This window comes from Streptomyces sp. MGP-BFMKR1 (assembly GCF_057766585.1).
This window is the reverse complement of sequence record NZ_CM173408.1, coordinates 3,672,893-3,760,000: the sequence shown is the minus strand read 5'-3', so window position 1 is coordinate 3,760,000 and position 87,108 is coordinate 3,672,893. Positions and strand designations below refer to the sequence as shown.

66 protein-coding genes and 2 rRNA genes (2 of these 68 only partly in view) are annotated in these 87,108 nt (G+C 72.1%); 44 read left to right on the top strand and 24 right to left on the bottom strand.

Going from position 1 to position 87,108, the window contains the following annotated elements:
* From AC3CHW_RS14355 to AC3CHW_RS14315, 9 genes are all read left to right on the top strand, one after another.
* Positions 1-2,950, top strand: a 23S ribosomal RNA gene (locus AC3CHW_RS14355); it begins 173 nt to the left of the window's first position.
* Positions 2,951-3,021: 71 nt separating this feature from the next.
* Positions 3,022-3,138, top strand: a 5S ribosomal RNA gene (gene rrf / locus AC3CHW_RS14350).
* Positions 3,139-3,208: 70 nt separating this feature from the next.
* Positions 3,209-3,853 (top strand): HAD family hydrolase, encoded by a 645-nt coding sequence (locus tag AC3CHW_RS14345; protein WP_488470690.1) that lies wholly within the window; start codon positions 3,209-3,211, stop codon positions 3,851-3,853.
* Between the two features lie 218 nt (positions 3,854-4,071).
* Entirely contained in the window at positions 4,072-5,244 is a 1,173-nt protein-coding gene (locus AC3CHW_RS14340) for an acetoin utilization protein AcuC (RefSeq protein ID WP_398610471.1), read from the top strand.
* A gap of 509 nt (positions 5,245-5,753) precedes the next feature.
* Positions 5,754-6,569: a phosphatase gene (locus AC3CHW_RS14335; RefSeq protein WP_488470689.1), complete on the top strand. Its 816-nt coding sequence runs from the start codon at positions 5,754-5,756 to the stop codon at positions 6,567-6,569.
* 128 nt (positions 6,570-6,697) lie between these two features.
* The gene (locus tag AC3CHW_RS14330) at positions 6,698-6,907 is read left to right on the top strand and encodes a helix-turn-helix domain-containing protein (RefSeq protein ID WP_014053989.1); all 210 of its coding nucleotides are present in this window, start codon (positions 6,698-6,700) and stop codon (positions 6,905-6,907) included.
* 212 nt (positions 6,908-7,119) lie between these two features.
* Positions 7,120-7,218 carry a 30S ribosomal protein bS22 gene (locus AC3CHW_RS14325; RefSeq protein ID WP_003948845.1) on the top strand — a complete coding sequence of 33 codons (99 nt, stop codon included), beginning with the start codon at positions 7,120-7,122 and terminating at the stop codon, positions 7,216-7,218.
* A gap of 212 nt (positions 7,219-7,430) precedes the next feature.
* Complete coding sequence (locus AC3CHW_RS14320; RefSeq protein WP_488470688.1) at positions 7,431-8,480, top strand: NAD-dependent epimerase/dehydratase family protein; 1,050 nt, start codon at positions 7,431-7,433, stop codon at positions 8,478-8,480.
* A gap of 14 nt (positions 8,481-8,494) precedes the next feature.
* Positions 8,495-9,535 carry a lysophospholipid acyltransferase family protein gene (locus tag AC3CHW_RS14315; RefSeq protein ID WP_488470687.1) on the top strand — a complete coding sequence of 347 codons (1,041 nt, stop codon included), beginning with the start codon at positions 8,495-8,497 and terminating at the stop codon, positions 9,533-9,535.
* Between the two features lie 96 nt (positions 9,536-9,631).
* Here AC3CHW_RS14315 and AC3CHW_RS14310 read toward each other — a convergent pair whose 3' ends face one another.
* The 4 genes from AC3CHW_RS14310 to AC3CHW_RS14295 all read right to left on the bottom strand — a co-directional run bounded on the left by AC3CHW_RS14310 (position 9,632) and on the right by AC3CHW_RS14295 (position 14,175).
* A complete protein-coding gene (locus AC3CHW_RS14310) occupies positions 9,632-10,894 on the bottom strand; it encodes a DUF5667 domain-containing protein (protein ID WP_488470686.1) in 1,263 nt (420 codons plus the stop codon).
* A 326-nt stretch (positions 10,895-11,220) separates the two neighbouring features.
* Complete coding sequence (locus AC3CHW_RS14305; protein ID WP_176163296.1) at positions 11,221-12,012, bottom strand: ECF subfamily RNA polymerase sigma factor, BldN family; 792 nt, start codon at positions 12,010-12,012, stop codon at positions 11,221-11,223.
* A 713-nt stretch (positions 12,013-12,725) separates the two neighbouring features.
* Positions 12,726-13,676 (bottom strand): HAD family hydrolase, encoded by a 951-nt coding sequence (locus AC3CHW_RS14300; RefSeq protein ID WP_398610466.1) that lies wholly within the window; start codon positions 13,674-13,676, stop codon positions 12,726-12,728.
* 220 nt (positions 13,677-13,896) lie between these two features.
* Positions 13,897-14,175: a glutaredoxin family protein gene (locus AC3CHW_RS14295; protein ID WP_187061101.1), complete on the bottom strand. Its 279-nt coding sequence runs from the start codon at positions 14,173-14,175 to the stop codon at positions 13,897-13,899.
* Between the two features lie 363 nt (positions 14,176-14,538).
* On the opposite strand from AC3CHW_RS14295, the gene AC3CHW_RS14290 reads away from it, so the two are divergent.
* The 7 genes from AC3CHW_RS14290 to AC3CHW_RS14260 all read left to right on the top strand — a co-directional run bounded on the left by AC3CHW_RS14290 (position 14,539) and on the right by AC3CHW_RS14260 (position 22,858).
* Positions 14,539-15,384: a redox-sensing transcriptional repressor Rex gene (locus AC3CHW_RS14290; RefSeq protein ID WP_488470685.1), complete on the top strand. Its 846-nt coding sequence runs from the start codon at positions 14,539-14,541 to the stop codon at positions 15,382-15,384.
* On the top strand, positions 15,381-16,976 hold the full coding sequence (gene hemA, locus AC3CHW_RS14285) for a glutamyl-tRNA reductase (protein ID WP_488470684.1): 1,596 nt from the start codon (positions 15,381-15,383) through the stop codon (positions 16,974-16,976). The genes AC3CHW_RS14290 and hemA overlap by 4 nt, the downstream gene beginning before the upstream one ends.
* Positions 16,973-18,067 (top strand): hydroxymethylbilane synthase, encoded by a 1,095-nt coding sequence (hemC, locus tag AC3CHW_RS14280; RefSeq protein WP_459250767.1) that lies wholly within the window; start codon positions 16,973-16,975, stop codon positions 18,065-18,067. Before hemA ends, hemC begins: the two co-directional genes overlap by 4 nt.
* Positions 18,064-19,728 carry a bifunctional uroporphyrinogen-III C-methyltransferase/uroporphyrinogen-III synthase gene (locus AC3CHW_RS14275; protein WP_187088584.1) on the top strand — a complete coding sequence of 555 codons (1,665 nt, stop codon included), beginning with the start codon at positions 18,064-18,066 and terminating at the stop codon, positions 19,726-19,728. The genes hemC and AC3CHW_RS14275 overlap by 4 nt, the downstream gene beginning before the upstream one ends.
* A complete protein-coding gene (hemB, locus tag AC3CHW_RS14270) occupies positions 19,728-20,726 on the top strand; it encodes a porphobilinogen synthase (protein ID WP_488470683.1) in 999 nt (332 codons plus the stop codon). Before AC3CHW_RS14275 ends, hemB begins: the two co-directional genes overlap by 1 nt.
* 232 nt (positions 20,727-20,958) lie before the next feature.
* The gene (locus tag AC3CHW_RS14265) at positions 20,959-22,014 is read left to right on the top strand and encodes an NAD-dependent epimerase/dehydratase family protein (RefSeq protein WP_488470682.1); all 1,056 of its coding nucleotides are present in this window, start codon (positions 20,959-20,961) and stop codon (positions 22,012-22,014) included.
* Positions 22,015-22,405: 391 nt separating this feature from the next.
* Positions 22,406-22,858 (top strand): class I SAM-dependent methyltransferase, encoded by a 453-nt coding sequence (locus tag AC3CHW_RS14260; protein ID WP_488470681.1) that lies wholly within the window; start codon positions 22,406-22,408, stop codon positions 22,856-22,858.
* Positions 22,859-22,923: 65 nt separating this feature from the next.
* Here AC3CHW_RS14260 and AC3CHW_RS14255 read toward each other — a convergent pair whose 3' ends face one another.
* Both AC3CHW_RS14255 and AC3CHW_RS14250 read right to left on the bottom strand, forming a co-directional pair.
* A complete protein-coding gene (locus AC3CHW_RS14255) occupies positions 22,924-24,276 on the bottom strand; it encodes an alpha/beta hydrolase family protein (protein WP_488470680.1) in 1,353 nt (450 codons plus the stop codon).
* A 204-nt stretch (positions 24,277-24,480) separates the two neighbouring features.
* Positions 24,481-25,101 (bottom strand): AMIN-like domain-containing (lipo)protein, encoded by a 621-nt coding sequence (locus AC3CHW_RS14250; protein WP_488470679.1) that lies wholly within the window; start codon positions 25,099-25,101, stop codon positions 24,481-24,483.
* Between the two features lie 439 nt (positions 25,102-25,540).
* On the opposite strand from AC3CHW_RS14250, the gene AC3CHW_RS14245 reads away from it, so the two are divergent.
* A complete protein-coding gene (locus AC3CHW_RS14245; protein WP_488470678.1) occupies positions 25,541-27,337 on the top strand; it encodes an alpha/beta hydrolase in 1,797 nt (598 codons plus the stop codon).
* Between the two features lie 61 nt (positions 27,338-27,398).
* Entirely contained in the window at positions 27,399-28,094 is a 696-nt protein-coding gene (locus AC3CHW_RS14240; RefSeq protein WP_488470677.1) for a CatB-related O-acetyltransferase, read from the top strand.
* 82 nt (positions 28,095-28,176) lie between these two features.
* Here the strand turns inward: AC3CHW_RS14240 and AC3CHW_RS14235 are convergent, their stop codons facing one another.
* Positions 28,177-28,944: a hypothetical protein gene (locus tag AC3CHW_RS14235; protein ID WP_488471052.1), complete on the bottom strand. Its 768-nt coding sequence runs from the start codon at positions 28,942-28,944 to the stop codon at positions 28,177-28,179.
* 161 nt (positions 28,945-29,105) lie between these two features.
* Here AC3CHW_RS14235 and AC3CHW_RS14230 point away from each other — a divergent pair, with 161 nt between their 5' ends.
* From AC3CHW_RS14230 to AC3CHW_RS14200, 7 genes are all read left to right on the top strand, one after another.
* Positions 29,106-29,282 (top strand): hypothetical protein, encoded by a 177-nt coding sequence (locus AC3CHW_RS14230; protein ID WP_488470676.1) that lies wholly within the window; start codon positions 29,106-29,108, stop codon positions 29,280-29,282.
* 120 nt (positions 29,283-29,402) lie between these two features.
* A complete protein-coding gene (locus AC3CHW_RS14225; protein WP_488470675.1) occupies positions 29,403-30,728 on the top strand; it encodes a serine hydrolase domain-containing protein in 1,326 nt (441 codons plus the stop codon).
* A gap of 183 nt (positions 30,729-30,911) precedes the next feature.
* On the top strand, positions 30,912-31,589 hold the full coding sequence (locus AC3CHW_RS14220) for a GNAT family N-acetyltransferase (RefSeq protein WP_488470674.1): 678 nt from the start codon (positions 30,912-30,914) through the stop codon (positions 31,587-31,589).
* Positions 31,590-31,751: 162 nt separating this feature from the next.
* Entirely contained in the window at positions 31,752-32,318 is a 567-nt protein-coding gene (locus tag AC3CHW_RS14215) for a Uma2 family endonuclease (protein WP_488470673.1), read from the top strand.
* Positions 32,319-32,520: 202 nt separating this feature from the next.
* Positions 32,521-32,988 carry a hypothetical protein gene (locus AC3CHW_RS14210; protein WP_488470672.1) on the top strand — a complete coding sequence of 156 codons (468 nt, stop codon included), beginning with the start codon at positions 32,521-32,523 and terminating at the stop codon, positions 32,986-32,988.
* Positions 32,982-34,748 carry an alpha/beta hydrolase gene (locus AC3CHW_RS14205; protein WP_488470671.1) on the top strand — a complete coding sequence of 589 codons (1,767 nt, stop codon included), beginning with the start codon at positions 32,982-32,984 and terminating at the stop codon, positions 34,746-34,748. Before AC3CHW_RS14210 ends, AC3CHW_RS14205 begins: the two co-directional genes overlap by 7 nt.
* A gap of 2 nt (positions 34,749-34,750) precedes the next feature.
* On the top strand, positions 34,751-35,302 hold the full coding sequence (locus AC3CHW_RS14200; protein ID WP_488470670.1) for a hypothetical protein: 552 nt from the start codon (positions 34,751-34,753) through the stop codon (positions 35,300-35,302).
* Positions 35,303-35,392: 90 nt separating this feature from the next.
* Here the strand turns inward: AC3CHW_RS14200 and argS are convergent, their stop codons facing one another.
* Positions 35,393-37,180, bottom strand: a complete 1,788-nt coding sequence (gene argS, locus AC3CHW_RS14195; RefSeq protein WP_488470669.1) for an arginine--tRNA ligase — start codon at positions 37,178-37,180, stop codon at positions 35,393-35,395.
* A 200-nt stretch (positions 37,181-37,380) separates the two neighbouring features.
* On the opposite strand from argS, the gene lysS reads away from it, so the two are divergent.
* Both lysS and AC3CHW_RS14185 read left to right on the top strand, forming a co-directional pair.
* Positions 37,381-39,105: a lysine--tRNA ligase gene (gene lysS / locus AC3CHW_RS14190; RefSeq protein WP_488470668.1), complete on the top strand. Its 1,725-nt coding sequence runs from the start codon at positions 37,381-37,383 to the stop codon at positions 39,103-39,105.
* A 334-nt stretch (positions 39,106-39,439) separates the two neighbouring features.
* Positions 39,440-39,646: a hypothetical protein gene (locus AC3CHW_RS14185; RefSeq protein WP_176163319.1), complete on the top strand. Its 207-nt coding sequence runs from the start codon at positions 39,440-39,442 to the stop codon at positions 39,644-39,646.
* Positions 39,647-39,768: 122 nt separating this feature from the next.
* Here the strand turns inward: AC3CHW_RS14185 and AC3CHW_RS14180 are convergent, their stop codons facing one another.
* The 3 genes from AC3CHW_RS14180 to AC3CHW_RS14170 all read right to left on the bottom strand — a co-directional run bounded on the left by AC3CHW_RS14180 (position 39,769) and on the right by AC3CHW_RS14170 (position 44,622).
* On the bottom strand, positions 39,769-41,889 hold the full coding sequence (locus AC3CHW_RS14180) for a DUF2637 domain-containing protein (RefSeq protein ID WP_488471051.1): 2,121 nt from the start codon (positions 41,887-41,889) through the stop codon (positions 39,769-39,771).
* Between the two features lie 457 nt (positions 41,890-42,346).
* Positions 42,347-43,132, bottom strand: a complete 786-nt coding sequence (locus tag AC3CHW_RS14175; RefSeq protein WP_488470667.1) for a hypothetical protein — start codon at positions 43,130-43,132, stop codon at positions 42,347-42,349.
* Positions 43,133-43,272: 140 nt separating this feature from the next.
* The gene (locus AC3CHW_RS14170; protein ID WP_488470666.1) at positions 43,273-44,622 is read right to left on the bottom strand and encodes a hypothetical protein; all 1,350 of its coding nucleotides are present in this window, start codon (positions 44,620-44,622) and stop codon (positions 43,273-43,275) included.
* A gap of 174 nt (positions 44,623-44,796) precedes the next feature.
* Between AC3CHW_RS14170 and AC3CHW_RS14165 the strand changes: the two genes are divergently transcribed.
* A complete protein-coding gene (locus AC3CHW_RS14165; RefSeq protein WP_398610441.1) occupies positions 44,797-45,990 on the top strand; it encodes an RtcB family protein in 1,194 nt (397 codons plus the stop codon).
* Between the two features lie 177 nt (positions 45,991-46,167).
* Positions 46,168-46,809 carry a hypothetical protein gene (locus AC3CHW_RS14160; protein ID WP_488470665.1) on the top strand — a complete coding sequence of 214 codons (642 nt, stop codon included), beginning with the start codon at positions 46,168-46,170 and terminating at the stop codon, positions 46,807-46,809.
* A gap of 355 nt (positions 46,810-47,164) precedes the next feature.
* On the opposite strand, the gene AC3CHW_RS14155 is transcribed toward AC3CHW_RS14160, so the two are convergent.
* On the bottom strand, positions 47,165-47,530 hold the full coding sequence (locus AC3CHW_RS14155; RefSeq protein ID WP_176163324.1) for a winged helix-turn-helix transcriptional regulator: 366 nt from the start codon (positions 47,528-47,530) through the stop codon (positions 47,165-47,167).
* A gap of 50 nt (positions 47,531-47,580) precedes the next feature.
* Here AC3CHW_RS14155 and AC3CHW_RS14150 point away from each other — a divergent pair, with 50 nt between their 5' ends.
* Positions 47,581-48,480, top strand: a complete 900-nt coding sequence (locus tag AC3CHW_RS14150) for an NAD(P)-dependent oxidoreductase (protein ID WP_398610439.1) — start codon at positions 47,581-47,583, stop codon at positions 48,478-48,480.
* A 169-nt stretch (positions 48,481-48,649) separates the two neighbouring features.
* On the opposite strand, the gene AC3CHW_RS14145 is transcribed toward AC3CHW_RS14150, so the two are convergent.
* The gene (locus AC3CHW_RS14145) at positions 48,650-49,774 is read right to left on the bottom strand and encodes an amidinotransferase (RefSeq protein WP_488470664.1); all 1,125 of its coding nucleotides are present in this window, start codon (positions 49,772-49,774) and stop codon (positions 48,650-48,652) included.
* A gap of 429 nt (positions 49,775-50,203) precedes the next feature.
* Between AC3CHW_RS14145 and AC3CHW_RS14140 the strand changes: the two genes are divergently transcribed.
* Entirely contained in the window at positions 50,204-51,070 is an 867-nt protein-coding gene (locus tag AC3CHW_RS14140) for an aldo/keto reductase (protein WP_459248224.1), read from the top strand.
* A 237-nt stretch (positions 51,071-51,307) separates the two neighbouring features.
* Here AC3CHW_RS14140 and AC3CHW_RS14135 read toward each other — a convergent pair whose 3' ends face one another.
* Together AC3CHW_RS14135 and AC3CHW_RS14130 are read right to left on the bottom strand one after the other, a co-directional pair.
* Complete coding sequence (locus AC3CHW_RS14135) at positions 51,308-52,105, bottom strand: SDR family NAD(P)-dependent oxidoreductase (protein ID WP_459248225.1); 798 nt, start codon at positions 52,103-52,105, stop codon at positions 51,308-51,310.
* A gap of 123 nt (positions 52,106-52,228) precedes the next feature.
* Positions 52,229-52,564: a YnfA family protein gene (locus AC3CHW_RS14130; protein ID WP_217196638.1), complete on the bottom strand. Its 336-nt coding sequence runs from the start codon at positions 52,562-52,564 to the stop codon at positions 52,229-52,231.
* Between the two features lie 269 nt (positions 52,565-52,833).
* On the opposite strand from AC3CHW_RS14130, the gene AC3CHW_RS14125 reads away from it, so the two are divergent.
* From AC3CHW_RS14125 to AC3CHW_RS14115, 3 genes are all read left to right on the top strand, one after another.
* The gene (locus tag AC3CHW_RS14125; RefSeq protein ID WP_398610435.1) at positions 52,834-53,862 is read left to right on the top strand and encodes a DUF4073 domain-containing protein; all 1,029 of its coding nucleotides are present in this window, start codon (positions 52,834-52,836) and stop codon (positions 53,860-53,862) included.
* Between the two features lie 366 nt (positions 53,863-54,228).
* On the top strand, positions 54,229-56,526 hold the full coding sequence (locus AC3CHW_RS14120) for a family 2 encapsulin nanocompartment cargo protein terpene cyclase (RefSeq protein WP_488470663.1): 2,298 nt from the start codon (positions 54,229-54,231) through the stop codon (positions 56,524-56,526).
* Positions 56,527-56,697: 171 nt separating this feature from the next.
* Positions 56,698-57,318 (top strand): hypothetical protein, encoded by a 621-nt coding sequence (locus tag AC3CHW_RS14115; protein ID WP_488470662.1) that lies wholly within the window; start codon positions 56,698-56,700, stop codon positions 57,316-57,318.
* Positions 57,319-57,335: 17 nt separating this feature from the next.
* On the opposite strand, the gene AC3CHW_RS14110 is transcribed toward AC3CHW_RS14115, so the two are convergent.
* The 3 genes from AC3CHW_RS14110 to AC3CHW_RS14100 all read right to left on the bottom strand — a co-directional run bounded on the left by AC3CHW_RS14110 (position 57,336) and on the right by AC3CHW_RS14100 (position 60,185).
* Positions 57,336-58,493, bottom strand: coding sequence for a low temperature requirement protein A (locus AC3CHW_RS14110; RefSeq protein ID WP_488471050.1), 1,158 nt, complete (start codon positions 58,491-58,493; stop codon positions 57,336-57,338).
* Positions 58,494-58,615: 122 nt separating this feature from the next.
* Entirely contained in the window at positions 58,616-58,750 is a 135-nt protein-coding gene (locus tag AC3CHW_RS14105) for a hypothetical protein (RefSeq protein WP_488470661.1), read from the bottom strand.
* A 268-nt stretch (positions 58,751-59,018) separates the two neighbouring features.
* The gene (locus tag AC3CHW_RS14100) at positions 59,019-60,185 is read right to left on the bottom strand and encodes an NsdA family TPR-like regulatory protein (protein ID WP_488471049.1); all 1,167 of its coding nucleotides are present in this window, start codon (positions 60,183-60,185) and stop codon (positions 59,019-59,021) included.
* Positions 60,186-60,701: 516 nt separating this feature from the next.
* On the opposite strand from AC3CHW_RS14100, the gene AC3CHW_RS14095 reads away from it, so the two are divergent.
* The 5 genes from AC3CHW_RS14095 (at position 60,702) to AC3CHW_RS14075 (ending at position 64,599) form a co-directional block, all read left to right on the top strand.
* Entirely contained in the window at positions 60,702-61,889 is a 1,188-nt protein-coding gene (locus AC3CHW_RS14095) for a helix-turn-helix domain-containing protein (protein ID WP_488470660.1), read from the top strand.
* A gap of 112 nt (positions 61,890-62,001) precedes the next feature.
* A complete protein-coding gene (locus AC3CHW_RS14090; RefSeq protein ID WP_488470659.1) occupies positions 62,002-62,415 on the top strand; it encodes a hypothetical protein in 414 nt (137 codons plus the stop codon).
* A 119-nt stretch (positions 62,416-62,534) separates the two neighbouring features.
* Positions 62,535-62,987, top strand: coding sequence for a hypothetical protein (locus tag AC3CHW_RS14085; RefSeq protein ID WP_488470658.1), 453 nt, complete (start codon positions 62,535-62,537; stop codon positions 62,985-62,987).
* Positions 62,942-63,289 (top strand): DUF7848 domain-containing protein, encoded by a 348-nt coding sequence (locus tag AC3CHW_RS14080; RefSeq protein ID WP_488470657.1) that lies wholly within the window; start codon positions 62,942-62,944, stop codon positions 63,287-63,289. The genes AC3CHW_RS14085 and AC3CHW_RS14080 overlap by 46 nt, the downstream gene beginning before the upstream one ends.
* A 584-nt stretch (positions 63,290-63,873) precedes the next feature.
* The gene (locus tag AC3CHW_RS14075; RefSeq protein WP_488470656.1) at positions 63,874-64,599 is read left to right on the top strand and encodes a dienelactone hydrolase family protein; all 726 of its coding nucleotides are present in this window, start codon (positions 63,874-63,876) and stop codon (positions 64,597-64,599) included.
* A 1,055-nt stretch (positions 64,600-65,654) separates the two neighbouring features.
* On the opposite strand, the gene AC3CHW_RS14070 is transcribed toward AC3CHW_RS14075, so the two are convergent.
* Both AC3CHW_RS14070 and AC3CHW_RS14065 read right to left on the bottom strand, forming a co-directional pair.
* A complete protein-coding gene (locus AC3CHW_RS14070) occupies positions 65,655-67,157 on the bottom strand; it encodes a carboxylesterase/lipase family protein (protein ID WP_488470655.1) in 1,503 nt (500 codons plus the stop codon).
* 151 nt (positions 67,158-67,308) lie between these two features.
* Positions 67,309-68,193 (bottom strand): alpha/beta fold hydrolase, encoded by an 885-nt coding sequence (locus tag AC3CHW_RS14065; RefSeq protein WP_488470654.1) that lies wholly within the window; start codon positions 68,191-68,193, stop codon positions 67,309-67,311.
* 280 nt (positions 68,194-68,473) lie between these two features.
* Here AC3CHW_RS14065 and AC3CHW_RS14060 point away from each other — a divergent pair, with 280 nt between their 5' ends.
* The gene (locus AC3CHW_RS14060; RefSeq protein ID WP_488471048.1) at positions 68,474-70,825 is read left to right on the top strand and encodes an AfsR/SARP family transcriptional regulator; all 2,352 of its coding nucleotides are present in this window, start codon (positions 68,474-68,476) and stop codon (positions 70,823-70,825) included.
* Here AC3CHW_RS14060 and AC3CHW_RS14055 read toward each other — a convergent pair.
* Both AC3CHW_RS14055 and AC3CHW_RS14050 read right to left on the bottom strand, forming a co-directional pair.
* On the bottom strand, positions 70,820-71,584 hold the full coding sequence (locus tag AC3CHW_RS14055; RefSeq protein ID WP_488470653.1) for an anthrone oxygenase family protein: 765 nt from the start codon (positions 71,582-71,584) through the stop codon (positions 70,820-70,822). The two genes, AC3CHW_RS14060 and AC3CHW_RS14055, sit on opposite strands and share 6 nt — an antisense overlap.
* A 6-nt stretch (positions 71,585-71,590) precedes the next feature.
* Positions 71,591-72,451, bottom strand: a complete 861-nt coding sequence (locus AC3CHW_RS14050; protein WP_488470652.1) for a Rossmann-fold NAD(P)-binding domain-containing protein — start codon at positions 72,449-72,451, stop codon at positions 71,591-71,593.
* Between the two features lie 215 nt (positions 72,452-72,666).
* Here AC3CHW_RS14050 and AC3CHW_RS14045 point away from each other — a divergent pair, with 215 nt between their 5' ends.
* From AC3CHW_RS14045 to AC3CHW_RS14030, 4 genes are all read left to right on the top strand, one after another.
* On the top strand, positions 72,667-73,605 hold the full coding sequence (locus AC3CHW_RS14045) for a LysR family transcriptional regulator (RefSeq protein ID WP_488470651.1): 939 nt from the start codon (positions 72,667-72,669) through the stop codon (positions 73,603-73,605).
* Between the two features lie 283 nt (positions 73,606-73,888).
* Positions 73,889-78,355, top strand: coding sequence for a LamG domain-containing protein (locus tag AC3CHW_RS14040; RefSeq protein WP_488470650.1), 4,467 nt, complete (start codon positions 73,889-73,891; stop codon positions 78,353-78,355).
* Positions 78,356-78,491: 136 nt separating this feature from the next.
* The gene (locus tag AC3CHW_RS14035) at positions 78,492-85,394 is read left to right on the top strand and encodes a polymorphic toxin-type HINT domain-containing protein (protein ID WP_488470649.1); all 6,903 of its coding nucleotides are present in this window, start codon (positions 78,492-78,494) and stop codon (positions 85,392-85,394) included.
* Between the two features lie 65 nt (positions 85,395-85,459).
* A complete protein-coding gene (locus AC3CHW_RS14030) occupies positions 85,460-86,221 on the top strand; it encodes a barstar family protein (protein ID WP_488470648.1) in 762 nt (253 codons plus the stop codon).
* Here AC3CHW_RS14030 and AC3CHW_RS14025 read toward each other — a convergent pair.
* Both AC3CHW_RS14025 and AC3CHW_RS14020 read right to left on the bottom strand, forming a co-directional pair.
* Positions 86,171-86,449 (bottom strand): hypothetical protein, encoded by a 279-nt coding sequence (locus AC3CHW_RS14025; protein ID WP_488470647.1) that lies wholly within the window; start codon positions 86,447-86,449, stop codon positions 86,171-86,173. The two genes, AC3CHW_RS14030 and AC3CHW_RS14025, sit on opposite strands and share 51 nt — an antisense overlap.
* Before the next feature lie 360 nt (positions 86,450-86,809).
* On the bottom strand, positions 86,810-87,108 hold the 3' portion of the coding sequence (locus tag AC3CHW_RS14020; RefSeq protein WP_488470646.1) for a hypothetical protein. 97 nt of this gene lie beyond the right edge of the window; only the last 299 of its 396 coding nucleotides appear in the window; the start codon falls outside the window, past its right edge; its stop codon occupies positions 86,810-86,812.

The following is an 87,108-nucleotide window of genomic DNA, read 5'->3' as shown; positions in this document are numbered from 1 at the left end:
ATGTGGAGGGAACGCGGGGAAGTGAAACATCTCAGTACCCGCAGGAAGAGAAAACAACCGTGATTCCGGGAGTAGTGGCGAGCGAAACTGGATGAGGCTAAACCAGTCATGTGTGATACCCGGCAGGGGTTGCGTGGTTGGGGTTGTGGGATCGTACTTCGATGATCTGCCGGTCGTCGGGTGAGTCAGAAACCGTAGGTGTAGGCGAAGGGCATGCGAAAGGCCCGGCGTAGAGGGTAAGACCCCCGTAGCTGAAACATCTATGGCTTGCTTGTACGACACCCAAGTAGCACGGGGCCCGAGAAATCCCGTGTGAATCTGGCGGGACCACCCGCTAAGCCTAAATATTCCCTGGTGACCGATAGCGGATAGTACCGTGAGGGAATGGTGAAAAGTACCGCGGGAGCGGAGTGAAATAGTACCTGAAACCGTGTGCCTACAAGCCGTGGGAGCGTCGCCATGTGTGTTTACATGCGTGGTCGTGACTGCGTGCCTTTTGAAGAATGAGCCTGCGAGTTTGCGGTGTGTTGCGAGGTTAACCCGTGTGGGGGAGCCGTAGCGAAAGCGAGTCCGAATAGGGCGTTGGAGTAGCACGCTCAAGACCCGAAGCGGAGTGATCTAGCCATGGGCAGGTTGAAGCGCGGGTAAGACCGTGTGGAGGACCGAACCCACCAGGGTTGAAAACCTGGGGGATGACCTGTGGTTAGGGGTGAAAGGCCAATCAAACTCCGTGATAGCTGGTTCTCCCCGAAATGCATTTAGGTGCAGCGTCGTGTGTTTCTTGCCGGAGGTAGAGCACTGGATAGGCGATGGGCCCTACCGGGTTACTGACCTTAGCCAAACTCCGAATGCCGGTAAGTGAGAGCGCGGCAGTGAGACTGTGGGGGATAAGCTCCATGGTCGAGAGGGAAACAGCCCAGAGCATCGACTAAGGCCCCTAAGCGTACGCTAAGTGGGAAAGGATGTGGAGTCGCAGAGACAACCAGGAGGTTGGCTTAGAAGCAGCCACCCTTGAAAGAGTGCGTAATAGCTCACTGGTCAAGTGATTCCGCGCCGACAATGTAGCGGGGCTCAAGCGTACCGCCGAAGTCGTGTCAATCCAGCATAGAGGGCTAACGCCTGTTGGGTTGGGTAGGGGAGCGTCGTGTGCCGGGTGAAGCAGCCGCGTAAGCGAGTTGTGGATGGTTCACGAGTGAGAATGCAGGCATGAGTAGCGATTCACACGTGGGAAACGTGTGCGCCGATTGACTAAGGGTTCCTGGGTCAAGCTGATCTGCCCAGGGTAAGTCGGGACCTAAGGCGAGGCCGACAGGCGTAGTCGATGGACAACCGGTTGATATTCCGGTACCCGCTTTGAAGCGCCCAATACTGAATCTTCTGATGCTAAGGCCGTGAAGCCGTCCTGGAGCCTTCGGGCAAAGGGAAGTGGTGGAGCCGCTGACCCTAGGGGGTAGTAGGTAAGTGATGGGGTGACGCAGGAAGGTAGTCCAGCCCGGGCGGTGGTTGTCCCGGGGTAAGGGTGTAGCCCGTCATCTAGGTAAATCCGGATGACATGAGGGTGAGACCTGATGCCGAGCCGATTGTGGTGAAGTGGATGATCCTATGCTGTCGAGAAAAGCCTCTAGCGAGTTTCATGGCGGCCCGTACCCTAAACCGACTCAGGTGGTCAGGTAGAGAATACCGAGGCGTTCGGGTGAACTATGGTTAAGGAACTCGGCAAAATGCCCCCGTAACTTCGGGAGAAGGGGGGCCATTTCCGGTGATGGGCTTTGCGCCTTGAGCTGGGGGTGGCCGCAGAGACCAGCGAGAAGCGACTGTTTACTAAAAACACAGGTCCGTGCGAAGCCGTAAGGCGATGTATACGGACTGACGCCTGCCCGGTGCTGGAACGTTAAGGGGACCGGTTAGCTGACTTTCGAGTTGGCGAAGCTGAGAACTTAAGCGCCAGTAAACGGCGGTGGTAACTATAACCATCCTAAGGTAGCGAAATTCCTTGTCGGGTAAGTTCCGACCTGCACGAATGGCGTAACGACTTCTCGACTGTCTCAACCATAGGCCCGGTGAAATTGCATTACGAGTAAAGATGCTCGTTTCGCGCAGCAGGACGGAAAGACCCCGGGACCTTTACTATAGCTTGATATTGGTGTTCGGTTCGGCTTGTGTAGGATAGGTGGGAGACTGTGAAGCATGCACGCCAGTGTGTGTGGAGTCGTTGTTGAAATACCACTCTGGTCGTGCTGGATGTCTAACCTGGGTCCGTGATCCGGATCAGGGACAGTGTCTGGTGGGTAGTTTAACTGGGGCGGTTGCCTCCTAAAGGGTAACGGAGGCGCCCAAAGGTTCCCTCAGCCTGGTTGGCAATCAGGTGTTGAGTGTAAGTGCACAAGGGAGCTTGACTGTGAGACTGACGGGTCGAGCAGGGACGAAAGTCGGGACTAGTGATCCGGCGGTGGCTTGTGGAAGCGCCGTCGCTCAACGGATAAAAGGTACCCCGGGGATAACAGGCTGATCTTCCCCAAGAGTCCATATCGACGGGATGGTTTGGCACCTCGATGTCGGCTCGTCGCATCCTGGGGCTGGAGTCGGTCCCAAGGGTTGGGCTGTTCGCCCATTAAAGCGGTACGCGAGCTGGGTTTAGAACGTCGTGAGACAGTTCGGTCCCTATCCGCTGTGCGCGTAGGAGTCTTGAGAAGGGCTGTCCCTAGTACGAGAGGACCGGGACGGACGAACCTCTGGTGTGCCAGTTGTCCTGCCAAGGGCATGGCTGGTTGGCTACGTTCGGGAGGGATAACCGCTGAAAGCATCTAAGCGGGAAGCCTGCTTCGAGATGAGGGCTCCCACCCACTTGATGGGGTAAGGCTCCCAGTAGACGACTGGGTTGATAGGCCAGATATGGAAGCCTCGTAAGGGGTGGAGTTGACTGGTACTAATAGGCCGAGGGCTTGTCCTCAGTTGCTCGCGTTCACTGTGTTGGTTCTGAAATAACGACTGTGTCATGTCCGGTTGTTTGTTTCATAGTGTTTCGGTGGTTATTGCGTTAGGGAAACGCCCGGTTACATTCCGAACCCGGAAGCTAAGCCTTTCAGCGCCGATGGTACTGCAGGGGGGACCCTGTGGGAGAGTAGGACGCCGCCGAACTCCTTTTGAGAAGAGCCTTGTTGGGACCCTGGTCCCGACAAGGCTCTTTTTGTTTTTGTAGGGTGGCCCCATGCGCTATGACCTCGTCATCTTCGACAACGACGGTGTGCTCGTCGACAGTGAGCCGATCTCGAATCGCCTGCTCGCCGCGTACCTCACGGAGCTGGGCCACCCGACCACGTACGACGAGGCGATACGCGACTACATGGGGTCCGCCATGCACCGCATTCACGACCTCGTGCTGGAACGCTATGGCCGGCAGTTGCCCTCCGAATTCGACGCCACGTTCCACGAGCGGGTCTTCGCGGCCTTCGGCGCGGAACTGGAGGCCGTGGTCGGGGCGGCCGAGGTGGTTGAGGAACTGCGTGCCGACGGCGTCCCGTACTGCCTGGCGTCCTCGGGGAGTCACGAGCGCATACGGGTCGCCCTCAAGAAGACCGAGCTGTACGAACTCTTCGGGGAAGAACGGATCTTCAGCTCGCAGGACGTGGGGCGCGGTAAGCCCGCGCCCGACCTTTTCCTGCACGCCGCCTCCGTGATGGGCGTCGCGCCCGAGCGTTGTGCCGTCGTCGAGGACAGCCCGCTCGGCGTCCAGGCGGCCCGCGCCGCCGGCATGGACGTCTACGGGTTCACCGCGATGACGCCGGCCGCCAAGCTCGCGGACGCCACCGAGCGCTTCGCCTCCATGCGCGAACTCCCCCACCTGCTGCGCTGACCCCCGTACCGCCGTACCCCGGCCCCCCTACCGGCGTACCCCGGACCCCGCACCGCCGTACGCCGGTCCCGACACCCGCCGGGCGCCCTCGGTGTGCACCGTCGTAGAGCACGAACCCGCCACCAGGGCCCGAAGACGCGCGCGGGGGTGCTGGTGTTCGCGATGGCGTCCGACGCCCGTTCCCCGCGCGCGGAGTGGCGCCCGATACGGTGACGGGCATGAACATCCGCACGCATCTCATGTGGGATGACGCCGTCACGGGCTACGACTTCGGTCCCGGGCACCCGATGGACCCGGTGCGGCTGGGGCTGACGATGCGGTTGGTCGAGGCGTTCGGCCTCGACGGCCAGGTGCAGGTGGTCGCCGCGCGAGCCGCCGGCGAGTCCACCCTGCGGCTCGTACACCGGCAGGACTACGTGGAAGCGGTCCGTCGGGTCTCCGCCGACCCCACGGTCGCGGACGGTTCGTACGGCCTCGGGACGCCGGACGATCCGGCGTTCGCGGGCATGCATGAGGCGTCAGCACTGATCGCTGGGCAGTCAGTGGGAGCGGCGGAAGCGGTCTGGAGTGGTCAGGCCCTGCGCGCGGTGAACTTCACGGGCGGCCTGCACCATGCCATGGCCGGCAGCGCGGCCGGCTTCTGCGTGTACAACGACGCCGCGCTGGCCATCGCCCGCCTCCTCGAACTGGGCGCGCGGCGGGTCGCGTACGTGGACGTGGACGTGCACCACGGAGACGGCGTCCAGGCGGCGTTCTGGGACGACCCGCGGGTCCTGACGATCTCGCTGCACGAGCACCCGCGGACGCTGTTTCCGCAGACCGGCTGGCCGACGGAGACCGGCGGTCCGGAGGCCGAGGGCAGCGCGGTCAACGTGGCGCTGCCGGCGGGGACCGGGGACGAGGGGTGGCTGCGCGCCTTCCACGCCGTGGTCCCCGAGCTGCTCGCGGCCTTCGAACCGGAGGTCCTGGTCACCCAGCACGGCGCGGACACGCACATCGAGGACCCGCTGGCGCACCTGGCCGTGACGGTGGACGCCCAGCGGGCCGTCGCCGAAAGCTGCCGACGGTTGGCGGACGAACACGCCGCAGGGCGCTGGATCGCGCTGGGTGGGGGCGGGTACGCGGTGGTGGACGTCGTTCCCCGGACGTGGACGCACCTGGTGGGCATCGCCGCGGGGCACCCCGTCGATCCGCAGGCCGCCACGCCGGAGTCCTGGCGTCACGAGGTGTACGCGCGGACCCGGCAGCAGGCTCCGTTGCGCATGACCGATGGCCGGCAGCCGCGCTGGCGCGACTGGGACGAGTGGGGGTACGACCCGGCCGACGCGCTCGATCGCGCGGTGGTCGCCACCCGACGGGCGAGCTTTCCCGCACTCGGCCTGCTGCCCTGAGCGGGGGACGCGCCGGCGGGCTGTGACGGGAGGGGCTGCCGGGGCCCCGGTGGCCATGGAGTTCCTTCCCGCGTGGCCCGCGTGGCTTGTTGTGAGCGGTCATCGGACAACTGGCCTCCGGGCTGTCCGGAGGCGCCCTGCCACGCCCGGAGGCCGGCCGTGGCGCCGAGGCCCGGTCGGTGGCGGTTGGCGGCCCGTGTGCCTCGCTGGCCAACTGGCCGCGGAGCTGGCCGAACGGCGTGCCCGCCGCGCGAGCGCGAGGGCCGGGTCGCTGCCCGGGCCCGGCCGGCCTCGGGTGGCGCCCTCGGTGGGGCTGGCCCTCGGCGGGTGGCGGCGTCGCCTCGGACTTCCGCTGTGGGGCGTACTCAAGAGGCGTACGTACGTCAACGGGGCGCCGTGTCATGGATGTTGCGTATGTGCTGCGCCATCGGGCCGCCACATCAGGCCAACTGTGGCGCGTATCCGCGTTTCCGAGCGGATGGCCTGGACCATCGGCCACCATCGTCGGTGTGTTGAGCGCCTCCGAGTTGCGGGCCCACCTCCTGGTCTCGCGCCTCGCCGGTTCCGTGGCCACCAGCCGCGAGGGCAGTCTGCGGAGATACCGGTTGTTCGCAGCCGGTGATCCGCGTGCGCTGATCGGTCTCGTGCCCGAACATGGCTGGTCCTTCGGCGAGTTGCTTGGGCTTATGAGCGCTCAGTGCGGAGTATCGAACAACCCTGAATGTGTTTCAGGCCAGGATGTGATCGACCCTGACCGTACGGTGGCGGCGCTCGACGCCTTCGCGGATCGGCTGGGTGAGGTGGCGCGGCGGCGGGCTCCGGTGCTGCTCGCTACCGGTCACCCGCACCGATTGCTGGGCTTCTACGCCGATGTGGCGGCTGCCCTGTCGGCGGCGGGATGTCCCGTTCTCACTCCCGCGTGGGGCCGCCGTATCGACATGACGACCCGGTTCGGGGTACGTACGCACAACCTTGCGTACGTGCGGGGAGTCGCGCTGATGCGCGAACCCGGCGCGCGGACAACGGGCAATGGGACCGGCGTGCACACGCACTCCCCGCTTCCCATCCGCATCGCCCTGGGGGCCGCGGCCGACTCCGGCGGACCGCTCCCCGAGCTGGTCATCGGGGATCACGGATGGGTCTGCGGGGCAGGTCAGCTGGGGGTTGCGGCCATCGGGCTCGCCGACAGCGACGACCCCGCGCCGTTCGTCGGGGAGGCCGAGGGCAGGTTATCGGTCGTCGTTCCGCTTGATGACGCTGTGCGGCCTGATTACTACCGGCCGCTTACTCGCTATGTACTCAATCGAGCGTGTCTGTCACAGTAGGCGGCCGATCGCTACTCCTCTTCCCCACTCGTATCACCCGCCCCTAGTCTGGTGAGTGAGCGCGCAGCGACGAGGAGTCACCGGAGGGGAAGCCGGTGCCCGTCATGTGCGGAAGGTTCAGGTGTGTCATGGCTGCTGGCGAGAGGCCTCTGAACGAGGTCCAGTTTCTGACCGTGGCGGAAGTCGCCTCGGTAATGCGAGTCTCGAAGATGACCGTGTACCGGCTGGTGCACAGCGGTCATCTGCCCGCGATCCGGGTGGGCAGGTCCTTCCGGGTCCCCGAGCAGGCGGTGCACGAGTACCTCCGCGAGTCGTATGTGGGGGTGGAGTCCGCCTAGATCGTTTCCGGTGGTCCGGCCCGGTGTGGCCGTGGCGGCGTTGCCTCGTGAGGGCGCCGTGGCGGGTGCGGCGGGTGCGGTTCGCCGGGCCGGTGGTTCACGTTGACCCTCGGATTACGCTGTTAGCTCGGTGCCGGGTAGGCTGGCCCGATGTAGGTCGTGTGGGCTCGGACGCCCCGCACCGAGTGAATACGAAGTGAGCGAGGGTAGTCGTGGGCTCTGTTATCAAGAAGCGGCGTAAGCGGATGGCCAAGAAGAAGCACCGCAAGCTGCTCAAGCGCACGCGCGTCCAGCGTCGCAACAAGAAGTAAGCGACGCTGTGCGACGTTCCGCAGCCCTTCCACCGCACGGTGGGAGGGCTGCGGTGCGTTTGCCGTGGAACGGGTGGTGCTGGCCGCGTCGCGCGGCGCACGGCCGGCGTGGTGTCACACCCGGCGGATACGGTGAGTCCTGGGTCCGTAGCAGCGGACGGGCCAGGCACGGGGGCCTGGTTCCTCGCGCGGTGGGAAGGTAGGCGCTGATCGTGGGCAGGGTCGTGCTCGTCACCGGAGTCGCACGCCAGCTTGGGGGCCGTTTCGTCCGGCGCGTGCTGCGAGAACCCGACGTGGACCGGGTGATCGGCGTGGACGCCGTCCCGCCCGAGCACCATCTGGGCGGCGCCGAATTCGTGCAGGCCGACATCCGGCAGCCCACGATCGGCAAGCTGTTGGCGGAGTACGACGTCGACACCGTGGTCCACATGGACATCAACGGCACCCCGCTGGGCTCCCGGGGCAGCCGGACCACGGTCAAGGAGACCAACGTCATCGGCACCATGCAGCTCCTCGGCGCCTGCCAGAAGGCGCCGCGGGTGGCCCGCCTGGTGGTGAAGTCCAGCACGAGCGGGTACGGGGCGGCCCCGCGCGACCCCGCCGTCTTCAGCGAGACCACCCAGCCCAAGTCGCTGCCCAGCGGTGGCTTCGCCAAGGACGTCATCGAGGTCGAGGGGTACGTACGTGGCTTCGCCCGACGGCGCCCGGACGTGGCGGTGTGCGTCCTGCGGTTCGCCAACGTGCTCGGGCCGTGCGCGGACTCGCCGTTGGCCGAGTACTTCGCGCTGCCCGTGCTGCCCACGATCATCGGCTTCGACCCGCGGCTCCAGTTCGTGCACGAGGACGACGCGATCGAGGTGCTGCGGATCGGCGCGGGCGAGCCCCGGCGGGGCAGGCTGAACAGCGGCACCTTCAACATCGCGGGTGACGGGGTGCTGCTGCTCTCACAGGCCGCGCGGCGCCTCGGCCGCCCGACGCTGCCCCTGCTCTCGCCGACCGTCACGTGGCTCAGCTCGGTGCTGCGCTCCGCGGGGATCACCGACTTCTCACCGGAACAGATCCGGCTGCTCACCCACGGGCGGGTCGTGGACACCACGCAGATGCGCGAGACACTGGGATTCCAGCCCAAGCACAGCACCGCGGCGGCCTTCGCGGACTACGTGCGCAGCCGCGGGCCGGGGCTCCTGCCCCCCGAGGCCCTGGCCCGAACCGTCGACCGGCTCGCCGCGGCGCTCCCCGCCCGCGCCGCCGGCCAGAACTGAGGAGCGCAGCCACGATGGCGGACGCCAAGGTCATCCCGTTCGGTGAGGACCCCCGGGCCCGGCGCAAGGACGGCACGCGGGCGCCGCGCGCGCGGCGGGACCAGGCCCCGCTGCGGCCGGTACCACCGCCGCGCGCCGAGGACGAGCCGGCCGTGGAGCCGCCGGCGGCCGACGGCGGCGGAGACGACGGCCCGGGCGCGGCGCGGGCGGGGGCCGGGAGCTGGGAGCAGCGGCTGGCGGGCGGCCTGAACTTCCTGCGCCGCCGCATCACCGGCGACTACGAGGTGGACGACTTCGGCTTCGACGAGGAGCTGACCGACCAGGTCCTGATGTCGCTGCTGCGGCCGGTGTACGAGTCGTACTTCCGGGTCGAGGTGCGCGGCATCGAGCACGTGCCCAGCACCGGGGGCGCGCTGATCGTGGCCAACCACTCCGGGACGGTGCCGCTGGACGGGTTGATGCTCCAGGTCGCGGTGCACGACAACCATCCGGCCGACCGCCATCTGCGCCTGCTGGCCGCCGATCTCGTCTTCAAGCTGCCGGTCATCAGCGAGCTGGCGCGCAAGGCCGGCCACACGCTCGCGTGTGCCGAGGACGCGCAGCGACTCCTGGAGCGCGGCGAGCTGGTCGGCGTGATGCCGGAGGGGTTCAAGGGGATAGGGAAGCCGTTCTCCGAGCGGTACAAGTTGCAGCGCTTCGGCCGCGGCGGCTTCGTCTCGACGGCGCTGCGGGCCCGGGTGCCGATCGTGCCCTGCTCCATCGTCGGAGCCGAGGAGATCTATCCCATGATCGGGAACTCCAAGACGCTGGCCCGGCTGCTCGGCTTCCCGTACTTCCCGATCACGCCGACGTTCCCGCTGCTCGGCCCGCTCGGTGCGGTGCCGCTGCCGACGAAGTGGACGATCCAGTTCGGCGAGCCGATCGCGACCGACGGGTACTCGCCGGAGGCCGCCGACGACCCGATGTTGATGTTCAACCTGACTGACCAGGTGCGCGAGACGATCCAGCACACCCTGTACAAGCTGCTCGTACGGCGGCGCTCCGTCTTCTTCTGATCCTTCCGGGCCGACGTACGAGCGTGTCGGCCCGGCGGGTGAAGACGGAGCGCCGGGGTGGTGATCAGGTGGGGCTCTCGGCGGGCTGGCGGGGCGTCAGTCGCTGGGGGACGGGGACGACTCGGACGGTTGCTGGGTGTCGAGCCCGAGCCCTGGGAGCAGGTCGGGCGGCAGCAGCGGTGGGATCGTGATGTCCGGCGTGGGTGTCGCGCTGGGGCTCTTCTCGGGCGCCGGCTGGGTGCTCTCGTCCACCGGCAGCTTCAACAGGCTGGGCCCGTCGAGCAGGCCGGGGCTCTCCTCGGCCGGAGTGGCGGAGGGGGCGGGAGCCTGCTCGTGCCGCCGCTCGGCGCGGTCCGGCTGCCTGGGCTTGGCGTGCCGCGGCGCGGGGCGGTCCGGTGACGCGGTGGGGGCGGCGCTGGGCGCGGTGGGCGCGCGCTCGGCCTCGGGCTCCACGTCCTGGGGCTGCGGCGTGAGCAGCGATCGCAGCGGCTCGACGTCCAGGTCCATGGCCTCGAAGACCAGGCTCACCTGGTCACCCATGTCCTGGAGGGGGAGCGGGAGGCGCTCCCGGAGGGTGCTCCAACTCTGCCGGTTGCCACTGGTGAAGGTGGACAGGTCGCGGATCGGCCCGAGCGAGCCGTCGCGCCGGTGGACGTCGTGCAGCAGTCGGTGGCCCTCCGACGCCGCGTGGCGCATGCCCGAGAGGGCCTTGCGCACCTCGCCGAGCGACTCCTGGTCCATCTCGCCGGCGCGGCCCCGCTCCATGAGGCGCCGCGCCTCCTGGAGCCGGGTGGACGCCTGGTCGAGGTAGATCCGGCCACGGTCGGCGTCGTCGTCGGCCATGCCGCGCTTGAGATCCTCTATGCCCCGCTTGAGGCCGTAGAGCGAGTCGCCGGGCAGGGCGTCGGAGCTGGCCGTGGCCACTCCGCCGAACGCGCCCGCCGCGACGCCGACCGTCAGTCCCCCCGCCGCCAGCCCCTTCGACCATCGCGAGCGGGGGCGGAGTCTGCTGAGCGGGCTCGCCCGGTGGCTCCCCTTCCCGGTCTTTCCGGCCTTGGCGGCGCTGGCGCTCTTCCGGGCGGAGCGTGCCGAGCGCTGCTCGGGCACGCGGGCGTCCTGGCCAGCGAAGGCCGACTCCATCGCGGCGATCAACTGGGCCCGCTGAACGGTTTTTGCTGCTGGGTCCATCTCCGGAGCTGGCAGTTCACCGAGCTCGTTGGTCAGGGCCAGCATGCGTTGGCGCTCGGCGCTTTCGGCCGCGCGCTCGGCTTGGTCGGTTGCCGTGCCCTGGTGTTCCTGCTCTTCCAGGGCCTGGGCGAAGGCGTGAGCCCGCCGGTGCGCCGATACGTTCGCGATCACGGGCGGCACCTCCTCTCGTCATGATGGTCGACTCCTCAGGGCGCCTTGGAGGTTGCACGCCTTGAGCGCCGCCACTCGATCGAGTGAGTAGTTGCGGGCATGGCGTGACCGCAGGGAGCCTGCATCCCGCACAACGAGCGGCGCGGCAGCCGGGTTACGCGGCCACGATGATCGGACCGCCGACTGGAGCAGGGGAGGACGACCTGCCGGCCCGCGGGTGCGGTGAGAGGGGAGTGGAGGAGGGTGCCGCCGAAGCCGGGGGTGGGGCGGCTCCGCTGGGACAGCGGTGACGGGGGACGAGGTGCGCCGTCGGGGCGCCGGGTGGGTCAGCGGGCGTCTTCGGGGAGCAGCCGGGCGAGGGTGCGCACCGCGCGGTACTGGAGGGTCTTGATGGCCCCTTCGTTCTTGCCCATCACGCGGGCGGTCTCGGCGACCGAGAGACCTTGCAGAAAGCGCAGCGTGACGCATTCCTGCTGTTGGGGGTTAAGTCTGCGGACCGCCTGGAGGAGGGCAGCGTTGGAGAGCGATTCGAGAACGGAGTCCTCGGGGCTGCGCTCGACCTCGTTGGCGTCGAGCATCTCGCCCGTGGTGACCTCGAGGCGGAAGCGGCTTGACTTGAAGTGGTCGGCGACGAGGTTGCGGGCGATGGTCACCAGCCAGGCGCCGAAGTCGCGGCCCTGCCAGGTGAAGGTGCCGATGCGGCGCAGGGCCCGCAGGAAGGTCTCGCTGGTGAGGTCCTCGGCGGTGGCCCGGCCGCCGACGCGGTAGTAGATGTACCGGTAGACCGTGTCGGAGTACTGGTCGTAGAGGCGGCCGAAGGCTTCGGACTCGCCGGACTGGGCGCGCTCGACCAGTTCCATCATGCGGTGACTGTCGCTGTCGGCGCTGGGACGGCGGGTGGTCGCGGGGGAGGCGCTGCCGCGGGCTCGTCTTCCGACGGTCGCGCTTCCGTTGGCGACGGTGTAGCAGGGTGCTGCTGAGGCGGCGGGGACGGGTGTGGCGAATGCGGGGACAGCGGGTACGGCGTACGCGGTGGGGACGTAGCCGCGAAGGCGGTCGACGACCGTTTCGCGGAGCGTAGCCAGGCCCGAGGCGTCAACCCCGACGTGTGGGTACACGGGACTCCCAGAGGCAGAGCTTCCATCACGTGCAGTGCGGGACCGTTCACTCGTCGTAGGGACGTGTGGGTACCGGTTGCGTCTGAGGAGAATAACGCTTCGTATAGGTGACGCTACACCCAGTTGCTTAAATCGCCGTTTCCGTCCGCTCTGTGGTGCGTTGACGGCCAATCAGGAGTCGAACACTGATCGGTTGTTGATCGAAAAGCTTCGTAATCTGTTTAATTGCGGGGCGTGTTGTGGTAATCCGGGCACAACGGGACTGGCGGGAGGGGCGCGGGGGTAAGCAGTTTGGATTGGTCGAACCCGGCCGCCGATGACGGTGGGTGCCGTTCGCGGCCTGACGACGAGGTCAGGCGCGTGGTCCGCGGGTGAGCGGGGGCGGGTGGGACGTGTGGTGACCGGCCGGCACGGGCGCGCCGTGACCGCGGGGGCACGGCCTGGGGGCGGTGATCGCTCTCCGTGACCGGGGGCGGGGTGAGGCGGCGCGTTGACCCCGCCGCACGCCGACGGTCACCCCCGCGCCCCGGCGGCCGGGTGGTGCGGCGCCGCGCGGAGCCTTACGCCGTCAGTGGCACGCGGTACGGCCGAACGGGCTGTCGGTCGGCGGCACCCGCGTGAACGGTTGGTCCGCGCGGCCCGCGGTGCGGACGGTCGGTTCGCGGCGTGCCGCGCGTATGGGGCGGCCTCGTCTCGGGGCGGGGTCGCCGGGGTCAGCGGCGGCGGCGGTGCAGGGCGACGGCGGCTGCCGTGCCGCCCGCGACGGCGCCTAGGCCGGCCGCGGCCGGGATGCCGATCTTGGCGGCCTTGCGACCCGTGCGGTAGTCGCGCAACCGCCAGCCGCGCTCGCGGGCGTACCTGCTCAGCCGGGCGTCGGGGTTGACCGCGTACGGGTGGCCGACGAGCGAGAGCATCGGGATGTCGTTGGCCGAGTCGCTGTAGGCCGCGCAGCGCGCGAGGTCCAGGCCCTCGGCCGCGGCCAGGGCGCGGACGGCCTCGGCCTTCGCCGGGCCGTGCAGCGGCTCGCCGACCAGCTTGCCGGTGTAGACGCCGCCGACGGACTCCGCGACCGTGCCGAGCGCGCCGGTCAGGCCGAGTCGCCTGGCGATGATCGTGGCCGTCTCCACGGGGGCGGCGGTCACCAGCCAGACCTTCTGGCCCGCGTCCAGGTGGGCCTGGGCGAGCGCGCGGGTGCCGGGCCAGATCCTTTCGGCCATGTACTCGTCGTAGATTTCCTCGCCGATGGACATCAGTTCCGAGACGCGGTGGCCCTTGACGATGGACAGGGCGCTGTTGCGGGCGTCCTCCATGTGCGCGGGGTCCTCGACGCCCGCGAGTCGGAACCAGGTCTGCTGCCAGGCGAAGCGAGCGAGTTCGCGCTTGCGGAAGAAGTGGCGCTTATAGAGGCCGCGACCGAAGTGAAAGAGCGCGGCGCCCTGCATCACCGTGTTGTCGAGGTCGAAGAAGGCGGCGGCGCGGTGATCTCCGGGGACCGGGAATTCGGGTTCCGCGGCCTCCGGGGGCGCTTCCACGGCCGCGCCCGTGGGCGCCTCGCCGAGTTCCGACGCGCTTTTTCGTGCTGCCTCCGCCGCGGCTTCGCCGGCCAGCACACTGCGTGCGGTAGCCGAGCGCCTGCGGGGAGTGAGCCATCCTAGAGCCGCCATAGCGCGAGCATAGTCAGATGGGCCGGTCCATCCGGAGTCGGGATGATTCGCGGAGCGTGAACATTCCACTACGGGAATTTCCGTGCGGCGGGCCTGTTCCGGCGTTTCGTCGCGGGTGCCGTCTTCGGGTGTGCTCCCTGCTCAGCGAGGGTGCGGGCGGCGCCGCCCGGCCGCTGGCGGCCTTGCGGCGCCTCGCCCGGCCGCCCGGTGCGGGCGGTGCTCAGCCGCCGAGCGCCTTGCGGAGTCGGTCCGGCTGGACGCGCCAGAAATCGTGCTGGGCGCCGTCGACGAGGATGACCGGGATCTGTTCCCAGTACTTCCGGTACAGCTCCTCGTCCTGGGTGATGTCTTTCTTTTCCCACGCGGCGCCGAGTTCGGCGCAGACTTTCTCGATCACCTGTTGTGCGTCATCACACAGATGGCAGCCGGGTTTGCCGATCAGCGTCACGGTGCTCTCGGCGGGGTTCTTGCGGCCTGATCGGCGTAGCAGCGGGCTCATGTTCGCCATTGTGCCGCCGTTCACCGGGTGCGTATGCGCGATGTCCGACGGGTTCGAAGTCGGTGCGCGGTGGATTACCATCGTGGGCGATTTGTTGGCATCCGGGGGCATAGCGGTGAGGAGTGTGGGCGCGTGCTCCCGTTGTCGACCCCGCGGGCCCTTCGGGAAAGCGGTGAACGGTGTGAACGGCGTGGCGTGGGTGGCGGTTCCGGAATCGGCTCGAAAGGGCGCGTGACACCGGTCACTTTGCTCGGACAAAGCGGACACCATCTTTGTGCACGCGTTCACAAAGGCATAGCCTGCACTTCACGGGGCGGTCCTGGGACGGGCCGTCCGCAGCCCCGCTCTACCCGCAGGAGCACCGTGGCAACTGGCCGAACTCACCGACCGGCGACCCGAAGCCGAGGGATTCCCGAGGCCACCGTCGCCCGGCTTCCGCTGTATCTGCGCGCGTTGACCGCGCTGTCCGAGCGCTCGGTTCCCACGGTCTCCTCCGAGGAGTTGGCCGCCGCCGCCGGGGTCAACTCGGCGAAGCTGCGCAAGGACTTCAGCTACCTGGGCTCGTACGGCACCCGTGGGGTCGGCTACGACGTGGAGTACCTCGTCTACCAGATCTCCCGTGAGCTCGGCCTCACCCAGGACTGGCCCGTCGTCATCGTCGGCATCGGTAACCTCGGCGCCGCGCTGGCCAACTACGGCGGGTTCGCCTCCCGTGGCTTCCGGGTCGCCGCGCTCATCGACGCGGACCCGGCGATGGCGGGCAAGCCCGTCGCGGGCATCGCCGTGCAGCACACCGACGAGCTCGAGTCGATCATCAGCGACAACGGGGTCTCCATCGGCGTGATCGCCACCCCGGCCGGGGCCGCCCAGCAGGTCTGCGAGCGTCTGGTCGCCGCCGGCGTGACCTCCATCCTCAACTTCGCGCCGACCGTGCTGTCCGTGCCGGACGGCGTGGACGTGCGCAAGGTCGACCTCTCCATCGAACTCCAGATCCTCGCCTTCCACGAGCAGCGCAAGGCGGGCGAGGAGGCGGCCCAGGACGCCGCGCAGGCCGGGGCCACGGCGCCGGCGCCCGCGCGCGCCAGCCGCGTGCTGCCCGACGCCACCACCCCCGCGACGGCCGGCGCCGCCACCGCGCCCGTGGCCAGCGCCGACGTGCGGGACAACCAGGGACCTGACGGGGACGTGCCCGCCGTGATGCCGGCATGAGTCTGCTGGTCGTCGGACTGAGCCACCGCAGCGCCCCGGTGAGCGCGCTGGAGCGCGCCGCCCTCCAGGGTGAGCAGCGCGCGAAGCTGGCGCAGGACGCGCTCGTCGCCGAGCCCGCGGTCGAGGCGGCGGTGCTGTCCACCTGCAACCGGGTGGAGCTGTACGCCGACGTGGACAAGTTCCACGCGGGCGTCGCCGAGCTGTCCACGCTGCTCGCCCAGCACACCGGCGTGCCGCTGGACGAGCTGACGCCGTACCTGTACGTGCACTACGAGGACCGGGCCGTGCACCACCTGTTCACGGTGGCCTGCGGGCTCGACTCGATGGTGGTCGGCGAGGGGCAGATCCTCGCCCAGATCAAGGACGCGCTCGCGCTCGGGCAGGAGCTGCACACCGCGGGCCGGCTGCTCAACGACCTGTTCCAGCAGGCGCTGCGGGTGGGCAAGCGGGCGCACAGCGAGACCGGCATCGACAAGGCCGGGCAGTCGCTGGTCACCTTCGGGCTCGAACAGCTCGCCGAGGGCGCGTCGGTGGAGCGGTGGGCGGCGGGCAAGCGCGCCCTGGTGATCGGCGCGGGCTCGATGTCCTCGCTGGCCGCCACCACGCTGGCGCGCGCCGGGGTCGCCGAGGTCGCGGTGGCCAACCGCACCCTGGAGCGGGCCGAGCGGCTCGCGACCTCGCTGGCCGAGCAGGCCCGTGGCCATGGCATGGACCCGGCCGATGGTTCGGCCAAGGGCCGTGGCAACGATCTTCCCGAGGTCGCCTCGCCGGGGCACGGCAGCGCGTTCGGGCCCGCCGCCGGGGTGGCCGGGCTGGTGGCCGTACCGGACCAGCCGCACCACGCGTGCGTCGCCGGCGCGCCCACGCCGGACGGCGCCTGCTCCGCGCGGCCGGCCGACGCCGACGAGGCCGGGGCCGTGGCACCGGCGCGCGGCGCCTGGCGTACCGGCCTGGTGGCCCGCGCGGTGCCGATGACCGAGGTCGCGGCCGAACTCGCCGCGGCTGACATCGTCGTCTCGTGCACCGGCGCGACCGGGCTCGTGCTCGACGCAGAGGCGCTGCGCGCGGCGGTCGGCCAGCGCCCCGACCGGCCGCTGGCCCTGCTCGACCTGGCCATGCCACGGGACATCGACGCCGCGGCGCACCGCCTGGACGGCGTACGCCTGGTGGACATCGAGTCGCTCGCCGAGGCGTCCGCGGACGCCCCGATGGCCGCCGACGTGGACCAGGTCCGGGCGATCGTCTCGGCCGAGGTCACCGCGTTCGGCGCCGCCCAGCGCGCCGCGCACATCACGCCCACCGTGGTCGCGCTGCGCACGATGGCGGCCTCCGTGGTGGCCAGCGAGATCTCCAGGCTGGACGGGCGACTGCCCGATCTTGACGACAAGCAACGCGCGGAGATCACCCAAACCGTCCGCCGTGTGGTCGACAAGCTGCTGCACGCGCCGACGGTGCGGGTCAAGCAGCTCGCGGCCACGCCGGGCGGGGCCGGTTACGCCGACGCCCTGCGCGAGCTCTTCGACCTCGACCCGGAGGCGGTCGCGGCCGTCAGCCGGGCCGATGGGAACCACCCGAAGCGAGGACGGGCATGACCGACAGCACACTCCCCACCCCCGATCGCGCGGCGGGCCCACCCGGTTCGGCCGCCGACGGCAGCGGTGACGTCGGCTCCGACGCCCCGCTGCGACTCGGCACCCGGCGCAGCGCGCTGGCCATGGCGCAGTCGGGCCAGGTCGCCGCGGCCGTCGAGCGGGTCACCGGCCGCCCGGTCGAGCTGGTGGAGATCACCACGTACGGCGACACCTCGCGCGAGCACCTGGCGCAGATCGGTGGCACCGGCGTGTTCGTCTCCGCGCTGCGCGACGCGCTGCTCGGCGGCGCGATCGACTTCGCCGTGCACTCCCTCAAGGACCTGCCGACCGCCGACGCTCCCGGCCTGGTGCTGGCGGCCGTGCCGCCGCGCGAGGACCCGCGTGACGCCCTGGTGGCGCGCGACGGCCTCGGGTTCGAGGCGCTGGCCGCCGACTGCGCCGCGGCCGGTCGCGTCGCGCGCGTCGGCACCGGCTCGCCGCGCCGGATGGCCCAGCTCAACGCGTGGGCCCGGGCGCACGGGCTGGCCGTGGAGACGGTCCCGATCCGCGGCAACATCGACACCCGGATCGGCTTCGTCCGCTCCGGTGAGCTGGACGCCGTGGTGTTGGCCGCGGCTGGCCTGAACCGCGTCGGACGGATCGGGGAGGCGACCGAGATCATCGACGCCGACACGATTCTGCCCGCCCCCGGCCAGGGGGCGCTGGCGATCGAGTGTGCCGCCTCGCACCCGGTGCACGGCACCGCGCTCGTCGCCCAACTCGCCGAACTCGACGATCCGCTGACGCGGGCCGCCGTGACCGCCGAGCGATCTCTGCTCGCCGCCCTGGAGGCCGGCTGTAGCGCACCTGTGGGGGCGCTGGCCGACTTGTTGGGCGACGGGCAGGCTATGACCGAAATGCGCCTGCGGGGCGTCGTCGGCACGACCGACGGCTCCGCGCTGGTGCAGTTGTCCACCACTGGTCCCGTACCCACCTCTTCCTCTCGCAGCGCGACGGACGACGCCGTGACCCCCGCGACACTGGGGCGCGAACTTGCCGCTGACATGCTCGCGAAGGGTGCGGCCGGTCTTATGGGGGAGCGAGCACTTTGAACCCCACCGCCCCGAACCACCCCGGCTGCGGGCACGTCACCTTCCTCGGTGCCGGGCCAGGCGATCCGGGCCTGCTGACGCTGCGCGCCGTGGAGGCACTGGCTACAGCCGATGTGCTGATCGCCGACGCGCAGGTGCTCGATGTGGTGCGTCCGCACGTACGGCCGAATGTCGCGGCCGACGCGCAGAGCGCACTACGGCAGACCGAGGCTGACGGCGCGTCAGTGGCCGCCGGAGTCCCGGTGCTTAGGGATACCGCCAATCTTGTCATGGTGGCCGCGCGCGGCGGCAAGCGGGTCGTCCGTGCGGTCGCCGGCGACCCGGGGCTCGACGGCGACGCCGCCGACGAGATGCTGGCCTGCGCCGCTGAGTCCATCGCCTTCGAGGTGGTGCCCGGCGTCGCGGCGGCGGTCGGCGTGCCCGCGTACGCCGGGGTGCCGCTGCGCGACGCGCAGGGCACGGACGTGCGGTTCGTCGACGCCCGGCACGCCGACGAGCGCTGCTGGGGCGAGGTCGGCGCGAGCGACGGCACCGTCGTGGTCACCGCCACGCTGGAGACGGTGGCCGCCGCCGCCGGCGAGCTGGTGGCCGCGGGCCGCAAGCCGGACACGCCGCTCGCGGTGACCGTCGCGGGCACCACCACGCGGCAGCGCACCTGGACGGCGACGCTCGGCACGATCGCGCAGGTCTTCAAGTCGGGCAAGGTGCTGCCGTCGGCCGACGGCGGGCAGCCCGTGATAGCCGTGGTCGGCGAGCGCGGCGCGGCCGAGCGGCGCGACCGACTGTCGTGGTTCGAGTCCAAGCCGCTGTTCGGCTGGAACGTGCTCGTACCGCGCACCAAGGAACAGGCCGCCTCGCTCTCCGACCAACTGCGCTCCTACGGGGCGGTGCCCAGCGAGGTGCCGACCATCGCCGTGGAGCCGCCGCGCACCCCGCAGCAGATGGAGCGCGCCGTCAAGGGCCTGGTCACCGGGCGCTACGAGTGGATCGCGTTCACCTCGGTCAACGCGGTCAAGGCGGTGCGCGAGAAGTTCGAGGAGTACGGGCTCGACGCGCGCGCCTTCGCTGGCATCAAGGTCGCGGCGGTCGGCGAGCAGACCGCGAGGTCGCTGGTCGAGTTCGGCGTCAAGCCGGACCTGGTGCCCAGCGGCGAGCAGTCGGCGGCCGGGCTGCTTGAGGACTGGCCGCCGTACGACCCGGTCTTCGACCCGATCGACCGCGTCTTCCTGCCGCGGGCCGACATCGCCACCGAGACGCTGGTGGCCGGACTGATCGAGCTGGGCTGGGAGGTGGACGACGTCACCGCGTACCGGACGGTGCGCGCGTCGCCGCCGCCGGCCGAGACCCGCGAGGCCATCAAGGGCGGCGGCTTCGACGCGGTGCTGTTCACCTCGTCGTCGACCGTGCGGAACCTCGTCGGCATCGCGGGCAAGCCGCACAATGTCACCGTCATCGCCTGCATCGGCCCGGCCACCGCGAAGACCGCGGAGGAGCACGGGCTGCGGGTGGACGTGCTGTCGCCCGAGCCCTCGGTGCACAAGCTGGCCGAGGCGCTCGCCGAGTTCGGGGCGGCGCGGCGGGCAGCCGCCATCGAGGCCGGGGACCCGGTCACGCGCCCGAGCGAGCGACGGCCCGGATCGCGTAGGAGGGCACGCTCTTGATGGACCACGGCAGCTTCCCCGGGGTCAGGCCCCGCCGGTTGCGTACGACCCCCGCCATGCGCCGCATGGTGGCCGAGACCCGGTTGGACCCGGCCGAGCTGATCCTGCCGGCGTTCGTCCGCGAGGGCGTCAGCGAGCCGGTGCCGATCGCGTCGATGCCGGGCGTCGTGCAGCACACCCGGGACACGCTGCGTAAGGCCGCGGCCGAGGCGGTGGCCGCCGGGGTCGGCGGGATCATGCTGTTCGGCGTGCCGGAGGACGCGAAGAAGGACGCCGTCGGCACGCCCGGCACCGACCCGGACGGCATTCTGCAGGTCGCGCTGCGGGACGTGCGGGCCGAGGTCGGCGACGACCTGGTGATCATGTCGGACCTGTGCCTGGACGAGCACACCGACCACGGCCACTGCGGCGTCCTGGACGCCGAGGGCCGGGTGGACAACGACGCGACCCTGGAGCGGTACGCGCAGATGGCCCGCGCCCAGGCGGACGCGGGCGCGCACACGGTCGGGCCCAGCGGCATGATGGACGGCCAGGTCCGGGTGATCCGCGAGGCGCTGGACGGCGCGGGCCACCAGGACGTGTCGATCCTGGCGTACACCGCCAAGTACTCGTCGGCCTTCTACGGGCCGTTCCGGGAGGCGGTCGGCTCCTCGCTCCAGGGGGACCGCAAGACCTACCAGCAGGACCCGGCCAACGCCCGCGAGGCACTGCGCGAGCTGTCCCTCGACGTCGCCGAGGGCGCGGACATGGTGATGGTCAAGCCGGCGCTGCCGTACCTGGACATCCTGCGGCAGATCGCGGACGCGTCGCGGGTGCCGGTCGCGGCGTACCAGATCTCCGGCGAGTACGCGATGGTCGAGGCCGCCGCCGCCAACGGGTGGATCGAGCGGGACCGGGCGATCATGGAGACGCTGACGTCCGTGCGGCGGGCCGGTGCGGACATGATCCTCACCTACTGGGCCTCGGAGGTCGCCGGCTGGCTGCGCGGCGGACGCTGACGGCCCGACCGGGGACGACGCCCCGCCATCGCCCCCGGACCGGCTCGCGCTGGGCCCCGCCCCCTCGGTACGTCTGAGGGGGCGGGGCCTTCGTCGTGTGGGCGGCGGCTATGTCCGGGGGCGGTGGTGGCGTCTCGGGGGCGGGTCGTCGCGCGGGCGTTGCGCTGTGGGCGATTGCGCTGTGGGCGTGCGGGGCTTTCGCGCGGGCGTCGTCGGGGGCAGGGTCGGACGCATGAGACTGCTGATGCTGGGTGGGACGGAGTTCGTGGGCCGCGCCGTGACGGAGGCGGCGCTGGCGCGGGGTTGGGAGGTCACGGTCTTCCACCGGGGGCGCCACGCGGCGCCGCCCGGGACCGAGGCGCTGCTCGGCGACCGGACGGCCGATGGCGGGCTCGCCGCCCTGACCGAGGGGGCGGCGGCGGGGCGCGCCTGGGACCTGGTGGTGGACACCTGGTCCAAGGCGCCGGCCGCGGTGCAGGACTCGGCTCGGGTGCTGGCCGGCCGGGTGGGGCGGTACGTCTACGTCTCCAGCGGCTCGGTGTACCGGTTCCCGTCGGCGGCCGGGCACGACGAGAGCTGGCCGGTGGTGGACGCCTCGCCCGACGACGGCGACGACGTGGACTACGCGCGGGCCAAGCGGGGCGGGGAACTGGCCGCGCTCGACGCGTTCGGCGAGCGGGCGCTGCTGGTGCGGGCCGGGCTGATCCTCGGCCCGTACGAGAACATCGGGCGGCTGCCGTGGTGGCTGGGGCGGATGGCGCGGGGCGGGACCGTGTTGGCGCCGGGCCCTCGGGAGTTGGCCCTGCAGTACGTGGACGTGCGGGACCTGGCCGCCTGGTGCCTGGACGCGGGCGCGGCCGGGCTCGGCGGCCCGTACAACGTGATCAGCCCGTCGGGGCACGCCACCATGGGCGAACTGCTCACGGCGTGCGCGCGGGTGACCGGCGGCGGGGCGACGCTGCGCTGGCTGGACGCGGGGGCGGTGCTGGCAGCGGGCATCGAGCCGTGGACGGAGCTGCCGGTGTGGGCGGCGGCGGGCGAGCTGTACGACGCGCTGCACCGTACGGACGTGTCCCGGGCGGTGGCGGCGGGGTTGCGCTGCCGGCCCGTGGAGCAGACGGTGGCCGACACCTGGCGCTGGCTCCAGGACATCGGCGGGGTGGCCCCGCACCGCCCGGACCGCTCCCGGGTGGGCCTGGGCCCGGCGAAGGAGGCGCAGGCGCTGCGCGCGGCGGCGGCCGAGGGCGGCGGGGGCGCGGGCCAGGGGCGGGGGCCGGTCCCGGGCTGAGCGGAGGCACGGGCGGGGCCGGTGGCCAGGCGGGGGCGTGGGCCCAGGCTGGGCGGGTGTCCGGCGGGTCGGTGGCCCGGCGTTCGCTGGTCCGGCGGGGGAGGGTGGCTGGTGGGCGGGGGTGTGCGGGGAATGTCAGAGGTGGGGGTTGGGGTCCCGGCCATGACCGAACCTTCGTACCTCCAGACCACCCGGGCCGGTTACGACGCGATAGCCGTTCCCTATGAGGAGTTCGCCCGCGACGCCCTGGCGAACAAGCCCTTCGACGCGGCGATGTTGGCGGCGTTCGCGCACGTGGTGCGGGCCGGCGGGGGCGGTCTCGTGGCGGAGGTGGGGACCGGGCCGGGGCGGGTGGCGGCGCATCTGCACGGGCTCGGGGTCGACGTGTTCGGTGTCGACCTGTCCCCCCGAGATGGTCGCGTTGGCCCGGCGCACCTATCCGGGGTTGCGGTTCGTCGAGGGGCAGATGGCCGAACTCGACCTAGCGGACGGCGCGCTGGCCGGGCTGGTGGCCTGGTACTCGGTCATCCACACGCCGCCCGAGCTGGTGCCCACGGTGCTGGCCGAGTTCCACCGGGTGCTGGCGCCGGGCGGCCACGCGCTGCTCGCCTTCCAGGTGGGCGACGAGCCGTTGCACCTGTCGGAGGCGTTCGACCGGGAGATCGCGCTGGACTTCCATCGCTGGCAGCCGGACCGCATGACCGCGCTGCTGGCCGACGCCGGGCTCGACGTGCAGGCCACGCTGGTGCGCGAGGCCGAGCCGACCGAACGCACCCCGCAGGCGTACCTGCTGGCGCGCAAGGCGGCGGACGACCAGGGTGAGGCGGCGGGCGGGGCGAGTTAGCGAACAGGAAGCGGGGACGGGACGGGGCGCTCGCCCGTCCCGCCCCGTCCCGCGCGGGTGCGCCGCTAGTCGATGAACCGCACGTACGGGTAGCGCGGCGACGGCGCGTCGAGCAGCGGCTGCGGGCGGCGCAGCAGGTGCTGGGTGAAGAACGCCGTCAGGTAGGCGCGGCGGGTGGCGACGAAGCCGGCCGGGTCGAGCGAGCCGATCTGCCCCATCGCCTCGTCGCGCACGCCGAACTCCCGGTCGAGGACGGGCAGTACGTGCATGAAGTCGGTGTACGACAGGTGGCCGGCCCCCTTCGACCACAGGTCGCGCTTCCATCCGGGCGAGTTCTCCCAGAGCGCGGCGAGCCCGACGGCGAGCGGGCTGCGGTGGTGGAAGGGCTCGCCGGCGCTCTCGCCGAACATGCCGCACATGAGCAGGAACGGCTGCCGCAGGCCGGTCTGCGCGGCGGCGGTGGGCCGGCCCCCGCCCTGGACGAGCGGGCCGTCCTGGAGGGCGCCCGCGCGGATGCGACGGTCGGCCAGCATCGCGTCGAAGAGGCCGGAGGGGCCGATGGAGTGCCCGTAGCCGCCGATCCGATGCGGGTCCACGGCGCGGGCCAGGCCGCGCGGCAGCGGCCGGCCGGCGGCGTCCGGGTTGCGCCCGCGGGCCAACTCCGTCACCTGGTCCACGACGAACCGCAGGTCGGCCGTCCGGGTGCTGAGGGCGGCGCGCACCACCTCGGCGTCCGGCAGCTCCGTCAGGAGCGGGGAGATGGTGTGCAGGCGGCCGTCGGGGAACTCGACGGCCATCGCCTCGTACGTGTGGTCCACGCTGACCACGACGAAGCCGTGGCTGGCCAACTCCGCGATGACGACGGTGTCGGTGTCGCGGGACGACTGGAAGCCGGGCGTGTACAGGACCACCGGGCGCGGGCGTGCGCTCGGCGCGACGGGCGGCCCGGCGGTGGCGTGGGTGCCGATGTCCGCCCAGTTCAGGGCGGATGCCGGCAGGCCGAGTTGGGTTTCGCCGTACGCGTCGAAGACGGCGGCCAGGCCGGGCGTGACGTACGGGGCCCGCGGGGCGTCCGCGCCGGCGCGCGCCGGGTACCAGACGCTGACCATCAGCTCCCGGGGGCGGTTCGGCTCCTCGGCCCAGCGCTCGGTGCGGGTGTGGTCGACGAGGTGCAGGTGGGTGGTGCCGACCGGGTGCGGCCCGGTCGGGGCCGGCAGGTCGAAGCGGAACGCGCCGCTCCGGGGTGCGGCCGACGCCGGGGCCGCCAGCGGGAGCGGCAGGGCGGCGGCGAGACCCGCCGCGGCGACGCCACCGAGAACGGCGCGCCGGGGGAGCGGGCGGGAGCGGGACGCGCGGGGCGCGTCGGGCGCGAGGGGCATGAGGGGCGTGCTGCGGGTGTGCCTCAGGGGGTGGTTCATGGGGTGTGACCTTTTCCTGGTGCGACGGCCGGGCGTGGACTGGCCCCGGCCCGATGGGGGGCCGGGGCCAGCGGGACCAGCCGTGACGAGGCCAACCGTGACGAGGCCAACCGTGATGAGGCCAGCCGTGGTGCCTGCCCGCCGGTCGCGGTGCCGTGACCGGGGTGACCTGGTTCCCCGGCGTCAGCCCGTGGTGGGCCGGCGTCAGCGCGTGGCGGTCCAGGAGTGGGCGACGTCCACGATCAGGTGGTTGGCGGTCTGCGTCACCCGGAACGGGAGCCTGGCGCGGACGCCGAGGCCGATCTGGGTGTCGCCCTCGAAGCTGCTGCCGAAGCGGGCGTCCTTGAAGGTCTTGAAGCCGGTCAGGTTCACGCCGGGCAGCGGCTGGCCGGCCCGGCCCTGGTAGGTGGCGCCGCCGGTCTCCGGGTCGTAGCTCGGTGCCGCGGCGCGCACCTCCAGTATGGCGCCGCCGCCGACCTTGATCAGGTCGCCGGAGCCGTCCTGGCGCAGCTCGTTGACGTAGCCGACGCGGTAGCCGATCGGCTGGTCGCCGGTGCCGCGGACGTCGAAGACCAGGCGGTCGAAGCAGGCGTGCTGACCGGCCCTGATGTTCTCCAGCGGGCGGTAGTTGGTCGGCTCGGCGGTCTTGTCGCCGCTGCCCCAGATCGGGTCGCACGGCGCGTCCGTGCCGCTGCCCCAGATCGGGTCGCGGTTGGTGTTGGCCGTCGTCGCCGGTGGCGTGGCAGCGTTGGCCGTAGTGACGGTCGCCGCCAGACCGGCGCTCGCCAGCACGATCGCGGCCAGTGCAGTGCCCCACCGTCGCATTTGCTTACCCCCATGTAGATGTTGATCACGCGCGCGTTGTGCGGTTGTGCTTTCGGGTAAGTGACGAGCCGCCCACCCAAAAGGTTGCCCGCCGGGTCGTGACCGCGTGGCGCGTTCGGGCCCCAACGGGACGTAGAGAAAGTGGAATTGGCACGTCGGCGGTTCAGCGCGCGCTGGCGCGCGCACGCCACCCCGGGCGCGCCCGGCGAGCGCCACGCCGCCCCGACGCGCCACCCCGTGCGTCACCGTCGGAGGTCGCAACGCCCCCTCTATGTACGGAGGTTGCGGCCACCCCCCACCGAACGAGCCGCGATCGTCACCTCGTGAGAACGCCCCTCCAGTGGGCAACTGTGCCGATGCACAAGGGGGATAACCGCCCCATGTTCTTTCGTTCTGGCACCACTGGTCCGGGGCCCGGTTCCGGGAGAGTGTCGGCGGCATGGCGTACCAACAGAACGAGAACGGCCGGAACCCGCGCGGCGACGGCGAGCCCGGCGCACGTACGGAGCGCGGTCCGGGCAGGCCCGAGACCCAAGCCGGGCCCGGCCCCGAGCCCGTAACCAAGGCCGGGACCGGCCCCGAGCCGGCGAGCGGAACCGCTGCCACGGCTCGGGCCGCCGCCCCCGCGTCGCCCCACCGTCCCGCGCGCCGGGCCGTGCCCCGGGGGCGGGGCGCCCGGTGCGTCGTGCCGGCGTTGGGGCTCGTGCTCGCCGCGTCCCTGCTCGGCGCGGCGAACCCGGCCGAGGCGGCGCGCCCCACGGAGGCCCCCGGCGCACCCGGCGCGTCCGGTGCGCCCGGTGCGCGGGGTGGCGAGGCGTTGGACTGGCAGCGGTGCGCGATCGAGGGCGCGGACCCGCGACAGGAGTGCGCCACCGTCAGGGTGCCGCTCGACTACGCCCGCCCGAACGGCCGGCAGATCGACATCGCCGTCTCCCGCATCCGCAGCGAGCAGCCGAGGGACCGGCGCGGCGCACTGCTCCTGATCCCGGGCGGCCCCGGCAACTCGGGCCTGAACGGACCGTCCAGCAAGGGGCAGCGGCTGCCGAGCAGCGTGCGCGGCGCATACGACCTGATCGGGTTCGACCCGCGGGGCGTGGGCAGCAGCACCCCGGTGACCTGCGGCCTCCCGCACGAACAGCTCGCCACGGTCAACCTGCGCGCCTGGCCCGACGCGGACGGCGGGCTCACCGGGCCGGTGACCCGGGCCCGTACCATCGCCGAGACCTGCGCCCGCGACGGCGGCGAACTGGCCCGCCACATCAGCACTCGCAACGAGGCCCGGGACATCGACCGCATCCGGCGGGCGCTGGGCGAGGACAAGCTCTCCGCGTGGGGCCACTCGTACGGCACGTACGCCGGGTCCGTGTACGCGCGGATGTTCCCCGACCGCACCGACCGCTGGGTGCTCGACAGCAACGACGACCCGAACCCGCGGCGGGTGGCGCGGCAGTGGCAGGCGAACTACGCGGTCGGCGTCGAGGACACCTTCCCCGCCTTCGCGGCCTGGGCCACCGACCCCGCCAACGGGCCCGTCGTGGCGGACCGGCCCGAACAGGTGCGCCCGCTGTTCCTGCGGCTCGCCGCCGAGTTGGACCGCGACCCGCTGCCGTGGCCGGGCGCCAACCCCGACCGGCTCACCGGCAACCACCTGCGCCAGGTGATGCTGGACAGCCTGGGCAGCCCGGCGCGGTTCGCCTTCCTCGCCCAGGTGATCAACGCGGTGCGCACCGGCGGCGCGTTGCCCGCGCCGGGGACGCAGCCGTCGGACGCGTTCCTGCGCAACAACATCGCGGTGGCCGTCGCCACCATCTGCAACGACGTCTCCTGGCCGCGCTCGCTGCCCACCTACGAGCGGAACGTGGCCCGCGACCGGGCCCGCCACCCGCTCACGGCCGGCATGCCGGCCAGCGTCATGCCGTGCGCGTTCTGGCCGTACGCGCCGCGCGAGCCCGCGACGCGGATCACCGACCGTGGCCCGGCCAACGTGCTGCTCGTACAGAACCTGCGCGACGTGTCGACGCCGCACTCCGGCGCGCTGCGGCTGCGGAGCGCCTTCGGCGACCGGGCGCGCATGGTGTCGGTGAACGCGACGGGGCACGGCGCGTACATGGCGGTCGACGGCAACGCCTGCGGCGACCGTCTGGTGACCGACTTCCTGGTCGCGGGACGGCGACCGGCGCACGACGTGACCTGCGCCGACGCGGCGGATATTCCGTCGAACCGGAGGGCGGGCTGAGGCAGGATGAGGCGCGGCCACGCGCCGACAGCCCGCCACCCCCCGCCCGAAGGACGTGCCCATGCCCGAGCAGAACCCGCGACAGGCCGAGCGGCAGCCGGCACGGATCCAGATCCCCGATCCCACCGTGCTGCACCCGCTGCCCGAACACGAGCGGGTGGTGCTGCTGAAGCCACTGGTCACCGACCCGCGCATCGAGATCGGGGAGTTCACGTACTACGACGACCCGGAGCACGCGGAGTCCTTCCAGGAACGCAACGTGCTGTACGCGTACGGGCCCGAGCGGCTGGTCATCGGCAGGTACTGCGCGATCGCCACCGACACCAGGTTCGTCATGGCGGGCGCCAACCACGCCACGCACGGCGTGTCCACGTTCCCGTTCACCATCTTCGGCGGGACGTGGGCGGAGCGCACGGCCCACGTGTTCGCGGAGATCGAGAGCCGGGGTGACACCGTGGTCGGCAACGACGTGTGGTTCGGGCGGGGCGTGACGGTGATGCCGGGCGTGACCATCGGCGACGGCGCGATCGTCGCCACCGGCTCCGTGGTCGTCTCCGACGTGCCGCCGTACACGATCGTCGGCGGCAACCCGGCCCGTACCGTCAAGCAGCGGTACGCGGACGAGGACGTCGAGCGGCTGCTGCGGGCGGCCTGGTGGAACTGGCCGCTGGAGACGGTCACGGAGCACGTGCACACGATCATGACCGGCAGCCCGGCCGACATCGAGGCCATCGCGGCCGGGCTCTCCACGGCCTGAGGCACGGGCGGGTTGGGCTTGGGCCGCCGCACCGGTCACGGGCCGGCCCGTCGCCCGGTCACGGGGCAGTCCGCCGCACCGGTCACGGGCCGGGGAGCGGGCCGGCCGTGTACGACGCGAGGCGGAAGCGCTGGCGGTTGTGGGGGAGTTGCACGGCGGCCGGGTCCAGCAGGTCCACCAGCTCGACCAGGGCGTTCTGTAGCGCCTCAAGCCGGGCCAGGGCCGGGGTGGGGTCGACGGCGAGCCGGTCCACGTCGGCCAGCAGGTGCGTGAACCACGCGCGGAACACCTCGTCCTGGTCCAGACGGCGACAGAACTCCGCGTACCCCAGGCACCAGCGCTGCCCGGGAACGCTGTCCGGGTGCACCATCAACTCGCCGATCGCGCGCTGGTGGGCGCGGAAGACCCGCAGCTCGTTGCTGGTCTCGGAGATCCTGCCGACGAGCGTGCTGATCTCCCCCAACTGCCGCATGATCCGCCGGTTGGTGCGGCTGCCGCCCAGGTTGAGGAACTGGATGTCGCGGCGCAGGGTCTCCGCCCACCCCAGGTACTCCGCGAGCACGAACACGGTGCTGCGCCGCGCGTACTCGGCCTCCGCCGGCGTGCCGTGGGTCAGGAAGGTCGTCAGGTAGCCGGAGTAGCCGAGGGCGGGGGTGTGGTCGACGACGTGGCCGCGCAGGATGTTGTAGATCCGGCTCTGGAGATCGTAGGCGGCGAGCGCGAGGGACGAGCCGTACCGCTCCATGTAGTTGCGCTCCGTTCGCGCGTTCAGCCGGCGCTGCTGCCAGTAGCCGAGCAGGCCGGTCAGGCCCGCCCCGACCACGGCGACGACCGCCGACACCACGGACACCGAATCCAACGCCGTCTCCCCCCGCGCCCGCCGGCCCCGCGCCTCACCCTTTTCCCCGCCCGCGCCCGCTCGTCGCGGCACGCGCGCGGACGGGTCACCCCCGATGATGACGCCTGGCGCCCCGGAGGTGGTTCGCGGGTGGCTCAGCGCGCGGGGTGGCGGTGGCGTACGCCGCGTCGCCACACGTCGGTGAGGCCGGCGACCCGTGCGCGCTCGTCGTCACCGACGCCGGCCCGCTCGCCGCGCTCATCGTGGACCTGGCACCCGACGACGACCGGATCACCGCCATCTATTCCGTGACGAACCCCGACAAACTCACCGGAGCCCGCGGGCGGTAGGAGTGGGGCCCCAGCCGGTCGTGTCGGCTGGCCCACCGGGACGAACTCGGGTTAGCCCCCGCACGGTTGGGGGAGCCTGCCGCATGGTCGCGCGCCGGTCCGGCCGGGACGCTGGAGGCCATGAACACACGCACCCGAGCACCCCGCGTACGCCTGACCGCCGCCGTCGCGCTGGCCGCGACGATGACCGGACTCGCGGCCTCCGCGCCCGCGGTCGCCGACGACGGCACCCGCACGCCCTCCTCCCAACGGGCCGCCGCCACAGGGCTCACGGAGCCCGGAGCGGGCGCGGGAACCGCCTCGTCCGACACCGCCGGCGCCCGCGAGGCGACGCGTAAGCCGCTCACCCAGCGGCAACTGCGCCGGGCCGTGGAGCGCACGTTGCGCGAGGCCGGGTACGTCAACGTGTCGGTGGACGTACGCGACGGCACCCGGCACACCACCGCCCGGGCCGGCGAGGCGAAGCTGAACACGGGCCGCCCCGTGCCGGCCGGGGCCTCCTTCCGGGGCGGGAGCACCACCAAGTCGTTCGTCGCCGTCGTCGTCCTGCAACTCGTCGCCGAGGGCGAGCTGTCGCTCGACGACACCGTGCACGACTGGCTGCCCGGCCTGATCACCGGAAACGGCAACGACGGCCGGCGCATCACGATCCGACACCTCCTCCAGCACACCAGCGGCCTGTACAACTACGACCGCACCGAGGACACCGGGAACACCGCCGCCGACTTCGAGCGGACGCGGCTGGAGCGCCTGGAGCCGGAGCAGCTCATCGCCGGCGCCCTGCGCCACAAGCCGGACTTCGACCCGGCCGACCCCGACGACCCCACGCCCAGGTGGAACTACTCCAACCCCGGCTACGTGATCCTCGGGATGATCATCGAGAAGGCCACGGGGCGGCCGTGGGGCGAGGAGGTCAGGCAGCGCATCGTGAAGCCGCTCGGCCTGAAGGGCACCTACGCGCCGGGCGACGACCCGTACCTGCGGGGCCCGCACGCCCACATCTACCAGCAGTTCCCCGGTTCGCGGCGGCTCACGGACACCACGGTGCGCAACATGTCCTGGGGCGACGCGGCGGGCGCGCTGGTGACCACCGAGCGCGACCTGGACCGCTTCTACACCGCGCTGCTGACCGGCGACCTGCTGCCGGCCGAGCAGCTCGGGGAGATGCGCGAGGTCGTCCCCGTGTCGACGGACTTCGACCAGATCATGCCGGGGCTGCGGTACGGCCTCGGCCTGATGCGCCAGCCGCTGGCCTGCGGCGGTTACCGCTGGGGCCACGGCGGCGACGTCGAGGGCGGCACCGTACGCGCCGGCTTCACCGCCGACGGCAAGCGCGGCGTGGTGATCGCGGCCAGCGGCAAGGCGTCCAACGAGGCGTGGCTGATGAAGGCCGAGCGCTCCCTCCAGAGCCTGCTCGACCAGACCCTGTGCGGCACGCAGCGCTGAGCCGTCCGCGTGTCGGGGCTGGCCGCTTGCCGGAGAGGCCGCCCCGCGCGCCAGGGCACTGGGATTCCGGTGTGCTGGGCGCCGGGGTGCTGGGCCAGTTCCGAGGGCGCGGTCCGACCCTGGGGTTTTGTTCTAGAGCAGAAATCCCTTGCCGCTAGTACGTAAGCGGGCTAGCCTTTTCGCATGCTCTCCGTGAAGCCCGTCCCCAGGATTCTTGAGGGTCACACCGTGCGGCTGGAGCCGCTGACCCTCGCCCACGTGCCGGACCTCTTCCGCGCCGGCGGTGGCGACGAGGAGGTCTGGCGCTGGCTCAACCACCCCATGCCGCGCACGGAGGCCGAGCTGCGCGCGATCGTCGCGGGGCAGCTCGCCGACGAGGCCAAGGAGGCCATCCTGTGGGCGGCCGTGCTGCGCGAGACGGGCCGCGCCGTCGGCCAGACGTCCTACCTGGACATCAGCGTGCGCGACGAGCGGCTGGAGATAGGCGGCACCTGGTATGGCCGACAGGTGTGGCGCACGGCGGTGAACACCGAGGCCAAACTGCTCCTGCTCACCCACGCCTTCGAGGATCTGGGCGTCGGCCGCGTGCAGTGGAAGACCCACCACCTCAACGCGCGCTCCCAGGAGGCCATAGCCCGCCTCGGCGCCCACCGCGAGGGCGTGCTCCGCCGCCACATGGCCATGCCGGACGGCACCTGGCGGGACAGCGTCTACTACTCGATGCTCGCCGACGAGTGGCCACCGGCCCGGGACCGGCTGAAGCGCCGCCTGGCGGCGGGCGGACAGGGGACGGCCGGCAGGGCGGGCGCGGGTTCATCCGGCGACGCGTCGGCGGAGCGCGCCTCGCACGCTGGCGTGTAGATGGCGGCGGGTGGGGCGGGCTGAGGGTTCCCCGGGAGCGGGGCTCCGCGCGAGGCGGCGGCCCGGGAACGGTGAGGTCGGCCCCGTGAGGTGCTCAATCTCCGGTTCACGCACGGCGCCGCCGCTACTGTTTCCGCGAGGCAGGAGAAGGGAGCGTCGACCATGGTCCTTTCACCCTCCGAGCGGGGCATGACGCCGCTGCGCCGCGCCGCTGAGGCCGCGGAGCAGGTCAGCGCTCTGCGCGCCGAGATCATCAGAAGGTCCCTCGTGATGACCCCGCCCCCGTGCGGCAAGTGCGCGGGCATCATCAACGCGGTCGCCAAGCAACTGCTGGGCGGTCTGCCCGCCCATCTGGACGCCTTCCAGGTCGCTTCCGTCTCCCTCCCGGACGATGCCGACGACTACGCGACCCCCGACCTCATGGTCTGCGATGCCGCATTCGGTGAGTCGGACGACTGGTTGGCTGACCCGGCGGACGTGGAGCTGGTCGTGGAGGTCGTTTCCAAGGGCAACAGCACCAAGGACACGCGCGACATGGTCACCTGGTACGCGGACGCCGGCATCCCCACCTACCTGCTGATCGATCCGCGCGACAGCACCTGGACCCTGCGCACCACGCCCCGCGACGGCGAGTTCCAGGGCAGCCTGCGCGGGCGGTTCGGCGAAAGCGTCGAGCTCATGGCCCTGGGCACGAAGATCGCTACCGACGGGTTCGTGCGGTACGCCTGATGCCCGACTTCCCCGAACGAGCCTGCGCGCCGGTGAGGTGCCGTCGCGGTGGCCGCCCCCGGGCCTCTTCCCCGTAACCAGCGGGCTCGCCGCCCAGCGCCGAGCGGGAGCCCGCCCACCCCCGAGCCTGCACAGCCTGTTACGTTCTTGCTCCAAGGAGTCAACGGCGCATGCCGTGACGTGGGGGCCTGGGGGGAGACACGTGACGTTCGATCAGGAATGGGCGGAACTCAAGGGGGAGGCGTCGACCCGGTTGCGGTTGGCGAGCGCCGACGGGCCGGGCGGAGGCGACGCCCAGGGGCAGTTGCGGCAGTCCCAGCGCGCCTGGAGTCAGGCATCCGAGGGTGTCCGGGCCGTGCGCGGTGACCTGCGTACGGCGATGAGCGGGCTCTCCGAGGGGCAGCACGGCACCGGCAGCGGTGACGCTGGCGTGACGGGTCTGCTCAGCGCGACGGCGCAGCGCAGCGTCTTCCAGTCGTGGAAACGCAAGGTCGAACTCATGCAGCGGGAGTGCGACGACGTACAGGGAAAAATGGAGAAGGCCGCCCAGTCGTACTACCGCACCGACGACGCGGTCAAAGACGCGTTCAAGAGCCGGGACGCCGCCCCGGACGACCAGCCCGGGGTCGGCCGGCCCACGCCGGGCGAAGGGGGCCAGTCCCGGTGGTGACGTTCGATCAGCTCAAGGACTTACGCCCGGCTGAACTGGAGGACGCGGCCGACGGATGGCACCGCCTCAGCAGCGCGGCGGGCACGGCAAAGGGGCGGGTGACGGACGAGATCGCCACGCGGTTACAGCTCGCCGTGACGGGGGAGGGCGTGGACGCCGCCGTCGAGCGGTTGCACGACCTCGCGCAGAGCTGCCACCACGCCCAGGTGGAGACCGGGTTGATCCGCACCGCCCTCAACGGCCTGGCCGGCGAGTTGCGTTCCGCGCAGAAGAAGCTGGCCGACGCCGTGGCGGACGCCGAGGCCGAGCAGTTCACCGTGGAGTCGGACGGCTCGGTGCACTGGGTCGACAAGGACCCGGCGGCGCCCCTCGCGCCCCACCAGAGCGTGCGGGGCAGCAGGCCCAGCGTGGTCATCGGGTCGGACCCGGACCCCAAGCGGGCCAAGGCGCAGGAGTACGCCGACCGCATCGGAGCCGCGCTCAGGGAGGCCACCGAGGCGGACGCCCGGTACGCACGGGCACTGGGCCGGCTGCACGCCGACAGCGACCTGAACGTCTCCGACGCGGAGTGGGTGGACGCCCAGCGGGACATGGCCGCGGTGCGCGACGCGGCCGACCACGTACCCGCGGGGGACATTCCGAAGGACAAGTCCCCCAGGGAGCACGCCGCTTGGTGGAAGGGCCTCTCGCAGGACGAGCAGGCGGATTACATTGCGCTCCACCCGGCCAGCGTCGGTGCTCTGGACGGCCTCCCGGCCACGGCCCGCGACGAGGCCAACCGGGCGGTCCTCGCCGAGAAGCGGGCCGACTACCAGACGCAGCTCAACGCGATACCTCCCGAGCCACTCAAGATCCAGCCCGGCCGGGTGGGCAGCCCCATCGCCACGAGGACGGCCGAGTGGATCGCCTGGGACAAGAAGTGGGGCGACAAGAGGTCCCAACTCGAAGCGTCCCTCAAGGGAATGGGCGACATCCAGAATCGTTTTGCGCGCAACGATCTGGGGCCAGAAGACGACCGCTTCCCGCGCGCCTATCTGCTGGCCTTCTCCCCGGAGGGTCGGGGCCGCGCCGTCATCGCCAACGGCAACCCGGACACCGCTGATCACACGGCGGTGTACGTGCCGGGTACGGACGCTGGGTTGGGGAATTTCGCGCACGACATCAAGCGCATGACGAACCTGTGGGTCGCCGCCGATTCCACAGCAGACGGGAAGAGCGTGTCCACGATCACCTGGCTTGGCTACGATGCGCCCCAGGGTGCCAAACAAGCCGCCTTTTCGGAGTACGCGGATCACGGTGCTTCGGACCTGAACAGATTCGTCGACGGCATTCACGCATCACGTGCGACGGATTCCCCCGGGCATCTCACCGTCGCGGGTCACAGCTACGGCAGTACGCTGATCGGCACCGCTGCCCGCCAGGGCGACCTCCATGCGGACGACGTCATCCTGACCGGCAGTCCGGGCGTGCGCGTGGGGCGGGCGACGGACCTGGATGTGCCCAAGGGGCACGTCTGGAACGAGGAGGCGCAGGGGGACTGGATTCCCGAGGCCGGACGCGTAGCGCATGGGCACAAGGAATACCACTGGGATTCGGGCCTTGATTCCGTCATACCCAGCGACGACCGTTTCGGTGCGCACCAGATGCGGACGGACACCGATGGGCATAGCGGCTACTGGGATGAGGATTCCGAGAGTCTGCGAAATCAGGCGCGGGTTGTCGTCGGGCTCCACGGTGACGTGAGTAAGGAGCCGTGGTAGACGTGCCGCACTTGCAGCGAGGCCGAAGGGGACGAATCAAGGTTGTCCTCGCCGCGTTCGCGGTGACTTTGACCATGGGAATGACGGGGTGCTCGAAGATGAGTGATGAAAAAATCACGGTCAAGGGCGTGAGTGAGGTGAAGCGGCAGTCGGCTGACCTGTCTCGCGCCCTACTGCGCATCATTGATCTGGAAGGCGATCTCAAGCCGCCCGGGACTGTTGTGGGGGTGTGCGGAGACCGTGACGCGGACAAGTTCTACCGCATCAACAACTTCTGGTCGCTCGCGGGACCGCCGGCGGGGGATTTACGCGATGCGATGGACCGCCTCGTTGCGGAGATGCCCCATTCCGGCTGGGAAATCACCGAGCATGGCCGTGAGGAAACCGAAGCCAAGGCGCGCTACCTGAAGGCCAATAGCAAGCGGGGCAAGTTCACCGTCTACATCGCGCTCCTCGAACCCTCCCCGAACTCCCAGTTGAGCAGACCCCTCTTGACGGCGAGCCTCACCTCCGCCTGCTACCAAGCCCCCGAGGGCGAGAAGACGGGCTACTGACCCCCCACACGCCACCGCCCCGCCTCCCACGCGACGCGTGGCAGACGGGGCGGCGGGAGGCCAGGCCGAAGAGGGGCCGGGCCCGGAGGGCTACAGGCGTTCCGGGGTGCGGATGCCGAGGAGGGCCATGCCCTGGTGGAGGGTGCGGGCGGTGAGGTCGCAGAGGAAGAGGCGGTTCTCGACCTGGGCCGGGGAGTCGGCCTTGAGGACCGGGCACTCGGAGTAGAACGTTGTGTAGTGCGAGGCGAGTTGGTAGAGGTAGGCGGCGAGCTTGTGCGGCTCGTACGCCTCCGCCACCTCGGCCAGCGTCTCCGCGAACTGGTCCAGGTGCAGGCCGAGCGCGCGCTCGGCGGGTGCGAGGGTCAGCTCCGGGTGGGCGGCGGGGCGGGTGTCGCCGGCCTTGCGGAGGATGGACTGGATGCGGGCGTACGCGTACTGGAGGTACACGCTCGTGTCGCCGTTGAGCGAGACCATCTGGTCCAGGTCGAACTTGTAGTCCCGGGCGGCCGACGTGGACAGGTCCGCGTACTTGATCGCGCCGATGCCGACCTGGGCCGCGCGCTCGGCGATCTCCTCCTCGGTGAGGTCCTCGGCCTTCTCGCGGACCACGACCGCCGCCCGGTCGACCGCCTCGTCGAGCAGGTCGACCAGCCGTACGGTCTCGCCCTCCCGGGTCTTGAACGGCTTGCCGTCCTTGCCGAGCACCGTGCCGAACGCCAACTGCACCGCCCGCACGTCGTCGCCCAGCCAGCCGGCCCGGCGCGCGGTCTCGAAGACCATCCGGAAGTGCAGCGACTGCCGGGCGTCCACGACGTACAGCAGCGTGTTCGCCTTGAGGTTGTGGACGCGGTCGCGGATGGCCGACAGGTCGGTGGCCGCGTAGCCGTAACCGCCGTTGGACTTCCGCACGATCAGCGGGGTCGGCTTGCCGTCCGGGCCCTTGAACTCGTCGAAGAACACGCACAGCGCGCCCTCGGAGCGGACCGCGACGCCCGACTCCTCAAGGAGGCGGCAGGTCTCGTCGAGCATGTCGTTGTAGCCGGACTCGCCGACCACGTCCGGGTCCCGGATCTCCATGTCGAGCTTGTCGAAGACGGAGTAGAAGTAGATCTTCGACTCGTCCACGAAGCGCTGCCACAGCGCCAGCGTCTCCTCGTCGCCCGCCTGGAGGGCCACGACCCGGTCCCGGGACCTGGCCTTGAACTCCTCGTCGGAGTCGAACAGCACCCGCGACGCCTTGTAGAGCCGACCCAGGTTGGACATCGCCTCCTCGCCGGAGACCTCGCCCTCGCCGCCGTGGTCGAGCTCGTGCGGGTGCTCGATCAGGTACTGGATGAGCATGCCGAACTGGGTGCCCCAGTCGCCGATGTGGTGCCGGCGGACCACCTGCTCGCCCGAGAACTCCAGGATGCGCACCACGGCGTCGCCGATCACGGCCGAACGCAGGTGGCCGACGTGCATCTCCTTGGCCACGTTGGGCTGCGCGTAGTCGATCACGGTGGTGCCGGGGTGCTCCGCGTACGGGACGCCGAGTCGGGCGTCGGCGGCGCGGGCGGCCAGCGTGCGCACGATGGCCTGGTCGCTGATGGTGATGTTGAGGAAGCCGGGCCCGGAGACCTCGACGTCCTGGACCACGTCGTCCGCGGGGCGCTCGGCGCCCTCGGCGGTGCCGTCGAGCACGCCCACGACCTGGGCGGCCAGCTCGCGCGGGTTGCCCTTCAGCTTCTTCGCGAGGGGGAGCAGCCCGTTGGCCTGGAAGTCGGCCCGGTCGCTTCGTCGCAGCAGCGGGTCGGCGGAACCGGCCTCCGGCAGGGCTGCCGAGAGGGCGTTCGCGACGCGCTGGTGGACCGTAGCGGCAAGGGAAGGGACCGAGGCCATAACAGGGGTGCCATTCCTTTAGAGGTGCGAAGGGTCAGTCAAGTATTCCACGCCGGGGCCGCTCGGTTTTCTGTTAAACCGCGCTCCGGCCGTGGCGGTGGGTGGCGAAGCACCCCGGGGGCGCCGGGCACCCCGGGCAACCCCGAGCCCGACCCCCGTCGTCTGGGAGAATGGTCACCGCCAGGACCGCAAGGAAGGAAGTGCCGACCGTGGCTCAGAGCATCGAGGCCGACTGGGTCTCCCGTTTCGCAGACGAGGTCATTGCCGAGGCGGAGCGTCGCGCCCCGGGCAAACCCGTCGTCTGCGCATCGGGTCTCAGCCCCTCCGGCCCGATCCACCTCGGCAACCTGCGGGAGGTCATGACCCCGCACCTGGTGGCGGACGAGATGCGGCGCCGCGGCCACGCCGTGCGCCACCTGATCTCGTGGGACGACTACGACCGGTTCCGCAAGGTGCCCGCGGGCGTGCCCGGCGTGGACGAGTCGTGGGCCGAGCACATCGGCCGCCCGCTCACCGCCGTCCCGGCCCCGGCCGGCTCCCCGCACCCGAACTGGGCCGAGCACTTCAAGGCCGCGATGGCCGACGCGCTGGCCGAGCTGGGCGTGGAGTACGACGGGATCAGCCAGACCGAGCAGTACACCTCGGGCGTCTACCGCGACCAGGTACTGCACGCCATGAAGCACCGCGGCGACATCGACGCGATCCTCGCGCAGTACCGCACGAAGAAGGCCCCGCCGAAGAAGTCGCAGAAGCCGCTCGACGAGGCGGAGCTGGAAGCCGCCGAGGGCTCCGGCGCCGCGGGCGAGGACGACGGGGCCACCACGGCCGGGTACTTCCCGTACAAGCCGTACTGCGGCGACTGCGGCAAGGACCTGACCACCGTCACGGCGTACGACGACGAGACCACCGAGCTGACGTACACCTGCTCGGCGTGTGGCTTCGGCGAGACCGTGCGGCTGAGCGAGTTCCACCGCGGCAAGCTGGTCTGGAAGGTGGACTGGCCGATGCGGTGGGCGTACGAGGGCGTCGTCTTCGAGCCGTCGGGCGTCGACCACTCGTCGCCCGGCTCGTCGTTCCAGGTCGGCGGGCAGATCGTGGGCATCTTCGGCGGCGAGCAGCCGATCGGGCCGATGTACGCGTTCGTCGGCATCTCCGGGATGGCCAAGATGTCCTCCTCGCGCGGCGGCGTGCCGACCCCGGCCGACGCGTTGCAGATCATGGAGGCGCCGCTGCTGCGCTGGCTGTACGCGCGACGTCGGCCCAACCAGTCCTTCAAGATCGCCTTCGACCAGGAGATCCAGCGGCTGTACGACGAGTGGGACAAGCTGGAGGCGAAGGTGGCGGACGGTACGGCGCTGCCGGCCGACGCCGCCGCCCACTCCCGCGCGGCCCGCACCGCGGCCGGCGAGCTGCCGCGCACGCCGCGCCCGCTGCCGTACCGCACGCTCGCCTCGGTCGTGGACGTCACGGCGGGCGCCGAGGACCAGACGCTGCGCATCCTCAGCGAGCTGGACCCGGCCAACCCGATCGCCAGCCTGGACGAGGTGCGGCCCCGGCTCGACCGCGCCGAGAGCTGGATCTCCACGCACGTCCCGGCCGACCAGCGCACCCTCGTCCGCGAGGAGCCGGACAAGGAACTGCTCGGCTCGCTGGACGAGCAGGGCCGCGAGTCGCTGCGGCTGCTGCTCGACGGCCTGGACACGCACTGGTCGCTCGACGGCCTGACCACCCTGGTCTACGGCGTGCCCAAGGTGCAGGCCGGCCTGGAGCCCGACGCGAAGCCGACGCCGGAGCTGAAGGTGGCCCAGCGGACGTTCTTCGCCCTGCTGTACCGGCTGCTGGTCAGCCGCGACACGGGCCCGCGGCTGCCGACGCTGCTGCTCGCCGTGGGCGCGGACCGGGTGCGTCGCCTGCTGGGCGCGTAGCGGCCGGCCACCGGCTGGCTCCGGGTGCGCTCCGGCCGGTTCCGGGCGCGTTCGGTTGGCGGCCTTGGGCTGGTGATCGCGGGGCAGCGGCCCGTGGGGATTCCCACGGGCCGTCGCCCTGTGTGCGTTCGGCCTGTCGGTCCGCTGGTCAGCCCGGGGCGGCGGGGCGGGGTGGCGCCGCGCGGCCGGGCGGGTGTGGGCGGGGCCCTGGTGGTGCGGGGTGCCGGGCGCCGCGTGGGGGAGCGGGGCGGGCGGGGACTCCACCCTTCGGCTGACCTCGGCTTCGGCCGCCGGGAGGACGCGGGGGCGGGGGTGGGCCGGCGATGCTGGGGCCATGCGAGAGATTCTGGGCATCGTCGGCATAGTCGTCGCCATCCAAGGCACGCTCGGTGTGGTCGGGCGCGTCGTCGGCGAGAAGCCGTGGGGCGTACTCCAGCAGTGGTTCGACATCCCGGCCGGTGGCTACGTGGCCCTGGCCGTGGTCGGCCTCGTGCTCGCCGCGTGGGGCGAGTCCGGCCGCGCCGCCCGCAAACGGGCCTGAACCCGGGCCAGACCCGGGCCCAAGGCCCGCCCACCCCCGGGCCCTGGGCCGCAGACCGCCGGGCCCTGGGCCCGTGAGGAACCGGCCCGAGGCGACCGTGGCCCGGGAGCGGGCCGGGGCCGTTACGGGATGTGCTCGGTCTCCATCTCCATGCGGTAGCGCTCGCGCAGCTCGCGAATCTCGCGGCGGAGGCCGTGGGCGGGCATCGGGCCGCCGCCCACGCCGGCGATGCCGTAGTGGTCGAGCAGGTAGCGGCTGAACTGGCGGGAGTCGGGGAACGCCCCGTGCTCCGTGACGAACCGCCGGAAGGCCCCGTAGAACGCCTCGTCGCGCGGTACGTCGTCGGGCAGCGTGGAGAGTTCCGGCAGCGCTGACAGCGCGATCTCCTGCGTGGCGTCCGGCGGGAACTCGGGTGCCTGGGCCGGGCGCCGCTCGGCGCGCTGGTCACGGGCCGCCATCTCGCGCGCCTGGTCGCCGGCGCCGTCCGGGCGCCGCCCGTCGCCCGCGCGCTGCTGGTCGCGCTGCCGGTCGTGCGGGTGGCCGGGCTGCTGGCGCTGGTCGGGGTGGCGGTCGTCGTACGGGGCGGGGCGCTCGGCGCGCTGCGCGGCGGCGGCCTGCGCGGCAGCGGCGGCCTGGGGGCCGGTGCTGGCCTGCGGGTCGGCGGCGTACGGCCGCTCGTCCGCGTACCCGCCCGCCACGGCCGGGTAGCCGACGTACTGGGCGTTGCCCAGCGCGCGCCGGCGTCCGCCGGAGCCGACCGGCACGGTCACGGGCCCGCCGTCGGGCCCCACGCCCTCCGTGGCCACACCCGCTTCCGGGCCACCGCCGGCGCCGTCACCGGCTTCCCGCCCCGCCTCGGCCGCCGGGCCGGCGGCTGCCGCCTCGCGGCCCGCCCCGGCCTCCGGGCGCGCGCCGGCCTCCGGGTTCGCCCCAGCGTGCGGGTGCGCTCCGGCGTGCGCCGCTCGCGGGGCGGGGATGGCGGCGGACGGGTGCGCCGCCGCGGGCGCGCCCGCGGCGTCCCCGGGGTCCGTGCCCCGCGGCGCGCCGGTCGCGTGCGGCGCGGCTGCCGCCTGCGACCCGTTCGCCCTGTTCGTACCGTTCGCCGTGCCAGCCGCGCCGGCCGTGCCAGCCGCGCCGGCCGTGCCAGCCGCGCCGGCCGTGCCAGCCGCGCCGGCCGTGCCAGCCGCGCTGGTCTCGTTCTTGCGCGTGCTCACGCCGTTGACCGGGCCCGGCCCCGCCGCCTTCGCGGCGTTCCCGTCCCGCGCCTCCGGCGCGCCCTGGGCCGCCTGGGTGCCCTGCGCCGCCTGCGCCGCTTGCGCGGCGTTGGCCGCGCGCGCTTCGTCCGATGCCATCGGCGCCTTCGGCGCGTCGGCGGCCGGAGCTAACGCCGCGGGCGCCGCGGCCCCCGTGGTCAGTCCGCGCTGGCCCGCGCCGACGGCCGTGGCCGCGCCCGCGTCGGCCTTGGCGTCGGCGCGCTCCACCGTGCCCGCCGTCTCGATGGCGGCGGCCGGCTCCACCGCGCCGCTGGTCGCCTCGCCGGTGGCCAGCGCCATCTCCGGCGGGATCACGATCCCGGCGGCGGCGAGCCCGGCCGGGGCGGTCTGCGAGATGGGTACGCCGTAGCGGGCCAGCCGCAGCGGCATCAGGGACTCGACGGGGGCCTTGCGGCGCCAGGCCCGGCCGAAGCGGGCGCGCAACCGGGCGCGGTAGACCAGGCGGTCCTGTTCCAGCCGGATGACCTCGTTGTACGAGCGCAGCTCCCACAGCTTCATCCGGCGCCACAGCCGGAAGGTGGGAACGGGGGCGAGCAGCCAGCGGGCGACGCGGACCGACTCCATGTGCCGGTCGGCGGTGATGTCCGCGATGCGGCCGATGGCGTGCCGGGCGGCCTCGACGGCGACGACGAACAGGACGGGGATGACCGCGTGCATCCCGACGCCCAGCGGGTCGGGCCAGGCGGCGGCGCCGTTGAAGGCGATGGTGGCGGCGGTCAGCAGCCACGCCGTCTGCCGCAGCAGCGGGAACGGGATGCGAATCCATGTCAGCAGCAGATCGAGGGCGAGGAGGACGACGATTCCGGCGTCGATGCCGATCGGGAAGACGTTGGCGAAGCTGCCGAACCCCTTGTCCTGCGCGAGGTCACGGACCGCGGCGTAGGAACCGACGAACCCGATCGCGGCGATCACCGCCGCACCGGCGATGATCACCCCGATAAGTATTCGGTGTGTGCGCGTCAATTGCATCGCGGCCACCCGCGATCCCTCCCCGCCCTCGGCAACTAGCGCGCCAAGCCTGGCATACGCGTCAAGCGAGGAGTGCGACCAGGGCCGAACAGGCGTACGGAGGCGCCCCGTTCCGCTTCCCTTCGCCGCCCGTCCACCCCGTGGGGAACCCCCCGTGGTCAGGCGCCCGACCCGCGCGCTCTCACCCCTGCCCCGCGCATGCCGGAACCCGGCCTCGCCCGTACGGCACGGGCACGAGGCGGGGTGGGGCGGGCGGGCGGTGCCGGCGCGGCAGGGCGGGCCCGGCGCGGCCACCCGCCCGGCGCCCGGGCGCGCGACCGTACGACGCGTCGCCCGAATCCAGAGCCGAACCCGCGCCGGCGATCAGAACCCGCATTCGTAACCCGGACCCGCGCCACGCGCGCGCCCACACCCGCATGCGGGAACGCGCCGGCGTCTGCCGCTCCGCTCGCGGAGATCAGTTGCCCGCCGGGCGCGCGCCCTTGCCCCCGTCGGCCTTGTCACCGTTCTTCGCGTCGTCGGCCTTTTCGTCGGTCTTTCCGTCGCCGGTGTCGCCGCTCGTGGCGCCCTCGTCGGGGGCCACGGCGCCGTTCGCGTCGGCGACCTTGAGCACCGCTTCCCTGGTGGCCTTCTGGGCGCCCTTCGCCAGGTCCTCGGGCTTCGGCGGCTTCGCGTCCTCGTAACCGGCACCGCGGTACTCGACCGTCACGACCACGTTGGCCGTGCGGGAGACCACGGTCTCGTTCTTGAACTCGTCGCCGTCCTTCTTCGTGGTCGTCGCCACGGTCTGTGCCTCGTCACCGATGCCGCTGGTCGCGCCGGTCTTGGCGCCCTTCGCGCCGTCGGCCGTGCTGGCCTTCTCGACCTGCTGCTTGGCGTACGCGGCGGCGCGCTTGTCGCCCGTGCCGAGGCCGACGTCGGAGGGGAAGAGCTTCAGCGAGACGGTGAGCTGGCGGTACTGGAACCCGTCGAGGCCGGACCACAGGCAGCTCGCGGACTCGTTGATGTTGGCCGAGGGCAGCGTCTTGCCCTTCTCGTCCTTCGCGTGCGGGACGAGGCTGTCCACCATCTTCTTCGGCAGCGTCTTGCAGACCTCGGGAAGCTTGGCGAACTTCGCGGGGGCCACGGTCGGCGACGGACTGGTGGTGGCCGACTTCGACGCGTCGTCCTTCGGGTCCTTGTCACCCGAGTCGGACGAGCAGCCTGCGACGAGCATCGCCGGTACGGCTGCGCAGGCGAGCATTCGGGCGAGTCTCGGTGCTGTTCGGGGCATGGTCCTTCGCTCATTCTCTGTCGGTGGGCGGCCGTCCCGCCGCGTGACTCGTTCGGCACGGTACGCGGTAGCGGTGTCCGGTCGGCCGAACCGTGACGGTACTCGCCGGGCTAGTCGCCGAAGTGCCCGGGGAGCTTGCGGGCCAGGTCCTGGGCCTTGTCCTGTAGCTCGGCGCTGCTGGGCACGTGCCGTGGATCGGTGGACCACTGGTCGTATTCGAGCGTGACGATGACGTTCGAGGATCGGAAGACGATCGTGATGTCGCGGTGGACGCCGGAGTCGCCGGTGCTGAACTCGTCGTTCAGGAACGCCTCGTCGCCGATCCCGTCGAGCTGCCGCGGGGAGAGGTCGACGGCGTCCTCGCCCGCGTCCCCTTCCTCACCCTCGTCGCCCTGCCCGTCACCCTGCTCGTCGCCCGACTCGCCCCCGTCGCCGGGGTCCTCGCCACCGCCCGGAGTCGGGCCGGTGCCGGGGGCGCCGGGGGTGGCGGGCGCCTCGTCAGGGGGCGTGGGTGAGTCGGTGGAGTCCCGGTCGGAGCCCGCGGCGGGCTTCTCGGTCGGTTCCGTGTCCGCCGCCGGGGCCACGACGGCGCCCTCGCGCACCCGGTCGGCGCGCAGCTCCGCCGTACCGGCCGCGCCCGCCGTGTCCGCCGGGTCGGCGTCGCCGGCGTGGTGGGTACGGGCGAGCCCGGCGCGGACGGCGCCGCCACCACCGCCCTCGCGACCGTTGCCGCCGTCGCCGTCGACCGCGGCTGCCAGGCGCCAGGAGGCCACGTCCGCCGTGCGTTCCGGGTCCGTACGGGGGTCGCCGTCCGGGGCGTCGCCCGACCCCCGCACGATCTCCTGACCGTCCTCTTCCCCGTCCCCGTCCCCGCCCTCGTCGTCGCCGCGCGGCGACGCGCTGCCCGTTCCGCCGGGCTCGGAGGCGCCGGGCTCGGAGGCCCCGGGCGCCGGCGTCTCGGTGCCCGTCCCGCCGGGGTCGCTCTGGCCGGGGCTCGGGGTCGCGGTGTCGAGTGGGATCTTCGCCGCCGCCGCCTTCTTCGCGTACGCGGCGGCGGCCCGGTCGTCGTCGCCCTCCTGCGGGTCGTAGGAGACGATGCGCTCGAAGTCGAGCGTCAGGTGCCGGGAGCCCTCCGGGGTCGTCAGCTTCCACCGGCAGCCGACACGCCGGTCGGTGTCGTACGTGACGGCCGGCTGGCCCTCGAACACCGTCTTCTGCGTCGCCTCGTCCTGGTCCTCAAGGCCCGGCAGCAGGGAGCGCAGGCTGTCCCCGCCGACCGTGCCGCAGGGCTCGGGGAGGGTGCGGAACTTGCCCGGCCGGACGTTGGCCGTGGAGCTGTAACCCCCGGTCTTGGCGTCGTCGGTGCCTCGGGCGCTGGTCTCGCCGCTGCATCCGGCGAGCCCCGTGACGAGCACGGCGGCGGTCAGCGCGGTGCCTGGAACGTACGGCCTTCGCTGCACTGTCCGCGGCTCCCTTCCCCGGAAAACTGGTTGCCGCACCAGGGCGGCCGATGGAGACAATGTTTACCTCAACCGCTAGCGCGTTCGCCGGTTCGCGGCCATGAATGTGACGCCAGGTCCGGCTTTTGACTTTTCTGTCTTTTTTCTGTCTTTCGCGGGGGAATGGAGTATGTCGTGACGTACACAGAGGTACCGGGCGCCCACGTGCCGATCCGCATGTGGGCTGACCCGGCCACCGTGGAGGGCGTCGCGATGCAGCAGCTTCGCAACGTCGCGACGCTCCCGTGGATCAAGGGCCTGGCCGTCATGCCCGACGTGCACTACGGCAAGGGGGCCACGGTCGGCTCCGTCATCGCCATGCGGGGCGCGGTGTGCCCGGCGGCGGTCGGGGTGGACATCGGCTGCGGCATGAGCGCGGTCAAGACGTCGCTGACCGACCGCGACCTGCCGGACGACCTGTCCCGGCTGCGCTCCAAGATCGAGCAGGCCATCCCGGTGGGCCGCGGCATGCACGACACGCCGGTGGACCCCGGGAAGCTGTACGGGCTGCCGACGGCGGGCTGGGACGACTTCTGGTCCCGGTTCGACCACGTGGCCGACGCGGTGAAGTTCCGTCAGGACCGGGCGACCAAGCAGATGGGGACGCTCGGCGGCGGCAACCACTTCGTGGAGGTCTGCGTGGACGGCGAGGGCGCGGTGTGGCTGATGCTGCACTCGGGCTCCCGCAACATCGGCAAGGAACTCGCCGAGCACCACATCGGCGAGGCCCAGAAGCTGCCGCACAACCAGGGTCTGGTCGACCGTGACCTGGCCGTCTTCGTCTCGGACACCCCGCAGATGGCGGCGTACCGCAACGACCTGTTCTGGGCGCAGGAGTACGCCAAGCGCAACCGGTCGATCATGATGGCGCTCCTCCAGGAGGTGCTGCGGCGCGAGTTCCGCAAGGCGAGGGTCACCTTCGACGACGTCATCTCCTGCCACCACAACTACGTCAGCGAGGAGCGCTACGACGGCATGGACCTGCTGGTCACCCGCAAGGGCGCGATCCGGGCCGGCGCGGGTGAGTACGGCATCATCCCGGGCTCGATGGGCACCGGCTCGTACATCGTGCGGGGCCTCGGCAACGCCGCGTCCTTCAACTCCGCCTCGCACGGCGCGGGCCGGAAGATGAGCCGCAACGCCGCGAAGAAGCGGTTCTCGACGCAGGACCTGGAGGAGCAGACGCGCGGCGTGGAGTGCCGGAAGGACTCCGGCGTCGTGGACGAGATCCCGGGCGCGTACAAGCCGATCGAGAAGGTCATCGACCAGCAGCGGGACCTGGTCGAGGTGGTGGCCAAGCTGAAGCAGGTCGTCTGCGTGAAGGGGTGACGGCCCGCGGCCTGCCTGCCTGTCCGTCCGTCCGCGTTTCCGCTCATGGCGGGGGCGGTGGATGCGGGGGCGGTGGGCCCGGGCCCGGGCGTCGGGGCGCCGGGCCTCCTGGTGGCCGGCCTCGGCGCCCGGCCCCCGTCGGCGGTGAGCGACACGCGCCGTGCATGATGTGACCGCATGAACGGGCCGCACCCCCTGCTGACGTACTTCCTCGACGCCGCCGACGGACGCTTTCCCCCAGCGGACGGGCAGGTGACGGTCCTGCCGCCGCTGGCGTACGGGCTGGAGTGCTCGGTCGCCTTCACCGCGCACGCCGTCATCGCCACCGCCCTGCCCGCCGCCGAGGTCCACGCCCAGGGGCCCGACGGCTACGGCGGCTCCATGGCACCTGACTTCCTGCGACACCTGGCCGGCCCGGAGGGGTGGGTCGGGGTGACGGACGCCGTACTCGTCGCGCGCGGGCTCCCCGGCCCGCCCCGGCTGTCACCACGCCTGAACGCCGACGACCACCCGCGCGTCCGCTACGCCAGGGAACTCCGTACCGACGTCGGCGTCTACGGAGACGAACGCGGCCTCGTCACGTTGGCGCGCGGGCTGGCCGGCCGCCGCGAGCTGAGCATCGAACTGGACAGCCCGGACGGTGCCAGCGCGGGAGCGGGACGCTCTCTCCTGCGCGCCGCGCTCACCCTCGTCCCCGCCGGCGAACCGGTGTTCGCCGCCGTCTCCCCGGGCAACGCGCGCTCCCTCCGGGCCTTCCTCGCCGCGGGCTTCACACCGCTGGGCAGCGAGGCCATCGTTCGGCCCGGGCGGCTGGGGTGAGACGGGCGGCGGGGCTACCCCGGGAGCGGGCCGCGCTCGTTCCCGTTCCCGTACGGGATGCCTTCAGCTCGTTCCGCCCCCGCTGGCCTGGGCCCAGCGGGGGCGGAACGCTGTGCGGAGGCCGGATGGTGGCCGAGCCGTGCCGAGCGGGCGCGCCGATGGGGCGGCCCGGGGGCCGTGGGCCGGCGAGCGGCAGTAGCCACCTTTTTGTGGGTACTAGGCGGCGGGGCCGCGTACGGGGGAACCTGGTGGCACGGCCGGACGGCCGGACGGTCGGAGCCGGATGGTCGTACGGTCGCGAGGCTGGCCGTTGTCACGGAGGCGAGAAGGCGTGATGGGTTGATGGGTTGATGGGTTAGGAGACCGCGTGTTCGTCGGTGGACTGTTGCGCGGCGAGCATGTCCAGCCGGCGGTGGCCCCAGTCGGAGACCGGAGCCAGGGCCTTGGAGAGGTCCCTGCCGAACTCCGTCAGGGAGTACACCGTCTTGAGCGGCAGGACGTCGTGCACCTCGCGGTGGACCAGGCCGTCGGTCTCCATCTCGCGTAGCGCCTGAGTCAGCACCTTCTCGGACAGCCCCGGCAGCTTCCGACGCAACTCGCCCGGTCGGCGCGGACCGGTTTCGAGTGCCCAGAGCAAGGCCGTCTTCCACTTGCCGTCGATCACCGCGATCGCGGCGGTCACCCCGCACACGTTCGGGTCCTGCGCCCGCATGCGTGCCATCGCCACCACCTTCCTCACTGAGAACTTTCATCCTGCACGGGAGCTGAAGCATGTCTGCACACACCCCCACCACCCCCCAGTCTGCCGTCACGGTGATCGGTCTCGGCCCGATGGGGCGGGCTCTGGCCGGTGCCTTCCTGGAGGCCGGGGTGGCCACGACGGTCTGGAACCGCACGCCGGGCCGGGATCGGGAGCTGGTCGCCCGCGGCGCGGTCGGCGCCGGGTCCGCCGACGAGGCGGTCGCGGCCAGCCAGTTGATCGTCGTGTGCGTGGTCAACTACGACGCCGCGGACTCCGTGCTGCGCCGCCCCGAGGTCACGGCCGCGCTCAAGGGCCGCACCGTGGTCAACCTCTCGGCCGACGTCCCCGACCGGTCCCGGGAGGCCGCGGTGTGGGCGGCCGAGCACGGCATCCACTACCTCGACGGCGCGATCATGACGCCGGCCCCCACCATCGGCACGCCGGACGCCGTGTTCCTGCACAGCGGCCCGTTGGAGCTGTACCGCGAGCACAAGCCGGTCCTGGACGCGCTGGGCGGCTCCCACAGCCACCTCGGCGAGGACATCGGCCGGGCGGCGGCGTACGACATCGCCCTGCTCGACATCTGGTGGACCGCGATGACCGGCTACATGCACGCCCTGGCCATCGCCCGGGCCGAAGGCATCAGCGCCCAGGAACTGGCGCCGTTCGCCAAGGGCATCGGGGCCATCCTGCCGCCGGCCTTCGACGAGGCCGCGGTCGAGGTCGACAACGGCACCTACACCGCCAAGGTCAACCCGCTCACGTCGGCGGCGTCGACGATGACCCACATCGTTCACGCCTCCGAGGCGCACGGCATCGACGCGAGCGTCATGCGCGCGGCGGAGGGCCTGACCCGCCGCGCCATCGGGCTGGGCCACGGTGGTGACGAACTGTCCCGCCTGGCGGAGCTGCTGGGGCGCCGCGCCTGAGCGATGGCGTGGGGCCGGCGAGGCCACGCGTGCCTGGTCGCGCGTGGCCTCGCGGCGCGGTGGTGTTGGGGGCGGTGGTGCCGGGGGCGCGGTGGCGGGCCGTCTCGTCCGTGGGTCGGGCCGCCTCGTCCGTGGGTTGGGATGGCTGTCGCCGCCGGTGGCCGAGGGGTCAGGGGCAGTAGCTCTCCAGGGTTCCCCGGCGCCGGATGTCGAGTGTCGCGCAGTGGAACGAGCCGCCGAACGGCGCGTAGTGGAGCAGGTCGCACGGGATGGGGTCGAAGCCCCAGCGTTCCAGGGCGCGCAGCATGCCGGTGTGGTGGCGTTCGGCGATCACCCGCCGCTCGTCGAGTACGAGGACGTTCAGGCTGAGCCACTTGCCGCACAGCGAGGTCGCCCTCAGCAGGGGTGCGCGTACCGGGTCGGGGGCGGGGGCGACCAGGACGTCCCAGGAGCGCAGGACGTCGGGCAGCCGGTCGACGTTCACGTACTCCGGGTTGACCAGCACCTTGCCCGGTGCGAGCGGCAGGAACGTGGTGTCGATGTGCATCGGCGTGCGGCAGCGGCTCTCGATCTCGTGGACGCGGTAGTCGGGGCCGAGGTGGCGGCGCAGCCAGTCGATGCCCATCCGGTTGGTGACGTTGCTGCGGGTGACGAACAGGTCGCGGCCGGCGCGTACGAAGTCAGCCGCGTCGAAGACCGGTTCGAACTCGGTCAGGATGTAGCGCATCGGCTCGCCGGGGCCTGGGGGCCGGAAGCCCTCCTCGTACAGCGCGTCGGTGAGCTGCGGCCTGGGCGCCGCCGTCCAGCGGGCGCCGCGCCGGAAGTAGTCCTTGAGGAGCGTGCGGTAGGAGTGCGTCTCGAAGTACCGGCTCGGCCAGGCCATCGGGGTCTCGATGATCTCGTCGCCGACCACGAGCATGCTGTCGCGCGGGCAGGTGTTGCAGAAGCCGCGTGAGGTCCAGTCGGGGGTGCCGAAGCGTTTCCGGTGGTCGACCGGGTCCGGCCGCCGGACCGTGACGCCGAGGGACTCCAGGAGGGTGACGAACTGGTCCAGCTCGCGCCGCGCCGGCTCGATCAGCGCGCGCGGGTACCGAAAGCCGGCGGCGAGGCCCTGGAGGCGGGCCGCCCAGGGCGGGACGTTGCAGCTCACGACGGGGTGCTTGGACGGGATCGTCGCGCCGTCGAGGCGCCCGACGACGACCTCCTCCAGCGGGTCCCACTCGTTGTGCGAGCTGACCGGCGAGGCGAGGGGCTCGGTGGCGCCGCCGGCCGCGCCCGGGGGCGCCGGCCTCACGCGGGCCCCACGCGCGGGGCGAGGGCGCCGCTGACCGGGACTCTCGTCGCGTCGGACATCCACACCACCACCGTCGTGTCGACGTTGTCGGTCGAGGAAACGATAACTCGGGGTGGGGCGTGTGCTTCGTAGGGTGAGCGTGCGGGGCGGCCGTTGGAGTGGTCGCGCGGCGTCCGTGGTGCGCGAGACGTGGTGGAGACGCGGTCGCGCGGGGTGGCGCGTCCACCCGCCGCCCGGGGCGGGAGCCCGCGCGGAGCGGGCCGTGGTGCCTCGCGCGAGACGAGGCGTACGGCTACGGAATTCACCTCGCCGATCAGCGGTTGGTAACCGTCGAAGCCCCGTACGCGCCCGGCGCGCACCCACGTGCGGGCGCGACACGCGACGAACGGAGTCCGCCAGCCATGGACGGACGAGTGAAGGAGACGCACTGTGACCTCGGACCAGCGACCCGCCCTGGCGGCCGGCGATTACACCCTGGGCACTGACCTCCCGGTCACCCGCCTCGGCTTCGGCTCGATGCAACTGACCGGACCCGGTGTCTGGGGCGACCCGAAGGACCCGGACGAGGCCGTACGGGTGCTGCGCCGGGCGGTGGAGCTCGGCGTGAACTTCATCGACACGGCCGACTCCTACGGCCCCGCGGTCGCCGAACCGCTCATCAGGCGCGCCCTGCACCCGTACCCGGACGGCCTGGTCATCGCGACCAAGGCCGGCCTCACCCGCACCGGGCCCGACCAGTGGGTCCCGGTCGGCCGGCCCGAGTACCTCCGCCAGCAGGTCGAGCTGAGCCTGCGCTTCCTCGGGGTGGACCGGATCGACCTGCTCCAGTTGCACCGCATCGACCCCAAGGTGCCCCTCGCGGACCAGGTCGGGGCGTTGAAGGAGTTGCGGGAGGAGGGGAAGATCCGGCACATCGGGCTCTCCGAGGTGTCCATCGCGGACGTCGAGGAGGCGGCGAAGGTGGCGCCGATCGTCTCCGTGCAGAACCTGTTCAACCTGGCCAACCGCGCGGCCGAGCCGCTGCTCGACTACGCCGCCGAGCGCGGCATCGGCTTCATCCCGTGGTACCCGCTGGCCACCGGGCGGCTCGCGCAGGGCGACGGCCCGCTGGCCACGCTGGCCGAGCAGCGCGGCGTGAGCCCGTCGCAACTCGCCCTGGCCTGGCTGCTCAAGCGCTCCCCGGCGATGCTGCCGATCCCGGGCACCTCGTCCGTGGCCCACCTGGACGAGAACGTGCGCGCCGCCACCATCGAACTCTCCGACGCCGAGTTCGACACCCTGTCCCGGGCCGTCTAGCACGGAGGCGCGGCTGGGCGTGCGTGCGTGGGTGCGCGCGTGGGCGCGTACGTGTACGTGCGTTGGCGTGTACGGGTGCGCGCTACGCGTACGCCCGCCCGCGCGCCCGGCAGCACGCACCCCGCGCCACCAGGCACCACCCCGCACCACGCGTCGACCGCCTCCGCCCGCGTCACAGCGGGCGGAGGCGGCGGCCACCGGGTCGGGGGCTCGGGGCTGGGCCGGACCCTGCGGCGATCAACTCTCCCGGTGCACCTTGTAGTTGGATGCCTGGGCGCGCGGGCGGACGACGAGCAGGTCGATGTTGACGTGGCTGGGCCGGGTGACGGCCCACTCGATGGTGTCGGCGACGTCGTCCGCGGTCAGCGGCTCGGCGACGCCCGCGTACACGGCCGCGGCCTTCTCCAGGTCGCCCTTGAAGCGCGTGCTGGCGAACTCCTCGGTCTTCACCATGCCCGGTGCGACCTCGATGACCCGGACCGGGGTGCCGCACAGTTCCAGCCGCAGCGTCTCGGCCAGGACGTGCGCGCCGTGCTTGGCCGCCACGTACCCGCCGCCGCCCTCGTACGTCGCGAGCCCGGCCGTGGACGACACGACGACGACGGTGCCCGCGCCCGAGCCGCCCGACTCCGCCGCGGCCCGCTGGCCCGCCGCCGTCAGGGCCGGGAGCAGGGCCTGGGTGAGGTGCAGGGTGCCGAGCACGTTGGTCTCGTACATGGTGCGCCAGTCGTCCGGGTCGGCCGTGGCCACCGGGTCCGCGCCCAGTGCCCCGCCCGCGTTGTTCACCAGGACGTCCACGGAGGGGTGGTCGTCGAGCGTGGCGGCGAAGGCGTTGACGGCGGCGCGGTCGGTGACGTCCAGCGGGTACGCGACGGCCCGCTGCCCGGCCGCCGTCAGCTCGGCGGCCAGCGCCTCGATCCGGTCGGCGCGGCGGGCGGTGAGGATGACCCGGTATCCGGCGGCGGCCAACCGGCGCGCCGTAGCGGCCCCGATGCCGCTGCTCGCGCCCGTGATGACGGCGGTGGGTGCGGTCACGGAAACCTCCTGGGTACGGCGGTCATGATCTCCGTACGCAGGATATGCCGAGCGTCTGACCATCTGACCGGCCCTGTCAGCCCTGTCAGCCCTGTCGGCCGTGGCGTACGGGCCGGTGCGGGCTCAGCCGCCGCGCGGCGCGTACATGATGATCCCGACGCCGATCAGGCAGGTCAGCGCGCCGACGACGTCGTAGCGGTCCGGGCGGTAGCCGTCGGCGACCACGCCCCAGGCGAGCGAGCCCGCGACGAAGACGCCGCCGTACGCGGCCAGGATGCGCCCGAACTCGGCGTCCGGCTGGAGCGTGGCGACGAAGCCGTACGCCCCCAGCGCCATCACCCCGGCCCCGATCCACAGCCACCCGCGGTGCTCCCGCACGCCCTGCCAGACCAGCCAGGCGCCGCCGATCTCCAGCAGCGCGGCGAGGACGAACAGGGCGATGGACCGGGCGACGAGCATGCCGGCAGCGTACGACGGCCCGTCGGGCCGGCGGGCCGAGCGACCACCGGCCGGCGGGCCGCCAGCGGGGCGCGAGGCGGCGGACACGGGGCCGGCTTCGGCCTAGACCGGTAATGGGAACGTGATATTCACGTGCCGGCCATGCTCCGCTTTGTGCCGCGTTCGCCCACGCTCAGGGGGCGTTGTTTCGCTGCTCTGGCCCGACTTCCCCCGCTGGCCCGCGCGGCCCGTCCGCCGCGCGGGCCGTACCGACGAACAGGAGCCTTGCCGTGAAACGCACCATAGTGTCCGGCGCCGCCGTCCTCACCGCCGCCATCGGCCTCGCCGCCGCGGCCCTCGTCCCCGCCGGCGCCGCGCCCGGCGGCCATGAGGCCAGAGACCGGCACAGAGACGTGACCTTCGACGTCGTCAGCGACGTCCAGGGGGACACGGCCGACCTCGGGCGGGCCCTCGACCAGATGAAGGGGCTGCCCGGCAAGAGCAGCGCACTGGTCGTCAACGGCGACATCACCAACCGCGGTTACCCGCACGAATACCAGGAGGTGCGCAAGACGCTGAACGCGCACCCGCACCCGAAGAAGACGTACTTCACCATCGGCAACCACGAGTTCTACGTGCCGAAGTACTGCAACGCGTCCAAGCTCTGTCAGGACACCTGGCCCAACGGGACCAAGGAAAGCGAACTCTTCCAGAACTTCTACGACTTCACCGGCCTCGACAAGGTCTATTACGAGCGCGTCGTGGACGGCGTGCCGATGCTGATGCTCGGCACCGAGAAGTACATGAAGTACCACGACGCCACGAAGTGGGACGAGGTGTGGATGAGCGAGGAGCAGTTGGCCTGGCTCGACGCGCGCCTGCGGTACTGGGAGCGCAAGGGCAAGCCGGTGATGGTCTTCTCGCACCACGTGCTGCCCGACACCGTCTCCGGCACCCGCAACAAGATGTACGGCGGCGACTACCTCCAGGCCGACCGGCTGCTCGGCGTTCTCGGCAAGTACAAGGACGCGGTGCTGTTCACCTCGCACACGCACTGGAGCCTGGGCCTGTCCGACTGGGCCGTACGCAAGGTCGTGCCCGGCACCGGCAACCTCGAGGGCTTCACGGTCGTGAACACCGGCGCTGTCCAGACCTCGTTCACCGACGACGGCAAGGGCGGCGAGACGTCGATGTCCGGCAAGGAGAACACCGGGCTGCGCGTGCAGGTGGGCAAGAAGGAGGTCGTCCTCAAGGCCCGCGACTACCTGCGCAACCAGTGGATCAAGGAGCTGCGCATCCCGCTCCACCGGGGCCGCTGACCCCCGACGGGACCCGCGCGTCCCGCGCCGCCCTCCGCGCCCGCCGTGGGCGCGGAGGGCGGCGGCGCTCCAGCGCGAACACGGGGACGCATGGGGGGCGAACGAGGGGGCGAACGGGGGGCGCGTAAGGAAATCGCCGCTCGGAAAAACGGCGGAGAGATGTGGAGAACTCTGCGCGGGTAACCCGGCGTGCCCCAGGGTAGTGCTGTGGCGGTCGGTAACGCGGCACGGTGGAGGTGGTGGGCATTTTATTCGAACGAATAAGCGCTTCACTCTGCCTTCGCACAAACGTGCCCATCGGGCGTGCCGCCCGCACCGCCGCGAGTTCCGCACACCCCCATGAGTTTGAGTGAAAGGCGGGCCAGAATGGCGCAGCCATTTGAATTGCCGGACTTCTACATGCCCTATCCGGCACGGCTGAACCCGCATGTTGAGACGGCCCGGGAACACTCCCGCCAGTGGGCTCGGCAGATGGACATGTTGGAAGGTTCCGGGATCTGGGACCAGAGCGATCTGGACGCCCACGACTACGCCCTGCTCTGCGCCTACACCCACCCCGACACCTCGGCCGAAGCCCTTTCGCTGGTCACCGACTGGTACGTGTGGGTCTTCTTCTTCGACGACTACTTCCTGGACAAGTTCAAGCGCACCCAGGACCGCGAGGCCGGCAAGCAGCACCTCGCCCGGCTGCCCGCCTTCATGCCGATGGACCTGGCCACGCCCATGCCCGAGCCGGAGAACCCGGTCGAGGCCGGCCTCGCCGACCTGTGGCGGCGCACCGTCCCCAGCATGTCGATGGAGTGGCGGGCCCGCTTCGCCGAGAGCACCGAGAACCTGCTCAACGAGTCGCTGTGGGAGCTGTCCAACATCAACGCCGGCCGGGTGTCCAACCCGGTGGAGTACATCGAGATGCGCCGCAAGGTCGGCGGCGCGCCCTGGTCGTCGGGGCTCGTCGAGTACGCGGTGGGCGCCGAGGTCCCGGCCAAGGTCGCCGCCTCGCGCCCGCTGCGCGTGCTGCGGGACGCCTTCTCGGACGGCGTCCACCTGCGCAACGACCTCTTCTCGTACCAGCGCGAGATCGAGGAGGAGGGCGAGCTGAGCAACGGCGTGCTCGTCCTGGAGCGGTTCCTCGACTGCACCACGCAGGAGGCCGCGGACGCCGTCAACGACCTGCTCACCTCGCGGCTCCAGCAGTTCGAGAACACCACCCTGCTCGAACTCCCCCAACTCTTCGCCGACCAGGGGCTGAGTCCGCAGGAGTGCGCCGACGTGCTGCTGTACGTCAAGGGGCTCCAGGACTGGCAGTCCGGCGGGCACGAGTGGCACATGCGCTCCAGCCGCTACATGAACGGCGGCGGCGCGGACGCGCCCGCGGGCCTGACGCCGTGGGGCCCGTTCGCGCTCACCGGGCTGGGCACCGAGTCGGCGAACATCACGTCGCTGATCGCCCTCACCGGCGCCAAGCGGCTGCGCTCGTACAGCCACGTGCCGTTCACGAAGGTCGGCCCGTCCCGCATCCCCGACCTCAACCCGCCCTTCCCGCTCCAGCTCAGCCCGCACCTGGAGGGCTCACGCCGGCACGTCATCGACTGGGCGCACCGGATGGGCATCCTGGAGGCCCAGCCGGGCGTGCCCAACTCGGACGTGTGGAACGAGGAGTTGCTCGCCGGCTACGACCTCGCCCTGTGCTCGGCCGGCCTCGACCCGGACGCCACGCCGGAGGAGCTGGACCTCAGCGCGTGCTGGCTGGCCTGGGGCACGTACGGCGACGACTACTACCCCGTCGTCTTCGGCGCCCCGCGCGACCTGGCCGGCGCCAAGCGGTGCACGGCGCGGCTGTCCGCCTGCATGCCACTGGACGACTCGACGCCGCCGGAGCCGGTGAACGCCCTCGAACGCGGCCTCATCGACCTCTGGTCCCGCACCGCCGGCCCGATGCGACCCGCCGACCGCGCCAAGTTCCGCGCGGCGATCGAGAACATGACGGCGAGCTGGCTGTGGGAGCTGGAGAACCAGTTCCACAACCGCGTTCCGGACCCCATCGACTACATCGAGATGCGCCGCCACACCTTCGGCTCCGACCTGACCATGAGCCTGTGCCGGCTGCGGCACGGCAAGCAGGTGCCGCCGGCGGTCTACGAGAGCGGCCCGATGCGCTCCCTGGAGAACGCGGTCTCCGACTACGCGACGCTGCTCAACGACGTCTTCTCGTACCAGAAGGAGATCGAGTACGAGGGCGAGATCCACAACGGCGTGCTGGTCGTGCAGAAGTTCTTCGACATCGACTACCCGACCGGCTTGCGCCTGGTGCACGAGCTGATGGAGTCCAGGCTGAGCCAGTTCCTGCACGTCGCGGAGCACGAACTGCCGGTCCTCTACGACGACTTCGAGCTGTCGGCGGAGGCGCGGCACGAGGTCGACACGTACGTGAGCGAGTTGAAGGACTGGATCGCCGGCATCCTGAACTGGCACCGCGAGTGCGTCCGCTACAAGGAGGCCGACCTGCGCCGCAACTTCGCCCCGAAGACGGACTGGGTCGCGGGCGGCCCGACGGGCTTGGGCACGTCGGCCGCCCGGGTGCGGTTGCCGGCGTCGGCTTCGGCTCCCGCGCCGGTTCAGGCGCCCGCGCGGGTTTCGGTCACGCCGCTGCCCACGGCGTCGTGAGCTGAATCCCGGCTGGGCGCCTGACCGGGTGCCTCGCTGAGCGCTCTGCCGCCGGCCCGGGTCGCGTGTGCGGTCCGGGCCGGCGGCACTTCGGGCGTGGCAGCTACCTGGTGCGGCGGATCGCCCGCGTGGGTGGGGGACCGGTCCGGCGCTCGTGGCAGAGTCCCGGTCATGCGGATACCGAGACCCAGCCCCAGACGCATTGCGGTGGCCCTCTGCCTGGGCGCCACCCTGACCCTGCCCCTGACCGCCTGCGGGCAGGAGCGCGCCGACTCCGCGTCGAGCCAGGGTGCCGCCCCCACCCCCGCGTCGACCCACACGCCCTCGCCCTCTCCCACGCCCTCGCCCGCCGGCCCCCGGGGCAACGTGGAGCCCGTCGTACCCGACGGGGCGCCGCACTACGGCGAGAACAACGGCTTCAAGGCCGAGAAGGCCATGTCCCCCGCCAACGAGAGGGCCGCCCGGGCGGAGGCCGCCCGCGTCGAGCCCGTCATCGCGCGGCTCTGGAAGACCGGGGTGTGGGACCCCGACCGGGTGCGCGCGGCCCTGCTCGAACTCGGCTACCGGAGCCAGGGCGCGGGCGGCGATGCGGGCGACGGGACGCTGACCGTGTCCGGGTTGGACACGGGCGGGGAGGCCGACCAGCACGTCACACCCGAGGGCGCCAGGGTCGCGCTGTACGTGGGTGACGACGCCTGCGTCACGGCGTACACGCGGCGTGAGAGCTACCACGTCGGCGTGGGCGGGATGTACGCGGAAGGGGGCTGTTTCGAGCCGAAGGGCGGCCACTGAGCGCCCGTCGCCGCCGGTCAGATGGGGGAGCGGGCGGGGGAGCGGGCGGCGGCGCGCGCGGCCAGGACGAGGGTGGCGGCGATGAGGAGCGCCGCCAGGACCCCGGTGATGAGGACCGGGGCCGGGGCGGGTGCGAAGGTGCTGGCCAGGATGGCGAGGACGGCCAGCGGGTGAATCACGTCGGCCGGGTCGCGCAGCTCGGCGGCGCGGTGGTGCAGCAGCCACACGAGGGTGATGAAGACGGCGACCGGGATCGTGTACGCGGCGGCGGCCGTGCGGTCGGTGAGGTGCCCGTGGTCGGTGGCGTGCGCCACGTTGACCGCGAGCCCGGCGCCGGCGGCGGCAGCGGAGGCGAAGACCAGGTAGTGGCCGTAGCCCCACAACAGCGCGTTGGGGAGACCGGTGAGGCGGCGGGGCGCGCGCTGGGCGAAGTAGAGCCACCACAGAGCGAACACGGTGAGGACGCCCCCGACGATGAGGGGCGCGAGGTCGCCGATGCTCGCGTCGGTGTCGAGGGCGGTACGGACGGCGCCGGTGGCCGCCGTGATGGTCTCGCCAAGCACGATCAGCGTGAACAGGCCGTAGCGCTCGGCGATGTGGTGCGGGTGCCAGGTGGTGGTGGCCGCGCGTTCCGCCCAGGCGGGGACGGCGAGTTCGGCCAGCACGAGCAGCCCGAACGTGAGGAGCCCGACGTCGTCGGGCAGGGCGAGCCGCACCACCCACCCGACCTGCACCACGAGGATGCCCACCGCGTACCGCAGACACGTACGCCGCCGCTCCGGGTCGGCACGGGCGGCCCGCAGCCACTGGGTGACCATGGCGAGCCGCATGACGACGTAGCCCCAGGTGATGACGGTGAAGTCGTCGTCCTTGAGCGCGTCGGCCGCACCGGCGGCCATGATCAGGGCGCCGGCGATCTGCACCAGGGTGAGCAGCCGGTACGGCACGTCGTCGGTGTCGTACGCGGAGGCGAACCAGGTGAAGTTCATCCACGCCCACCAGATCGCGAAGAACACGAGCACGTAGCCGAGCACCCCGTGCCCGACGTGCCCCTCGGCCAGCTCGTGCTCGAACGCGAGGGCCGCCTGGGCCACGGCGGTGACGAAACAGAGGTCGAAGAACAGCTCCAGCACGGTCGCGGTGCGATGTTCCTCGCTGGCCAACCGCGCCACCATGGGGCGCCGCCACGCGCTGGCGGGGGCGGGCGTGGGGGTGGGGATGGACTGTGGCTGGCGCTCTCGGCCGGCGGGGTCGGGGTGCGGCCCGTGCCCAGGCTTGTCGGCGGGGTGCGGCTGGCTCATCGGTGAGCGGCGTGGAGGGGCGTACGGGAGGACGTGGGGGACGGGTCTGCGTACGGGGCCACGCCGGAGGTGGCCAGGCTGGCGAGCGTCGTCCTGTCCGCGAGCGTCGTCGTGTCCGGGGTGGCGGCCATGACTGCCTCCTGCGGTGTCCGGGGGGCCGGGGCCGTGGACGGGGTGACCTCGGCGGACGCCGGAGGCCCTGTCGTAGCCACGTCACCAGACTCGGTGCGGGGGCGCATGTGGATCTTGGGCGGATTGGTGGATTGGTGGATTGGCGGAGTGGGGGCGGGGGCGCGGATGGGCGGGGCGGGGTGCGCCTGTGCACAGCCTGTGGATGGGGCGGGACGCTTTCCGACACGCCACCGAGGGCCCGCCGTGCTTGATCCCGCGCGGGAGTGGTCAGGTCGCGCTGTCGAGTACGGCTCGCACCTCGGGCACCTCGGCGTACTCGGTCAACCGCGCCAGCACCACCCGGACCCGTTCCGCCGTCCGCTCGCTGGCCACGTCGGCGGACAGGCTCATGACCCGCGCGGCGGTCGCCGCCGCTTCCTCGGGCTCGTTGGCATCGGCGTAGGCCACGGCGAGCCACGACAGGTACAGGGCGAGTTCCCGCGTGTGCGTCGCGTCGTACCGGCCGAGCACGTCGCGCAGGAGCGGTACGGCGCGGAGCGGTCGGCGTAGCTCGGTGTGGACACGGGCTTCCATGATCTGGAGTTCGCCGGCGTCCACCCAGTACAGCCACGCCGGGGACTCGGTGCCCGCGCTGTCCTCGGCCAGCGCTTCCGCCGCCTCCCCCAGCGCCCGCATCGCGTGCTGCGCGTGCTCGCGCCCCCCGGTTTTGGTGTGCGCCCAGGCCACCCGATCGAGGAACAGCGCACGGGCCTTGGGCGGCGCGCCCGCCCCGGCCCCGTGCAGCGCGGCACGGGCGAGGGCCAGGCCGTCGTCTGCCCGGCCCGTGTTGCAGAGTTGATAGGCCAACGACCCGGCGAGGTTCCCGGCCAGGGTGTGGTCCTCGGCTTGCTCCGCCGCGCTGACCCCTAGCTGGTAGACCCGCTCCGCCTCGGCGTGCCGCCCGGCATCGCTCGCGATCCATCCGACGATCTGTGCCAACTCACCGACTTGTCGCAGGAGTTCGCGCCCCACCGTCCCGGTGTGGGCACCCTCGCGGTACAAACGGACGGCGGACCGAAGCTCGCGCAGCGCGGGCCGGATGAGGTCGCCTCCGGCGAGTACGTCGTCGGCCAGCCGCAGGCCGTGTACCCGCTGCCGCAGGTCGGTGACCTGGCCCATCCCGACCCGGCGGCCCGCACGGGAGCGGAGAGGGGCCAGCGGGTCGCGTTCGGGCAGGTAGTCGGCCAGCGTAGGTGGAGGCGGCTCGGCGGGTAGTCGCTCCCGCTCCCGCCTGACGTTCACCCCAACGCCGCTCCCCATGCGTCCAGTCTGGCCGACAGTTGGCTTACACGTGGCCGCTAGTGCGGAGATGCGGGGTGGATGAGGGCGGGGCGGCTCGGGGGAGTTGGCGGACTTACGGCCTTGTTCGTCGGCGTCGTGTGAGGGGCCGGGGATAGCCTGGGTGGCCCGGGTGGCGGCAAGGGGGGAGTTTTGCCTGATCTGACGGGCTTGGGTGATAGGTCGGAGTTCGCGAAAGTTGCAAAAAACCGGGGTATCGCGGGGTAAAGCCGCAGGTCAATTGCTCTGGTCCCCGCGCGTGCGGGGGTGGTCCCAGGCTGTCCAACACACGGCTGGTCTGCCTTCCGCTGGTCCCCGCGCGTGCGGGGGTGGTCCCGGGCTGCGACGGGCGATGGCTGTCGCGTGTGCGGCCTGCTGGTCCCCGCGCGTGCGGGGGTGGTCCCAGGCTCGTGGCGACGCTGACGGGTTCGAGGATCTGGTCCCCGCGCGTGCGGGGATGGCCCAAGCGGGGCGTACCGGGTGTCGATGTCGGTCCGCTGGTCCCTGCGCACGCGGCGCTGGCCGCCCCAGACGCCCGTTGTTCCAGTGGTAGTCAACGACAGTACGTCCCAACGATGTTGGCCGAGCTGCGAGTGCCGTTTCAGGTGCCTACGTCAGGACGAGAAGTCCAGTATGGCTGAGACCTCCCACACGCTCGGTGAGCGTGTCCGTGACCTACGCAAGCGCCGCGGCCTCTCGCAACAGGCTCTGGCCCGTACTGCCGGGCTGTCCCGCTCCACCGTGCGAAAGCTGGAACAGGGCACGGGCGGGGTGACCCGGATGGAGACCGCCCGCGCCCTCGTTCTCGCCCTGCGCGTGACGACGACGTACCTGCTGCGCCGTGACCCCGAGGCCGCCGACCCGCACGTGGTCGATCATTGGGCGCCGGTGCGTGACGCGCTCTTCGCCCCACCGGTAACGGACTACGTTGAGGACGACGCGCCCACCCCGGCGGGCGTGCGGGCCGCACTGCGAGCGGCTGAACCGCTGTTCGCCCGGGACCGGTTCGCCGATCTCGCCGTCATCCTGCCGCCGCTGCTCCGAGACGCCGACGCTCTGGACAACAGCCACCGCGAGGCCCGCGCCGTTCGGTGCAGGCTGCTCCAGCTCACCGGGTGGCTGCTCACGCAGACGCGCCAGTACGAGGCTGCCGAGCACGCCCTCACCCAGGCCACGGCGGCCTCGGCGGATCGCCTGGACGGCTCGGCATCGGTCAACACGATGGCTTGGTTGCTGTTGCGTACCGGGCAGTTGTCGGAAGCGCGCGAGCTGGCTGTTCGGTGGGGCGACGACATAGAGCCCAGGCTGTCCCGGGCCACGTCGGACGAGCTGTCCGCGTGGGGATGGATGATGCTGCGCGTCTCGGCGGCGGCGGTGCGAGACGCGCGGTCGGACGAGGCGGCGGACGCCTTACGCATGGCGCACGCGGCGGCGGCTGCCCTGGGCCGCGAGCACGCTCCCCGAGCAGACTTCCTGCGCACCTTCGGCCCTGTCACGGTGGCGTTGAAACGCGCCGAGAACGCTGCGGTCGCCGGCAAGCCGGATGTGGTGCTGAGCCTGGCGAGCAAGATCCCCTCTGGTGGCCTGCGCCCCACCAGCAACAACCGCAACCGTCACCTGCTGGACGTGGCCGACGCGCACGCCCGCATGCGGCGGTACGGCCAGGCCATGGAGGTGCTGTACGGCATTCAGAGCGCGTCCCCCGAGTGGCTTCCACAGCAGCGGTACGCCCAAGACATCGCGGCCAGGGTCATCCGCAAGCGGCGGACGCTGACCCCGGACATGCGGCGCCTGGCTGACGCGATCGGCGTGCCGCTGTAGTGCGGCGATACCCCTTCGCCGCTCGGCCCTGACGAATGACCATTGAGGCGCAATCGTCAGCTTCTTACGGTCGGTAGCTGTTCAATCACCGACAAAGCCGGAGGGCTGCGCCATGCCGACCTGGACCGAGAACACCTCGCCCCCACCCTTCGACTGGGTGCCGCCTGGTGGTGGGGTGCGGTGGACCAGGATTGGTGAACTGGGTTGGCACACGTTGTCGTTGCCGTACTACCTGGGGAACCGGGTGCTCGCCGCGCTCGGTGACGAGAGTGGGGCGGTCATCGAGGAGGACGTGCCGGAGCGGCTCGTGTGGTTGATCGAGCCCAAGGCGGCGGCCGTGCGGCACCTGTACGGGCATGAGGTGGTCAGCCTCGCGGGTGACGACGGGTCGTACGCCTTCGTACCGGGCATGGCGCGGGCCCGGATGGTGTGGTGGCGCGTACCGCCGGAGCCGGGGCGGCTGTTGACGGACGCGGTTCGGTTGGTCGAGGCCATTGCTCTGCTGCGCCCGGGAGTTCGCCCGTGAGCGGAATGGGTTGGGTGCCATCCTTGAGTGAGGCGGTTGCACTGTTGCCTGCGGGGCGGCGCTGGGACGCCGTTCGCACGTCCATGGTCGTGGCTCGGCGGGCGTTCGAGATGCTGGACGTGAGCGAGAGGTGCGCCGCGATCGTTGATCCGCTGACCGCTGCCGCGTACTGGTTGGTGCCGGCCGGCCAGGCGTCCGTGGTGCCGCAGTGGGACCGGTTGGGGCGGCATGTCGCCCTGTTGGGGCCCGGCCCCGGGACTCACTACGTCGGGGTGCCGTCCGCGCATCGGAACACCGGCCCTGGCCTGCACTGGCGGCTGCCGGCCGACTGGTCGGGACGGTACCTGGCCGAACCGCACCACCTCGGCGCCATCCTCGCCTCGGCCGTACGGTTCGCCCACGGCGCGGCTGCGCTGTCGTCACCCTGCCCCGTGTGTGGGGGAGTCGTCGCGTGCGGAAGGAGCGCCGGCCGGGATCGGTCCGGCCCGGCCGAACTCGCTGCCTGCTGCCTGGAGGTCGACCCCGCATGCGACCACGCCGCCCGCTCGCCCGCCAACCGGCGGCGCGCATGAGCCGCAGTCGGTACCGCTACGTCGAGATGCGCCTGGGGCCTGACCCGGAGGCTGACGCCTACCTCGTCCGCGCGACGTGCCTGACCTGCGACGAACAGTCGCCAGAGCCTGAGCCGTCGGAGTCCATTACGGGCCAACACCACCAGGCCCAGCGTTGGTGCACGAACCACGCGGCCCGCGACCACCCCGACGGCCGCCACGTCCGCTATGCGGCGACGGTCACCTTGCGGTGGCTGGTCACCCCGGCTGAGGACATCGGTCCCGTGGCGCCGGGGAGGGAGGTGAGGGAGGGATCGGCGTGAGTTTCGGGGGTTGCGGCGGCCCTCGGCGAACGGGGTTGTGAGGGAGGGTAGGTTGGGGCCGTGGGCGGGGTTGCGGTCGGAAGGTGGGTGCGTTGGCCGCGCGTGTGGGGTGGGCTGCGTGGTCTGTTTTGGGGAGAGGTGCGGGGAGTTGGCGTGGCCGGGTGATAGGTCGGAGTTCGCGGAAGTTGCAAAAAACCGGGGTGTCACGCGATAAACCCGCAGGTCAATTGCTCTGGTCCCCGCGCGCGCGGGGATGGTCCGCGCCTCGACCTCGCCACGGCCAAGGCAAAAGCCTGGTCCCCGCGCGCGCGGGGATGGTCCCTGCGACTACACGGCCAAAGGCGGCACGTGTACCTGGTCCCCGCGCGCGGGGATGGTCCCACGCCAGACCCATCCACCACGCGGATTGCCGCCTGGTCCCCGCGCGTGCGGGGATGGGCCCGGGACGGCCTCAGCCCAGCCCCACAACCCCTGCTTCGCAGCGAACCCTCTGCCCCTTCGCCGCACTTCAGAGGCGCACGGTCTTGTTCTGCCGGCGGTGAACACATGCCCGGTTGGGCCGACGGTCATTACCGTCCAGACGTATGACGACGATGACAACGCGCACGGTCGAGTACCCGGCCGACGGCCTCACGATGGTGGGGCACCTCGCGATTCCGGCCGGCGTTGGGCGTCGGCCCGCGGTTCTGCTCGGGCCCGAGGGGCCGGGGCTGAACGATGTCCAGCGCCGACGGGCCGACGCGCTGGCCGAACTGGGTTACGTGGCGCTGGCCTTCGACATCAACGGTGGGCGTTGGTTCAGCGACCCCGAGGAGATGATGGCGTACATCATGCCTCTGCTTGACGACACCGAACGAATGCGGGGCATCGGCTACGCGGCGCTCGACGTGCTGCGCGCCGAACCGCGTACGGACCCCGATCGGATCGCCGCCATCGGATACGGCACTGGGGGCGCCATCGCGTTGGAACTCGGGCGTGACGGCGTGGATCTGCACGCGATCGGGACGATCAACGCGGTGACCACGGGACGACCGGGCGAGGCCGCGAACATACGTTGCCCGGTGTGGGCTGGAGTCGGGTCGGAAGACCCGATCATGCCGCCCGCGCAACGGGAAGCGTTCACTGCGGAGATGCAGGCCGCGGGCGTCGACTGGCGCCTGGTGGTCTATGGCGGCGCCGAGCACGCCTTCCACCACCCGAACGTCGACCACGCGGTGCGTCCTGGCGTCAGCCACCACCCGCTGCACGCGGAACGGGCTTGGCGCGATGTTGTCGGCCTGCTCGCCGAGTGCCTGCCCGTGACGGAGTGATGTGTGTCGGTAGCCCGATTTCTGGCGCGACGCTGCCGGGGTCGGCGTGGGAGCCGTATAGGGGGACCGTGTGCCGCTTGTCGGACTTGGGTGATAGGTCGGAGTTCACGGAAGTTGCGAAAAACCGGGGCCGGGCGCGGTAAACCCGCAGGTCAATTGCTCTCGTCCCCGCGCGTGCGGGGGTGGACCCGTCACGCAGATGGAAGGCGGCTTCTCCGGCATCTCGTCCCCGCGCGTGCGGGGGTGGACCCTGGGAATGGGCGCCGGACAACGGGAGCCTTGACTCGTCCCCGCGTGTGCGGGTGTGGCCCCTTCAAGTACGTCTTCTCACGCAGTGGCAAGGACTCGTCCCCGCACGCACGGGGTGGCCCTTACCTCAACCACGGGGTACGCCCGATCATCGGTCCGTCCCCGCCTCGCGGGGTTGGTCCCTCGTTAGGGACGCCGAGGGCATCGCCGCACGCTCCGTCCCCGCCTCGCGGGGTTGGCCCCTGTCGGGTCTGGAGAAACTGGGCCTCGTCCGGCTCGTCCCCGCCCCGCAGGGGTTGGCCCGCCGCTGCCGCCGATGATCAGGGCCGTCATGCGCGTGTCCCCGCCCTGCGGGGTTGGCCCCGAGGTGCAGGCCAAACTGGCGCTGGGCCTGGAGGTGTCCCCGCAGCCACGCGGGGTTGGTCCCGTCGGCTACTCGGTCAGCTCCGGAATGCGTGGCCCGTCCCCGCCGTTGCGGGGTTGGTCCGGCTGTTGAGCAGGCGCAGGACGAGAGCAAGCAGTCCTCCCCGCCCTCGCGGGGTTGGCCCCTGGGAGGTCAAGGCCAAGAACGGCAACCCGTCGATGTCCCCGCCGAGCGGGGCTGGGCCCCGCGCGTACCGCAAGCCGGGGCCCACCCACAGGCACACCCTCCGCCAGGTCAAGGCCCCAACGGCACCCCGCCGCCCCCAAGGCTGCACTGTCCCCGCAGCCACCCACCCAGCCGAACCCCCACCCACGCACTCGAAGCCAACCCAGACACCTCAAGCCCACCAACCCACCAAGGCGCCGAACCCCCACCCACAACCTCACCGAACCCCCGCCCACACCCCCCGCTCCGCCCCGTCCGCCGACTCCGTCGTCGGCCAGGTCGAGTCCAGCCGTTGCACCGTCGGGCGGTCAGGGGTGTAGCGGGGCCAGCCGGGGTTGCCGGTGGTGGTGAAGGCGACCCAGGCGGCGTGGGTGCGGCGGGCCAGCTCGCGGGGTTCGGCCGCGTCGGGGACGAGGCCGAGGGTGTGGAGGTCCACGCGGGACAGGTTGGCGAAGGCGAACGGGAGGTCCAGGCCGTGGCAGGCGCCGAGGAGGCCGTCGAAGGCGGGGGAGCGCCAGGTGAACTCGTACCGCCAGGTGCCGGCCGGGTGTGGGGCGTGGGCGTCGGCCAGGCGGGCGGTGGGGACGGCGAACAGGTAGTCGGTGCCGATGGCGGAAAGGAGTTCGGCGGGCGTCGTACCGCGCCCGGCGGCCTCGTACGCGGCGATGACGCGCGCCGGGTCCGGGTGCAGGCGGGAGGCGAGGAGCGGTAGCGACCGCGCGTCGACGGGTGGGGCGGCGCGTGTGAGCTGGAACAGGTTCAGTTTGTCGGCCGTGTTGCCGAGTAGCAGGGGGACGTCGGCCGCGGCGCCCGCGCGAACCGCGTCCTCCGGTTGGCCGCGTACCGAATCGCCGTCGATGACCAGGCCCAGCGGGGTCAGGCCCATCAGCGGGTCGGGTACGCCGGCGACGGTCAGGTTCGGCGGCTCGGCCAGGACGCGGGCCAGCGCGGTCACCAGGGCCCGGTCGGGGAGCGACGCGAACGCCTCGGCCGTCGGGGGCACGCCGAGGTGGGCGGCCAGGGCGCGGGTCGTCGCGCTCGCCTGGGCCGGGGTGAGGGACTGCGAGCCGCCGCCGCTGGCGCTGATCGCGCGCCGGAACAGGCCGCGCGGGGCCGAGGCCAGCAGCGCGCACACGCTCGCCGCGCCCGACGACTCGCCGAAGACGGTCACCCGGTCCGGGTCCCCGCCGAAGGCGGCCACGTTGTCGCGTACCCAGTGCAGGCCGGCGAGTTGGTCGAGCAGGCCGCGGTTGGCGGGCGCGTCCGGCAGGTGGGCGTAACCGGCGACGCCCACCCGGTAGTTGAGGCTGACCAGCACCACGCCGTCCAGGGCGAACGACGTCCCGTCGTACAGGTCGGCCGTGGCGCGCCCGCCGACGAACGCGCCGCCGTGCAGGTAGACCAGGACCGGCAGGCGCGCGCCGGGGCCGGGGGACGGCGACCAGACGTTGGCCGTCAGGTACTCGGCGCCGGGCAGCCAGCCCTCGCCCATCAGGTCCTGGAGCGGCGACCGGCCCGGCTCGCCCACCTGCGGGGCGCTCGGCCCGGGCTCGCGCGCGTCCCACTCGCCGCGCCAGGTGGGTGGCGCGGGCGGGGCGAACCGGGCCGCGCCGGTCGGCCCCGCCGCGTACGGAACGCCGGTGAAGACCGCCACCCCCTCCCGGACCCGGCCCCGGACGGCGCCCTGGGTGATGCGGACGATCGGTTCCACGGCGGCCATGACCTCTCCTCGGGACGGGGGAGCGCGGTGTGCGGAAAGTGGTGGCGAGTCCGTCCGGTCGAAGCTACGCCCATGTGGCGTGGCGTCAAGAAGTGGCGTGGTGGGTACGGGAGTTGGGATACGGGTGGGTCCGGGGGCGGGTCGCGAGGGGCTAGCGCTTCAGCAGGTCGCGCAGGGCCGCGCTGATCGTCTCCGGGTCCTCCTCGGCCATGAAGTGGCCGCAGGAGACGGTGGCGTGGTGCAGGTCGGGGGCCCAGGCGCGCCAGCGGGCCGCCGCGTCGAAGCCGAGGGCGGCGCCCCAGTCCTGCTGGAGGACGGTGACGGGCATGGCGAACTGGTGGCCGGCGACCCGGTCGGCCTCGTCGTGCTCGACGTCGATGCCGGCCGACGCGCGGTAGTCGGCCACGATGGAGGGCACGGCGGCGCGGCAGGCGTCCAGGTAGGTGGCGCGTACGTCGGCGGGGATGGCGCGCGGGTCGTTGGCCCAGGCGTCCAGGAACGAGCCGAAGAACGCGTCGGCGCTGGCGCTGATCATCCGCTCGGGCAGGCCGGGCGGCTGGGCCATCAGGTAGAGGTGGTAGCCGACGGCCGCGCTGGTGCCGTGCATGACGTCCCACATGTCCAGGGTGGGCAGCACGTCGAGGCAGGCCAGGTGGGTGACGGCGGACGGGTGGTCCAGGCCGGCGCGGAAGGCGACGAGCGCGCCCCGGTCGTGCCCGGCCAGCGCGAACCGCTCGTGCCCGAGCGCGCGAGCCAGGGCGACGACGTCCGCGGCCATGGTGCGCTTGGCGTACGTGAGCGGGTCGCCGCCCTCGGCCGGCTTGTCGCTGGCCCCGTAACCGCGCAGGTCGGGGCAGATCACGGTGTGGTCGGCGGCCAGGTCGGCGGCCACGTGCCGCCACATGAGGTGGGTCTGCGGGAAGCCGTGCAGCAGCACGATCGGGCTGCCGGAGCCGGCGACCGCCACGTTCAGCGAGACGCCGTCGGCGACGCGAACGCGCTGGTAGGCGAAGTGGGGGAGGCGGGTGAGAGGCATGGCGCACGTCCTGGGTCGGGGCGGGGGCCCGGGCGGGCGGTACGGGGCGGTCGGGCCGCCGCCGCGCGCCGCGGGCGGGTACGTTCCCAGCCTGCTGGGCGCGGATGAGCGATGGATGAGCGCGCTATACGGTGGCGAGGAGCCGGCTGGAGAGCGTGGCCGAGCAGGCGGCCGGCCGGTGCGCGCGGGGTCATGGTGCGCGGTGGCGGCGAGCGCGGACCCGGTACGCGACGGGCGGCGGGTGGCACGGAGAGGCTGGCGGTACGGAGAGGCGGTGCGGGTGCGGGCGGTGTTCGGGGTGCTGGGGCCGGTGTCGGCCTGGGACGACGCCGGGGAGCCGATCGCCCTGAAGGGCCCACGGCACCGCGCGGTGCTGGCCCGGTTGATCGTCGCCCGGCGCCGCGTCGTACCGGTCGGCCACCTCGTCGACGACCTGTGGGAGGAGCCGCCGGCGGGCGCCGTGAGCGCCGTACGCACCTTCGTCGCCGCCCTCCGGCGCGCGCTGGAGCCGGAGCGCCCACCGCGCGCGCCGGCTCGGCTGCTGGTCACCGAGGGCCCGGGGTACGCGTTGCGCGCCGAGCCGGACGCGGTGGACGCGTGGCGCTTCGAGCGGGCGGTGACGGCGGCGGCCACGCTGCCGCCGGCCGACGCGCTCGGACGGCTCGACGAGGCGCTCGGGTGGTGGCGCGGGCCCGGGTACGCCGAGTTCGCCGAGGCGCCGTGGGCCCGCGCCGAACGGGCCAGGCTGGCGGAGCTGCGGCTGCACGCCGTCGAGCGGCGGGCCGGGGCGCGACTGGCGCTCGGGCTGGCCGCGGAGGCGGTGCCGGACCTGGACGCGCACGTGACCGAGCACCCGTGGCGCGAGGACGCCTGGCGGCTGCTCGCCCTCGCGCTCTACCGCACGGGCCGGCAGGGCGACGCGCTCGCCGTGCTGCGCCGGGCCCGCGCGCTGCTGGTCGAGCAGCTCGGCGTGGACCCGGGCCCCGGCCTGCGCCAACTGGAGGCGGACGTGCTCGACCAGGCGGCCCACCTGGACGCCGACCACTCGGACGGTACCCACCTGGACGCCGCCGGCCCGGTCGCCGCCGGCCCGGACGCGGAGCGTCCGGCGGGCGCGGCCCCGGTCTCCGAGGCGAGGCCAGCCCCCGAGCCCGATCGCCCCGATCCCGACCCCGCCGGCGCCGCGGCCCGGGTGTGGGCGCGGGCCGCGGCCGACTACGACCGGGCCGTCTCCGCCGGGGCGCGCGCCCGGCTCGAATCGACGGTGGGCCTCCTCCGCAGCCTCGCGCTGACCGGGGGCGAGGGGCTGGAGGCGGCCCGCGCGCACCGGGTGGCGGCCGTCGCGGCGGCGGAGGAGCTGGGGGACCCGGAGCTGACCGCGCGGGTGATCGGCGCGTACGACGTGCCGGCGATCTGGACCCGCGCGGACGACCCGGAGCAGGCGGCGCGCATCGTCGCCGCGGCCGAACGCACCCTGGCCGCCCTCCCCGCCCCTGGCCACGCGGCGGCCCGGGCCCGCCTGCTGGCCACCATCGCCCTGGAGACCCGCGGCACCCGGTCTCCGACCGACGCGCCGGAGGCCGCCGACCTGGCCACCCTCGCGGCGGCGACCTCCCCCGGGTCCGGGCCCGGACCCGTTCCCGCGTCCGGGCCCGGGCCCGGACCCGCGTCGCCCGTACCCGCGTCGCGCGGACCCGCGTCGCCCGTACGCGCGCCCGCTGCCGCCGGCCCACAGAGCCCCGCCCCGCAAGCCGCAGCCTCGCCTGGCCCCGAGTCGCGGGCGTGGCGGGCCGCGCGGGAGGCGGAGGAGATCGCCCGCCGCCTGGACGACCCGGCGCTGCTCGCGTTCGCGCTGGGCGGCCGGTTCATGCAGTGCTTCGAGCGTGCGGGCCTGGCCCCGGAGCGGGACGCGATCGGTGCCGAACTCGTCGCCCTGTCCGCCCGGCACGGCCTGGTCGCCTACGAGGTGCTGGGCCACCTCGTCCGCGTCCAGGCCCGCTCCGCGCTCGCGGACTTCGCGACCGCCGACCGGCATGCCGCCGCCGTGGACGACCTGGCCGACCGGCACGAACTACCGCTGGTGGGCGTGTTCACGCAGTGGTACCGCGCGCTGCGCCTCGTGGCGACGGGCCACCCCACCGGGCCCGAAGCCGAGGCGGCCTACCGGGCCGCCGCCGCGCGCCTGGACGGCGCCGGCATGCCGGGCCTTGAGCGCGGGCTGCTGCCGCTGGCGCTGCTGTGCCTGCGGCTGACCCGTGAGGACCAGGGGGCCGCCCTGCCCGCTGACCCGGGCGCCGACCGGATCGCCGCCCGAAGCGCCGACTGGGGCCCCTACGCGCCGTGGGTCCGCCCCCTGTTCCTGCTCGCCGGCGGCCGGCGCGCGGAGGCGGCGACGGCGCTCCGCGCGGCCCCGCCACCGCCCCACGACCTGCTGTACGAGGTCCTGTGGTGCCTCATCGGCCGGGCCGCCGTCGGCGTCGGCGACCGGGCGGTCATCCGTCTCGCCCGGTCCCAACTGCTGCCGGCCAACGGGGAGTTGGCGGGCGCCGGCAGCGGGCTGCTCACCCTCGGACCGGTCGCCCGCCACCTCACCGCCCTGGACGCCGCCCTCGCGGAGCCTGAGAGCTCATGACGGAGCCGACGCCCCGCCCGTACCCGTTCCGTACGCGACCGTTCCCGACCGGTACGCGACCGTTCCCCCTGCGTACGAGACCGGCCCAGGCCGGTACGAGACGGCCCCCGACCCGTACGAGACGACCCCCGGCCCGGACACGTCGACCGCAGCCGCAGCCGCAGCCGGAACCGAAGCCGAAACCGGAGCCGAAGTCGTAACCGAAGCCGCAGCCCCGGGCTCAGCCGACGCCGTTGACAACGCCGTTGACGACGTCGTGGCGCGGCCGTGCAGGACGAGGGCCCAGGCCAGGACGGCGAAGGCGGCGATGTTGGCGACGGCGCGCACGGTGTTCCAGGTGACCCAGCGGGCCTCGAAGTCCCGGCGGGCGGCGGCCAGGTCGGCGATCCGCGCCGGATCGCCCGCCTTGGCCAACTGGTCGTTGAGGGGCACGTTCACGCCACTGGTGATCACGAACATGGCCAGGTAGAACACGAGTCCGGCGATGATCCACGGCAGCGCCGCGCGGTCGGCGCCCGAGCGCAGGCTCAGTGCCAGGGCGAGGGCCGTGAACGCGATGCCGCCCAGGAAGCAGAACATGAACCAGCCGTTGAGGATGGACGCGTTGATCTTCTGCATCGCCTCCACGAAGGTGCGGTCGCTCGACCCGCCGAGGCCGGGCATGACCGCGTACGAGAAGGCGGCGAACAGCCCGGCCATCAGGCCGGTGGTGAGGGTCGCCATGAGCAGCGCGACGGTGTGCAGGGTCTTGAGTTGCATCGCGGGTCACTCCCCGTCCCAGGCGCCCGAGGCCGCCGCGGCCCGGGCGAAGTCGGCGAAGTCGCGGGCGGGGCGGCCCAGGACGCGTCGCACGTCGTCGGTGACGCTGGCGTTGCGGCCGTCGAGGATCGTGCCGAAGAGGTAGCCCAGGAACGCGATCACGTCGGCCGGCACCTGCTCGGCCGCGAGCCCGGCCGCGAACTCCTCCGGGCTGATCCGCGCGTAGCGCACGGGGCGGCCGGTGGCCTCGGCGATGGTCGCCGTCGCCTCGGCGAAGGTGAGCAGGCGGGGCCCGGTCAGCTCGTAGACCCGGCCCGCGTGCCCGTCCTCGGTCAGCACCGCGGCGGCCACGTCGGCGATGTCGTCCGCGTCGAGGAACGGCTCACCCACCGGGCCCGCCGGCAGCGCCACCTCGCCGGCCAGCACCGGGCCGAGCAGGTAGCCCTCGCTGAAGTTCTGGCTGAACCAACTGCACCGCAACACCGTCCAGTCAGCCCCGGCACCGGCTCCCGCCCCCGATTCGGCCGCCGCCGCGAGCGCCCGCTCGCAGGCCAGGGCCTCGTCCTCGCCGCGCCCCGACAGCAGCACGAGCCGCCGCACGCCACGGGCCACCGCCAACTCCGCGAAGGCGCCCACCGCCTCGACCGCGCCCGGCACGGCCAGGTCGGGGTAGTACGAGACGTACGCCGCGTGCACGCCGTCCAGGGCCGGGCCCCAGGTCGCCGGCCGCTCCCAGTCGAAGGGCAGCCCGCCGGAGCGCGAGCCGATGCGTACCGGCAGGTCGCGCGCCGTCAGTCGGCTCACGAGCCGGCTGCCGGTCTTGCCGGTGCCGCCCAGGACGAGGGTCATGGGGTGGTGCTGCGTCATGGTGTGCTCCCCGTTGGTTGGTGCGTAGCCGCTGCCTGATCGCTTGATCGCTGCTTGGCCGCTGCCCTGGCTGCTGCCAGCCGCTGCCTGATCGCCGCTCGGCCGCTGTGACGACCGCTCGGCCGTCGCTCACTACTCTCGACCGGGGCGACAGCGGTAACAATGGCCGAATCCGCACGGTCCGTTAATCTGTGGGTTACGGATGAGGGGGCCGGGTGGAACACCGCGACATCGAGATCTTTCTGACGCTCGCCCAGGAACTGCACTTCGGCCGCACCGCCGAGCGGCTGCACGTGTCCCCGGCCCGGATCAGCCAGGCCGTCAAGAAGATGGAACGCCGCATCGGGGCCCGCCTGTTCGACCGCACGAGCCGCCTGGTCGCCCTGACGGCGATCGGCTGCCAACTGCGGGACGACCTGGCGCCGGCGTACGACCAGATCCAGGCGGCCGTCGCACGGGCGGTCGAGTCGGGCCGGGGCGGCGGCGGGGTACTGCGGGTGGGGTTCATCGGCGCCGGGGTCGGCATGTTCGTGTACGAGGTGGCGGAGACGTTCCGGGCCCGACACCCCGCCGGCGAGGTGCAGGCCCTGGAGCAGCGGTACGCCGACGCCTCGACCCTGCTCGCCGGCGGCGAGATCGACGTGCTGCTCTGCGTGGCGCCGGCGCTGAGCGCCGAGATGAGCGAGAGCCCGGTCCTCTTCCGCGAAGACCCCGTGCTCGCCGTCTCGGCCCGGCACCCCTTCGCCCGCCGCGCCACGGTCCGCCTCGACGACCTGGCCCGCACCCCGGTGCTCCGCCCCCGGCTGCTCGGGCCCGAGGTGGACGCGCTGGCCGTGCCCGCGACCACGCCGGCGGGCCACCTCATCGAACGCGGCCCGGACTTCGGCACCATCCAGGAGATGCTGGCCCTCGTCGGCGCGGGCCGTGGCGTCTACCCCGTACCCGCGCACGCGCAGCGCTTCGACTCCCGCCCCGACGTGGTGTACGTGCCGATCGAGGACGCGCCCCCCTTCGCCTGGCGCCTGCTGTGGCGCACCGCCGCGACGACACACCAACTCCGCGCCTTCGCCGAGGCGGCCCAGGACGTGGTGGCCCACCGGACCAACCCACTGCTGGAGCCGAGCCCGGTGGCGGGGGAGGGGGCGGGCGGGTAGCCCCGCTGCGACGTCCGTGCGCCCCGTCACGGCATGCCTTCACGGCGTGTCCACGAACCATCCACAGTGTGTGGCGGTCGTGTGGGGCATTCCGGGGCGCCTTCCGCCGTTCACGCGCCGGTTGAAGTTGTGACGGGAGTCATATCGGCATGTCGATATCGAGAGGCTGAATGCGGCCTTTGTTCCCCTTTGTTGTAGTGGATCAATAGCACTCCGTGTCTCTACGGTCACCCGCACCACCGCGATGGCTCGCATCGCGTGCGGCAGGGGAGGGGCTGAGGGGATGTCAGGTCGTGCGCGCCCGCGAAGATTCCGGGGTGCCGTCTTCACCGTGCTCGGGCTGGCGCTGACGGTCGGGTTGCTGCCGGCCACGGCGCCGGACGCGGTCGCCGAACCGGCGACCGCGGCGGCTTCCGGGGTGACTTCCGCGGCGGCTTCCAGGGCGGGGGAGGTGAGCGGTGCGGGCATGGCGCAGAAACGTTCCGCCGACACGTCCGCATCCGCGTCCCACGGCCCCGCCACCGCCACCGCCACCTCCGAGTCCGACGCCCTCGACCAGGCCCGGCGTACCGGCGCCGACGTCGAGGTGATCTCCCTGCGCACCGAGACCAGCGAGGTGTTCGCCACGCCCGGCGGCGAGTTGGAGGCCCGGGAGCACGTGCGCCCGGTGCGGGTGCGGGCGGACGGCGGCTGGAAGCCGGTGGACACCTCGCTGCGCCGCGCGGCCGACGGGGCGGTGGTACCTGGTGGTACGTCGGTGGGCCTGGAGTTCTCCGGCGGCGGCACGGCCCCGATGGCGCGGCTGCGCCGGGCCGGCCGGGAGCTGGCGCTGAGCTGGCCGACGCCGCTGCCCGCGCCCCGGCTCGACGGGGACTCCGCCGTCTACCCGGAGGTGCTGCCCGGCGTCGACCTGCGACTGACGGCGGAGGCCGACGGCTTCGCGCAGTTGCTCGTCGTGAAGTCGGCCGCGGCGGCGGCCAGCGAACAACTCGCCGAGCTGCGGCTGCGGGTCGCGGCACAGGGTGTGACCGTCCAGGAGGCGCCCGACGGCACTCTCGCGGCGGTGGACGACGGCGCCGGCAACGCGGTCTTCGAGGCCCCGCGCCCGGTGATGTGGGACTCCAGCGGCACGACGGCTCCGGCCGGCGCCGCAGGCGCCCGTACGGCGGGAGGCTCCGCCAGCGAGCCCGCCGCCAGCGCCGACAGCAAGCCCGCCCCCAGCGCCGGCTCCAAGCCTGCCGCCGCCCGCGCCGGTGACGCGGACGTCCCCGCTCCCGGCAGTGCCGGTGGTGGTCGGCCCGCGCCCGTCGGCGTGGAGGTCGGCGCGGGCGGCGGCGAACTCGTCCTCACCCCGGACGAGGCGTTGCTGACCGGCGAGGACACGGTCTACCCGGTCTTCATCGACCCGCAGTGGTACAGCCCCCGGGCCTCCTCCTGGACGGTGGCCTCGCGGTACTGGGCCGGCACCCCGCAGTGGAAGTTCAACGGCGACCCGGACGCCGGGCTCGGCTACTGCGGGTGGGCGTACTGCAAGCCGGAGGACACCAAGCGGCTCTTCTACCAGATCCCGACCTCGCGCTTCACCGGCCGCTCCATCCTGTCGGCCGAGTTCGTGGTGCGCGAGACGCACGCGGCCTCCTGCGACGCGCGCGAGGTGCAGTTGTGGCGCACGAAGCCCATCTCCTCGTCCACCACCTGGAACTCCCAGAACGCCGACGGCTTCTGGGCCGACCACCTGCGGAACAGGAGCTTCGCGTACGGCGCCGACGGGTGTGCCGCGGCGGACGCGGAGTTCGAGGTGGGCGGCGTCGTACGGCAGGCCGCCGAGCAGGGTTGGCCCTCGATCACCTTCGGCCTGCGGGCCTCCAACGAGAGTGACCGCTACGGCTGGAAGCGGTTCGCCGACAACGCGTACCTGCGGGTGAAGTACAACCGCCGGCCCACCCAACTGCGCACCGCCCAGCTCACCTCGGACCCGGGCGGCACGTGCCAGCCGGCGGACCGGGCGGTGCGCGTGCGGTCGCTGCCCACGGTGCGGGTGAACAACGTGGGCGACCCGGACGGGGACAACGTCAAGGTCCAGTTCCAGGCCACCTGGGACGCCGGGGACGGGCAGGGCTGGAAGCCGCGCTGGACCTCGACCACCACCACCAAGCGCTCGGGCTCCGACTTCTCCATGAAGCTGCCGTCCAGCCTGCCGAAGAACAAGCGGGTCGACTGGCACGCCCGCGTCTCGGACGGCGCGCAGTGGTCGCCGTGGAGCTACGACGGAGCGGCCCCCGGCTGCAACCTCGTGCTCGACACCAGCGTCCCGGCCGGCCCGTCGATCACCTCGGGCCAGTACGCGGCGTCCGACCCGGAGGACCCCGAGGACCCGTGGCGGGACGGGGTCGGCCGGTACGGGACCTTCACCATCGACGCGCCGTCCTCCGACGTCACGCGCTACTGGTTCGGCGTCAACGAGCAGCCCAGCGGCAAGCACGCCCTGAACACCTCGGGCGGCGGCGCGAAGACCATCCGCTTCATGCCGACCCGCCCCGGCGTCAACTTCGTCACCGCCCAGGCGTTCGACGCCGCGGGCAACGGCAGCGAGCCGCGCACGTATTCCTTCCGGGTGCGCGCTGGCCAGCCCGACCGCATGACCTGGGAGCTGAACGAGCCCGCGGGCGCCAGCGAGGTCAGCGGCGTCGGCGGCGCCTGGCCCGCCGACCTGGCCGGCGGGGCCCGGGCCGGTGGCGAGGGCACGCTCGGCGGCGGGCTGCACCTGGACGGCACCGACGACCACGCTGCGACGGCCTCGCCGGTCCTGGACACCGGCAAGAGCTTCACCGTCGCGACCTGGGCCAAGCTGCCCGCCGAGGGCGTGAGCGGGGCGCCGGTGGCCATCGCCCAGGCCGGCAACCACGCCAGCGGCTACGAGCTGTACTACTCCAGCGCCACCGGCGGCTGGGTCTTCCTGCGCCACACCGGCGACAGCGCGAGCGGCAACGGCACGGCCCGCGCGACCCAGCCGGCCTGCCCGACCGGCGACACCGCGTGCGCCACGGGCCGGCTCGGCACCTGGACGCACGTCGCCGGCGTCTTCGACCACCCGGCCGGCGTACTGCGCCTCTACGTCAACGGCGCGTTGGCGGGTTCGGCCGCCTACCGCGACCCGTGGGACGCCCGCGGCGCCACCTACCTCGGTGCGGCCTCGCACTACGGCCAGCGGGAGGGCCACTTCCGCGGGGCCCTGGACGAGGCTCACCTCTTCGACTACCAGCTCAGCGACGCGCAACTGCGCACGCTGGCCGACAGGAAGCCGGTGACCTCGGGCGGCCGGCCGGCCAAGGCCGTCTGGAACCTGGACGAGGAGGCCACGGCCACCGCCGTCGCGGGGCGCGGCCAGCGCGTCACCGGCACCCCGCACGGCGGCCCGACCCTGGGCGCGCCCGGCGTGGCCGGCGGCGCCCTGTCCCTGGACGGCGTGGACGACCACGTACGCACCGGCCAACCCGTGCTCGACACCCACCAGAGCTTCACCGCCTCGCTGTGGGCCAGGCTGCCCAAGGACCGGGGCGAGCGGTCCATGGTCGCCCTCAGCCAGGCCGGCAACACCCTGCGCGGCTTCGAGCTCTACCACTCGCCCACCCTCGGCTGGGTCTTCCTGCGCGCCGGCGCCGACGACCCGAACGCCCCGGTGATCCGCGCCGCCCAGCGCCCGTGCCCCGAGGCCAACCCGGCCTGCGCGGGCGCCGGCCTCGGCGAGTGGGCGCACGTGGTCGCCGTCTACGACCACGACGCCGGGCAGATGAGGCTGTACGTCAACGGCGCGCTGGGGGCCACCGAGGCGTTCACCACGCCGTGGCTCGCGCGCGGCCACGTCACCCTCGGGGCAGCGGAGTACGCCGACGGCTTCGGCGGCTTCTTCCGGGGTGACCTGGACGAGGCGCGCCTGTACGACCGGGTGATCTCCGAGGACGAGGTGCGGCAACTCTTCCGCCAGCGCCCGCTGGTGAAGGGTCGCTGGAAGCTGGAGTCGGCGACCGGCACGCCGGCCACCTCGCCCGACGACTCCGCCGCCCGCCGCCCGCTCACGCTCGCCTCCGGGGCCCGCGTTGGCCCCGGCTGGGTGGACGGCGGGGCCCTGGTCCTGGACGGCAAGGACGACCACGCCACGACCACGGGTTCGCCGATCGACACGGGCGCCAGCTTCACCGTCGCCGGCTGGGCGCAGGCAGCGGCCCTCCCCGACGGGCCGGTGACCGTCCTCGGCATCGAGGGCGAGCGGCGCAGCGCGGTCACGGTCGGCTGGGTGCCAGGCCCCAGCGCCGACTCGCCGGGCCGCTGGCGGGTGACACTGCCGGCCACCGACGCCGACGGGGCGAGCGTGACCACCGTGGAGAGCCGCTCCTTCGCCGACGCCCGCGACTGGAACCACCTGGCGGTCGTCTACGACGGCTTCGCCGACCAGGTGCGGCTCTACGTCAACGGACAACTGGAGACCCTGGTCTGCCCGGACGGTGACGACGACGGCACCGCCGACCAGGCGGGCTGCGTCAACCACGTCTCCTGGTCCGACAACGCGCTGGCCTTCAACGGCACCCGGGCCCTCCAGGTCGGCCGGGCCAAGACCGCCGGGACCTTCGGCGGCTACTGGCCGGGCGTGGTGGACGACGTGTGGGCCTTCCAGGGAGCGCTGAGCGAGGAGCAGGTGGCCGAGTTGGCCACGGGACGGCACGACCTGAAGACCGAGGTCCCGCAGGGCTGACGCCCGGGCCGCCGCCGGCACCAGGCGCGGTGGCGGCCCGCCCCCTTCCCCCACCCCGATGACCGGCCCGCCGCGGCGGGCCGCACCGTCGCGTCGCGGCGCGAGCCGTGACCGTACCCAACACAGCGGGAGAGAGATGAACGACAGACCCACGGCCACCCGACACCGACGGGTGGGCCGCCGAAGAATCGGCGTCCTCGTCTCGGTGGCGTTACTCGCCGGACTCGTCCAGGCCACCGGCGAGACCGGGGCCCGCGCGGCCGACGACGGCAGCGGCCGTCCTGACCTGCCGCGCTCGGAGAGGCCGGTGGCCGGCGCCGACGCCGGCAAGGCGAAGCCACGGCCGGCCAACGCCGGCCCGCGCACGCCGAGCCGCGCGCCCCGGGCCGCCTGGCCGCAGGCCGGCAGCGCCACGGTGCGGCTGCCCGCGTCCGACGGGCGCCGGACGGCGGCCAAGGCCGCACCACCCACCCCGACCCGGGCCGGCACCCTGCCGGTCTTCCTCACGCCGGCAGCGCGGACGGCGGCGCCGGCAGCTCAGCAGCGCACGCCTGCCACGGACGCCACCCCCGCCACCGACGTCACCGTGCGCGTCGAGCCGCGCGCGAAGGCCGAAGAGGCCGGCGTGTCGGGCGTGTTGCTGTCCCTGTCCGCGCGGCAGGCGGGCGCCTCCGGCGTCGAGCTGGACTACGCCGCCTTCGCCGAGGCGTACGGCGGCGGCTACCTCTCCCGTCTCACCCTCGTCCAGCTCCCCGGCTGCGCGCTGACCACCCCCGACGACGCGAAGTGCCGCACCGCCACGCCCGTGCCGACCGTCAACGACACCGAGCACCGGCGCCTGAAGGCCGCGTCGGTGCCGCTGCGCGCCGGGACGCCTACCGTGCTGGCCGCCGTCGCCGGCGACGAGGGCAAGACCGGCGACTACAAGGCGAGCACCCTCGCCCCGTCCGCGTCCTGGCAGACCGCCCTGAACACCGGCGACTTCGGCTGGTCCTACCCCATGGAGGCGCCGGACGTCCCCGGCGACCTGGCCCCCGACCTGAGCCTGGCGTACTCCTCGGGCGCCCTGGACGGCCGGACCAGTTCCACCAACAACCAGGCGTCCTGGGTCGGCGACGGCTTCGACCTCTCGCCCGGATTCATCGAGCGCCGCTACAAGCCCTGCTACGACGACGGCGTCAAGCACGCGGACGGACGCGAGCCCGGCGACCTGTGCTGGGGGTACGACAACGCGTACCTGACCATGAACGGCAAGGGTGGCGAACTCGTCCCCACCGGCAAGGACGAGTGGAAGCTCCGCAAGGACGACGGCACCCGGGTCACCCGCCTGACCAGCGGCGACCGTGCCAACGGCGACAACGACAACGAGTACTGGCGGCTCACCGACACCGACGGCACCCAGTACTTCTTCGGCTACCACCGGCTGCCCGGCTGGGCCAGCGGCAAGGAGACCACCGACTCCACGTGGACCGTCCCGGTCTACGGCGACGACGCGAACGAGCCCTGCCACAAGGACGCCTTCGCCGACTCCTGGTGCCAGCAGGGTTGGCGCTGGAACCTGGACTACGTCGTCGACGCGCAGGGCAACGCGATGGCGTACTACTACGACAAGGAGACCAACTCCTACGGTCGTAACCTCAAGGACACCGACGACACCCCGTACACCCGCGGCGGCTACCTGGACCGCATCGAGTACGGGCTGAAGTCCACCGACCTGTACGCCGAGAAGGCGCTGGCCCGGGTGGACTTCGCCCAGGCCGAGCGGTGCCTGCCCGAGACCGGGGTGACCTGCGCGCCGGAGACCATCGACGACAAGAAGTTCTACTGGTACGACACACCCTGGGACCTCAACTGCAAGGCCGGCACCACCTGCGACAAGGGCCGCCTCTCGCCCAGCTTCTTCACCCGCAAGCGGCTGGTGGAGGTCACCACCGAACTCCTCAAGGGCACCGCGTACGCCAAGGTCGACTCCTGGGCGCTGAGCCACCGCTGGGGCGAGGCCGACGTGGACCGGCAGCTCCTGCTCGACAGCGTCCAGCACACCGGGCACGCCGCCGCGACGCCCATCACGCTGCCGAAGACGACGTTCACGTACACCCAGTTGGAGAACCGGCTCGACAAGATCGGTGACGGGTACGCCCCGTTCGTCAAGGCCCGTTTGTCGAGCGTCGCCGACGAGTACGGCGGCCAGGTGGACGTCGGCTACTCCGCCCCCGCCTGCTCGCACGCCGGCCTGCCCACCCCGCAGACCAACACCACCCGCTGCTTCCCGCAGTTCATGGGCGGCTCCAACACCGACGACCCCGAGCGGCACTGGTTCAACAAGTACGTCGTGACGTCCACGACCGGCACCGACCGCACCGGCGGCGCCCCCGACCAGGTCACCCGGTACACCTACCTGGGCGACGCTGCCTGGCACTTCGATGACGACGACGGCATGACCAAGGAGAAGCACCGCACCTGGTCCCAGTGGCGCGGCTACGGCCACGTGCGGGTGAACACCGGCGGCCAGGGTGAGAACGGCATGAAGACGCAGGAGGAGCACTACTTCCTGCGCGGCATGGACGGCGACCGCGCGGCCCCGTCCGGCGGCACCAAGGACGTCAGCGTCACCCTCGGCGCCGGCGAGGGCGCCACCATCCCCGACCACGCGTCGACCGCCGGCTTCGGCTACAAGACCGTCACCTTCTCCGGGCCGGGCGGCAAGGTGCTGGCCAAGACCGTCAACCGGCCCTGGCACCACCAGACCGCCCAACGCGTCCGCGACTGGGGCACGGTCACCTCCGACCTGACCGGCACCGGCCACAGCAAGCAGTGGACCTCGCTGGACGACGGCGCCGGCCAGAAGTGGCGCACCACCGAGACGACCACCACGTACGACACGGTCGCCGGCCGGATCACCCGGGTGGACGACGCCGGCGACACCGCCACCACCAGCGACGACCAGTGCACCCGCACTACCTACGCCGTCAACACCACGGCCAACATCCTCACCCTGCCCGCCCGCGAGGAGACGGTGGCCGTCGCCTGCGGCGAGACCCCCGACCGGGCCAAGGACGTCATCTCCGACGTCCGCACCGCCTACGACGGCGGCACCTACGGCGACGCACCCACCAAGGGCGACGCCACCACCACCGCCACCCTCAAGACCCACGACGGCACCAAGGCCACCTACCTGGAGAGCGGCCGGACCGTCGACGGCTACGGACGCGTGCTGACCGAGACCGACCTGACCGCGACCGTCACCGCCACCGGCGACGCGACCCCGGTGCGCCAGGCGCGCACCGACGGGCGGACCACCACCACCGCGTACGCCCCCGCCACCGGCCACCCCACCAAGATCACCGAAACGTCACCGCCCGCCACCCCGGGCGACGCGGCCACCGCCCAGACCACCAACACCGACCTCGACGTCCTGACCGGCCAACCCACCACGATCACCGACACCAACGGCAACCACACCAAATACGTGTACGACGCCCTCGGCCGCACCACCAGGATCTGGCTCGCCGACCGCGCCTCCTCGAACGCGACGCCGGCCAACTACGAGTTCACCTACACCGTCGCCGAGGGCAAGGCCGTCGCGATCGGCACCAAGACGCTGGAGAACAGCGGCGGCCAGCGCACCTCGTACCAGATCCTGGACGGCCTGCTGCGCGAGCGGCAGGTGCAGGAGCCAGGCCCCGGTGGCGGCCGGGTGCTCTCCGACGTCTTCTACGACGACCGCGGCCTGCCCGCCAAGAAGTTCGCCCCCTACTACGCCGAGGGCGCGCCGCGCACCGCCCTGTTCGCGATGAACGACGCCCTGTCGGTGGAGACCCAGACCTGGCACACCCACGACGGGCTCGGCCGCGAGACCGAGGTCCGCGAGGTCGCCGGCAACGGTGACGGCGGCAAGGTGCTCAGCACCACCCGCACCCTCTACGGAGGCGACCGAACCACGGTCATTCCACCCACCGGCGGCACCGCCACCACCAGCATCGTCGACGGCCGCGACCAGACCATCGAACTGCGCCAGCACCACGCGCGCTCGGCTGACGCCGCCTTCGACACCACCCGCTACGCGTATACCCCCGCCGGTCAACTCGCGAAGGTCACCGACCCGGCCGGCAACTCGTGGGGCTACGCGTACGACCAGCAGGGCCGGCAGATCCGCGCCGACGACCCGGACAAGGGCACCACCCACAGCCGCTACGACGACCGCGGCCAACTCACCTCCACCACCGACGCCCGCGACACCACCCTGGTCCACGTCTACGACGGCCTCGGCCGCAAGACCGAACTCCGCGAGTCCACGCCCACCGGCACGCTGCGCGCCAAGTGGGTCTACGACACGGTCACCGGCGGCAAGGGCCAACTCGCCGAGTCCACCCGCTACGTGAACGGCAACGCCTACACCTCGAAGGTCACCTACTACGACCGGCTCTACCGCGCGCTCAAGAGCGAGGTCGTGATCCCCGAGGCCGAGGGCGCGCTGGCGGGCACCTACCACTCACAGCAGGCGTTCCACCTGTCCGGTCTGCTACGCAACATGGGCTTCGGGGGCGCCGGTTCGCTTCCCGGTGGCGGCCTGTCCTACACCTACGAGACGGGTACGCAGCGGCAGATCCTCGCCCACGGCAGCGGTGCGCGGGCCGCCCTCACCTACACCCTGACGGGCAAGCCGCAGCAGTACGCCTTCGGCCTGACCGACGGCGAGCGCAAGACGTGGACCACCCAGTCCTACGAGTGGGGCACCCAACGGCTGGCCACCAGCCGGGTGGACCGCGAGAACGTCCCCGGCGTCGACCGCCACACCACCTACCACTACGACCCGGCCGGCAACGTCACCTCGTTGGCCGACGTGTCCCGCGACGGCACCGACAACCAGTGCTTCACCTACGACTACCTGCGCCGCCTCACCCAGGCATGGACCCAACCCACCGCCACCTGCGCGCAGGCGCCGTCGGGCGAGGTGATCGGCGGACCCGCCCCGTACTGGCAGTCCTACAGCTACGACAAGGTCGGCAACCGGCTCACCGAGACCGAACACGACCTGACCGGCGCCACCGCCAAGAACACCACCCGCACCTACACCTACCCGACCCCCGGCCAGCCCCGCCCGCACGCGCTGACCTCGGTCGCCACCAAGGGCCCGACGGGCACCGCGCTGGACACCTACGACTACGACGCGGCCGGCAACACCCGCGCCCGCACGCTCGCCGGTGACACCCAGAACCTGACCTGGGACGCCGAGGGCCACCTGGCCGAGGTCACCGAACCCGTCGGTGACCTCGGCAAGCGCACCACGTCCTACCTCTACGACGCCGACGGCAACCGCCTCATCGGCCGCACCGACACCGAGACCACGCTCTACCTGGGCCACTCCGAGGTCACCCTGGCCAGGGGCGCCGACAAGGCCAAGGCCACCCGCTACCTGGACCTCGGCGGCGGCCACCAGGCCGTCATCCAGGACGACGGCAGCATCACCTACACCGTGGCGGACCACCACGGCACCGGCGAACTCGCCGTCAAGGCCGCGGACGTCACCCTCACCCAACGCCGCAACCTCCCCTTCGGCGCCCCCCGTGGCACCGACCCGACCACCTGGCCGGGCAGCAAGGGCTTCGTGGGCGGCACCCGCGACACCACCACCGGCCTCACCCACCTCGGCGCCCGCGAGTACGACCCGAAGCTGGGCCGCTTCATCAGCGTCGACCCGATCATGGACCTCACCGACGCCCAGCAGATGCACGGGTATTCGTACGGGAACAACAACCCGCTGCTGTACAGCGACCCGAGTGGCAAACTCTTCGGCTTCGGCGGCCCCGTGAACATCCAGCGCCCCAAGGGCGGCGGCTATGGCTCCGGCGCGGCGGGCGGCCGATTGACCGGCGGTGGCGGCTACGGCTCCGGTGCGGCGGGCGGCCGGGTATCTGGTAGCGGCAGCTACAGCGGCTTCGCGGGGCGGCCGGTGAGGAAGTACCGGCCGGCGAGGAGCCAGAGTTCCGGGTATCGCACTGTCGGCTACCAGCGGGCCACGAGAAGCGGCGCGCGTGTTCCCAGGTTGGGCTGGGGGCCGGTCGATGACTGGGCGGAGAAGGGTTACGAGTTAGGCAAGAAGGCCGTCGAGTTCGGCAAAGAGATGATCCAGGAGGACGTCCAGCAGCTCTCGGACTGCTCGGGCGACATTCTGCAGCTGGAATGCGTCGTCCTGCTCGCCGGGGCGCTGCCGGTGGGCAAGCTCGGCAGCGTAGCGATCAAGGGAGTGGCCAAGGCCAAGCGCGCCCGCCAGGCCAAGAGGGTCCATGAGAAGCCGGAGTGCCACAGCTTCATCCCCTCCACCGCGGTCCTGCTGGCGGACGGCAGCACGCGTCCCATCAAGGACGTGAAGACCGGCGACAAGGTCCTGGTCACCGACCCGGAAACGGGCGAGACCGCACCTCGCGAGGTGGTCGGCACGATCGTCACGGAGGACGACAAGGAGTTCGTTGACCTGAAGGTGGCGGGGTCGGAGGGCGAGAAGGATTCCCTGATCGCCACGGTCACGCACCCCTTCTGGGTGGAGGACACCGACTCCTGGGTGGACGCGGGCGACCTCAAGGCCGGCATGAGCCTGCGTACGCCAGACGGCACCACGGTGAAGGTGGCCGCGACCCGTCATTTCAGCGAGCTTCAGCGCACGCATGATCTGACGGTTTCGGGGGTGCATACGTATTATGTGGTGGCTGGTGGGGCGCCGGTTTTGGTGCACAACTCGAACTGTCCCGATGGAAAACTTTCGGACCCTCTGCCTAGGGGGATGAATAACAAGATCGCCTCAGCCTACGATGACGTGAAGGCAGGGCGGATCCGTTCGCACGACACCTACGCGGGACGTGAACACCCGTGGTGGGCAGGCTCCAAGGAGTACCGCGTAGAAGGAAGGCCGGATACCGACAGAATCCTGGAAAAGGAGCTACCGAACGGCGCCAAGGTGTACGGCTGGACGTCCACGCATTATACGAAGATTCAACGCTTCGGCGCCCCCCATTTCCCTGACTCGGGGTGGAGTAAGTAGATCTATCGGTTGACTGGTGCAGTGACTTGATTGTCGCTGCACCAGTTCTAGTTTAAGGTTGAAGCATGAGTGAAAGATTGCCTGTGGTGGACAAGGTGGACCTGCCCCTGTATGTGGTCTGTGAGGAGGTAGGGGGAGTGCTTATTGCAGCTGAAGAAGTCGAGGGCTTTTTTGTCGACGCGGCAGATAAGCCGTCGGAAGTGACCTTCGTGGGAGTTCATGAGGTGGCTAGAAGTAGGCGGAAGGTCGAAGATGCAGTGATGACAGTCGTGAATCGTCAGCGGGAGAAGATTGGTGAGTATTTCATTGGCCGCGTTGTGCTCGGCGATGCGTATGTCGAGCAGTCAGGCGGAAAAGCGAATAGAGTTACATGTCGTTTCTTCGGCGATCGATGCGACTATCCTGAAGCTAAAAAAATCTGGCTGCGTTGGGCAACAGGTGGTGCCCATGAGAAAGGTGAATGGATTCGGTGGCCGGTGAACTACCAGGGCGCATGGCTGCATGTTGTTCAGAATTCTTGGTTCGCTACGAACCATAGGGCTGCGCGCTATGGGGTCGAGGGGAATGTCTATTTGGATGGCGCGCAGATGATGACGAGGCCAGGTTTCTACTGTGCACTGGGTGAGGCAGTCAACGGCCCGGGTGGATACTTCGGTTCAAATCTCGACGCCGTCGCAGACTGCATTTCGTCACCTTTCGGCGAAGGGCCTCCGGAGAGGATTATTTGGCAGAATTTCAGGACATCTCAAGAGATGCTTGGTCATGCCTTTCTGGATTCAGTGGTGAAGCTGATGCGCGAATTTCGAATCGATCTCGCTATTTGCTGACTTCAATGACGCGGGAATCCTGTCTCGTGCCAGGAAGCCGTACGCGTCCAGGTCCCAGACCACCCGCCCGTCGGCGGCCCGGACGAGGTTCTCGTCGGCGGTGCCCATGAAGCCGCGTCGGGCGTCGTGGAGGTCGCGCGTGTCGTCGAAGGGGAAGCGCCGCCGGATCGCCTCGTTGGCCGCGACGACCGCCGGCTCCGCGGGCTTGCCACCCCTGTTCTCCGGCATTGGCTCTCCCTGGCAGGCGGTGGGCGGTGGGTGGTGGGGGCGGGTGGTGGTCGGAGGGCCGTCCGTACGACGGCACCCGTGGCCCACCGCCACCCTCGCCCGGCAGCCGGGGCCGGACCACCGGGTGTACGCCGTCGGGGGGAGCGCGGTGTTCGGGTCGTACGCCGGTGGCAGGGGCGCTCGCGCCGCTGATGTGGGCGTCGACGTGGAGGTGGGCATGGGCGTGGACGTGGCGGGCGGCTGCTTGGCGTACGCGTCCGGGTCCGGCTCGTCGCCCGAGCCCGGCCCTCGCCCGGGCCCGGCCCCTCGCCCGATTCCAACCCCTTCGGGCCCCCGCCCCGCTCCCCGGCAGGGCCGCGCTCAGCCCCGCAGTACCCGCCGTCCCGTTCGCCACGCCCACCACAGGCCCGCCGCCTCCGCGCCCCACAGCCACAGCAGGGCCAGCGCGAAAGCGAGCGGGGTGAACCCGCTGGCCCGGGCCGTGGCGACCAGGACCGGGGTGGTGGCGCCCAGTAGCACCAGCGGGCCGCGGAGGTACCAGGCCACCGCCTGCGGGCCGCCCGTGTTGCCCATCGGGGTCTCGACGCCGATCAGCACGTACGGCGGTACGGGCCCGCGATACGCGCTGACCAGCGCCGCCGCCACGTACGCCGGTGCCG

What these genes read in the sequence shown, in the direction of transcription:
- AC3CHW_RS14345 (WP_488470690.1), top strand. Translation starts at nt 3,209, where the DNA reads ATGCGCTATGACCTCGTCATCTTCGACAACGACGGTGTGCTCGTCGAC.
- AC3CHW_RS14340 (WP_398610471.1), top strand. Translation starts at nt 4,072, where the DNA reads ATGAACATCCGCACGCATCTCATGTGGGATGACGCCGTCACGGGCTAC.
- AC3CHW_RS14330 (WP_014053989.1), top strand. Translation starts at nt 6,698, where the DNA reads ATGGCTGCTGGCGAGAGGCCTCTGAACGAGGTCCAGTTTCTGACCGTG.
- AC3CHW_RS14315 (WP_488470687.1), top strand. Translation starts at nt 8,495, where the DNA reads ATGGCGGACGCCAAGGTCATCCCGTTCGGTGAGGACCCCCGGGCCCGG.
- AC3CHW_RS14300 (WP_398610466.1), bottom strand. Translation starts at nt 13,676, where the DNA reads ATGGCGGCTCTAGGATGGCTCACTCCCCGCAGGCGCTCGGCTACCGCA.
- AC3CHW_RS14295 (WP_187061101.1), bottom strand. Translation starts at nt 14,175, where the DNA reads ATGAGCCCGCTGCTACGCCGATCAGGCCGCAAGAACCCCGCCGAGAGC.
- hemA (WP_488470684.1), top strand. Translation starts at nt 15,381, where the DNA reads ATGAGTCTGCTGGTCGTCGGACTGAGCCACCGCAGCGCCCCGGTGAGC.
- hemC (WP_459250767.1), top strand. Translation starts at nt 16,973, where the DNA reads ATGACCGACAGCACACTCCCCACCCCCGATCGCGCGGCGGGCCCACCC.
- hemB (WP_488470683.1), top strand. Translation starts at nt 19,728, where the DNA reads ATGGACCACGGCAGCTTCCCCGGGGTCAGGCCCCGCCGGTTGCGTACG.
- AC3CHW_RS14265 (WP_488470682.1), top strand. Translation starts at nt 20,959, where the DNA reads ATGAGACTGCTGATGCTGGGTGGGACGGAGTTCGTGGGCCGCGCCGTG.
- AC3CHW_RS14255 (WP_488470680.1), bottom strand. Translation starts at nt 24,276, where the DNA reads ATGAACCACCCCCTGAGGCACACCCGCAGCACGCCCCTCATGCCCCTC.
- AC3CHW_RS14250 (WP_488470679.1), bottom strand. Translation starts at nt 25,101, where the DNA reads ATGCGACGGTGGGGCACTGCACTGGCCGCGATCGTGCTGGCGAGCGCC.
- AC3CHW_RS14245 (WP_488470678.1), top strand. Translation starts at nt 25,541, where the DNA reads ATGGCGTACCAACAGAACGAGAACGGCCGGAACCCGCGCGGCGACGGC.
- AC3CHW_RS14240 (WP_488470677.1), top strand. Translation starts at nt 27,399, where the DNA reads ATGCCCGAGCAGAACCCGCGACAGGCCGAGCGGCAGCCGGCACGGATC.
- AC3CHW_RS14225 (WP_488470675.1), top strand. Translation starts at nt 29,403, where the DNA reads ATGAACACACGCACCCGAGCACCCCGCGTACGCCTGACCGCCGCCGTC.
- AC3CHW_RS14220 (WP_488470674.1), top strand. Translation starts at nt 30,912, where the DNA reads ATGCTCTCCGTGAAGCCCGTCCCCAGGATTCTTGAGGGTCACACCGTG.
- AC3CHW_RS14215 (WP_488470673.1), top strand. Translation starts at nt 31,752, where the DNA reads ATGGTCCTTTCACCCTCCGAGCGGGGCATGACGCCGCTGCGCCGCGCC.
- argS (WP_488470669.1), bottom strand. Translation starts at nt 37,180, where the DNA reads ATGGCCTCGGTCCCTTCCCTTGCCGCTACGGTCCACCAGCGCGTCGCG.
- AC3CHW_RS14185 (WP_176163319.1), top strand. Translation starts at nt 39,440, where the DNA reads ATGCGAGAGATTCTGGGCATCGTCGGCATAGTCGTCGCCATCCAAGGC.
- AC3CHW_RS14180 (WP_488471051.1), bottom strand. Translation starts at nt 41,889, where the DNA reads ATGCAATTGACGCGCACACACCGAATACTTATCGGGGTGATCATCGCC.
- AC3CHW_RS14175 (WP_488470667.1), bottom strand. Translation starts at nt 43,132, where the DNA reads ATGCTCGCCTGCGCAGCCGTACCGGCGATGCTCGTCGCAGGCTGCTCG.
- AC3CHW_RS14160 (WP_488470665.1), top strand. Translation starts at nt 46,168, where the DNA reads ATGAACGGGCCGCACCCCCTGCTGACGTACTTCCTCGACGCCGCCGAC.
- AC3CHW_RS14155 (WP_176163324.1), bottom strand. Translation starts at nt 47,530, where the DNA reads ATGGCACGCATGCGGGCGCAGGACCCGAACGTGTGCGGGGTGACCGCC.
- AC3CHW_RS14150 (WP_398610439.1), top strand. Translation starts at nt 47,581, where the DNA reads ATGTCTGCACACACCCCCACCACCCCCCAGTCTGCCGTCACGGTGATC.
- AC3CHW_RS14130 (WP_217196638.1), bottom strand. Translation starts at nt 52,564, where the DNA reads ATGCTCGTCGCCCGGTCCATCGCCCTGTTCGTCCTCGCCGCGCTGCTG.
- AC3CHW_RS14120 (WP_488470663.1), top strand. Translation starts at nt 54,229, where the DNA reads ATGGCGCAGCCATTTGAATTGCCGGACTTCTACATGCCCTATCCGGCA.
- AC3CHW_RS14115 (WP_488470662.1), top strand. Translation starts at nt 56,698, where the DNA reads ATGCGGATACCGAGACCCAGCCCCAGACGCATTGCGGTGGCCCTCTGC.
- AC3CHW_RS14110 (WP_488471050.1), bottom strand. Translation starts at nt 58,493, where the DNA reads ATGGTGGCGCGGTTGGCCAGCGAGGAACATCGCACCGCGACCGTGCTG.
- AC3CHW_RS14105 (WP_488470661.1), bottom strand. Translation starts at nt 58,750, where the DNA reads ATGGCCGCCACCCCGGACACGACGACGCTCGCGGACAGGACGACGCTC.
- AC3CHW_RS14095 (WP_488470660.1), top strand. Translation starts at nt 60,702, where the DNA reads ATGGCTGAGACCTCCCACACGCTCGGTGAGCGTGTCCGTGACCTACGC.
- AC3CHW_RS14090 (WP_488470659.1), top strand. Translation starts at nt 62,002, where the DNA reads ATGCCGACCTGGACCGAGAACACCTCGCCCCCACCCTTCGACTGGGTG.
- AC3CHW_RS14080 (WP_488470657.1), top strand. Translation starts at nt 62,942, where the DNA reads ATGCGACCACGCCGCCCGCTCGCCCGCCAACCGGCGGCGCGCATGAGC.
- AC3CHW_RS14075 (WP_488470656.1), top strand. Translation starts at nt 63,874, where the DNA reads ATGACGACGATGACAACGCGCACGGTCGAGTACCCGGCCGACGGCCTC.
- AC3CHW_RS14070 (WP_488470655.1), bottom strand. Translation starts at nt 67,157, where the DNA reads ATGGCCGCCGTGGAACCGATCGTCCGCATCACCCAGGGCGCCGTCCGG.
- AC3CHW_RS14065 (WP_488470654.1), bottom strand. Translation starts at nt 68,193, where the DNA reads ATGCCTCTCACCCGCCTCCCCCACTTCGCCTACCAGCGCGTTCGCGTC.
- AC3CHW_RS14055 (WP_488470653.1), bottom strand. Translation starts at nt 71,584, where the DNA reads ATGCAACTCAAGACCCTGCACACCGTCGCGCTGCTCATGGCGACCCTC.
- AC3CHW_RS14050 (WP_488470652.1), bottom strand. Translation starts at nt 72,451, where the DNA reads ATGACGCAGCACCACCCCATGACCCTCGTCCTGGGCGGCACCGGCAAG.
- AC3CHW_RS14040 (WP_488470650.1), top strand. Translation starts at nt 73,889, where the DNA reads ATGTCAGGTCGTGCGCGCCCGCGAAGATTCCGGGGTGCCGTCTTCACC.
- AC3CHW_RS14035 (WP_488470649.1), top strand. Translation starts at nt 78,492, where the DNA reads ATGAACGACAGACCCACGGCCACCCGACACCGACGGGTGGGCCGCCGA.
- AC3CHW_RS14030 (WP_488470648.1), top strand. Translation starts at nt 85,460, where the DNA reads ATGAGTGAAAGATTGCCTGTGGTGGACAAGGTGGACCTGCCCCTGTAT.
- AC3CHW_RS14025 (WP_488470647.1), bottom strand. Translation starts at nt 86,449, where the DNA reads ATGCCGGAGAACAGGGGTGGCAAGCCCGCGGAGCCGGCGGTCGTCGCG.